Genomic DNA, 113,313 nt, shown 5'->3' on the forward strand with positions numbered 1-113,313 from the left:
GAGACCGCACACCGCGCTGCCGCGACCAGCACCACCCGACAGGAGCACCGTGCCCACGAAGACCGCGAAGAACGGCCAGACCGCCGCCACGACCACCGGCGGCACCAGCACGCCCGCCCGCCGCCGGGCCGCTGCTGCGGGGGGCGGCCGCCCGCTGGTCATCGTGGAGTCGCCGACCAAGGCCGGGAAGATCGCCGGCTACCTCGGCAACGGCTACGTCGTCGAGGCCAGCGTCGGGCACATCCGCGACCTCCCGCGCAACGCCGCCGACGTCCCGGCCGAGCACAAGGGCGCCCCGTGGGCCCGCCTGGGCGTCGACGTCGACAACGCCTTCGAGCCGCTCTACGTCATCAGCCCCGACCGCAAGCAGCAGGTCAGCCGGCTCAAGCAGCTGGTCAAGGACGCCAGCGAGGTCTACCTCGCGACGGACGAGGACCGCGAGGGCGAGGCCATCGCCTGGCACCTGGTCGACACCCTCAAGCCGCGGGTCCCGGTCCGCCGGATGGTCTTCCACGAGATCACCCCCGAGGCGATCGCCCGCGCCGTGGCCAACCCCCGCGAGCTGGACACCGCGCTGGTCGACGCGCAGGAGACCCGCCGCATCCTCGACCGGCTCTACGGCTACGAGGTCAGCCCGGTCCTCTGGAAGAAGGTCCTGCCCCGGCTGTCGGCCGGCCGCGTGCAGTCGGTGGCCACCCGCATCGTCGTCGAGCGGGAGCGCGAGCGGATGGCGTTCACCGCCGCCGACTACTGGTCCCTCGACGGCGTCTTCGCCGTCCCCGGCCGGGCCGGCGCCGACGCGGGCGAGCCGACGACGCTGCGCGCCCGCCTGGTCAGCGTCGACGACAGCCGCGTGGCCACCGGCCGCGACTTCGACCCCGCCACCGGGCAGGTGACCGGCGACGTCGTCCACCTCGACGAGGCCGGCGCCCGGGGCCTGGCCGCCCGGCTCGAGGGCCGGCAGGTCACGGTCAGCCGGGTCGACGAGAAGCCCTACCGGCGCCGCCCCTACGCGCCGTTCACCACCTCCACGCTGCAGATGGAGGCCGGCCGCAAGCTCGGCTGGTCCTCGGCGCAGGTCATGCGGGTGGCCCAGCGGCTGTACGAGAACGGCCACATCACCTACATGCGGACCGACTCGACCAACCTCTCCAACGAGGCGATCAACGCCGCCCGCACCCAGGCCCGCGAGCTCTACGGCGACGCCTACGTCCCCGCCGAGGCCCGCCGCTACAGCAAGAAGGCCAAGGGCGCGCAGGAGGCGCACGAGGCGATCCGCCCCGCCGGCGACTCCTTCCGCACCCCCGGCCAGCTCGCCGGGCAGCTCGCCCGCGACGAGTTCCGCCTCTACGAGCTCATCTGGCAGCGCACCGTCGCCTCGCAGATGGCCGACGCCGTCGGGCAGACCGTGAGCATCCGGCTGGCCGGCCGCAGCACCACCGACGAGCGGGTCGAGTTCACCGCCAGCGGCCGCACGATCACCTTCCCCGGGTTCCTGCGCGCCTACGTCGAGTCCCGCGACGAGGGCGCCGCGACCGGCGACGACGAGCACGGCAGCGACGACGCCGAGCGGCGGCTGCCCCGGGTCGAGCGCGGCCAGCAGCTCGACACGCAGTCGCTGGAGCCCAAGGGCCACACGACGACCCCGCCGTCGCGCTACACCGAGCCCAGCCTGGTCGCCCGGCTCGAGGAGCTGGGCATCGGCCGTCCCTCGACCTACGCGTCGATCATGCAGACGATCCAGGACCGCGGGTACGTGTGGAAGAAGGGCTCCGCGCTGGTCCCCTCCTTCACCGCCTTCGCGGTGGTCAACCTGCTCGAGCAGCACTTCGCCGCGCTGGTCGACTACGACTTCACCGCGTCGCTGGAGAACGAGCTCGACGAGATCGCCGCCGGTGAGCTCGGCCGGGTCGACTGGCTGACCGAGTTCTACTTCGGCGGCGAGGGCCGGCACGCCGGCGGCATCGCGGCCTCCGGCGGGCTCAAGCAGGTCATCGGCCAGCAGCTGGAGGAGATCGACGCCCGCGGCGTCAACTCGATCCCGCTGCGGGCGACCGGACCGGCCGGCGAGCCGGTCGTCGTCCGCGTCGGCCGCTACGGCCCCTACCTGCAGGCCGGCGGCGAGGACGGCCCGCGGGTCAGCCTCCCCGAGGACCTGCCGCCCGACGAGCTGACCAGCGAGAAGGTCGCCGACCTGCTCGCCGCGCCCTCCAGCGACCGGCAGCTGGGCACCGACCCCGAGTCCGGCCACCCGGTGGTCGTCAAGGCCGGCCGCTACGGCCCCTACGTCACCACCGTGGTCCCCGAGGGCAGCAAGGACAGCCCGCGGACGGCGAGCCTGTTCGCCTCCATGTCCCCGGAGACGGTGACCCTCGAGCAGGCGCTGCAGCTGCTCACCCTGCCCCGCACCGTGGGCACCGCGCCCGACGGCGAGGAGATCCAGGCGCTCAACGGCCGGTACGGGCCCTACCTCAAGAAGGGCAGCGACTCGAGGTCGCTGGAGGACGAGCAGCGGCTGTTCACCGTCACCCTCGACGAGGCGCTGGCCGTCTTCGCCCAGCCCAAGCAGCGGGGCCGGCGGGCCGCGGCCGCGCCGCTCAAGGAGCTCGGTCCCGACCCGGTCACCCAGGGCCAGATCACGGTCCGCGAGGGCCGCTTCGGTCCCTACGTCACCGACGGCGAGACCAACGCCAGCCTGCGCAAGGGCGACGACGTCGAGACCATCTCCCTCGACCGCGCCGCCGAGCTGCTCGCCGACCGCCGCAGCCGGCCCGCCGCCACGAAGAAGAAGGCCGCGAGGAAGGCGACCAAGTCGACGGCGACCAAGTCGACGGCGACCAAGTCGACGGCGGCCAAGAAGACGGCGGGCACCAAGGCCACCGCCAAGAAGGCGGCCAAGACGACGGCGGCCAAGACGACGGCGGCCAAGACGACGGCGGCCAAGACGACGGCGGCCAAGACGACGGCGGAGAAGGCGACCGCGTCCGACGCCGTCCCCGCGAGCTGAGCGTGACGGCGACCGGCTCGCTCGACCCCGCCGACTGGCAGCAGCGGCGGACGTCGTTCGGGTCGGTCGCCGCCGACTACGCCGCGCTGCGCCCGGGCTACCCGGCCGACGCGGTGGCGTTCCTGCTCGGGGACCGGCCGCGACGGGTGCTCGACCTGGGCGCCGGCACCGGCCTGCTCACCGACGTCCTCGCCGCCGCCGGGCACGAGGTGCTCGCCGTGGACCCGTCGGCGGAGATGCTCGCCCAGCTGCGGGCCCGGCACCCCGGCGTCCCGGCGCAGGTCGGCGGCGCGGAGGCGATCCCGCTGCCCGACGCGAGCGTGGACGCCGTCGTCGCCGGCCAGGCCGCGCACTGGTTCGACCCGGAGCCGGCCGCGGCGGAGCTGCGCCGGGTGCTGCGGCCCGGCGGCGTCGTCGGGTTCGTGTGGAACACCCGCGACGAGACCGTCCCCTGGGTCGCCGCGCTCGGCGCCGCGCTGGCCACCGAGACCCGCGGGCACGAGGCCGACCAGGGCGTCGTGGCCGCGTTCGCCGCGGCGCTGCCCGCCGACGTCGCCACCGCGCGGTCGCGGATCGTCCAGCGGGTCCCCCCCGAGCAGGTCGTCGGCGGCATCGGCACCCGCAGCTACGTGGCGACGATGGCCCCCGACGCCCGCGCCGCCTTCCTCGGCGGCATCCGCGACCTGCTGGCCACCCACCCGGACACGGCCGGGCGCGACGTCCTCGAGCTGCCCTACCGCACCGACGCCCACCGGCTCACCCCGCGCTGACCGGCCGGGAGCCCACCGCGAACACCCGGCGGAAGGGCAGCACCGTCGTCCCGTCCGGCCGCGCCGGGTAGGCCGCCCGCAGCGCCGCCGCGTACTCGGCGGTGAACGCGGCGGCGTCGGCGTCGTCGAGCAGCGCCAGCACCGGCCGCAGCACCGTGCTGCGCACCCAGCCCAGCACCGGGTCGGCGCCGCGCAGCACGTGCAGGTAGGTGGTCTCCCAGACGTCGGCGGACAGGCCCGCCGCCGTGAGGACGTCGAGGTAGCCCGCCGGGTCGAGCACCGGGTTGGGCGGGGGAGCGGCCGCGGCCAGGCGGGGCGCCCACCGCGGCGCGGCGCACAGCGCCGCGAGCAGCCGGTGGGTCGGGGCGCGGTGGTTGCCGGGCACCTGCAGCGCCAGCCACCCGCCCGGGGCGAGGCCGGCGGCCCACCGCACGAGCAGGTCCGCGTGCCCGGGCACCCAGTGCAGGACGGCGTTGGTGACGACGACGTCGACCGGGCCGTCCGGCCGCCAGTCGCGGACGTCGCCGGGCACGAAGCGCACCCGCCCGGGGACGGCGTGCGCGGCCGCGGCGGCGAGCATCTCCGGGGAGGAGTCGACGCCGGTCACCCGCGCGCCGGGCCAGCGCCGCGCGAGCGAGGCGGTCAGCTCCCCGGTGCCGCAGCCCAGGTCGACGACCTCGCGCGGCCCGTGCGCGGCCACCCGGGCCACGAGGTCGGTGAACGGCCGCGCCCGCTCACCGGCGTGGCGCAGGTAGACGGCGGGGTCCCAGGCGTCGCTCACCCGCCGACCGTAGGACCCCGGGAGCGTCGTCCCCGGCCGGTACCGTGGACCGGCCGACGCCCACCCCCCACGAGTCCCCGGGAGCCCCCGATCGACGCCTCTGGTCGCCTGCCCGGCCGCGGCCTGTTCGTCGCCTTCGAGGGTGGGGAGGGCGCCGGGAAGTCCACCCAGGTCCGGCGGCTGTTCGACTGGCTGAGCCTCGTCGAGGTGCCGGCCCGGGTGACCCACGAGCCCGGCGGCACGCCGCCCGGCGCCCGCATCCGCGCGCTGCTGCTCGACCCGGCCAGCGCCGGGCTGTCCCCGCGCGCCGAGGCGCTGCTCTACGCCGCCGACCGCGCGCACCACGTCGACACGGTGGTCCGCCCGGCGCTCGAGGCCGGCGAGGTGGTGGTCACCGACCGGTACGTGGACAGCTCGCTGGCCTACCAGGGTGCCGGCCGGGCGCTGGCCCTCGACGAGGTCCGGCGGCTGTCGGCCTGGGCCACCGGCGGCCTGGTGCCCGACCTCACCGTGCTGCTGGACCTGCCGCCCGAGGTGGGCCTGGCGCGCGCCCGCGGCCGCGCCGCCGCCGACCGGCTGGAGTCGGAGTCGGTGGAGTTCCACGAGCGGGTCCGCGCCACCTTCCTCGACCTCGCCGCCGCCGAGCCCGGGCGCTACCTCGTGCTCGACGCGCGGCGCCCCGCCGACGAGCTCGCCACGGCCGTCCGCGAGCGGGTCGGCGCGCTCATGCCGGGGAGGGTGGCGTGAGCACGGCCGACGGCGTCTGGGCGGAGGTCGTCGGCCAGCCGGCGGTGGTCGCGGAGCTCCGGGCCGCCGTCGCGCAGCCCGCGGCGATGACCCACGCCTGGCTGTTCACCGGGCCGCCCGGGTCCGGCCGCTCGGTGGCCGCGCGCGCCTTCGCCGCGGCGCTGCAGTGCCCCGCCGGCGGCGACGGCACCTGCCACGCCTGCCGGACGGTGCTCGCCGGCACCCACGCCGACGTGCAGACCGTCGCCCCCGAGGGCCTGTCGATCGGCGTCGTCGAGGCGCGCGAGCTGGTCCGGCTGGCCGGGCGGGCGCCGTCGCAGGGCCGCTGGCAGGTCGTCGTCGTCGAGGACGCCGACCGCATGACCGAGCAGGCCTCCAACGCCGTGCTCAAGATGATCGAGGAACCGCCCCCGCGGACGGTCTTCCTGCTCTGCGCGCCGAGCCTGCACCCCGAGGACGTGCCGGTCACCATCCGCTCGCGCTGCCGCGTCGTGAGCCTGCGGACGCCGCCGGTCGACGCGGTCGCCGACGTGCTGGTGCGGCGCGACGGGATCGACCCGGCGCTGGCGGCCTGGGCGGCGGCCGCGGCCGGCGGGCACGTCGGGCGGGCCCGGCACCTGGCCCGCGACGAGGACGCGCGGCTGGCCCGCAAGGCCGTGCTCGACGTCCCGCTGTCGCTGGTGTCGCTGGCCGCCTGCCTCACCGCGGCCGACGACCTGGTCAGCGCCGCCAAGGAGGAGTCCGACCGGACCACCGCGGCCCTCGACGACGCGGAGACCGAGGCGGTCAAGGCCAGCCTCGGCGTCGGCGCGCGGGGGCCGGGGGTGGCCGCCGCCCGGGGCGGTGCCGGGGTGCTCAAGGACCTCGAGAAGCGGCAGAAGAGCCGCGCCACACGGCTCGGCCGCGACTCGCTGGACCGCGCGCTGGTCGACCTCGCCGCGCTCTACCGCGACGCGCTGGTGCTCGCCGCCGCGGGGGAGCACTCGCCGGTGCTGTCGCACCCCGACCGGCGGGCCGACGCCGAGGAGCTGGCCCGGCGGATCGGCGCCGAGGGCGCGCTGCGCCGGATCGACGCCGTCCTGGCCTGCCGCACCGCGCTGGAGCAGAACGTGAAGCCGCAGGTCGCCGTCGAGGCGCTCACCGTGGCGCTGCGCCTGCCCACCCCGTGACCGCCGGGCCTGCGCGGGCGCGGCGGACCGGTGTCGTACTCTGGACGCCGCACGCCCGCCGCCTTAGCTCAGTCGGTAGAGCATCTCACTCGTAATGAGAAGGTCGTCGGTTCGATTCCGACAGGCGGCTCACCACCCAGCGGCCCTCCCCTCCCGGGGAGGGCCGCTGCGTCGTCCCTGGGGACCGTGGTCCCGCTCTGGCACGATCCGCCCGTGGCCACCGGACCCGGCGAGCAGCGCCTGCGCGACCTCGCGCGGCTGCGCCGCGTCCGCGACCGGATCGACCGGGAGTACGCCCAGCCGCTCGACGTCGAGGCGCTCGCCCGGGGCGTGCACGTGTCGGCCGGGCACCTCAGCCGCGAGTTCCGCCGCGCCTACGGGGAGTCGCCGTACTCGTACCTGATGACCCGGCGCATCGAGCGGGCGATGGCGCTGCTGCGCCGGGGCGACCTGAGCGTCACCGAGGTCTGCTTCGCCGTCGGCTGCTCGTCGCTGGGCACGTTCAGCACCCGCTTCACCGAGCTGGTCGGCATGCCGCCGAGCACCTACCGGCGCCTCGCGGCCGGGTCCACCGCCGGCATCCCGGCGTGCGTCGCCAAGCAGGTCACCCGACCGGTCAGGAATCGAGAAGCCCCGGTGGGGACGCCGTCCCTAGCGTGACCGCCATGGACCTCACCATCCACTACACCTTCCTCCCGCACGACGACCCGGAGGCCTCGCTGGCCTTCTACCGCGACACCCTGGGCTTCGAGCTCCGCAACGACGTCGGGTACGGCGGGATGCGCTGGCTGACCGTGGGCCCGCCCGGCCAGCCCGCGACCTCGATCGTCCTGCACCCGCCGGCGGCCGACCCCGGCGTCACCGACGACGAGCGCCGCACCATCACCGAGATGATGGCCAAGGGCACCTACGCCTCCATCGTCCTGGCCACGAAGGACCTCGACGGCGCCTTCGAGCGGCTGCAGGCCGGCGACGCCGAGGTCGTCCAGGAGCCGGCCGAGCAGCCCTACGGCGTCCGCGACTTCGCCGTCCGGGACCCCGCAGGCAACCTCGTCCGCGTCCAGGAGGCCGGCTGAGCCGCCCGCCGTCCCGAGAGCACGACGCCCGCCCGGGGCCGGCCGGACGGGCGTCGCCCCGTGCCGGCCGTCACCCCCATCAGGTAGACAGCGAACGCGCCGACGACGGCGGCGCCCACCGGATGGAGAGACGATGAGCACCGCCACCAGCACCGGCCGGCAGGCGTCCGGGTCGCACGCGGCCGACTCCCACGACCGCATCCGCGTGCACGGCGCGCGGGAGAACAACCTCAAGGACGTCAGCGTCGAGCTCCCCAAGCGCCGGCTCACGGTGTTCACCGGCGTCTCCGGCTCGGGCAAGAGCTCGCTGGTGTTCGGCACGATCGCCGCGGAGTCCCAGCGGCTGATCAACGAGACCTACAGCGCCTTCGTGCAGGGCTTCATGCCCACGCTGGCCCGCCCCGACGTCGACGTCCTCGACGGCCTGACGACGGCGATCATCGTCGACCAGGAGCGGATGGGCGCCAACCCGCGCTCCACGGTCGGCACCGCCACCGACGCCAACGCGATGCTGCGCATCCTGTTCAGCCGGCTCGGGCAGCCGCACGTCGGCGGGCCCCAGGCGTTCTCCTTCAACGTCGCCTCGATCAGCGGCGCCGGCGCGGTGAAGGTCGAGCGGGGCGGCCGCGAGGTCAAGGAGCGCCGGGAGTTCAGCATCACCGGCGGCATGTGCCCGCGCTGCGAGGGCATGGGCCGGGTCAACGACATCGACCTGTCCGCCCTCTACGACGAGCGCAAGTCGCTCGAGGAGGGCGCGCTGACCGTCCCCGGCTACAGCATGGACGGCTGGTACGGGCGCATCTTCGCCGGCGCCGGGCTGCCCATGGACAAGCCGATCGCGCAGTTCACGGAGCGGGAGCTGGACACGCTCCTGTATAGCGCGCCGACCAAGATCAAGGTCGAGGGGATCAACCTCACCTACGAGGGCCTCGTCCCCAGGATCCAGAAGTCGATGCTGTCCAAGGACGTCGACGCGATGCAGCCGCACGTCCGCGCCTTCGTCGAGCGGGCGATCACCTTCACGACCTGCCCCGAGTGCGGCGGCTCCCGGCTCAGCGAGGCCGCCCGGTCCTCGAGGATCCGCGGGGCCAGCATCGCCGACCTCTGCGCGATGCAGATCAGCGACCTCGCCGAGTGGGTCCGCGACCTCGACGAGCCCTCGGTGGCCCCGCTGCTCACGGCGCTGCGGGAGACGCTGGACTCCTTCGTCGAGATCGGGCTGGGCTACCTCTCCCTCGACCGCCCCTCGGGCACGCTGTCCGGCGGCGAGGCCCAGCGCACCAAGATGATCCGGCACCTCGGCTCCGCCCTCACCGACGTCACCTACGTCTTCGACGAGCCGACCGTCGGCCTGCACCCGCACGACATCCAGCGGATGAACGACCTGCTGCGGCAGCTGCGGGACAAGGGCAACACCGTGCTCGTCGTCGAGCACAAGCCGGAGGCGATCGCGATCGCCGACCACGTCGTCGACCTCGGCCCCGGGGCCGGCACCGCCGGCGGCGAGGTGGTGTTCGAGGGCACCGTCGAGGGACTGCGGGCCAGCGGCACGCTGACCGGGCGGCACCTGGACGACCGGGCCTCGCTCAAGACGTCGGTGCGCACGCCGACCGGTGCGCTCGAGGTCCGCGGCGCCCGCACGCACAACCTGCAGGGCGTCGACGTCGACATCCCGCTCGGCGTGCTCGTCGTCGTCACCGGGGTGGCCGGGTCGGGCAAGAGCTCGCTGGTCCACGGGTCGGTGGCGGGCCGGCAGGGCGTGGTGACCGTCGACCAGACCGCGATCCGCGGCTCGCGGCGGAGCAACCCGGCCACCTACACCGGGCTGCTGGAGCCCATCCGCAAGGCGTTCGCCAAGGCCAACGGCGTCAAGCCCGCGCTGTTCAGCGCCAACTCCGAGGGCGCCTGCCCCACCTGCAACGGTGCGGGCGTCGTCTACACCGACCTCGGGATGATGGCCGGCGTCGCCACCCCCTGCGAGCAGTGCGAGGGCCGGCGGTTCGACGCCTCGGTGCTCGAGTACCACCTCGGCGGCAAGGACATCAGCGAGGTGCTGGCGATGCCGGTCGCCGAGGCCCGGGAGTTCTTCGGGTCCGGCGAGGCCCGCACGCCCGCCGCGGCGAGGGTCCTCGACCGGCTCGCCGACGTCGGGCTCGGCTACCTCACCCTGGGCCAGCCGCTCACCACGCTGTCCGGCGGCGAGCGGCAGCGGCTCAAGCTGGCCGCCCAGATGGCCGACGAGGGGGCCGTCTACGTGCTCGACGAGCCGACCACCGGCCTGCACCTCGCCGACGTCGAGAACCTGCTCGCCCTCCTCGACCGGCTCGTCGACTCCGGCCGGTCGGTGGTCGTCATCGAGCACCACCAGGCGGTCATGGCGCACGCCGACTGGATCGTCGACCTGGGTCCCGGGGCCGGCCACGACGGCGGCCGGGTCGTCTTCGAGGGCACGCCCGCCGACCTCGTCGCCGCCCGCTCCACCCTCACCGGCGAGCACCTCGCGGCCTACGTCGGCGCCTGACGGGGAGCTCCCCGGCCCCTCTCCTTCGAGGGGGGACCGGGAGCCGCGGACTGAAAAGGGGAACAGGAGCGGTCGATACCTCTCCCGTCGGTGCCCGGGACCACAGGGCGCCGGAGGGGGGATCCATGCACCACGACGCCGGCACGTCCACACTCACCACACGACTGGTCCTGCGGCTGGCCGCCGACCTCGGCGGTGACGGCTCGGCCGACCGGGTGCTGGCACGGTCCGGGCTGGGCGACCGCCGGGCGGAGCTCGAGGGCCTGCACGGCCGGGTGCCCTACGCGGTCAAGTCGGCGCTCCTGGACGCGGTGGCCACCGAGCTCGGCGACCCGCGGATCGGGCTGCGCCTCGGGGAGGCCGCACTGCAGGACGAGGCGCTCGCGCCGTTCCGGGCGGTGGTCCGGGCCCTGGGCTCGCCGGAGGCCGTGCTGCGCTCGGTGTCGCGGGTGTCGACCCGGCTGGACACCGCCACGGTCTTCCGCTGCCTCGGCGCGGACCCCGGCGCCGCCCGCGTGGGGTGGCGGGTCCTGCCGCCGAACGTCCCGAACCGGGTCGACTGCGACTACAACGCCGGGATGCTCCGGCAGGTGACCGTCGTCTTCGGGCTCCCCGCGGCGGAGGTGCGGCACGAGACCTGCCAGGTCGACGGCGCCCCCGAGTGCGTCTACGAGGTGAGCTGGGTGCCGCGGCGCAGGACCTCGCGGAGACCGTGGCGCCGGCGGCCCGCGGCCCGGACCGACCTGGACGCGGCGCTGCTGTCCGACGAGCGGCTGGCGATCCTGCAGGACGCGGTCGGTGACCTGGTCTGCGGTGCCGACCTCGAGCAGACCCTGGACCGCATCACGTCCCGCGCGGACCGGGCGCTGCACGCCCCCGGCCACCTGCTCGACGTCCGCCTGCCGGACGGGACCCGGCACGTCCGGGCCCGGGGTCTCGGCTCGCAGGTCGCGGACCACCTCGGCGACACCGTCCTGCAGCCCGGTCTCCAGCGGGTGGGGGACGCGGAGGTGCTGGCCGTGCCGGTGGCCACGGCCGACCGGACCCACGGCGTCCTCGCCGCCGTCCTGTGGCCGGGGCAGGCGTTCTTCCCCGAGGACGAGGCGGTGCTGGCCGCCTTCGCCCGGCACGCCGCCGTGGGTCTGCGGACGTCGGCACTGCTCGCCGAGGCCCGGGAGCACGAGGAGACCGCCCGCCTGCTGCTCACCGTGACGAGGTCCCTCGCCGGCCAGCCGTCGGTGCAGCGGATCGCCCAGGCGGTCGCCGAGGCGGTGCCGGTGCTCTCCTCGGCCGACCGCTCGGCGGTCGCCCTGTGGGAGTCCGGCGGGGAGTCGGTCCGGGTCGCGGGGGCCAGCGGCTGGAGCGGCGAGCTGGCCGACCGCATCGCCCGCTACGCGACCGACACCTCGCAGAGCCCGGAGCTGTGCGAGATCGTCCGGCACGGCCGGCCGATGCTCGTCGACGCCTCGGGCTCATCCTGGGCGCGCGGCGTCCTGGAGGAGTTCGGTGTGCGCGCCATGGCCGGTGTGCCGATCGCCGTCGGGAAGCGGTTCGTCGGCGTCGTGCTGGCGCACTGGGTGCACCGGGAGCCGCCCGCCGTGCTCGGCGAGCCGCTCGTCGAGCGCCTGTGGGGCCTGGCCGGCATCGCCGGCGTGGCGTTGGAGAACAGCCGGCTGGCGGGGGAGGTCGAGTGGCGGGCCGCGCACGACGCCCTCACCGGGCTGCCGAACCGCGAGACGTTCGAGGCGCACCTGCGGCAGCTCGTGGCGCGCGACGACGGGTCCGCCGACTGCGCGGTGCTGTTCTGCGACGTCAGCCGGCTGAGCAGGGTCAACGAGAGCCTCGGTCACGAGGCCGGCGACGAGGTCCTGCGGCAGGTCGCCGACCGGCTGCGGTCGGTGTTGCGCGAGGGGGACGTGCTGGCCCGGTACAGCGGTGACCAGTTCGTCGTCGCCCTCCCGGGTGTCGCGGCCACGGGGCTCGCGGCACTCGGGGACCGGGTCGCCGCGGCCTGCACGACCCCGGTGACCGTGGCCGGGGAGGACGTCTTCGTCGACCTCGTGACCGGCGCGGCGGCGACGGACACCCCGGACGCGCCCGCGGTGTCGGCCCGGGACCTCGTCGCCCGGGCCGCCGAGGACCTGCAGCGGGCCAAGGCCCGGCTGCACGGCGGCCGCGGCACGCGGACCGCCTCGGCGCACGAGCTGCGGCTGGAGACCGACCTGCACGGCGCCCTGGCGCGCGGGGAGATCGAGGTCCACTACCAGCCGCAGGTCGACCTGCTCAGCGGGCGGGTGGCGGCCGTGGAGGCGCTGGTCCGGTGGCGTCACCCCGAGCTCGGCTCCGTCCCCCCGGACGTGTTCGTCCCCCTCGCCGAGGCCGGCGGCCTGATCGGGGACCTCGGCGCGCACGTCCTCCGCGAGGCCTGCGCCACGGTCGCGCGGTGGCGGCGCGGGGGGCTCGACCTGGACGTGGCCGTCAACGTGTCCCCGCTCCAGCTCGCCGCCCCCGACTTCGCCGACCTGGTCGAGGCGGTCCTGCTGGAGACCGGGCTGCCGTGCCGGGCGCTGACGGTGGAGGTCACCGAGAGCCAGGTGCTGTCGGAGGCCGCGGTGCGCAACGGGCACCTCGCGCGCCTGCGCGGGCTCGGCGTCGGCGTGTCCGTCGACGACTTCGGCACCGGGTGGTCCTCCCTGACGCAGCTGCGCCGGCTCCCGGTGACCGAGGTCAAGATCGACCGCTCCTTCACGGCGGGGATGACCGACGGCGACGGCCCGGTCGTGGCCGGGGTCGTCGGCCTGGGCCGTGGTCTCGGGCTGCGCGTGGTCGCCGAGGGGGTCGAGACCGCCGAGCAGGTCCGCCGGCTCACCGCCCTCGGGTGCGACCGGGTGCAGGGGTACCTGGTCGGCCGGCCCGCCCCGGCCGGGGAGCTCGCGGAGCGGCTGCACGCGGGCCCCGTCCTGCCGGCCGACGTGCCGCGGCCGCGGGTGCCCGTCTCCGGCTGAGGCCGTCGGCGTGCCCCGCCGGCACCTCACCCGGCGGGGGTGGGGGGACCCGCAGGAGACGCGCCCGACTGGAGTCCCGTGCCCTCGCTGCCGATGGGAGTGGGGAACGTGACCGCGAGGAGCCGCCGCGTGCCGGGTGGTCCGACGGCGTCACGTGGGTGACCAGGTGAGCGAGGAGAGCGACGATGGGGACGCCGGGAGTCGACTACCCCGAGGACAGGGCCGTGCTCGACGTGAAGGCGGTCAGCCGGGACGACGTGCTGACCAGCTTCGTCGAGGAGGCGACGGGCGGCGAGCTCGTCGTCAGCGTCGGTGAGGACGCCTCGCGGCGCCGCGTCCGCCTCGACGTGGGCGAGCGCATGGAGCTCATCTGGCGGGGGCCCGAGGAGCTGCGCTCCCTGCCGGTGGAGCTGGTCGAGGTCCGCACCGGCGACGCGCCGACCTGGCGGCTGCGGGTCGTCGGCCCCGCCTCGCGCGGTCAGCGGCGGGCCGCGGTCCGCAGCCCGCTGTCGGTCCCCGTCGAGCTGGGCAGCGGTGACGTGCTCCTGTCGGGGACCAGCGTGGACCTCAGCGAGGGCGGCATGCGCTGCATCCTCGGCGGCAGGCGGGAGGTGGGCGCGGCGCTGGAGGTCGGCGCGGTCCTCCCGGTGACCGTGGACCTGGACGGCACCCGGGTGTCGGCCAAGGCCGAGGTCGTCCGGCGTCACCCGCGCGAGGACGAGCGCACGGAGCTGTCACTGCGCTTCGTGGGCCTGGGGGAGAAGCGCGAGGACCTCATCCGCCGGCGGGTGTTCGCCGAGCTGCGCGACCTGCGCTCCCGCGGCCTCATCTGACCCCGGCGCGCTGCGCCAGACTGCCGGCGTGGACAGAGCCCTCCTCAGCGCCGTCGCCCACCGCTGGCACCCGGTCGCGGCCCCCGTCTCCGACGACGCCCTCGCCCGGCTGGTCGCGCGGCTGGCCCCACCCGAGGGCGGCCGGGTGCTCGACCTCGGATGCGGCTCCGGCGCCTGGCTGCTGCCGCTGGTGGCCGCCCACCCCGGCGTCGTCGGCGTCGGCGTGGACACCTCCGCCCCCGCCCTGGACGCCGCCCGGGACCGCGCCGCGCTCGGCGGCCTGGTCGGCCGGGTCGACCTCGTGGAGGCCGACGCGGCGGCCTGGCGCGGTGGGCGGTTCGACGTCGTCGTCTGCATCGGCGCCGCGCACGTCTTCGGCGGGCCGGCCGGGACCCTCGACGCGGTGCGCGGCCACCTGCGCCCCGGCGGCCGGGTGCTGTTCGGCGACGGCTTCTGGGAGGCCGGGCCCGGCGAGGCGGCGCTGGCCGGCCTCGGCGCCGAGCCCGGCGAGCTGCCGGACCTGCCCGGGCTGCTGGCCGAGGCGACCCGGGCCGGCTTCGAGCCCGGCTACGGCCACCTGTCCACGCTCGCCGAGTGGGACGAGTACGAGTGGTGCTGGACCGGCGCGGTCACCGAGTGGGCGCTGACCGAGGCGACCGGGGAGGACCGCGCCGCGGCCCTGGAGGCCGCCCGCACGCACCGGCGGCAGTGGCTGGAGGGCTACCGCGGCGAGCTGGGGTTCCTGACCGTCGTCCTGCACGACACGAGGCGCTGAGTCGTCCTGCACGACACGAGGCGCTGAGTCGTCCTGCACGACACGAGGCGCTGAGTCGTCCTGCACGACACGAGGCGCTGAGTCGTCCTGCACGACACGAGGCGCTGAGTCGTCCTGCACGACACCCGGCGCCGGCACGACGACGGCGGTGCACCCCGCGTGGGGGTGCACCGCCGTGCGTCGTCCGTCGTGCGCTCGGAGGGCCGGTGGACGGCCAGGGGGGCGGCGGTCAGTGGCCGCCGGCCTCCTGGGCCCGCTTGATGGAGGCGTCGATCTCGGCCTGGGCCTCGGCCCGGCCGACCCACTCGGCGCCCTCGACCGACTTGCCCGGCTCGAGGTCCTTGTAGGTCTCGAAGAAGTGCTGGATCTCCAGCCGGTCGAACTCCGAGACGTCGGTGATGTCCTGCAGATGGGCCATGCGCGGGTCGGTGGCCGGGACGGTGAGGACCTTGTCGTCCCCGCCCTTCTCGTCGGTCATCCGGAACATGCCGATGGCCCGGCAGGTGATGAGGCACCCGGGGAAGGTCGGCTCCTCGAGCAGCACGAGGGCGTCGAGCGGGTCGCCGTCCTGACCCAGGGTGTTCTCGATGTACCCGTAGTCGGCCGGGTACCGCGTGGAGGTGAACAGCATCCGGTCGAGCCGGATGCGTCCGGTGGCGTGGTCCAGCTCGTACTTGTTGCGCTGGCCCTTGGGGATCTCGATCGTCACGTCGAACTGCACGGCACGTAGTGTGGCCCACCGGTATCAGGCCCACCGGCGCAGGTCCGCCCCGGGGTCTCGTACGGGGGGTGGGCACCATCGCGCCGAGCGGTCCGACGACGGTCACGCCGAGCTACCGGCGGCTGCGCCGGCGCCTGCTGGTCAGCGCCCTGGCGGTGCTGCTGGTGGCCGCGCTGGTCGCCGGCGGGGTGCTGTTCCTGACCAGGGACGACGCCCCGGACGCCGCCGCCGGTCCCGCCGCGGTGCTGCCCGACGTCGGCGACCCCGCGCCCGTGCTCGCCGCGCTCCCCTCCGACGCGCCGGCCCCCGACCCCGACGTGCTCGCCGCCGAGCTGGGCCCGCTGCTGGCGGTCCCGGCGCTGGCCCGCGGGGTGAACGCCGAGGTGGTCGACGTCGCCTCGGGGGAGACGCTGGTCGACCAGGGTGCGGGCGACCCGGTCACCCCGGCCTCGACCGCCAAGCTGCTCACCGCCGTCGCGGCGCTGACCGCCCTGGACCCCGACGACACGCTCGAGACGACGGTCGTGGCCGGGGCGGCCCCGGACGAGGTCGTCCTCGTCGGCGGCGGCGACCCGACCCTGTCCACGACCAGCCCCTCGCTCACCTACCCGGGCGCCGCCACCGTCGCCGACCTCGCGGCCCAGGTGCTGGCCGCGCTGCCGCCGGGCACGACCGTGAGCCGGGTCGTCGTCGACACCTCGCTGTTCGAGGGGCCGCTGACCGCGGAGGGCTGGGGACCGGAGGACGCGCCCTCCGGCTACGCCGCCCCGGTCACCGCGGCCGCGGTGGACGGCGCACGGGTGGCCCCGGGGGAGAACGCCCGCAGCGGCCAGCCGGGCACCGACGCCGGGCGGGCGCTGGCCGAGGCGCTCGGCGTCCCCGACGCGGCCGTCGAGCTCGGCGAGGCCCCCGACGGCGCCACGACGCTGGGCAGCGTCCGCTCGGCGCCGGTCGCCCGGCTGGTCGAGCAGGCGCTGTCGCAGTCGGACAACCTGCTGGCCGACTCCCTGGCCCGCCACGTCGCCCTGGCCCGCGGCCTGCCGCCCACCTTCGAGGGCTCGGCGGAGGCGGTCACCGGGGCGCTGGCCGACGCCGGCCTCGACACCACCGACGTCGAGCTGTACGACGGCAGCGGGCTGTCCCGGCTGGACCTGGTCACCCCCGACCTGCTCGCCGACGTGGTCGCCGGCGCCGCCGACGGCTCGCTGCCCGGCGCCTCGGCGGTCGTCTCCGGGCTGGCCGTGGCCGGCTACGACGGCACGCTCGCCGACCGCGGTGACGCCGACCCGGCCACCGCCCCCGGCGCGGTGCGCGGCAAGACCGGCACGCTGCTCGGCGTGCACGCCCTGGCCGGCACGGTGGTCACCGCCGACGGCCGGCTGCTGGCCTACGCGCTGGTGGCCAACGGCACCACCGGCGGCGGCGGGCCCGAGGAGGCGGCGCTGGACGCGGTGGCCGCGGCGCTCGCCTCCTGCGGGTGCCGCTGAACGGGGCCGACGCCCGGCCTCCCCGCGTACGGTGAGGTGATGACGAGCAGCGCACTGGTCGACTGGGAGCTCGCCGGGCGCACCGCCCGCCGGCTGGCCGGGCCCGGGCCCGCGACCACGCGGGAGGAGGCCGGCGCCGTCGTCCGCGAGCTGCACGAGGCCGCCGCGGCCGCCGTGGCCCACGTCGAGGGCCTGACCGGGCTGCACCCGGTCGCGGGCGGCCCCGTGCCGGAGGTCGCCGTCGTCGACCGGCCCGGCTGGATCGACGCCAACACCACCGGCATGGCGGCCCTGCTGGACCCGCTGGTCACCGCGCTCACCGAGCGCTCGGAGAGCCGGCCCGGGCCGCTGGCCACCGCGATCGGCTCGCGCGCCACCGGCGTCCAGGCCGGGGGGCTGCTGGCGTTCCTGTCCTCCCGCGTCCTCGGCCAGTACGAGGTGTTCGGCACCGGGGGGCGGCTGCTGCTGGTGGCGCCGAACGTCGTCGACGCCGAGCGCAAGCTGGGCGTGGACCCGACCGACTTCCGCATGTGGGTGTGCCTGCACGAGGTCACCCACCAGCTGCAGTTCACCGCCTTCCCGTGGCTGCGCGACCACCTCGAGGCGCAGATCGCCGAGTTCGTCGAGGCCACCGACCTCAGCCCCGACGCGCTGCGCGACCGGATGTCCGACCTCGTCCGCGGGATCGCCGACGCCGTCCGCGGCGGGGACGGCGACGAGGGCTCCCAGGGGCTGATGGCGCTGGTGCGCGACCCCGAGCAGCGCGCCGTCCTCGACCGGGTCACCGCGGTGATGAGCCTGGTCGAGGGGCACGCCGAGTTCGTCATGGACGGCGTCGGCCCCGACGTCGTGCCCTCGGTCCGGACGCTGCGCAAGCGCTTCGCGCAGCGCCGCAAGGGCCGCGGCCCGTTCGACCGCGTGCTGCGCCGGCTGCTGGGCCTGGAGCAGAAGATGAAGCAGTACGCCGACGGGCGGACCTTCGTCGGCGGCGTCGTGGACCTCGTCGGCATGGAGGGCTTCAACCGGGTGTGGACCGGGCCGGAGACCCTGCCGCTCGTCGAGGAGCTCACCGACCCCGCCCGGTGGGTCGAGCGGGTGCACGGCCGCCCGGCCGTGACCGCCTGACCCCCGGGGCACGGTGAGCGGCCCGCCGGTCCCGGTCGCGCAGGTCCGCAGCGCCGTCCGGCCGGGCCTGCGGGCGTCCGGGCAACCGGTGCTGGTCGCCGTCAGCGGGGGAGCGGACTCCCTCGCGCTGGCCGCCGCGGTCGCCTTCGAGGCCCCGCGCGCCGGGGTGCCCGCGGGCGCGGTGACCGTCGACCACGGTCTGCAGCCGGGGTCGGCGCAGCGCGCGTGGGACACCGCCGACCTGCTGCGCGGGACGGGGCTGGACCCGGTGCTGGTCGTCCCGGTCGAGGTGGGCGCCGCGGGCGGCCCCGAGGCCGCGGCCCGCGCCGCCCGGTACGCGGCCCTGACCGGGTGCGCGCGGGAGCGCGGCGCGCGCATCGCCCTCGGCCACACCCTCGACGACCAGGCCGAGACCGTGCTGCTCGGGCTGGGCCGCGGCTCGGGCCCGCGCTCGGTGGCCGGGATGGTGGCCGAGCGCCCGCCGTTCTGGCGGCCCCTGCTCGGCGTCCGCCGGGCCACCACCCGGGCCGCCTGCGCGGCCCTGGGCCTGCCGGTGTGGGACGACCCGTGGAACACCGACCCCGCCTACCGCCGCGCGCGGCTGCGCGCCGAGGTGCTGCCGCTGCTCGAGGACGTGCTCGGCGGCGGCGTCGCGCCGGCCCTGGCCCGGACGGCGGACCTGCTGCGGGAGGACCTCGACGCCCTCGACGCGCTGGCCGACGGCCACCTCGCCCGGCTCGCCGGCCCGGACGGCCTGCCGGTCGCGGACCTGGCGCCGCTGCCGGCCGCGCTGCGCCGCCGGGTGCTGCGCGGCTGGCTGCGCGGGGCGGGGGTCGGCGACCTGCAGGCGGTGCACCTGGCCGCCGTCGACGCGCTGCTGACCGGGTGGCGCGGGCAGGGACCGGTGGCCCTCCCGGGCGGTGCGGAGGCGCTCCGGACGTCTGGCAGGCTGGTGCTGCGGCCCGCCGGCTCCCGGGGCGGGAGGGCCGGAACCGCCCCCGACCCCGAGGAGCAGGCCCCGTGAGCGAGACCGCGTCGACCCCTGTCGTGCTGGGGCCCGACCACGGCTACGGCCCCGACATCGACCACGTGCTGCTGTCCGAGCAGCAGATCCAGGACAAGATCACCGAGCTGGCCGACCAGATCGCGCGGGACTACGAGGGCCGGGAGGTCCTGCTCGTCGGCGTCCTCAAGGGCGCGGTGCTGTTCATGAGCGACTTCGCCCGGGCGCTGCGGCTGCCCACCCAGATGGAGTTCATGGCCGTCTCCTCCTACGGCAGCTCCACCAGCTCCTCGGGGGTCGTGCGCATCCTCAAGGACCTCGACCGGGACATCTCCGGCATGGACGTGCTCGTCCTCGAGGACATCATCGACTCCGGGCTGACCCTGTCCTGGCTGCTCAAGAACCTCGGCAGCCGCCGGCCCGCCTCCCTGGAGGTGTGCGCGTTGCTGCGCAAGCCCGACGCGATCAAGGTCGAGGTGCCGGTGCGCTACGTCGGGTTCGACATCCCCAACGAGTTCGTCGTCGGCTACGGCCTCGACTACGCGGAGCGCTACCGCGACCTGCCCTACATCGGGACGCTCAAGCCCGAGGTCTACGCGAGCTAGCGGGGTCCCCAGCACGGGGGAGAGCCCAGCACCCGGGCAGCTCGCACACAGGGGACGTGCAGCCTCCCCGGTGTACCGTCGACCGCAACGACGCTGGACCGAGCGCCAGGGTGCCCGCCCGGGTCGCGCGGAGCGTCACCGGACGCGATCAGGAGGGTCGACGGGCCAGGCCGGAGCCCCCCGGCCGCCCGGCATCGGTGTATGGAACGCAAGAAGATCTTCCGCTCCGTGTGGTTCTGGGTCGTCCTCGTCGTCCTGGTGGCCCTCGGGCTGTCCACCTTCCTCGGCGGCGGCTCCAGCTACGAGCAGGTCAACACCTCGGTCGCGCTGCAGCAGATCGAGGACGGCAACGTCGAGTCGGTCACGATCAACGACAAGGAACAGACCCTCGACCTCGACCTGAGCCGTCCCTACGAGGGCAACGACCAGATCAGCGCGTCGTACCCGATCGGGGCCTCCGACGACGTCTTCGCCCTGGTCTCCGGGATCGACGCGAACGGCCAGCGCACCGGTGACGGCGTCGACTTCACCACGAACGTCACGCAGGACAACGTCTTCGTCAGCGTCCTGATCAGCTTCCTGCCCTTCCTCATCCTCCTGCTGCTGCTGTTCTGGCTGTTCAACTCCATGCAGGGCGGCGGCCGCGGCGTCATGGCCTTCGGCAAGTCCAAGGCCAAGACCGTCAGCAAGGACATGCCGAAGACGACGTTCGCCGACGTCGCCGGCGCCGACGAGGCGATCGAGGAACTGCAGGAGATCAAGGACTTCCTGGCCAACCCGGTCAAGTTCCAGGCCGTCGGCGCCAAGATCCCCAAGGGCGTGCTGCTGTTCGGCCCGCCCGGCACCGGCAAGACGCTGCTCGCCCGCGCGGTGGCCGGCGAGGCCGGCGTGCCGTTCTTCTCGATCTCCGGGTCGGACTTCGTCGAGATGTTCGTCGGCGTCGGCGCCAGCCGGGTCCGCGACCTGTTCGAGCAGGCCAAGCAGAACGCGCCGGCGATCATCTTCGTCGACGAGATCGACGCCGTCGGCCGGCACCGCGGCGCCGGCATGGGCGGCGGCCACGACGAGCGCGAGCAGACGCTCAACCAGATGCTCGTCGAGATGGACGGCTTCGACGTCAAGGGCGGCGTCATCATGATCGCCGCCACCAACCGGCCGGACATCCTCGACCCCGCGCTGCTGCGCCCGGGCCGCTTCGACCGGCAGATCGCCGTCGACCGGCCCGACCTCGAGGGCCGCAAGCGGATCCTCGAGGTGCACGCCAAGGGCAAGCCGCTCGCCCCCGACGTCGACCTCGAGACCGTCGCCCGCCGCACCCCCGGCTTCACCGGCGCGGACCTGGCCAACGTGCTCAACGAGGCCGCGCTGCTCACCGCCCGCCAGGGCAACTCGGTCGTCACCGACGCCACCGTCGAGGAGGCGATCGACCGCGTCATCGCCGGCCCCGAGCGCAAGACGCGGGCGATGAGCGAGAAGGAGAAGAAGGTCACCGCCTACCACGAGGGCGGGCACGCCCTCGTGGCGCACGCGCTGCCCAACCTGGACCCCGTGCACAAGGTGACGATCCTGCCGCGCGGCCGCTCGCTCGGGCACACGCTCGTCCTGCCGACCGAGGACAAGTACACCCAGACCCGGTCGGAGATGATCGACACCCTGGCCTACGCCCTCGGCGGGCGCGCGGCCGAGGAGCTGGTCTTCCACGAGCCGACCACCGGTGCCGGCAACGACATCGAGAAGGCCACCTCGATGGCCCGCGCGATGGTCACCCAGTACGGCATGAGCGCCAAGCTCGGCGCGGTCAAGTACGGCAGCACCGACTCCGAGCCGTTCCTCGGCCGGGACATGGGCTCGCGGCCGGACTACTCCGAGGCCGTCGCCGCCGACATCGACGCCGAGGTCCGCGCCCTCATCGAGGCCGCCCACGACGAGGCGTGGGAGATCCTCGTGGAGTACCGGGCCGTGCTCGACCAGCTCGTCCTCGAGCTGATCGAGAAGGAGACCCTCTCCAAGGACGACATGGCCCGCATCTGCGCGCCGGTCACCAAGCGCCCGTCGCTGGCTCCCTACAACGGCTTCGGCAAGCGCACGCCGTCGGACCAGCCGCCGGTGCTGACCCCCGCCGAGCGGGCGGCCCAGGCGAACGGCCACGGCGCCACCGCGGTCGGGAACGGGCTGGTCAAGGGCGGCAACAACCCGGTCGGTGACGTCGGCGCGCCCGTCCAGAGATGAGTGAGATCCCGGAAGAGGCCGAGGACGAGGTCCGTCCGGACTTCTCGCGGGTCGACTCGGCGCGGGCGGAGGCCGCCGTCCGCGAGCTGCTGCTCGCGGTGGGCGAGGACCCGGACCGGCCCGGGCTGCGGGACACCCCCGCCCGGGTCGCCCGGGCCTACGCCGAGACCTTCGCCGGCCTCTGGCAGGACCCCGGCGAGGTGCTCGCCACCGTCTTCGACGAGGACCACGACGAGATGGTCCTGGTCCGGGACATCCCGATGTACTCGACCTGCGAGCACCACCTGGTGCCGTTCCACGGCGCCGCGCACGTCGGCTACATCCCCGGCGACGACGGCCGGGTGACCGGGCTGTCCAAGCTGGCCCGCCTGGTCGACGTCTACGCCCGCCGCCCGCAGGTGCAGGAGCGGATGACCCGGCAGATCGCCGACGCGCTGGCCGAGCACCTCAAGCCGCGCGGCGTGCTCGTCGTCGTCGAGGCCGAGCACCTGTGCATGGGCATGCGCGGCATCCGCAAGCCCGGGTCGACGACGGTCACCTCGGCCGTCCGCGGCATCTTCCGGGACAACGCGGCCACCCGTGCCGAGGCGATGAGCCTCGTCCTGGGCCGGTGACCGGCCGCCCCGCCGAGCTCCTGCACCCGGGGCGGTGCGTGGTGATGGGCGTCCTCAACGTCACGCCCGACTCCTTCTCCGACGGCGGCTGCTTCGCCGACACGGCGTCCGCGGTCGCGCACGGCCTGGCGATGGCCGCGGCGGGCGCCGACTACGTCGACGTCGGCGGCGAGTCCACCCGCCCGGGCGCCGACCGCGTGGACGCCGCCGAGGAGCGCCGCCGCGTCGTCCCGGTGGTCCGCGAGCTCACCGACGGCGGCGTGCGGGTCAGCGTCGACACCACCCGCACCGAGGTCGCCGAGGCGGCGCTGGAGGCCGGGGCGGTGCTGGTCAACGACATCAGCGGCGGGCTGGCCGACGACGGCATGGCCGCGCTCGTCGCCGACGCCGGCGTCCCGTGGGTGCTCATGCACTGGCGCGGCCACAGCCGGGAGATGTACGCGCAGGCCACCTACGGCGACGTCGTCGCCGAGGTCTGCGCGGAGCTCACCACCCGGGTCGACGCCGCGCTGTCGGCGGGCGTGGACGCCGCCCAGCTCGTGCTCGACCCCGGCCTGGGCTTCGCCAAGCAGGCCGCGCACAACTGGGCGCTGCTGGCCGCGCTGCCCCAGGTGGTGTCCCTCGGCCTGCCGGTGCTGGTCGGCGCCTCGCGCAAGTCCTTCCTCGGCCGCCTGCTCGCCGGTGCCGACGGCGCACTGCGCCCGGCGCCGGGACGCGACGCCGCCACCCTGGCCACGACCGTCCTGGCCGCGGAGGCCGGCGCCTGGGGCGTGCGGGTGCACGACGCCGCGGGCTCGGCCGACGCCGTCCGCACCGTGGCCGCCGTCCAGCGCGCCCGCGAGGAGGCCCGCCGTGACTGACGCCCGCGTCCCCGACCGGATCGCCGTCCGGGGCCTGACCGCGCACGCCCACCACGGCGTCCACGGCTTCGAGCGCGAGAACGGGCAGACCTTCTCCGTCGACGCCGTCCTGGAGCTCGACACCGCACCCGCCGCGGCCGGCGACGACCTGACCAGGACGGTCGACTACGCCGAGCTCGCCCAGCGGCTGCACGCCGTCCTCACCGGGGACCCGGTGGACCTGCTCGAGACCCTCTGCCAGCGGCTGGCCGACGTCTGCCTCGCCGACCCGCTGGTCGAGGCCGCCGAGATCACCGTGCACAAGCCGGAGGCCGACCTGGGCGTCCCCTTCGACGACGTCACCGTCACCATCCGCCGCGAGCGTGCGCCGTGAGCCGCGCCGTGCTCTCGCTCGGTGCCAACCTCGGCGACCGCGCGAAGGCGCTGCGCACCGCCGTCGAGGCGCTCCGGGTCGACGGCCTGGTCGCCCGCTCGACGCTGTACGAGACGCCGCCGTGGGGGCCGGTCGAGCAGCCGCCCTACCTCAACGCGGTGGTGTTCGTCCGCGGCGACCGCGACGCCGCCGGCTGGCTGGCCCGCGCGCACGAGCTGGAGCAGGCCGCCGGGCGCACCCGCGACGTGCGGTGGGGCGCGCGCACCCTCGACGTCGACGTCGTCACGGTGACCGCCGACGACGGCACCCCGGTCCTCTCCGACGACCCGGCCCTCACGCTGCCGCACCCGAGGGCGCACGAGCGGGCGTTCGTGCTGGTCCCGTGGCTGTCGCTGGACCCGACCGCGGTGCTGCCGGGGCACGGGAGGGTGGCCGACCTCGTCGCGGCGCTCCCACCGGAGGACGTGGCCGCGGTCGGGCGGTGGGAGCACCTGCATTGAGGCCGGTGAACCGCCGCGACCTGGTCGTCGTCGCCGTCGGGCTGGCGCTGGCCGCCTGGCTGCTGGTCCGCGCGACCTACGGCAGCCTGCCGCCGCTGCGCTGGTGGCTGCCGGTGCCGCTGGCGCTGCTCGCCGCCGCCGAGGCGCTCGGCGCCCGCACGCTGCGCGTCCGGCTGGAGGCCGAGCGCGCCGCCCGGCGCAGCGCCCGCGGGGGAGAGGCGGCGCCGCCCGCCGACCGCGGCGCGCCGCTGGTGCGCCGGGTCGAGCCGCTGCTGGTCGCGCGGCTGGCGGTGCTCGCGCAGGCCAGCGCCTTCGTCGGCGCGGCGTTCGTCGGTGTCTGGGCCGGGGTGCTGCTGCACGTGGCCCCGGCGGTGTCCCGGCTGCAGGCGGCCGGCGGCGACACGGTCACCGCGGTCGTCGGCGTCCTGTGCGCCGTGTCGCTGACCGTCGCCGCGCTGTGGCTGGAGTCGGTCTGCCGCATCCCGCCGGAGGAGCGCGACGACCGGCGGCCGGGGGACGGCGTCCGGGCCTAGCGAGCCGGCCCGGCCGCTCAGCCCCGGGCGGGCACCGGCCCGGCGGTCTCCGGGGCCGTCCCCTCCACCGAGCGGCGAAGCGCCGCGTGCAGCGAGTCGGGGGTGAGCACGCCGAGGAAGACGTCGCCGTCGAGCACCGCGACCCAGCCGGCCTCGTGCTGGAGCATCGTCGAGAACGCGGTCTTGAGCGTCGCGTCGGCGGGCACCCAGGCCTCCATCCGGCGCGCCGCCGTCCCCACCGTGCCGGCGCCCGTGGCCCGCTCCGCGGACAGCCAGCCGTGCAGCCGGCCGTCGTCGTCCAGGACGACCGCCCAGCGGGCGCCGGCGGCCTCCAGCGACGCGCGGGCGTCGGCCAGCCCGTCGGCCACGTGCACGACCGGCGGCCGCTCCAGGTCGTCGGGGCCGATGCCGGTGACCGCCAGCCGCTTGAGGCCGCGGTCGGCGCCCACGAAGTCGGCGACGAAGGCGTTGGCCGGCCGGCCGAGCAGCTCCGCGGGCGGGGCGAACTGCTCGACGTGGCCGCGGGTGCTCATCACCGCGATCCGGTCGCCGAGGCGGACGGCCTCCTCGATGTCGTGGGTGACGAACACGATCGTCTTGCGCACCGTCTCCTGCAGCCGCAGGAACTCCGTCTGCAGCCGCTCGCGGACCACCGGGTCCACCGCGGAGAACGGCTCGTCCATCAGCAGGACGGCGGGGTCGGCCGCCAGCGCCCGGGCCACGCCGGCCCGCTGCCGCTGGCCGCCGGAGAGCTGGGCCGGGTAGCGCCCGCCGTGGACGGCGGGCTCGAGGCCCACGGTGGCCAGCAGCTCGTCGACGCGGGCGCGGGTGCGCCGCTTGTCCCAGCCCAGCAGCCGCGGCACGGTGGCGACGTTGTCCCGCACGGTCCGGTGCGGGAAGAGCCCGACGTTCTGGATCACGTAGCCCATCCGGCGGCGCAGCCGGTCGGCGTCGACGCGGGTGACGTCCTCACCGCCGAGCAGGATCCGCCCCGTCGTCGGCTCGATGACCCGGTTGATCATCTTCATCGTCGTGGTCTTGCCGCAGCCGGACGGGCCGACCAGGACCGACAGCTCGCCCGCGGCGAAGGTCAGGTCCAGCCGCTCCACGCCGACGGTGCCGTCGGGGTAGGTCTTGCTGACCCCCTCGAGCCGGATCTCCTCTGCGGTGCTCTCCCGGCCCGCAGCGGCAGTAGCGTCCACGGGGTGACCTCCCTGGGTGCGCGCCCCCTGCTGGACGCGGTGAGCGACCCCGCGGTGGGGCCGCTCGCGGTGGACGAGGCGCCGAACCCGTGGTTCGACCCGTCCTACGTGACGGAGAACTGGGACTCCATCCTGTCCTACACCGGCGAGCACGTCCGGCTGACCGTGCTGGCGGTGGTGATCGGCGCGGCCGTCGCGCTGCCGCTGGCGGTGCTCGCCCGGCGCAGCCGGTTCCTGTCGGCGCCGGTGCTCGGCCTGTCCACCGTCGTCTACACGATCCCGTCGCTGGCCATGTTCGCGCTGCTGGTGCCCTTCACCGGGCTGTCGTCGAACACCGTGCTCATCGGCCTGGTCGCCTACTCGCTGGTCATCCTGGTGCGGAACTTCCTCGCCGGCCTGCAGGGCGTCCCCGCCGACGTCCGCGAGGCGGCGCGGGGGATGGGGCTGTCGGCCGCGCAGACGTTCTGGCGGGTGGACCTGCCGCTGGCCCTGCCGGCGTTCATGGCGGGGCTGCGGATCGCCACGGTGTCCACGGTCGCACTGACGACGGTCGGCGTCCTGGTCGGCCACGGCGGGCTCGGGCAGCTGATCACCGGCGGGTTCGCGGCGAACTTCTACCGCGCGGAGATCGTCACCGGCGCGGTCGGGTGCGTGCTGCTCGCCCTGCTGGCCGACGTCCTGCTGGCCGGCGCGGAGCGGGCGCTCACCCCGTGGACGCGGGCGGTGCGGACGTGAGCGAGCTCGCGAGCTCACGCGGGGGCGGAGCAACGCCGGGCACGACGCCGACGAGCGCCGGCGCGGAGGACGGGTGAACGACTTCTCCCGCGCGCTGGTCTACCTCAACGACCCGTTCAACTGGACCCGCCCCGACGGCATCGTCGACCTGACGCTGGAGCACCTGGGCATCTCCGCCGTCGCGGTGCTGGCGGCGATGGTCGTGGCGCTGCCGGTCGGCGCCGCCCTGGGGACGGCGCGCCGCGGTGCGGGCCTGGTCGTCGTCCTGTCCAACGTCAGCCGGGCGGTCCCCACCCTCGCGCTGCTCACCCTCTTCGCCGTCAGCCCCATCGGCTTCGGCAACCGCGCGACGACGATCGCGCTGGCGGTGTTCGCCGTCCCGCCGATCCTCACCAACACCTTCGTCGGCTTCCGCGGCGTCGACCCCGAGGTGGAGGAGGCCGCCCGCGGGATGGGGATGAGCCGGGCGCAGGTGCTCGGCCGGGTCGAGCTGCCGCTGGCCCTGCCGCTGGTGACCACCGGCATCCGCACGGCGGCGGTCCAGGTGGTGGCGACGGCGGGCCTGGCCGCGCTCGTCGGCGGGGGAGGGCTCGGCCGGCTGATCAACCTCGGGTTCGGCCAGCAGGACTACGGCGTGATGATCGCCGGCGCGATCCTCGTGGCGGGCCTGGCGCTGCTCACCGAGCTCGTCCTCGCGGTGCTGTCCTGGGCGGTCACCCCGGGCCCGCGCCGGCTGCCGTTCCTGCACGCCCGCACCCCCGCCTCACGGGACGGCGCCGTACCGGAACCCACCGCCAGCGGGGTGCCGCTGTGACCTGCGTCTCCGGCTGATCGCGGGAGGATAACGAGAGCGCAACACATCGGCGGGGGCGGTGTCGGTGTGCGGGGACCCGCGGGTTGCATGGGCGCGCGGGCGACCCCCGCCAGACACGCGTCGCGGCCGCACGCCGCACGGGACACAGAAGGCGGAACACCATGCGCAGGCAGCGCGCACTCGCTCCTCTCCTGCTCACCGGCCTGCTCCTGACCGCCGCCTGCGGCGAGTCGGGCTCCTCGGGCACCGGCGGCTCGACCGCGAGCGGCTCGGCCGCCAGCGGCGACGCCTGCGTTCCGGTGGCCGGCGACCAGCTCGTCGTCCTCGAGGACGACCAGGAGCTGCAGAACGCGGACAACATCGTGCCGGCGGTGACCTCGGCCACCGCCGCGGCCAACCCGGCGCTGGTGCCGGCCCTCGACGCGGTCTCGGCCGCGCTGACCACCGACCAGCTCATCGACATGAACGCCGCCGTCGACCTGGAGCGGCGCAGCGCCGAGGACGTCGCGGCGCAGTGGGTCGAGGACAGCGGCGTGACCGAGGGCCTCGAGCAGGGCAGCGGGCCGGTCATCGTGGGCGCCGGCAACTTCACCGAGTCGACGGTCCTGGCCAGCGTCTACGCCGGGGTCCTGCGAGCCGCGGGCTTCGACGCCACCGTGCGCGAGGTGGGCAACCGCGACCTCTACCTGCCGGCGCTGATCTCGGGCACCGACCTGCAGGTCTTCCCCGAGTACCTGGCCACCGTCACCGAGGCGCTCAACACCCAGGTCAACGGCCCCGACCCGACGCCGATCGCCAGCGGCGACGCCCAGGCCACCCGCGACGCGCTGCAGCCGCTGGCCGACCGGGTCGGGCTGACCTTCGGCACGCCGTCGGAGGCCGCCAACCAGAACGCCTTCGCCGTGACCCAGGAGTTCGCCGACCGACTCGGCGTGACCACGCTGTCGGAGCTCGCCGACGCCTGCGGCGACGGGTCGCTGGTCCTGGGCGGGCCGGCCGAGTGCCCGACCCGGCCGTTCTGCCAGCCGGGCCTCGAGGAGACCTACGGCCTGCAGTTCGCCGAGTTCCGCGAGTTCGACGCCGGCGGCCCGGCCACCAAGGCCGCCATCCAGCAGGGCGAGGTCTCGATGGGCCTGGTCTTCAGCTCCGACGCCGCCCTCGCGCAGGGCTAGCGGCAGCGGGCGGGCCCTCCGGCTGCGCCACACGGGACGATTCCGTGCCGCAGTCGGGGGCTCGCTCAGCGTTACCCTGAGGCCATGCGGACGGGGGGACGGCTGCGCGTCGCCGGGCAGGTGCTCGGGTGCGCGCTCGCCACCGCCGCGACCGCCGTCGTCTTCCTCAGCGACGACCCCCAGGTCCTGCGGGTGGCCGTGGTCGCCGTCGCCTGGGCCTGCCTGGGCGCCGCCTTCATGGCCGGACGCCGTCCGGAGCCGGCCGGGGGTGGTCCCGACGTCGCCGCCCTCGAGGCGCGGCTGCGCCGGGCCCACGAGGCCGAGCGCGACCGCGAGGCGGCCGCGCACCGCGAGTCGGAGCGGCAGCTGGAGGCGCGGGTCCGCGGCGAGTCCGAGGCGTCGATGCGCCGAGAGCTCGACGGGCTGCGGTCCGAGGTGGCCGGGCTGCGCGGGGACCTCGCCGGCCTCGGCGCGCTGCACGCCGAGGTCGCTGCGATCGGCGCCCTGCGGACCGACCTGGCCGAGCTGGCCGGCCTGCGCGCCGACGTCGGCCGGCTGCGCGCCGAGCTGACCGAGCGGTCCGCGGGCGAGCTGTCCCCCACGGGCGAGTTGCACCACGCCGGCGAGATGCACATCGAGCGGGTGGTCATGCGCACCCAGTCGGTGCGGACCGGCCGCGAGCCCCTGGAGCCGGCGACCGCCGCCTGGCACGCCGCCGTCCCCCGTGAGCTGGGCGGCTGGCCCGGGCCGTCCGACAGCCCCGGTGCCGCGGTGCCGGCCACGGTCGCCGCCCCGCTCCCCGCGCCGGAGCCCGAGCCCGAGCCGGTCGCGCGCGTGGGAACGCCCCCGCCGGTGCCGCGCCGGCGCCGCACCGACCTGCCCGCCGACCTGCTGCCCCCGGCGCCGCAGGAGCAGCTGACCCTCGAGCGCCCCGCCGTGCACGCCGCCGCCGCGGGGCACGGCGGCCACGCGGTCCCGCCGGCCGACGACGAGGCCGGCGCGGCGCGGCTGGCGCAGATCCTCGCCGAGAGCGGGGTCACCCCCGGCGGCCGGCGCCGCCGATACCGCGACGCCTGACGAAGGACCCCTCGCCCCCCACCGCTCGCAGGCTCGCGCCAGGCCCCGTCCAGAGGCTCGCCGCGAGCTCGCGAGCGGTGAGGAGGACGGGGTCCTCCTGCCCGCGAGGGGCCGAGGGGCCGTCGGCTACGCCGGGCCGCGGGAGAGCGCGCCGCCGTCGAGCACGAGCGTCTGCCCGGTGACCCAGCCGGCGCCGAGCAGGTAGGCCGCGGCCTCCCCGACGTCCTCGGGCTCGCCCAGCCGGCCGGCCGGGTAGGCGCGGGCGGCCTCCTCCTCGCGCCCCTCGTAGAGGGCGCCGGCGAACCGGGTCTTCACCACCGCCGGGGCGACCGCGTTGACCGTCACCTTCGGGCCGAGCTCCACGGCCAGCTGGGTGACCAGGTTGACCAGCCCCGCCTTGCTGACGCCGTAGCCGCCGATCATCGGCGAGGCCTTGAGCCCGGCCACCGAGGCGACGACGAGGACCGAGCCGCCGTGCTCGGACATCCACGCCCGCCAGGCCTCCTGCACCAGGCCGAGCGTGCCGACGACGTTGGTGTCGAGGATCTTGCGGAACGCGTCGAGGTCGAGGTCCACCATCGGGCCGTAGACCGGGTTGATCCCGACGTTGCCGACCAGGTGGTCGAGGCTGCCGAACCGCTCGACCGCGGTGCGCACGGCCTCGGCGCGGTGTGCGGCGTCCCCGGCGTTGCCGGCCACGCCGACGGCGACGTCGGGTCCGCCGAGCGACGCGACGGCCTCCTCCAGCGCCTCGGCCTTGCGGGCGGTGAGCACCACGCGCGCCCCCCGGTCGACCAGGCTGCGGGCGATGGCCAGCCCGATGCCGCGGCTGCCGCCGGTGACCAGTGCGGTGCGTCCCTCGAACGTGCCCACGTCACTCCCTCGTGTCCGCCGGCGACCGCGTCGGCGCCGGTGCCGCCGCAACCGTAGGACCGCCCCCGGACGGGCTCCCCGCCCACCCCGGCGAGGAGAGCGTGAGCCACCCCACACCGCCGTTCCGTTGCAGGGGCCCCGGGGCCGACTCACACTCGCCTTCGGCGCGTCGCCCGCGTGACACACCCGGTCGCAGCGGACGGCCCGCCGGCACGACCCGCACCGCACCCGCACCACCCGGGCCGCCAACGACGACGGTCCGTCCACCGAGTCCGGTACCCGCCAGGGACTGGAACGAGAGGTGACCCGATGCCTGCTGCCCGCAGGACCCCCCGCGCTGCCGGGCTCGAGCCCGCCGACAGCGCCCCCGCCCGCCTCCGCGTCGGTGTCATCGGCGCCGGCCGCGTCGGCGCCGTCCTCGGGGCCGCGCTCGCCGCCGCCGGCCACGACGTGGTCGCCGCCTCCGGCGTCTCCACCGCCTCCGCCGAGCGCGCGGCCCGGCTGCTGCCCGGCACCCCGCTGCTGCCCGCCGACGAGGTGGTCGCCGCCGCCGACCTCGTGGTCCTCGCCGTCCCCGACGACACGCTGCCCGGCCTGGTCGCGGGCCTCGCCGAGACCGGGACCTGGCGGGCCGGCCAGCTGGCCTTCCACACCTCCGGCGCGCACGGCCTGGCCGCCCTAGCCCCCGCGGAGCGGGCCGGCGTCCTCCCGCTCGCCCTGCACCCGGCCATGACCTTCACCGGCGCCCCCGAGGACGCCGACCGGCTCGCCGGCGCCCCGTTCGGCGTCACCAGCCGCCCCGAGCACCGGCCGGTCGCCGAGACCCTGGTGCTGGAGATGGGCGGCGAGCCGTTCTTCGTCGCCGAGGACGACCGGCGGCTCTACCACGCGGCGCTGGTCACCGGCGCCAACCACCTGGTCACCCTCGTCGCCGAGGCCGCCGACCTGCTGCGCCGGGCCGGCGTCGACGCCCCGGCCCGGGTGCTCACCCCGCTGCTCACCGCCGCGCTGGACAACGGCCTGCGCCGCGGCGACCGCGGGCTCACCGGCCCGGTCAGCCGCGGCGACGTCGGCACGGTGGCCGACCACCTCGCGACGCTCACCGACCGGGCCCCCGAGTCGGTGGCCGCCTACGTCGCCATGGCGCAGCGGACCACCGAGCGGGCGCTGTCCGCCGGCCGGCTCAAGCGGCACGAGGGCGCGCCGCTGCTGGACCTGCTCCACGAGGCCGCCGACCCGGCCGGGTCGCGATGACCACGAGCACCACGGCTGTGTCGTCCACCCGCCCCACCGCCCCGTCCATCGCCGAGACGGCCGCCGACCTCGCCCGCCTGCGCGCCTCCCTGCCCGGCCCGGTGGCGCTGGTCCCGACCATGGGCGCCCTGCACGAGGGGCACCGCACGCTCGTCCGCGCCGCCCGCGAGCGGGCCGGCAGCGTCGTCGTGTCGGTGTTCGTCAACCCGACCCAGTTCGGCCCCGGCGAGGACCTCGACCGCTACCCGCGCACCTGGGACGCCGACCTCGCGGCGCTCACCGACGAGGGCGCCGACGTCGTCTTCCACCCGCCGGTCGACGAGGTCTACCCGCCCGGCTCGCTCGGCGTCACCGTCGACCCCGGCCCGCTCGGGTCGGTCCTCGAGGGCGCGGTCCGGCCCGGCCACTTCGCCGGCGTGCTGACCGTCGTCGCCAAGCTGTTCGGCCTCACCCGGCCCGACCTCGCCCTCTTCGGCGAGAAGGACTACCAGCAGCTGACGCTGGTCCGGGCGATGGTCCGCGAGCTGGCGCTGCCGTTGGAGGTGGTCGGCGTCCCGACCGTCCGCGAGGCCGACGGCACGGCGCTGTCCAGCCGCAACCGCTACCTGGCGCCGGAGGAGCGCGCCCGGGCCGCGACGTTGAACCGGGCGCTGCGTGCCGGGGCGGACGCCGGCCCGCGCGGCGCCGAGGCCGTCCTCGCCGCCGCCCGCGCGGTGCTGGCCGGCGCGCCCGAGCTGGTGCCCGACTACCTCGAGCTCACCGACCCCGACCTGGGCCCGGCCCCCGCGGCCGGCCCCGCCCGCCTCCTGCTGGCCGCCCGCGCCGGCAGCACCCGACTCCTCGACAACGTCCCCGTCACCCTGGGAGAGCCCCGATGATGCGCACCATGCTCAAGTCCAAGATCCACCGGGCGACGGTGACGCAGGCCGACCTGCACTACGTCGGCTCGGTGACGATCGACGAGGACCTGCTCGACGCCGCCGACCTCATCCCCGGCGAGCAGGTGGCGATCGTGGACGTCACCAACGGCGCCCGGCTGGAGACCTACGTCATCCCCGGCGAGCGGGGCAGCGGCGTCATCGGCATCAACGGCGCCGCCGCGCACCTGGTGCACCCCGGCGACCTGGTGATCCTGATCAGCTACGGCCTCATGGACGAGACCGAGGCCAAGAGCTACATCCCGAAGGTCGTGCACGTCGACGGCGACAACCGCGTCGTCGAGCTGGGCGGGGACCCCTCGGCCCCGGTGCCGGGCGCGGCCGACCAGCGGCGCAGCGACCTCGGCGTCCCCGTCCGGTGACCCTGGCGGCCCCGACCGTCAGCGGCCTGCCGACCCGGCTGGCCGCCCCCGCGCCCGGCTGGGAGCTGTCGGCCGACGTCTGCGTCGTCGGCTCCGGCGTCGCGGGCCTGTGCGTCGCGCTGCACGCCCGGGCCGCCGGGCTGTCGGTCGCCGTCGTCACCAAGGTCCGCGTCGACGACGGGTCGACCCGCTGGGCGCAGGGCGGCATCGCCGCGGTGCTCGACCCGGCCGACAGCCCCGAGGCGCACGCCCGCGACACCGAGGTCGCCGGCGTCGGGCTGTGCGAGCCCGACGCCGTGCGCACCCTGGTGACCGAGGGCCCGGCGCGGCTGCACCAGCTCATCGGCTGGGGCGCCGGCTTCGACCGCGACCCGTCGGGCCGCCTGCTGCTCACCCGCGAGGGCGGGCACACCGCCGACCGGATCGTGCACGCCGGCGGCGACGCCACCGGCGCCGAGGTCATGCGCGCCCTGTGCGAGGCCGTGCACGCCGACCCCGGCATCACCCTCGTCGAGCACGCGATGGTGCTCGACCTGCTCACCGACGCCGGCGGCCGGGCCGCGGGCGTCACCCTGCACGTCCTCGGCGAGGGCACCGAGGACGGCGTGGGCGCGGTCCGCGCGCGGGCCGTCGTCCTCGCCACCGGCGGGATGGGCCAGGTCTACGCCGCGACGACGAACCCCGCGGTGTCCACCGGCGACGGCGTGGCCCTGGGCCTGCGCGCCGGCGCGGTGGCCACCGACCTGGAGTTCGTGCAGTTCCACCCGACGTCGCTGTACCGCGGCCCGGGCGCCCGCGGGCAGCAGCCGCTGGTCAGCGAGGCGCTGCGCGGCGAGGGCGCGGTGCTGCGCGACGGGGCGGGGGAGCGGTTCATGGCCGGTGTCCACCCGCAGGCCGAGCTCGCGCCGCGCGACGTCGTCGCCAAGGCCATCACCCGCGTGCAGCTGCGCGACGGCGTCGACCACGTGTGGCTCGACGCCCGGCACGTCCCCGGCCTCGCCGAGCGGTTCCCGACCATCGTGGCCAGCTGCCGCGCCATCGGCGTCGACCCGGTCACCGACCTGGTGCCGGTCACGCCCGCCGCGCACTACGCCTCCGGCGGCCTGGTCACCGACCTGGCCGGCCGGACCACCGTCCCCGGGCTCTACGCCTGCGGCGAGGCGGCCTGCACCGGGGTGCACGGCGCCAACCGACTGGCGTCGAACTCGCTCCTCGAGGGGCTGGTGTTCGCCGCCCGCATCGGCGCGGAGCTGGCCCGCTCGCTGCCCCCGGCCGCGCCGGCCCGCGCGGCCGCCGCCGGCACCTCGGGCCTGCTGGACCCCGCCGGGCGGCGCACGGTCACCGAGACGATGTCCGCCCGGGTCGCGGCGCTGCGCTCGGGCGCCGGGCTGGCCGGGGCCGCCGGCGTGCTCGCCGGGCTGGCGGCCGGGCTGGCGGCCGCCCCAGGCGCCGCGCCCGGCGTGGCGAGCTGGGAGGCCACCGACCTGCTCACCGTCGCGAGCGCCCTCACCGCCGCCGCCGGCGCCCGGGAGGAGACCCGCGGCTGCCACTGGCGCGAGGACCACCCCGCCACCGAGGAGGACTGGCGGGTGCACCTCGACGTCCGCCTCGACGACGACGGCCGGCTGCGCCTGACCCGCCGGCCCGTGGGGACCCCCGTGGTGCCGCCGTGGTGACCGCCGACCCGCGGTCGCTGGCGGGCACCGGGCTGGCCGAGGCCTGGGTCGACGACCTGGTCGAGCGCACGCTGGCCGAGGACCTCGCCGGCGGGGCCGTCCTGCCCGGCGCGCCGGACCTGGCCGTCGCACTCGACGTCACCAGCGCCGCCACCGTGCCCCCGGCGCAGTACGGCACCGCCGACCTCGTCGCCCGCGCCGACGGCGTCGTCGCCGGCCTGCCCGTCGCCGCCCGCGTGTTCACCCGCCTCGCGCCCGGCGCCACGCTCACCGCCGGCGCGGCCGACGGCGACCGGGTGACCCGCGGGGACGTGCTGCTGACCGTCCGCGGCCCCGTGCGGGCGCTGCTGGCCGCCGAGCGCAGCGCGCTGAACATCGCCAGCCGGGCCAGCGGCATCGCCACCGCCACCCGCGCCTGGGTGGACGCCGTCGAGGGCACCGGCGCCGTCGTCCTCGACACCCGCAAGACCACCCCGGGGCTGCGCCCGCTGGAGAAGTACGCGGTGCGCTGCGGCGGCGGGTCGAACAAGCGCATGGGCCTCTACGACGTCGCGATGGTGAAGGACAACCACGTCGCCGCCGCGGGCTCGGTCGCGGCCGCCGTCGCCGCCGTGCGCGAGCGGGCGCCGCGGGTGCCGGTGCAGGTCGAGGCGGACACCCCCGCGCAGGCGGTCGAGGCGGTCGAGGCCGGCGCGGACTTCCTGCTGCTGGACAACATGCCGCCCGCGCAGCTGCGCGAGGTGGTGGCGCTGGTCGGCGGGCGCGCGGAGCTCGAGGCCACCGGCGGGCTGACCCTCGCCGTCGCCCGCGAGGTCGCCGCGACCGGCGTGGACTTCCTGTCGGTCGGCGCGCTCACCCACTCCTCGCCGATCCTCGACCTCGCGCTCGACCTGCGGAGCTGACCGGCGTGCTGCTCACCGTCGACGTCGGCAACAGCCAGACCGTGCTGGCCACCTTCGACGGGGCCCGGCGGGTCGGGTGCTGGCGCGTGACGACGCACGCGCGGGCCACCTCCGACGAGATCCGCATGCTGTGGCGCGGGCTGCTGCGCGACACCGAGGTCACCGGCGTCGCCGCCTGCTCCACCGTGCCGGCGCTGCTGCCCGCGCTGCGGCAGCTGCTGGACTCGCTCGAGGTGCCGGTGGTGCTCATCGGCCCCGGCGTGCGCACCGGCGTCCCGCTGCACGTCGACAACCCGCGCGAGGTCGGCGCCGACCGCGTGGTCACCGCGCTGGCCGCGCACGAGCTGTTCGGCCGGGCGCCCGACGGCAGCGGCCGCCCCGTCGTGGTGGTCGACTTCGGCACCTCCACCAATGTCGACGCCGTCGGCCCGGAGGGTCAGTTCCTCGGCGGCGCGCTGGCCCCGGGTGTCGAGGTCAGCCTCGAGGCGCTGGCCACCCGCGCGGCGCAGCTGCGGTCGGTGGAGCTCACCGTCCCGGCGCAGGCGATCGGCAAGAACACCGTCGCCGCGCTGCAGTCGGGGCTGGTCCTCGGCTTCGCCGGCCTGGTCGACGGGCTGGTCGGCCGGATCGCCGGCGAGCTGGTCGCGCAGTTCGGCGACCCGCCGGTCGTCGTCGCCACCGGGGGCCTGGCGCCGCTGGTGGCCGACAGCTGCCGCACCGTCGGCGAGCGCGAGCCCGACCTCACCGTGCACGGCCTGCGGCTGGCCTTCGAGCGCGCCCAGGCCGGCGGCCGCCGCTAGGCGGGAGCCGGGCTCGCCGGCAGCACGGTGCCCAGGCCGATGCCGCGGGCGCGCAGCCGCCGCAGCTCCACCGTGGCCAGCGCGGCGCTGATCAGCGGCCCGACGACGGCGAACGCGACGGCCACCGGGACCGGCATGCCGGCGTCCTCGGGGTCCCAGAGGCCGACGACGCCCAGGACGAGGACGACGACCGCCACCGCGATCTCGGTCAGCCCGCGCAGCGTCGGGTGCCCGTCGACGGCGCAGAACCAGTGGACGACGACCAGCCGGCCGGCCACCCAGATCGTCGCCCAGACGGCGACGAGGGCGGTCCAGCCGAGGGCGAGGGTCACGAGCGCCATCAGCCCGCTCGGCTGCACCTGGGTGAGGACCAGCCAGACGAGCCCGCCGGCCAGCACGAGGCCGGCCACCGACCCGCCCAGCCGGCCCAGCGGCACCCGGAGGTTGGCGGCCTGCTGCCGGCGCAGGGGCGGCGGGGTGAGGAACAGGATCACCGCCATCGGGACGAGCATCGCGACGCCGCCGATCGCCGCGGAGCGCATCACCGACAGCACGATGCGCGAGACCTGGTCGGTCACACTGCCCAGCCCGCCCCACTGCAGCTGGGCGACGGTGAGGATCGCGATGCCCCAGGCGCCGCGCAGCGCGGCCAGCCGCTCGAGCTGGTGGTCGCGGACGGCGAAGCGGTCGGCCGGGGTGAACACGCGGCGGTGGAAGTCCGCGGTCCTGCGCCACACCGCCGCGGTCCACGTGGCGATGCCGGTGACGATCCAGCCGACGATGCTGCCCACCCATGCCTCCGGGGTCCCGCCGCGCCGCCGGACCGTCGCGGTCTCGGAACGGTAGCGACCGACGGGGCCCTGGGGAGGGAGTCCGGCGGGGTGTCGCGGCGCACGGCCGTAGGCTCGGACGACGTGACCGACGAACCCCCGGGCCTCCCGGACGACGAGCTCCCCGAACAGCTCCGGGTCCGCCGCGCCAAGCTCGACCGGCTGCGCGAGTCCGGCGTCGACCCCTACCCGGTCACGGTGGCGCGCACCACCTCGCTGGCCGACGTCCGGGCCAAGCACCCCGACCTCGAGCCCGACACCACGACCGGCGAGCGGGTCGGCGTCACCGGCCGGGTCATCTTCAGCCGCAACACCGGCAAGCTCTGCTTCGCGACGCTGCGCGAGGGCGACGCCGAGCTGCAGGTCATGCTCTCCCGCGACCGGGTGGGCCAGGAGGCGCTGGACGCCTGGAAGGCCGACGTCGACCTCGGCGACCACGTCTTCGTCGAGGGCGAGGTCGGGACGTCCCGGCGCGGCGAGCTGTCGGTGTTCGCCGACTCCTGGCGGATGGCGGCCAAGGCGCTGCGCCCCCTGCCGGTGGCGCACAAGCCGATGAGCGAGGAACTGCGGGTCCGCCGCCGCTACGTGGACCTCATCGTCCGCGACGAGGCGCGCCGCACCGTCCGGCAGCGCGCGCAGGTGATGGCCGCGCTGCGCTCCGGGCTCACCGGCCGCGGTTTCCTCGAGGTCGAGACGCCGATGCTGCAGACCGTGCACGGCGGTGCCGCCGCCCGGCCGTTCCGCACGCACATGAACGCCTTCGACCTCGACCTGTACCTGCGGATCGCGCCGGAGCTGTTCCTCAAGCGCTGCATCGTGGGCGGGCTCGAGAAGGTCTTCGAGATCAACCGCAACTTCCGCAACGAGGGCGCCGACAGCTCGCACTCGCCGGAGTTCGCGATGCTCGAGTTCTACGAGGCCTGGGCCGACTACTCCGACGTCGCCCGCACCACCCGCGAGCTGATCCAGGAGTGCTGCGCGGCGCTGTTCGGCGACCACACCGCCCGCCACCACGACGGCACCGAGGTCGACCTGTCGGGGGAGTGGCCGCAGGTGCCGCTGTACTCGCTCGTCGGCGACGCCGTGGGCGAGGAGGTCACCCCGGAGACGCCGGTGGAGCACCTGCGGGCCCTCGCCGAGCGGCACGACGTCGGCGTCGACCCCGCCTGGCTGCCCGGCAAGGTCGTCGAGGAGCTCTTCGAGGCGCTGGTGCAGGACTCCCTGCAGGCCCCCACGTTCGTCGTCGACTACCCGGTGGACACCTCGCCGCTGACCCGCGCGCACCGCACGACGCCGGGGCTGGCGGAGAAGTGGGACCTCTACATCGGCGGGATCGAGCGCGGCACCGGCTACTCCGAGCTGGTCGACCCGGTGGTCCAGCGCGAGCGGTTCACCCAGCAGGCGCTGCTGGCCGCGGCCGGCGACCCCGAGGCCATGGTGCTCGACGAGGACTTCCTCGAGGCCCTCGAGTACGGGATGCCGCCCAGCGGCGGGGTCGGCATGGGCATCGACCGGCTGATGATGACGCTCACCGGCCTCGGTATCCGCGAGACGATCCTGTTCCCCTTGGTCCGCCCCATTTCCTGACGGGTTCCGTTCCGCTCGCCCGAATTCCTCCCCGAAAAGGGCGACCCACCGTCGGGGATTGCTCCCTCCCCTCACTTCTGTGGTGGAATGTGCGCGTCGCCCGGATCCGGGTGGCTGCAATTGTCCGGCCACGGGGGCCGAGAGGGAGTGAGGAAAGCGGAATGGCGCGCAAGGTCCAGGTGATCCTGAGTGACGACCTCGACGAGGACCTCCCCGCGGACGAGACGGTGAGTTTCTCGCTCGACGGCACGAACTACGAGATCGACCTGTCCGAGAAGAACGCGGAGGAACTGCGCAACGCCTTCTCCCGGTACGTGCAGGCCGCCCGCAAGGTCGGCCGTGGCGGCGGCCGGGCCTCCGGTGCCGGCCGGTCCCGGGCCACCGGTGGCGGCGGCCGGATGGACCGCGAGCAGGCCGGTGCGATCCGCGACTGGGCCCGGAAGAACGGCCACAACGTCAGCGACCGCGGCCGCATCCCGGCCAGCGTCGTCGAGGCCTACGAGGCCGCCCACTGACGGAGGGCCCCCTCCCACCCCTCGCGCCGCCCGGGGTGGGCCCCTGCGAGGGGCCGTTCCAGCACGTCACCGACGGCCCGGTCCCCGCGCGGGGGCCGGGCCGTCGGCGTCCCCGGGTGACGCGCCGTCCGCTGTCGGCGTAACCCCGCCGGAACACCGGCCCGCCACCATCGGTTGGACCGGGCGAGCCACCCACCGCACCGCCGGTCGCCGCCGACGGGACGGCGTGGTCCGTGACTACAGTGGAACGACCGGTGCCCCAGCGCGCCGACGGACGTCGGGTGCTCCTCCCCGCTCGTGGGGAGGGACGTGCCGGACCAGCCGGTCAGAGGAGAAGCAGCAGATGTTCGAACGGTTCACCGACCGAGCCCGACGGGTGGTCGTCCTGGCGCAGGAAGAGGCCAGGATGCTCAACCACAACTACATCGGCACCGAGCACATCCTCCTGGGCCTGATCCACGAGGGTGAGGGCGTCGCTGCCAAGGCCCTCGAGTCGCTCGGCATCTCGCTCGAGGGTGTCCGCCAGCAGGTCGAGGAGATCATCGGCCAGGGCCAGCAGGCCCCGTCCGGGCACATCCCCTTCACCCCGCGGGCGAAGAAGGTGCTCGAGCTGTCCCTGCGCGAGGCGCTGCAGCTCGGCCACAACTACATCGGCACCGAGCACATCCTGCTCGGCCTGATCCGCGAGGGCGAGGGCGTGGCCGCCCAGGTCCTCGTGAAGCTGGGCGCCGACCTCAACCGCGTCCGCCAGCAGGTCATCCAGCTGCTCTCCGGCTACCAGGGCAAGGAGCCGGCCTCGGCCGGCGGTCCCTCGGAGGGCACGCCGTCGACGTCGCTGGTGCTCGACCAGTTCGGCCGCAACCTGACGCAGGCCGCGCGCGACTCCAAGCTCGACCCGGTCATCGGGCGGGCCAAGGAGATCGAGCGGGTCATGCAGGTCCTCTCGCGGCGGACCAAGAACAACCCCGTCCTCATCGGCGAGCCCGGCGTCGGCAAGACCGCCGTCGTCGAGGGCCTGGCCCAGGCGATCGTCAAGGGCGAGGTCCCCGAGACGCTGAAGGACAAGCAGCTCTACACCCTCGACCTCGGCGCCCTGGTCGCCGGGTCGCGCTACCGCGGTGACTTCGAGGAGCGCCTCAAGAAGGTGCTCAAGGAGATCCGCACCCGCGGCGACATCATCCTGTTCATCGACGAGATCCACACCCTCGTCGGTGCCGGTGCCGCCGAGGGCGCGATCGACGCCGCCAGCATCCTCAAGCCGATGCTGGCCCGCGGCGAGCTGCAGACCATCGGCGCCACCACGCTCGACGAGTACCGCAAGCACCTGGAGAAGGACGCCGCGCTCGAGCGCCGCTTCCAGCCGATCCAGGTGGGCGAGCCGACGCTCACCCACACGATCGAGATCCTCAAGGGCCTGCGCGACCGCTACGAGGCGCACCACCGGATCAGCATCACCGACGGCGCCCTCGTCGCCGCCGCCACGCTGGCCGACCGGTACATCTCCGACCGCTTCCTGCCGGACAAGGCGATCGACCTGATCGACGAGGCCGGCGCCCGGATGCGGATCAAGCGGATGACCGCCCCGCCGGACCTGCGCGAGTTCGACGACCGGATCGCCGGCATCCGCCGCGAGAAGGAGTCCGCGATCGACGCGCAGGACTTCGAGAAGGCCGCGTCGCTGCGCGACAAGGAGAAGACCCTCCTGGCCGAGAAGGCCGAGCGGGAGAAGGCGTGGAAGGCCGGCGACATGGACGTCGTCGCCGAGGTCGACGACGAGCAGATCGCCGAGGTGCTGGCCAACTGGACCGGCATCCCCGTCTTCAAGCTCACCGAGGAGGAGACGACCCGTCTGCTCCGCATGGAGGACGAGCTCCACAAGCGGATCATCGGCCAGGAAGAGGCCATCAAGAGCGTCAGCCAGGCGATCCGGCGCACCCGCGCGGGCCTCAAGGACCCGCGTCGCCCCGGTGGCTCGTTCATCTTCGCCGGCCCCTCGGGTGTCGGTAAGACCGAGCTCGCCAAGGCGCTCGCCAACTTCCTGTTCGGCGAGGACGACGCGCTCATCCAGATCGACATGGGCGAGTTCCACGACCGGTTCACCGTGTCGAGGCTCGTCGGTGCCCCTCCCGGCTACGTCGGTTACGACGAGGGTGGCCAGCTGACCGAGAAGGTGCGGCGCAAGCCGTTCTCGGTGGTCCTCTTCGACGAGATCGAGAAGGCCCACGCCGACGTCTTCAACACGCTGCTGCAGGTGCTGGAGGACGGCCGCCTCACCGACGGTCAGGGCCGGATCGTGGACTTCAAGAACACGATCCTGATCCTCACGACCAACCTCGGTACGCGGGACATCTCCAAGGCGGTCGGCCTCGGCTTCCAGGCCGGGAACGACGACCAGTCGAACTACGAGCGCATGAAGACGAAGGTCCACGACGAGCTCAAGCAGCACTTCCGGCCTGAGTTCCTCAACCGCATCGACGACATCGTCGTGTTCCACCAGCTGACCGAGGCCGAGATCATCCAGATCGTCGACCTGATGCTCGCCCGCGTGGAGAGCCAGCTGAGCAACAAGGACATGTCGCTCGAGGTCACCCAGGAGGCCAAGAAGCTCCTGGCGGCCCGCGGGTTCGACCCCGTGCTGGGCGCCCGGCCGCTGCGCCGGACCATCCAGCGCGAGATCGAGGACGCGCTGTCGGAGAAGATCCTCTACGGGGAGCTGACCGCCGGTCAGATCGTCGTGGTGGACGTCGAGGGCGAGGGCACCGCCGCGAAGTTCACCTTCCGCGGCGAGACCAAGCCGATCGACCTGCCCGACACGCCGCCGGTGGCGCTGACCGTCGGCGACGACGAGGACGGCACCCAGGGCCCGTCGCTCCGCAAGGAGTGAGCAGGTAGCTCCACCGACAGGGGCCGTCTCCCGCGAGGGAGGCGGCCCCTGCCGCGTCCCAGGGGCCGAGGGTGGCTCCCGGGCGGCCACCCGGTGCGGACGCCGGTGGACGGCGAGGTGACCGCCGGTGCCGTCGTGTGTCGTCGCCGGGGGACGTGTTCCGGTCAGCGGGGGACGGCGACCGGGCCGAGGTCCACGGCGCGGTGCACCGAGGTGCCGGTGACGACCATCCCGGCCCGCTCGTACAGGCCGAGGGGGCCGGTGCGGGAGTCGGTGGACAGTTCGCAGCGCGTGGCGCCGTGCCGGCGGGCGTCGGCGAAGGCGTCCGCGAGGAGGGCCCGGGCCAGCCCGAGTCCGCGCCGGTCCCGGCGCACCGCGAGCTCGTCGACGCAGCCGTCCGTGCCACCGGTGACCAGGAAGCAGGCGCCGACCACGTCGCCACGCGGGTCCACGACGACCCGGAGGTGCCACGGCTCGAACCCGGGTCGGCGCACGGTCGTCGCGGCGAAGTCGTCGAACGACCGCCGGTCCCGCTGCGACCACTCGAGGAAGGCGTCCTCGACCACCGCCCAGGCGGCCCGGTGGTCCGCCTCGCCGTCCGCCGTCCGGAGGGAGTACCCGTCCGGCAGGGGCTGGGTCCCGATCCGCCTGTCCCCGGGGAGCTCCAGCAGCCACGAGGTCCACCGGACGTGGTGGCCGAGGCGTTCCAGCAGGACGTCCGCGGGGGAGCCCTGCGGCACGGTCATGCCGAGGACCGGGGCGCCGCGCTCGCCTGCCAGTCGCCGGGTCCAGGCGGCCAGCGCCGTCCCGATGCCTCGTCCGCGGTACCGCGGGTGCGCGGCGGCACCCCCGCGTCCCTCGCCCGAGACCTCGGCGTAGGCGACCAGCCGGCTGCCGTCGAAGACGTCGAGCGTGCCGGCCGGTACGTCGGAGCCGGGGCGCTGCCAGTCCCCGACGACGTCGGCCTCCTCGATCAGGACGACGCCGACGTCGTGCAGCTCCTGCGCGGCCGTCACCTCGTACACGGCGCGGGCGTCGTCCCTGGTCAGGGGTCGGGCGGTGAGGTCCCCGGGCAGCTGCGCGGGCCACGGTGAACCGTGCCGCGGGGTCGTCGCGCGACCGGGTCCGGGCGGCGCGAGGCGTCGCGGGTCCGGTCAGTGGGGGAGTCGGAAGAGGCCGTCGTCGGTCTGCTCGACCAGCCCGTCGGCCAGCAGGGAGTCCAGGCACCGGGACCGCTGCACCGCGTCGTCCCAGGCTGCGTCCAGGGCCGGGGCGGGCACCGGACCGTCGGCGGCGCGCAGGACGTCGAGCAGCCGCCCGCGGACCTGCCGGTCGGTCCCCGCGAACCGCTGCACCCGCCTCGGCGGCCCCTCGGCGGCCGGGCAGCCGGCCAGCCGCCAGGCGCACCGGTCCCGCACCGGGCAGACCCCGCACCGCGGTGTGCGGGCCACGCAGACCAGCGCGCCGAGCTCCATGGCCGCCACCGAGAACCGGCACGCCCGCTCCCGGTCCGCCGGCGCCAGCGCCGCGACGTCGGTCAGGTCGGAGGCGCGGGCGGTCCCGGCCTCGGCGCGGCCGTGCACCAGCCGGGCCACCACCCGCCGCACGTTGGTGTCCACGACCGGCTGTGGCCTCCCGTGGCCGAAGCAGGCCACCGCCCGGGCCGTGTACGTCCCGATGCCCGGCAGCGCCTCCAGGGCCGCCACGTCGGCCGGGACGGCGCCTCCGTGCCGCTCGGTGAGGGCGACGGCGGTCTCCCGCAGCCGCAGCGCCCGCCGCGGGTAGCCGAGCTTGCCCCAGGCGCGGATCACCTCGGCCGGCGACGCGGCGGCCAGCGCGGCCGGGGTGGGCCAGCGCTCCGTCCAGGCGCGCCACACCGGCTCGACCCGCGCCACCGGCGTCTGCTGCAGCATCACCTCGCTGACCAGCACCGCCCACGGGTCCACGCCGGGTCGCCGCCACGGCAGGTCGCGGGCCGCCGTGTCGTACCAGTCGACGAGGGCGTCCCCGAGTCCGGCGGTGCTGCTCACGGGGGTCCAGTGTGCCCGGCCCGGACGGCGGCGTGCCCTGTCGGGACGGTCGGCGGCCGCCGACTACGGTCGCCTTCGTGCTGCACCCGGTCGGGCCCCTGCCGGCTGCCGTCTACTGGCGACGGCGGCTGCTCGTGCTCCTCCTGCTCGTCGCCGTCCTCGGCGGCGGGAGCTGGCTCGGGGTGGCGCTGCTGGGCGGCGGCCCGGAGGGCTCGGCCTCGGCCGCCGGCACCTCGGAGGCGGCGTCGACGGCGCCGGCCGCGGCGGAGCCGCCCGCACTCGACCGGGTCCTCCCGTCGCTGGCCAGCGTGCAGACCCCCACCCCGCCGCCCACCCCGACGCCCGCCCCGCCCCCGGCGCCTGCCGCCCCGGTGCAGGAGGCCGGCGCACCGTGCGGCGACGACGTGGTCGCGCTGGAGGTGCGCACGCCGGGCACGGTCGCCTCCGGGTCCTCGCCGACGCTGGAGCTCGTCGTCACCAACACCGCCGCGGTGCCGTGCACCCGCGTGCTGGACAAGCAGCTGCAGGAGATGGTGCTGCTCGACGCGGCCGGCACCCGGCTGTGGGGCAGCAACGACTGCCGGCCCGAGACCAGCAGCGACACCCGCACGCTGCAGCCCGGTGAGCAGGTGGTGTTCCCGCTGGTCTGGACCGGCCTGACCAGCGAGCCGACCTGCACCGCCGAGCGCGTGCCGGTGGCCCCGGGTCAGTACGTGCTGCGCGCCCAGCTGGACACCGAGACCAGCCCGGACGCCGTCCTCACCATCACCTGACGAGGGACGTCCCTGCCCCCCACCGCTCGCAGGCTCGCGGCGGGCCCCGGCGGGGTAGCCGTTCCGGCACGTCGCCGGTGGTGGGCCCCGCTCAGCTGTAGCGGTCGAGGATCGAGGTCTCGGCCAGCCGGGACAGGCCCTCGCGGATGCCCCGGGCGCGGGCCTCACCGACGCCCTCGACGGCGAGCAGGTCCTCGATGGTGGCGGCCAGCAGCTTCTGCAGGCCGCCGAAGTGGTCGACCAGGCGGTCGATGATCGCCGCGGGCAGCCGCGGCACCCGGGCCAGCAGCCGGTAGCCGCGCGGGCTGACGGGGGAGTCCAGCGCGTCGGCCGAGGTGGGCAGCCCGTAGCAGCGCGAGACGGCGGACAGGTCCAGCAGCTCGGTGGCCGACAGCGCCCGCAGCTCGGCGAGCACGTCCTCGATGGTGCGCGGCCGGCGGGTGCCCGCGGCGGGCAGGTAGTCGCGCACCAGCAGCGCGCGGTCCTCCTCGACGCCGGCGAGCATCTCGTCGAGCTGCAGGGCCAGCAGCCGGCCGTCGGTGCCCAGCTCGACGACGAAGCCCTCGATCTCGTCGGCGATCCGCCGGACCATCTCCAGCCGCTGGCTGACGCTCATCGCGTCGCGGACGGTGACCAGGTCCTCGATCTCCAGCGCCGAGAGGGTGCTCGCGACCTCGTCGAGGCGCAGCTTGTACCGCTCCAGCGCCGCGAGGGCCTGGTTGGCGCGGGCGAGGATCGTCGTCGGGTGCTCGAGCGTGTAGCGCCGGCCGGCCACGTAGACGCTGATGATGTGCATCGACTGGCTGACCGAGATCACCGGGAACCCGGTCTGCACGGCCACCCGCTCGGCGGTGCGGTGCCGGGTGCCCGACTCCTCGGTGGGCACGGTCGGGTCGGGCATCAGGTGCACGCCGGCCCGGACGATGCGCAGCCCGTCGGAGGACAGGATCACCGCGCCGTCCATCTTGGCCAGCTCGCGCAGCCGGGTGGCCGACAGCGCGACGTCCAGGGCGAACCCGCCGGTGCAGATGGACTCCACCACCCGGTCGTAGCCGAGCACGATCAGGGCGCCGGTGCGGCCGGCCAGGATGCGCTCCAGGCCGTCGCGCAACGCGGTCCCCGGGGCGATGCGGCCGAGCAGTTCGCGCAGGGCGACCTCGGAGTCCACAGCGGGGGGCACGGGCGCTCCTGACGTCGTCGTGGTACGGCGCCTGAGTCTACGTGGCACGCCGACCTGCCGGTCGTGAGCGGGGGGTGGTGAGCGGGCTCACCCGGGGAAGAGCCCGGCGAGCGCCGCTCCCAGGTCGGGCACCTCCATGAGCCGGATGCCCTTGGGGGCCTGGCCGGCGTCCGGCGGGACCAGCGCGAGCCGGTAGCCCTGGCGGGCGGCCTCGGCCAGCCGCCGTCCGGTGCCGCCGACCCGCCGGATCTCACCGGACAGACCCACCTCGCCCAGCGCGATCATCCCCTCCGGCAGCGGGGTGTCCCGCGACGCCGAGGCGATGGCCAGCGCGAGCGCGAGGTCGGCCGCCGGCTCGGCGATCTTCACGCCGCCGACGGAGGCGGCGAACACGTCGGCGTCGGCCAGCCGGACGCCGCCGCGCCGCTCGACGACGGCGTTGACCATCGCCACGCGCTGGGAGTCCAGCCCGCTGACCGCCCGCCGCGGCGAGCCGCCGCCGGTGTTCTGGGCGACGAGGGCCTGCACCTCGGCCAGCAGCGGCCGGCTGCCCTCCATGGTCACCGTGACGCAACTGCCGGGCACCGACGCGGTGCGCCGCGAGACGAACAGGTGCGACGGGTCGGGCACCCCGACCACCCCGCCGTCGCCGATCTCGAAGCAGCCGATCTCGTCGGCCGGGCCGAACCGGTTCTTGGTGGCGCGCACCAGGCGCAGCGTGGAGTGCCGCTCGCCGTCGAAGGACACGACGACGTCGACCAGGTGCTCCAGCGCCCGGGGCCCGGCGATCGCGCCGTCCTTGGTGACGTGGCCGACGAGGATCGTCGTCATCCCGCGGGACTTGGCGACGGCGGTGAGCGCGGTGGCCACCGAGCGGACCTGGGTGGCGCCGCCGTCGGTGCCCTCGACCGCGGAGGAGCGGACGGTCTGCACGCTGTCGAGCACCAGCAGCGAGGGCGCCACCTGCTCGACGTGGGCGAGGACGGCCGACAGCTCGGTCTCGGCGGCGAGGTACAGCCGGTCGTGCAGCGCGCCGATCCGCTCGGCGCGCAGCCGCACCTGCGCGGCGGACTCCTCGCCCGAGACCACCAGCGTGGGCCCGTTGGACTCCGCCACCCGGTGGGCGACCTCGAGCAGCAGCGTGGACTTGCCGACGCCGGGCTCACCGGCGACGAGGACCACCGCGCCGGGCACCAGGCCGCCGCCGAGGACGCGGTCGAACTCGGCGATGCCGGTGGGCACCGCCCGCGCGCCGTCGAGCTGGACCTGGGCGATCGGCCGGGCGGGCGCGGTGACCGGGCCGGCGGCGACCGAGCGCAGTGCCGGCGCGGCGGGTCCGACCTCCTGCAGCGTGCCCCAGGCCTGGCACTCCGGGCACTTGCCCATCCACTTCGCCGACGAGAAGCCGCACTCGGTGCAGCGGTGGGCGGGACGGGCGGACTTCACTCCAGAGGGCACGCCGCCACGGTAGGTGGGGGTACCGACACTCCCGGGGAGGCCGGACGGGTCACTCCGGTCCGGTCACTCCAGGCCGGCTACTCGGCCTGGGTGTCCTCCTCGCTCTCCGGGTTCTCCGGCTCGAGGCCCTCCTCGAAGTCGAACGCCTCGCCGCGGTCGATCTCCTCGTCGGGACCGGCCACCAGCACCTGCGTGGTGATGTCGCCGGCCTGCTCGAAGGACAGGGTGAGCGTCAGGGTCTGCCCGGCCGTCAGCTCCTCGCTGAGGTCCTGCAGCGTGACCGTCGCGCCGTCCTCGCGCCCGATGTACAGCGCGGTGTCGGCCGGGATGTCGAGCGACACCCGGGTGCTCGCCGTGGAGCCGGCGGAGGGCGACGCACCCGGGGTGGCGCCGGTGCTGCCCGGCGTCGGGGTGGCCGTGGGGGAGCTGCCGGCGGGCGACGACGGCGAGGGGGTCGGGCCGGTCGCCGACACCAGCACGCCGCCGAAGCCCTCGCCCTCGATGCCGGTGAGGGTGTCGTCGGAGTTCGAGGCGTTGACGATCGTGACGATCAGCTCGGCGTCGTCGCCCTCCTCGTAGCGGCCGTTCTCCGGCGGAGCCAGCAGGATCTGGCGCAGCAGGATGTCCTCCACCTGCGCCTGGGGGCCGACCTTGTCGCGGTCCTGGGTGCCGGTCTGCGAGACCTGGCCGGCGCTGCAGGCGCCGAGCGCGACCGGGCTGAGGACGAGGGCACCCATCACGGCGGCGCGCAGCGCGCGGTTCACAGCGGTCGACCTCCACGGGGGAAACAGCAGCCGGCCACCGTGCGTCTCGATGGCCCGAGTCGCGCCGAGCCTAACGGTCCACCCACCACGTCCGCCGGGAGGTGAGGCCGATGGGGCGCCCAGGACCCGGCGCCGGAGGCGAGCCGCGCGACCCGGCCCTCGCTGACTTCCCCGAACGGTCGCCCGGTACGCGCCGGTGGACCTCCGCCGACCAGCCCGGCCCGCACCTCCTCGACGCGCCCGGCCGGCCGGTGCTCCCGGTGGAGTCGGAGGCGGTGTCCGCCCGCCGCCGGTTCCACCGGCAGGAGGCCCACCTCGTGCTGTCCGCGCTGCGCCACCGGGCCGCCGAGCTGGGGGACCGGGGCGACGTCCACCAGGTCACCACCTGCGCCGAGGCCCCGGACCGCCACGACGAGCCGCTGAGCGCCTGCGCGCCCACCACGTGGAGCAGCCGCGACCACGTCCTGCGCCGCCCCGGCGTGCAGGTGCTCGCCGCGCGCGGCTCCGTGAGCAGCCAGGCCGGGGTCGCCCGGTGGGCGGAGGGCCGCGGCCGCCGCGGCGAGGACGCCTGCCCCTCCTACACCGCCGGCTGCTGGGCCTTCCTCGAGCGCGACCGCGAGCGGCTGGCCGGCAACCGGCGGATGCGCCGTCCGCTGCAGGGCCTGGACCGGTCGAGGACCTGCCGATCGTGGTCGAGCAGGAGGCCGCCCGGGGCACCGCCGCCCCCTGATCGGGGGACGGACGGTCCAGTTCCGCGTCGGGCCTGCCGATGCCTCCCCTGCACGGGGACGGCACGGGAGGTGCGGATGGCGGTCGGAGCCGCGTTCGACGACGTCCTCGCGGCGGCCCGGACGGGCGCCGCGTGGGCCTTCGAGGTGCTGTACCGGGACCTGTCCCCGGTGGTCACCGGCTACCTGCGGCTGCACGGCGCCCCGGACCCCGACGACCTGGCCAGCGAGACGTTCCTCGCGGTCTTCCGCGGGCTGTCCGGCTTCACCGGCGACGAGGCGGGGCTGCGGTCGTGGGTGTTCACCATCGCCCACCGGCGGCTGGTCGACGACCTGCGCCGGCGCAGCCGCCGCCCGCAGCTCGCCGACGGGGGCGCGGACCTGCTCCCCGAGGTCGCCGGCGGGGACGTGGAGGACGACGTCCTGGCCCGGCTGGGCGCCGAGACGGTGCACCGGCTGTGCGCCGGCCTCCCCGAGGACCAGCGCTCGGTCCTGCTGCTGCGGGTCCTGGCCGACCTCACCGTCGAGCAGGTCGCCGCGGTGATCGGCCGCTCCGTGGCCTCGGTCAAGGCGCTGCAGCGGCGCGGCCTGCGCCGGCTGCGCGAGGAGCTGGAGCCGGCCGGGCCCACCCCGACGAGGGAGACGACGACGGGCCGCGCACCCCTGCGGGCCCGTCCGGCGATGACGGGGGCGAGATGACCACGCCAGCCGACGCCCGGACCGCCGAGCAGGCCCTCGCGGCCTGCCTCGCCGGCCGGCCCGTGCCCGAGGGCGCGCAGTACCTGGCCGCGTTCACCGACGCGGTCCGGTCCTCCGCCACCGCGCCGGGCCGCCCGAACGCGGCCCTGGCCGAGCTGCTGGCGACCGGTCTGCTCACCGACCAGTCGGACCCGTCCACGCGGACGACCGGGCACCCCGCCCGGGCCTCACGGAAGAGACCCCACGTGTTCACCACCTCCCTCGCCGTCAAGTTCGCCGCGCTCTCCGCGGTCGCCAAGGCCGCCGTCGCCGGTGGGGCGGTCGCGGTCGCCCTGACCGCGGGCACCACCGCCGCCGTCGTCCTGCCCGAGGACTCCGCCCCCGCCCTCGTCGAGAGCAGCGAGACCACCGACGGCACCGCCACCGACGGCACCGCCACCGACGGCACCGCCACCGACGACACCGCCACCGACGGCACCGCCACCGACGACACCGCCACCGACGGCACCGCCACCGACGACACCGCCACCGAGGACCCGACCGGCGGGGAGGGCGACGCCTCCACCGACGGGGGCACCGGGGACGGCACCGGGTACGGCGCCGAGGAGGAGCCCGCCACCGAGCCCACGACCCCCGAGGACGACCCGCTCGCCGGCGTCGACGAGGGGCGGTCCTTCGGTCACCTCGTGCACGCGATCGTCGCGGCGAGCCGGGCGTCCGGCACCAAGGTCGGCCCTGACGTCAGCGCCGCGGCGCACGCTCGCAACACGGCCCGCCAGGAGGCCCGCCAGGGCACCGTGACCGAGCAGCCGGAGACCCAGCCGGTCACCGAGCCCGTCACCGAGGAGCCGGCGACCGGGGAGCAGGAGGCCGTGACCCCGGCGCCCGCGCCCGAGGAGCCCGTCGCCACCACCTCGACCGGCGGCAACGGCCACGGCCAGGGCAACGGCGGCGGCAACGGCAACGGCAACGGCAACGGCAACGGAAACGGGAACGGCAACGGCAGGAAGTGACCGACGGCGGGGCCGCGCTCAGGTGAGCGCGGCCCCGCCCGCCAGCAGCAGCACCACGTCGAGCACGGTCAACAGCATCACCGCGGGGAAGGCCAGCCGGCGGAAGGGCGCCGTCCCGGCCAGGGCGGCGACGGCGACCGCGGGCACCGCCAGCACCAGCCCCGCCCAGCCCCACCACGCGGGCGGGCCGGCCGGGCCGAGCACGAGCACCAGCGACGCCGTCCCGAGCAGCAGTGCACCCACCACCGCCGACACGCGGGGACCCAGCCGGTGCGGCAGACCGCGCACCCCGGTCGCCAGGTCGTCGGCGATGTCGGGGGCCACGTTGGCGAGGTGGGCCGCCGCGCCCAGCGCCGCGCCGGCGGCCGGCAGCCACCACGGCGCGGCCGGGACGCCCGGCGCCGCGGCCACCACCCCGGCGGGCAGGGCGCCGAAACCGGTGACGTAGGGGAGCCCGGAGGCCACCGTGCGCTTCAGACCCGCGTTGTAGGCCCAACCGCTGGCCACCAGCACCAGCAGCAGCAGTCCCGGCACCCAGCCGAGTGCCAGGGACAGGACGACGGCCGCGCCGGCCGCGCCGAGGGCCGCCCCGCGCAGCGTGGCGGGGGCCACGGCGCCCTGCACGACCGGCTTGTCGGCCCGCGCGACGGCGCGGTCACGGTCGGCGTCGAGCCAGTCGTTGCTCCACCCGATGGACGCCTGACCTGCGAGGACGGCCAGTCCCACGAGCACCGTGCGCCCCGGGGACACCTGCGCGGTGACCGCGAGGAGGGTCGCCACGACGGTGACCGCGACCGCCGGCGGCGCGTGCGTGGCCAGGACGAGCGCGCGGACGGAGGCGCCCCACGAGGCCCGTGCAGGCACACCGACCACGCCCTGTCAACCCCTCCCCAGTACTTCATCAGGCCTCTGACCTGCGGATATCCACCGGCCGACCGTTCCGGCCGTCAGTGTGCCGTGCTAACCTGGGTGCAGCGAAAGGGGTCACACACACATGGGCTTCACTGTCGGCGAGACCGTCGTCTACCCGCACCACGGTGCCGCTCTGATCGAGGCGATCGAGACGCGGGTCATCAAGGGCGAAGAGAAGGCCTACCTCGTGCTGAAGGTCGCCCAGGGCGACCTCACCGTGCGCGTGCCGGCCGACAACGCAGAGATCGTCGGCGTCCGTGACGTCGTCGGTCAGGACGGGCTCAACCGCGTGTTCGAGGTCCTGCGGGCCCCGCACACCGAGGAGCCGACCAACTGGTCGCGCCGCTACAAGGCCAACCTCGAGAAGCTGGCCTCCGGCGACGTCAACAAGGTGGCCGAGGTCGTCCGCGACCTGTGGCGCCGCGACAAGGACCGCGGCCTCTCCGCCGGCGAGAAGCGGATGCTGTCCAAGGCCCGCCAGATCCTGGTCAGCGAGCTCGCGCTCGCCGAGGGGACCAACGAGGACAAGGCCGAGGTGCTGCTCGACGAGGTCCTCGCCAGCTGACCCCTGCACCCTCGCTCTCCCGGACCACTCCCGTGTCCGCTGTCGGCATCGTCGCAGCGGCCGGGAGTGGTTCGCGTCTGGGGGCGGACAAGCCCAAGGCGCTCGTCGAGCTGGCCGGCCGCCCGCTGGTCTCCTGGGCGGTCGACACGCTGCTGGCCGGTGGCGTCGACGAGGTCGTCGTCGCCGTGCCCGCGGCCGAGCGCGACGCCTTCGCCGCCGTCCTGCCCGGCAGCGTCGCGCTGGTCGACGGCGGCGCCACCCGCACCGCCTCGGTCCGCGCCGCGCTGTCGGCCGCCGGCCCCCACGCCGACGCCGTCCTCGTGCACGACGCCGCCCGCCCGCTGACCCCGCCGGACGTGGTGGCCCGCGTGCTGGCGGCGCTGGCCGCCGGCGTGCCCGCCGTCGTCCCGGTGCTGCCGGTCGTGGACACCACCGTCGTCGTCGACGCGGCCGGCACGGTCACCGAGGCCGTGCCCCGCGCGGTGCTGCGGCGGGTGCAGACGCCGCAGGGCTTCGACCGCGCCGTCCTGGTGGCCGCCTACGCCGCCCTGGACGACGCCCTCGTGGACGCCCTCGTGGACGCCGCAGCGCTCACCGACGACGCCGCCGTCGTGCGGGCCGCCGGCGTGCCGGTGACCACCGTCGCCGGCGACGAGCGCGCCGCGAAGGTCACCGTGCCGCACGACCTGCACCTGGCCGCGCTGCAGGCCACCCGGTGAGCGACGACCTCCCGCGCGTCGGCCTCGGCGTCGACGTGCACCCGGTCGAGGCCGGCCGGGAGTGCTGGCTGGCCGGGCTGCGGTGGCCCGGCGCCGACGGCTGCGCCGGGCACTCCGACGGCGACGTCGCCGCGCACGCCCTGACCGACGCGGTGCTGTCCGCGGCCGGTCTCGGCGACATCGGCGGGCTGCTCGGCACCGACGACCCGCGCTGGGCCGGCGCCCGCGGCGTCGCCGTCCTCGAGCACGTGCGGGAGACCCTGGCCGCCGCCGGGTGGCGGGTCGGCAACGCGGCGGTGCAGCTCGTGGCGCCCACGCCGAAGCTCGGCCCGCGCCGGGCGGAGGCGGAGGCGGCGCTGTCGGCGGCGCTGGGCGCCCCGGTGAGCGTCACCGCCACCACCACCGACGGGCTGGGGCTGGTCGGCCGCGGCGAGGGCCGGGCCGCCCTCGCGACGGCGCTGGTCGTGCGCACGGGGTCCGTAGACTCCCCGCAGTGAGCCTCCGCCTGTACGACACGGCCGCGCGCGCGGTCCGGGACTTCACGCCCCTGCGTCCCGGCGAGGCCTCGGTGTACGTCTGCGGGCTCACCGTCCAGGGACCGCCGCACGTCGGGCACGTGCGCGCCGCCGTCGCCTTCGACGTGCTGCGCCGCTGGCTGACCGCGAGCGGGCTCGAGGTCACCTACGTCCGCAACGTCACCGACATCGACGACAAGATCCTCGTCAAGGCCGCCGAGCACGGCGTCCCGTGGTGGGCCTGGGCGTACACCAACGAGCTGGCCTGCACCCGCGCCTACGACGCCCTCGGCGTCCTGCCGCCCACCTACGAGCCGCGCGCGACCGGGCACGTGACGGACATGGTGGCGCTGGTCGAGCGGCTGGTGGAGCGCGGGCACGCCTACACCGTCGACGGCGACGCCTACTTCGACGTCCGCAGCTTCCCCCGCTACGGCGAGCTGACCCGCCAGGCGCTGGCCGACCTGCAGCCGGCCGCCGACACCGACACCGACGAGCGCAAGCGCGACCCCCGCGACTTCGCGCTGTGGAAGGCGCACAAGCCCGGCGAGCCGGAGACCGCGAGCTGGCCGACCCCGTGGGGTCCGGGCCGGCCCGGCTGGCACCTGGAGTGCTCGGCGATGGCGGGGCGCTACCTCGGCGCGGAGTTCGACATCCACGGCGGCGGGCTGGACCTGCGCTTCCCGCACCACGAGAACGAGCGCGCCCAGTCGATGGCCGCCGGCCTGCCGTTCACCCGGTACTGGATGCACAACGGCTGGGTCACCCTCGGCGGCGAGAAGATGAGCAAGTCGCTGGGCAACACCGCGCTGGTCGACGAGGTCGTCCGCCGGGTGCGCCCGGTCGAGCTGCGGTACTACCTGGTGGCGCCGCACTACCGGTCCACCGTCGAGTTCACCGACGCCGCGCTGGCCGAGGCGGCCGCCGCCTACCGGCGGATCGAGTCGTTCGTGCACCGCGCCGCGGAGCGGGCCGGCCGGGACACCGCCACCGGCCTGCCGCCGGCGTTCCGCGAGGCCATGGACGACGACCTCGGCACCCCGGCCGCGATCGCCGTCGTCCACGAGGTCGTCCGCGCAGGCAACACCGCCCTGGCCGAGGGGGACGACGCCGCGCTGGCCGACGCGCTCGGCGCCGTGCGGGGCATGCTGGGTGTGCTGGGGCTGGACCCGCTCGACCCCCACTGGGCGGCCGGCGGGGGCGCCGACGGCCGGCTGGCGGAGGTCACCGACGGCCTGGTCCGGCTGGCGCTGGAGCAGCGGCAGGCCGCCCGCGCGCGGAAGGACTACGCGGCGGCCGACGCGCTGCGCGACCAGCTCACCGCCCTCGGCGTGCAGGTCGAGGACACCCCGCAGGGACCCCGATGGGAGCTGACCCGCTGATGGCCGGAAACAGCCAGCGCCGCGGCCGCACGAGCGGCGCGGGCAAGAAGGGCGCCACCGCCGGCACCGGCGGCAAGAACCGCCGCGCGCTGGCCGGCCGCGGGGCGACCCCGCCCGCCGAGAAGCGCACGGGCCACCCGGCGCAGCGCCGCGCGCAGGCCGACGCCCGCCGCCGGGCCGAGCGCGACCGCAGCCGCCAGCGCGCCGAGGAGGCGCCGGAGCTGCTGCTCGGCCGCAACCCCGTCGTCGAGGCGCTGCGCGCGCAGATCCCGGCGACGGCGCTGTACGTCGTCACCGGGGACACCCGGGCGGCGACCGACGAGCGGATCACCGAGGCGCTGCACATGGCCAGCGACCGCGGCCTGCCGCTGCTCGAGGTGGGCAAGGCCGAGTTCGACCGGATGTCGAACAACGCGCTGCACCAGGGGATCGGGCTGCAGGTCCCGCCCTACGAGTACGCGCACCCCGACGACCTGCTCGACGTCGCCCGCGACTCCGGCCGGCCGCCGCTGGTCGTGGCCATGGACGGCGTCACCGACCCGCGCAACCTCGGCGCGGTGGTCCGCTCGGCGGCCGCCTTCGACGCGCACGGCGTCGTCGTGCCGCAGCGGCGCGCGGTCGGGATGACCGCCTCGGCGTGGCGCACCAGCGCCGGCGCCGCCGCCCGGCTGCCGGTGGCCCGCGCGGTCAACCTGGCCCGGGCGCTGGCCTCCTACCAGGACGCCGGCCTGCAGACGGTCGGCCTGGCCGGCGACGGTGACGTGGACATCGCCGACTACGACGGCTTCGCCGACCCGGTGGCGCTGGTCGTCGGCGCGGAGGGCGCGGGGCTGTCGCGGCTGGTGCGCGAGCGCTGCGACGTCGTCGTCCGCATCCCGATCGCCCGCGACACCGAGTCGCTCAACGTGAGCGTCGCGGCGTCCATCGCCCTCTACGCCGCCGCCCAGGCCCGACGGTGACACGGCGGTCCTGCCGGACCGCACCGCGGCCGGGTGCCCTCCCCCTGACGCCGTGAGCCCCGGCGGACGCGTCCCTCCTCGGGGACCCTCCGGGCCCCGCTCGCCGGTCGCGGTCACCGCGATCCGGCTCGGGCTGGAGCCGCACCCCGAGGGCGGCTGGTACCGGCGCACCTGGACCTCGCCGGCCGCGGTCGGCGACCGCCCGGCCGCGACGGCGATCCTCTACCTGCTCGCACCGGGGGAGTCCTCGGCGCCGCACACCGTCGACGCCGACGAGCTGTGGCTCTGGCACGGGCCGGGCGCACTGGTGCTGCACGTGGGCGACGAGCGCACGGTGCTGGACGCGGCGCACCCGCAGGTGCTCGTGCCCGCCGGCGCCCGGCAGTCGACCGCCCCGGCGGAGGACGAGGTGCTGGTGACCTGTGTCGTCTCGCCGGGCTTCGCGTGGAGCGGCTTCCGGCTGGTCTGAGCTCAGCCGAGCAGCTGGGCGAGGGTGTAGATGACCAGCCCGGCCAGGCCGCCGACGACGGTGCCGTTGATGCGGATGAACTGCAGGTCCCGCCCCACCTGCAGCTCGATGCGGCGGCTGGTCTCCTCGGTGTCCCAGCGGGCGACGGTGCTGCCGACGACGTCGGCGAGGTCGCCGGCGAAGCGCTCCACCAGGTAGCCGGCGACCCGCACCGACTGCTGCTGCACCCGCTCGCGCACCCGCGGGTCGGTCCGCAGCAGCCGGGCGGCGTCGCCGATCATGCCGGTCACCCGGGACCGCAGCTCGGAGTCCGGGTCGGCGGCGGCGGCGAGGAACGAGGTCTTCGCGTTGGTCCACAGCGACGAGGACCAGGCGCGCACCGCCGGGTGGTCGAGCAGCTCCTTCTTGAACCCCTCGACGCGGGCGGCGGTGTCGGGGTCGGTGCGCAGGTCGTGCACGTAGGCGCGCAGCCGGGCGTCGTAGACCCGACGCAGCTCGTGGTCGCGGTCGGCACCGACCTCCTCCAGGAAGCCCTGCACGCCCGCGAACACGCGGTCGAACACCCGGTCGTCGACCCAGTTGGGCACCCACGACGGGGAGGCGTCCCCGAGCTGGGCGCGGAACACCACCCGGTTCTCCTCGAGGAACCGGGCGAGGTAGCGCAGGCCCGCCGACAGGACCTCCTGGTGCCGGTCCCCGTCGACCACCAGCTCCAGGACCCGGGCCAGCACCGGCGCCGCCGGCGTCGCGTGCAGCTTGCGGTCGACCAGGCCGGAGACGGCCTGCTGCAGGTCGTCGTCGCGCAGCAGGTCGGTGAGGCCGGTGAGCCCGGCGGCGGCGTCGCCGGCCAGCCGCTCCGCGCGGCCGGGCGCCGCCAGGAAGGTCCCGAGCCGGCCGGGGACGTCGACGGTGGCGAGCTTCTCCTCGACGACCGAGCGGGTCAGGAAGTTCTCCTGCACGAACGTGCCCAGGCTCGCGCCGATCTGGTCCTTCTTGCGCGGGATGATCGCCGTGTGCGGGATCGGCAGCCGCAGCGGGTGCCGGAACAGCGCGGTGACGGCGAACCAGTCGGCCAGCGCGCCGACCATCGAGGCCTCGGCGGTGGCCCGCACGTACCCGACCCAGGGCCCGGCGGTGTCGCCGAGCAGCACGCAGGCGAGGAAGACGGCCGCCGCGAGCAGGAACAGCCCCGTGGCCAGCCGTTTCATCCGCCGCAGCCCGGCGGCGCGCTCCGGGTCGTCGAGCGAGGAGGCGAGCGGGGCGCTCACAGACGACGACACCCTCCCCAGCCTAGAGGCGGGGGAGGGTGCCTTCCCGGGCTGGAGGGGTCAGTCCGCGCTGCTGCCGAGGGTGACCTCGACCGTCGACGTCCCACCGTCGCGCTGCACGGTCAGCTGCACCCGCGTGCCGGGGGCCGAGCTGCGGATGGCGGCGGTCAGCTCGGTGGAGGTGGTCACCGCCCGGTCGCCGACCGCGGTGACGACGTCGCCGGCCTGCAGGCCCGCCTCCGCGGCGGCCCCGCCGGGCTGCACCTGCACGACCTGCGCGCCGGTGCCCACCTCGGACGAGGCGGTCCCGCCGGCGGTCTGGGCGTTCACCCCGAGGACGGCGTGGGTGGCCGAGCCGGTGTCGATGATCTCCTCGGCGATCCGCTGGGCGGTGTTGCTCGGGATGGCGAACCCGACGCCGATGCTGCCGCTCTGCGACGACGAGCCGGGCGCCCCCGAGGCCACCGAGGCGATCGCGGTGTTGATGCCGATGACCTCGCCGGAGGCGTCGACCAGCGCGCCGCCGGAGTTGCCGGGGTTGATGGCGGCGTCGGTCTGCAGCGCGTCGATGACGGTGGCGTCGTCCTGGGTGGAACCGGTGGCCACCGCGCGGTCGGTGGCGCTGACGATCCCGTCGGTCACCGTGTCGGACAGGCCGAGCGGCGCGCCGATCGCGACGGCGAGGTCCCCGACCTGCACGTCGTCGGAGTCGGCGAACGTGGCCGCGGTGAGCCCGCCGGCGCCCTGCAGCCGGATCACGGCGAGGTCCGAGGTCGGGTCGGTGCCGACGACGGTGGCGTCGTAGAGCGTGCCGTCGGAGGTGCGCACCTGGACGGCGGCGTCGCCGGTGCTGCCGTCCAGCGTGACGACGTGGTTGTTGGTGAGCACGTAGCCGTCGTCGGAGAGCACCACGCCCGAGCCGCTGCCCGAGCCAGAGCCGCTGGTCACGTAGACGGTGACGACGCTGGGCGAGGCCTTGGCGGCCGCGGCGGTCACCGCGGTCGCGTTCTCCGGGTCCGTGATGACCACCGACTGCGCCGTGGCCGCCGTCCCGCTGCCGCCGCTCCCGCCGCCGGAGGTGAGGGCGACGACCCCGGCCCCGGCGCCGCCGCCGACGAGGGCCCCGGCGAGCAGCCCGGCGACGCCCATCCGCAGCCGGCCCGCCCGCCGCCTCTCCGGCGCCGGCGCGGGGGCGGGCGCCGGCGGCGGCAGGGTGCCCGTCGCGGTGCCGGCCGGCGGGTACCAGGAGTCGCCGGACGGCGGCGGGGTCCAGCCCGGGGTCGCACCGGTCGGCTGCGCCGGGTTCGGGTACGGGTGTCCGTTCACTGCTGTGGTCCTCCTCCTGGGCGGCCGTCCGCCGCTCTGGGGACCACTCTCGGCGCGGCATCTGGCGGGGCCCTGCGGAGCGCCTGTGAGGTGTCTGGGCGTCCTCAGCGGGGGAGGTCCGGCAGCACCCGCCCCCGTGCGACCAGCTCGGTGACCACCCAGACCGCCGCCACCTCGGCGGCCAGCAGACCCACCAGGACCAGCAGCTGGGCGGCGCCGGCGGCCAGCGGGCCGCCCCCGCCGAGCAGCACGCCGACGTAGGCGCCGGGCAGCGTGACGAGGCCGACGGTGCGGGTCTGGTCCAGCGGCGGCAGCAGGGCGGTCGCGGCGGAGGGCCGGGCGACCTCGAGGACGGCGTCGCGGGGGAGCAGGCCCAGCGCCAGGGCCGCCTCGACCTCGCCGCGGCGGGTGGTCAGCTCCTCGCGCAGCCGCCGGCCGGCCAGCGACGTCGCCGTCATCGCGCCGCCGACCAGGATGCCCGCGACCGGGATCACCGCCTCGCCGCGCAGCGGCACCGTGCCGCTGGCCAGCACCAGCGCGACCACCGGCGCCGCGCCGCCGGCCACCGCCAGGGCCGCGGACCCCACCCGGCGCGGGGCACCGGGCGCCCGCAGCGGCAGGCCGCTGACCCGTCCTGCCGCCGTGACCGCCGCGACGGTGACCATCAGCAGCACGAACGCCGCCGACAGCCACAGCGAGCGGACGACGACCAGCAGCACCGCCGAGACCGCCGCCAGCTGGACGGTGGCCCGCAGCGCCGCGACGACGACCGGCCGCTCCTGCCCCAGCCCGGACAGCCGCCCACCCGCCGCCGCCAGCACGGTGAGCAGCACCAGGACGACGGCCAGCGGCGGGCCGAGCTCGACGACGGAGGTCCCCACGGCCGCCGATCCTGCCGTCCGCGACCCGGCCGCCCGCGACACGCCGACCACGGTGTGCGACGGGAGCGTCGCGGGGTAGAGGGGGACCCCGGTCGCTCCTCTGGGAGCGGGCGGGTCCCCGCTGCCCGGCCTGCGCTCCTGGAGGCTGCTCGTGTCCACCCGCGGTCTGCCCGCCCGTCTGCTCGTGGGCCTCGCCGCCCTCACCGCCGCCGCGGTCGCCGTCGTCGGCGGCCTCGCCCTGCGGCCCCCGGGGCTGCTCGCCGTCGCGCTGGCCGCGGTGGTGACCTCCTGCCTGGCCGGCGGCGTGGCGCGCGAGTCGCACGAGGACGGCCGGCCGCCGCGGTACACCCCGCTGGAGGCGGCCTGGCGGGCCGGCGCGGTCACGATCGGCGTGCTGCTGTTCCTGTCCGGCACCGCGGCGCTGGGCGGTCCGGCGCTGACGGCCCTGGCCGGTGCGGTGCTCTTCCTCGGCGGGCTCGGGTCGTGGCTGCTGCACACCGGCCGCCCGGTGCGGCCGGCCGCCCCCGACGACGCCCCGGCGCCCGGCCGGCTCGCCGCACCGGCGCCGCAGCGGCCGGTGGCCGGCGCCCGCCCGGGGGAGGCCGTCGGGACGGTCACCTCCCTGCCGCCGGTGACGACCCTGACGACCGCGGCGCTGGGCCGCGAGTGGCTCGGCACGACGGCCGCGCTGGCCGGCCGGCTGGACCCGGCGGCGCGGCAGTCGATCGTCCACCGCCGCCAGGACGCCCTCGACGAGCTCGAGCGCCGCGACCCGGCCGGCTTCGCCCGCTGGCTGGCCGAGGGGCCGCTGCCCGGCAGCGACCCGGCCGGCTACCTGCGCGAGGGCCCGGCGGCCGCCTGAGGGTCGAAGACGGCGGCGGAGTCGACGTTCATCACGACCTCGCAGTCGCAGAACCCGCCGTACTCCTCGAGCCCCTCGTGCAGCCGGTCGAGGGCGATGCCGTGCCCGGCGGCCCAGGCGTCGGTGGCGCGGTGGGTCCGGTCGCAGTCCCCGGCCGAGAGGACGGCGTCGAGGTGCTCGCGCAGCGCGTCCAGCTGGGTCCGGTCCAGCGGCAGGAGCCCGGCCGGGTCGTCGATCGGTGCCACGCGCTCAGCATCGGCAGCGGGGGCGTCGGCTCGACCCGTGTCGTCGGCCGGGACGGCGGCGGACAGCGCCCGGCCCAGGCGGAGGGACCACACCGGCCCGGCGAGCCCCGCCCGGCGGGTCCACCGGCCCGGGCCGGCCGCCGGCACCACCGGCGCCGTGCCGACCGACGCGACGACGTCGTCGACGGACCCGAGGGACACCGGCGGCACGCTCACAGCGGCCGTCGTCGCCCGTCCAGGGACGGACGTCCCCCGAGGGGTCCCTATCCTTGACGCCGGGAGCGGTTCCCGTGTCCCGCCGGCGTGGCGCAACTGGTAGCGCACCCGACTTGTAATCGGGCGGTTGGGGGTTCGAGTCCCCCCGTCGGCTCAGTCGAAGCTGCCCGCCCCGCCCACGCGGTAGGGGTGGTGCCGCTCGGCGCGGGCCGCCCGCGCCCGCTCGGCGCGCTCCTCGCGCAGCCGGGCGGCGGTGCCGGCCGGGTAGCCGGCCTTGGCCACGCGGTGCTCGGTCGTCTCCACCACGAACGCCAGCGAGTACATCAGCCCGACCATCAGCCCCCCGGCCGCCGCGGTCAGCCGGTAGCCCATCCCCACGGGGACGGCGACCAGACAGATCACCACCAGCGGGGCGAGCTGCACCAGCGAGCGGGCGACGTGCCGGCGCACCCATCCCGGCCGGGTGGTGTCCGACAGCACCCACGGCGACAGCTCCCGGGGCAGCCCGCCGCCGACGGCGTAGCGGAGCCACTGCAGGACGGTCGGGCGGCGGGACGTCGCGGGCGCGGCGTGCTGGGTGCGCACGCCTCGACGGTAGGCCCCGCTGTCCACCCCGGGAACCGGGACCGGACCGTCCCGACCGGGCCGTTGCCCCCCGCACGGCGGCGGGTGGACACTGCGACCCCCGAGGGGAGGGAGGGCTCCCGTGCAGATCGCCTCGCTGCTCCGCCGCAAGGGCCCCGACGTCGTCACCGTGGCGCCGGACCGGCCCGTCCGTGCCGCCCTGGCCCTGCTCGCCGAGCACCGCATCGGCGCGCTCGTCGTCTCCCGCGGGGGAGGCGCCGTCGACGGCATCGTCTCCGAGCGCGACGTCGTCCGCGCCCTGCACGCCTCCGGGCCGGAGGTCCTCGACGGGCCGGTGTCGGCGCTGATGACCGCCGAGGTGCGCACCTGCGTGCCCGGCGCCTCGGTGCACGACCTCGCCCGCACGATGACCGACCACCGCATCCGGCACGTGCCCGTCGTCGAGGACGGCCGGCTGCTGGGGATCGTCTCGATCGGCGACGTCGTCAAGGCCCGCCTCGACGAGCTGCAGGAGGAGCGGGACCACCTCGTCGACTACATCCAGACCACGTAATCCAGACCACGTAATCCAGACCACGTCGCGGCGCGGCGTACGGTTGCCCGCCGTGGACGAGCGGCGGGCGGGCACGGCAGCGGGACTCGCCGCCTACGGGTTGTGGGGTGTCTTCCCGCTCTACTTCCCGCTGCTGGAGCCGGCCGGCGGGGTGGAGATCGTCGCCCACCGCATCGTCTGGTCGCTGCTGTTCGTGGCCGTCCTCCTGACCGTGCTGCGGCGGTGGGCACTGGTCCGCGCGGCGGTCACCGACCGCCGCACGCTGCTGGTCCTGGCCGGGGCCTCGGTGCTCATCGCGGCCAACTGGCTGGTCTTCGTCTACGGCGTCAACTCCGGGCACGTCGTCGAGACCTCGCTCGGCTACTTCATCAACCCGCTGGTCAGCGTGCTGCTCGGCGTCGTCGTCTTCGCCGAGCGGCTGCGTCCGCTGCAGTGGGCCGCGGTCGGGCTGGCCGCGGTGGCCGTCGTCGTCCTGACCGTCGACCACGGCCGGCCGCCGTGGATCGCCCTGGCGCTGGCCGCCACCTTCGGCAGCTACGGCCTGCTCAAGAAGCTGGTGCGGGTGGAGGCGGCGCCGGGCCTGTTCGTGGAGACGGCGGTGACCTTCCTGCCGGCGCTGGTGCTCCTCGCCGTCCTGCAGGCCACCGGGCGGGGCACCGCGGGGTCCGAGGGCACCGGCCACCTCCTGCTGCTCGCGGCCTCGGGCGTCGCGACGGCGGTGCCGCTGCTGCTGTTCGCCGCGGCCGCCCGGCGCATCCCGCTGTCGACCGTCGGGCTGCTGCAGTACGTCACGCCGCTCATGCAGCTGGCACTGGGTGTCTTCGTGTTCCACGAGCCGATGCCCCCGGCGCGGCTGGCGGGCTTCGCGATCGTCTGGACGGCGCTGGCGGTGTTCACCGTGGACAGCCTGCGCTCGGCCCGGGCCGCCGGCCGGAGGGCGGCCGCCGGGCAGGTGCCCGCCGCGGCCTGACCGCGCGTCTCGGGCTGTGGCCTGTCACCCCCCGGGCCTACCGTTGTGGGTGACGGCTTCCCCCCGATCGAACGGACCCGACCATGACCCCCGACCCCGACCCCGCGGTCTCCCCGCCGGGGGGCCCGGAGTCCGGTGAGGGCCCCGCGCAGCCCGCGGGCCTGACCCGGCGCGAGCACGAGATGCTGGCCTTCGAGCGGCAGTGGTGGCGCCAGCCCGGCGCGAAGGAGACCGCGATCCGCGAGCGGTTCGGCCTCCCGCCCACCCGCTACTACCAGGTGCTGAACGCGCTGGTCGACCGCCCGGCCGCGCTCGAGGCCGACCCCCTCCTCGTCCGCCGCCTGCGCCGGCTGCGCACCGCGCGGCGCCAGCGGCGTTCGCCTCACCTGCTGGGCAAGGGCTCCTCCGCCCTCTAGATTTGGTGACCGTGGGCAGGCACGCGGCACCAGGCGGTGACCAACCGGACCGGCCGTCAGCCCCGGTGGCAGGCGGCCGGCGCCGCACCGACCACCCCAGCGCGCCCCTGCCCGACCTGCCCACGAGGCCCGGCCCCGGCGTCGACCCGGGCGCCGCGGAGCTGAGCGACCACCCGACGACGCCCGGTCCCGGCCGCAGCCGCGCCGACCGCCGCCGCGACGCGCTGCTCGGCGCCGCGGACGAGACCGACCGCCGCCGGCTCACCGGCCGGTCCGCCCGCCCCGCCGTGGCCGCCCGCCCGGCAGCCCCCGCGCCCCCGGCGACGCCCGCACGCCCGGCCGAGCCGCAGCGCCCGCCGGTCCGCGCGCCGCAGCCCGAGGCGCCGGCCGTCCGGTCGCGCCCCGCGCAGCCCGCCGCCCCGGCCCGTCCCCGCGTCCCCGCGCCGGTGGCCGCCGGCGCCGCCACCCGGCAGGTGCCCGCGCCCCAGCCGCCGGCCCACCCCGCGCCCCAGCTGCCGGCCCGCCCGGCCGAGCCGCCGACCGCGCAGTCGTCGGCCGTCTCCCGGCCGGCGCCCTCGCCGCCGGCCCGTCCTGCGCCGCCCGAGACCACGGTCGCGCCGTTCCAGGCGGTCCCCCGGCCCGACGCCGAGGCCGCCGCCGAACCGGCGGCGCCGCCGCTGGACCCGTGGGACCAGCCGGCCCGCCCGCCGGCCCGCGGCCGGGCGCAGCCCCCGCCCGCGGCGGAGCCGGCGCGGTCCCGGGACCGGGGCCGGACCCCGGGCGAGGCCGCCGCCGGGAACGGCTACCGCGACTGGACCAGCCCCTCCCGGGCGGGCACCGCGACGCCGGCCGCCCCGCCCACCGAGGCGATCCCCGACCGCGAGGTGTCCCGCGACCGCGTGGCGTCCGCGGACCGCGCGCCCGCCCCGGCGACCGAGGCGATCCCCGACCGTGAGGTGTCCCGGGACCGCCCCCCGGCCGCGCCGCTGACCGAGGCGATCCCCGACCGCGAGGTCGCCGGCCGCCGCGACCGGGCGCAGCGGGACCGCGACGCCGAGCCGGACACCGGCCCGCAGACCGACGGCACCGGCGTCGTGGGCAACCGCGCCGCCATGCGCGCCGAGCGCCAGGCGAAGGAGGCCGAGCGGCAGGCCATGGAGGCCGAGCGCCGCAAGGCCGCGCGCCGGGCCGGGGTCTCCCGCGCCGCGCTGCGCGCCGCCGAGGGCGAGGACGCGCCGCCGCGCCGTCGCGCCGGGGTCGCGCTGCTGGCGGTCGTCGTCGTCGCGCTGGTCGTGCTCGGCGTCTACAGCTTCACCTCCCCGGCGGCGCAGGAGGCTGGCTCGGCCGCGACGCCGACGAGCGAGCCGTCGGCCTCGACGTCGGTGACGCCCTCCTCGGGCCCGCTGCCCCCGCTGTCGGCCCAGCCGCTGCCCCCGGTCGAGCAGGCGCCCAGCACCCCGGTGCGCGTGCCGGTGACCGTCCTCAACGCCACGCAGACCGGTGGGCTGGCCGCCGACGTCGCCACCGCGTTCGCCGCCCAGGGCTGGACGACGGCCGGTGTCGGGGCCTACGAGGGTGGGGACGTCGCCGCCACCACCGTCTTCTTCGACGAGGGCGACGAGTCGCAGCGCCAGTCCGCCCTGCAGCTCATGGAGGCGTTCCCGGGCATCACCACCGGGCCCGCGGTGCGGTTCTTCGAGGTGCCGGACGTGCCCGACCCGGGCCTGGTCGTCGTCGTCACCGGCGGGCTCGAGCCCTGACCGCCCCCGGTCGCGCCCCGTCCCGACACCTGCGGAACCCCAGCGCGGCACCGTCCGTTGGCCGCAGCGTGCGTCCGTTCCGCGGGCCCGTGACACCGCGCCCGCGCCCCGGCGCCCGCGCGGTGGCCGGCGCCCTGCTCGCCCTCCTGTTCACCGGCACCCTCGTCGGCGCGCTGCCCACCCCGGCGGCCGCCGCCGAGGACGTCCGCACCGAGGACGCGCGCGTCCCCTCCGGCTCGGGCGCCGACGCCGTCGAGCTGGACACGACGCTGTACCTCCCGGCCTCGGCCACCGCCGACGACCCGGCGCCGGCCGTCGTCCTCGCCCACGGCTTCGGCGGCAGCAAGCGGTCGGTCGCCGACGACGCCCGGGACCTCGCCGGCCGTGGCTACGTCGTCCTCGCGTACTCCGCGCGCGGGTTCGGCGAGAGCACCGGCCAGATCGGCCTGGACGACCCGCGCTACGAGGTCGCCGACCTGTCCACGCTGCTCGACCTGCTCGCCGACCGCGACGACGTCCTCCTCGACGGCGACGGCGACCCGCGGGTCGGCGTCGCCGGCGCCTCCTACGGCGGGGCGCTGTCGCTGCTCGCCGCCGCCCACGACGACCGGGTCGACGCCATCGCGCCGCAGATCACCTGGCACTCGCTGACCGCCGCGCTCTTCCCCTCCCAGACCGGCGCCGCCGACGCACGGACCCCCGCCGCGACGCCGCAGACCGCCGACGCCGGCGTCTACAAGCGGCTGTGGGCGGGGCTGTTCTTCGGCGTGGGCGCGGCGCCCACCGGCGGGCTGCTGGACGCGCTCGGCGGCGGGGGAGCGGCCGAGGCCGAGGACGGCGAGGACGGCGGGGACCCCGGCGCCTCCGGTGACGCGGCCCCCGTCTCCGGCGGCGCCGCCCCCACCCTGCCGTTCGACCCGGCGTCGGTGGACCCCGCGGTGGTGGAGCAGGCGCTGACCTGCGGCCGGTTCCGCGCCGACATCTGCGCCGCCTACCAGTCCGCCGCGGCCTCGGGCACGCTCACGCCCGAGGTGGCCGCGGTGCTCGACCGCAGCAGCCCGGCCGCGGTGCTCGACCGCATCACCGCGCCGACGCTGCTGGTCCAGGGCACCGAGGACTCCCTGTTCGGCCTGGGCCAGGCCGACGCCAACGCCCGCGGCATCGCCGCGAACGGCACCCCGGTCAAGGTCGTCTGGTACGCCGGCGGCCACGACTCCCGGTCGTCGGAGCGGGAGACCGCCGAGCTGCGCGACCAGGTCGCCGGCTGGTTCGACTGGTACCTGCGCGACGAGGACGACCCCGCCCGCGGCGAGGACCCCGGCACCGGCTTCCACTTCCCGGCGCCCACCGGCCTCGGCAGCGGCCTGGGCAGCGTGCAGGGCGGCAACCAGAGCGTGCTCGCGGACGCCTACCCGGGCCTCGACGGCGGGGAGCCGGCGCAGCGGGAGAGCGTCGCGCTCGACGGCGGCACCCAGCCGGTGGTCACGCCCGCCGGCGGCACCCCGGCCGCGATCACCACCGTCCCGGGCCTGGGCGCGCTGGCCTCGGCGCTCGGCGGGCAGGCCGTGGAGATCCCCGGCCAGTTCGCCGCGTTCTCCAGCGACCCGCTCGACGGGGCGGTCGAGGTGGTCGGCGCGCCGACCGTCGAGCTCGCCGTCGCCTCGCCCACCGGCAGCGCCACGCTGTTCGCGAAGCTCTACGACGTCGGCCCCGACGGCGCCCAGACCCTGCCCGGCGGGCTGGTGGCCCCGCTGTCGCTCACCGGCCTGTCGGCGGACCCGACCGCGCCCACCGAGGTCGCCGTGACGCTGCCGGGCATCGTGCACCGCTTCGAGGCCGGGCACACGATGCGCGTCGTCGTCTCCTCGACCGACCAGGCCTTCGCGCTGCCGGCCGAGGCCACCGTCTACTCCGTCGCGCTCGCCGGGGCCGGCAACGGCGGCACCGCGCTGGCCGTGCCCACCGTCGAGGGGCAGCCGCAGGCCGACGGCGGCACCTCCCGCTGGTGGTGGCTGCTCGGCGCCGTCGTCGCCCTGGGCCTGCTCGGCTGGCTCGCCGCGGTGCTGTGGGGCCGCCGCCGGCGCCGGGTCACCTCGGAGGTGGAGCCCGACGGCGAGGACGTGCCGCTGCGCTTCGAGGGCATCACCAAGGCCTACAGGGACGGCTTCGTCGCCGTCCGCGACCTGTCCTTCGAGGTCCGCCGCGGCCAGGTGCTCGGCCTGCTCGGCCCCAACGGGGCGGGCAAGACGACGTCGCTGCGCATGCTCATGGGGCTGATCCGGCCGAACTCCGGGCGGATCACCGTGTTCGGTCACGAGGTCCGCCCCGGCGCGCCGGTGCTGTCCCGGCTGGGCTCGTTCGTCGAGGGCACCGGGCTGCAGCCGCACCTGTCCGGCCGCGACAACCTGCGCCTGTACTGGGCCGCCACCGGCCGCCCGGCCGAGGACGCGCACGTGGAGGAGGCCATCGCCGTCGCCGGCCTCGGCGCCGCCATCGACCGGCCGGTGCGCCGCTACAGCCAGGGCATGCGCCAGCGGGTGGCGATCGCGCAGGCCATGCTCGGCCTGCCCGACCTGCTGGTCCTCGACGAGCCGACCAACGGGCTGGACCCGCCGCAGATCCACGCCATGCGCGAGGTGCTGCGCGACTACGCCGCCACCGGCCGCACGGTCATCGTCTCCAGCCACCTGCTCAGCGAGATCGAGCAGACCTGCACCCACGTGGTGGTCATGGCGAAGGGGCAGAAGATCGCGCAGGGGACGGTCGAGGAGATCGTCGGCACCGGCGGCGCGGTGCTGGTCGGCCTCGCCGACGAGGCCGACGCCGACCGCGCGGCCGCCGTCCTGTCGGGGCTGCCCGGGGTCGCGGTCGAGCGCACCGACGAGGGCCTGGTCGCCGACCTCGGCCCGGGGACGTCGCGGGCGGCGGCGCTGCAGGCGCTGGTGGCCGCGGACGTCGCCGTCGACCAGTTCACGCCGCGCCGCCGCCTGGAGGACGCGTTCCTGGCACTCGTGGGGGAGTCGTGACCGCGACCGAGCACGTCCAGCCCACCGGCGCCGTCGCCGGCTACCGGCCCGAGCGGACGCTGCGGCTGTCGGTCGAGCTGCGCCGGCAGTTCAAGCGGCGCCGCACGATCGGCGTCTTCGCGGCGATGGTCGCGCTGCCGCTGGTGCTCATCGCCGCGCTCCAGCTGGGCGCGAGCGAGGAGGCGCAGACCAACAGCCGGATCAACCTCGTCGACGTCGCCACCGCCAGCGGGCTGAACTTCACGCTGTTCGTGCTGTTCGCCACGACGACGTTCTTCCTCGTCGTGGTCTACGCGCTGTTCTTCGGCGACACGGTGGCCAGCGAGGCGCAGTGGGGCTCGCTGCGCTACACCCTGGCCACGCCGGTGCCCCGGATGCGGCTGCTCCGGCAGAAGTGGCTCGCGGCGCTGGTCCAGTCGGTGAGCGCGCTGCTCACCCTCGTCGCCGTCGCGGTGGTCGCCGGCGGCCTGGCGTTCGGCTTCGGCGAGATCCGGACGCCGATCGGGGTGACCCTGTCCCAGGGGGAGGGGTTCCTGCGGCTGGCCGGGATGCTCGGCTACCTCGCCGTGCACCTGCTCGTCGTCGGGACGCTGGCGTTCTGGCTGTCCACGGTCACCGACGCGCCGCTGGCCGCCGTCGGCGGGGCGGTGTTCACGACGGTCGTGTTCGCCATCCTCGACCAGGTCGAGCAGCTCGGGTCGATCCGAGACTGGTTCCCCACCGCGGAGGAGTTCGCCTGGACCGACCTGCTGCAGACGCCGGTCGACTCCTCCGACCTGTTCCGCGGCGTCGTCCAGTCGCTGGTCTACGCGGCGGTCTTCACCGCGCTCGGCTTCCGCCACTTCGCCCGGCGCGACGTCACCAGCTGAACGACGTCACCAGCTGAACGACGTCACCAGCTGAACGACGTCACCAGCTGAACGACGTCACCAGCTGAACGAGGTGTCCCGCCCCCGCACCGGCTCCGGGCAGCAGGGGAACGGCACCCGGGCGCGGTGCGGTCCGGTGGGACGGCGGTGTCACAGGCTCGCTCGGACCGCCTGGGCCCAGCCGACGCCCATCGGCTCGTCGGTCACCGACACGTTCGGGACGGCGCCCAGCAGCCCGGCCATGCCCTCGACCTCCGCGCCGTTGGCGGTGATCCACAGCCGGCCGACGGCGGGCGCCATCTCCAGGTCGCTGGCGCTGTCGCCGATCGCGACGGCGTCCGCCGGGTCGACGCCGCGCCGCTCGAGGTCCCAGGCGATCGCCGCGCCCTTGGAGATGCCGCGCGGCATGAGGTGGTAGACGCGGGCCAGCTGCCCCTCCGGCGCCAGCCGCAGCCGGGCCGAGGCGGGGATCGCGCCGTTGTCCTTGAGCGTCAGCCAGCCCAACCCGCGCTCGGCCAGCCACGCGTCGACGGCGAGCGGGTCCACGAACCCGCGCAGCAGCGCGTCGCCGTCGTGCGTGGTGTGCCAGGGCGCGTGCCACTCGAGCCGGCCGGGGTGGGCGGCGCACAGCGCGTCGACGACGCCGAGCTCGGCCATCACGTCCATCGGCGTGCGGCCGGCGTACTCCTCGGGCAGCTCGCCGGTCAGCCCGTGCCGCTCCCGGCCGCCCTTCCACGTCACCAGCGAGCCCAGCTCGGCGATCGCGCCGTCGGCGGCGAAGATCCGCCCCGCCTCGGTGACCTGGTCGGCGGTGCGCCCGCTGACGATCACCAGCGCGACCCCGGCGGTGTGCAGCTCCAGCAGGGCCGCGGCCGGCTCGGCGGTGGGGGAGCCGTCGGCGGCGTGCCAGAAGGACCCCCGCGGTCCGACCATCGTGCCGTCGAGGTCGGTGTAGACGATGCGCGCTGCCACGGCGCCCAGCATGGCCGGGGCCGGGGGCGGTCCCGGCAGCCGGGTAGAGTCGGGCCCGTTCCACTCATCCAGAGGGGCAGAGGGACACGGCCCGGTGAAGCCCCGGCAACCGCGCTCGCGCGAGCGGCGAGAGGTGCCAATTCCGTCCCGCGCGGCTCGACGGCCCGACGCGGGGAAGATGAGGAGGTAGTCGTCGCATGACCCTGACCGCACCCGGTTCCCTGCAGGCCGACAGCTCGGCCGGCGGCCCCGTGCCGCCCAGCCCCGCCCGTGGCCTCGTCTGTCGCAACTGCGGCGCCACCTTCGGGCTCGTCGCCGAGCACGCCTGCGCCCAGTGCTTCGGCCCGCTCGAGGTCGACTACGACCCCGAGCTCATGGCCGCCGTCACCCGCGAGCAGATCGAGGCCGGCCCGCAGAACATCTGGCGCTACGCCGCGCTGCTGCCGGTGGGCCAGGACCCGGCCGACCGCGTGTCCCTCGACCCGGGCATGACCCCGCTGGTCCGCGCCGACCGGCTCGCCGCCGAGCTCGGCATCACCGGCGGGCTGTGGGTCAAGGACGACTCGGCCAACCCCACGCACTCGTTCAAGGACCGCGTGGTCAGCCTCGCCGCCACCGCCGCGAAGGGGCTGGGCTACCGCAAGATCGCCGCGGCCTCCACCGGCAACCTGGCCAACTCGGTGGCCGCGCACGCCGCCCGCGCGGGCCTGCCGTCGTTCGTCTTCATCCCGTCCGACCTCGAGCCCGGCAAGGTCGTGCAGTCGGCGGTCTACGGCCAGACGCTGGTCGCCGTCGACGGGTCCTACGACGACGTCAACCGGCTGACCAGCGAGCTCGCCGAGACCGACGAGTTCGAGGACACCGCCTTCGTCAACCAGAACGTGCGGCCCTACTACGCCGAGGGCTCCAAGACGATGGGCTACGAGATCGCCGAGCAGCTCGGCTGGCGGATCCCGGCGCAGGTCGTCATCCCGATGGCGTCGGGCTCGCTGCTCACCAAGGTGGACAAGGCCTGGCGGGAGCTGGTGAAGGCCGGGATCGTCGCGGACACCGAGTGGCGGGTCTTCGGCGCCCAGTCGGCCGGCTGCGACCCGATCGCCACCGCCTTCGACAACGGCTGGGACGTCGTCAAGCCGGTCAAGCCCACCGGGATCGCCAAGTCGCTGAACATCGGCAACCCCGCCGACGGCCCGTACGCGCTCGACGCCATCCGCCGCACCGGCGGCGCCGTCGGCCGGGTCGGCGACGAGCAGATCGTCCAGGGCATCCGCGACCTCGCCCGCACCACCGGCGTCTTCGCCGAGACCGCCGGCGGCGTGACCGTCGCGGTGCTGCGCCAGCTGGTCGAGGACGGGCGGCTGGACCCGAGCCGGGAGACCGTCGTCCTCAACACCGGCGAGGGCCTCAAGACCCTCGACCCGCTGCTGCCGGTGGTCGGCCCGACCCACCGGGTGGAGCCGTCGCTGCGGTCGGTCCGGTCCGCGGGGCTCATCGGCTGAGCCCCCGCGGGAGGCGTAGGCTCGCGGGCGACGTCGATCCGGCGGGTGACGTCCCCCCGGATCGTCCCCGAGTCGTGTGTCCAGGATCTCCCCACAGCGGCGTGCCTGTTGTACCGTCTCGCGCGGTCGTCAGTTCCACGCACGTGTCCGACGGGCGGAAGAGCTGTACCCCGGTCCCCGGATCACGGGGACCGTCCGCACGCACCAACGTGGGAGCACACGTGGCACAGGGCACCGTGAAGTGGTTCAACGCCGAGAAGGGCTTCGGCTTCATCGCCGTCGACGGCGGCCAGGACGTCTTCGTCCACTACTCGGCCATCCAGATGGACGGGTACAAGAGCCTCGACGAGGGCCAGCGGGTGACCTTCGAGGTCGTCCAGGGCGAGAAGGGTCCGCAGGCCGACTCGGTCCGCGTCGCCTGAGCACCTCCCCACCTCCGTGCTGCGGCCCGGTTCCCTCCGCGGGAGCCGGGCCGCAGCCGTTCCCGGACCACCGCCCCCGCCGCCGGCCCGACCGGGAACAGGCGGCACCCACCCCCCGTTCTTGCACTCGGCAGGGGCGAGTGCCAGACTTCCGGTTGGCACTCGACAGTGCCGAGTGCCAATCAGGTCGGAACGGTGAGGCACAGGAGCGCGGGCCACATGGGAGCCCGCCGCGCCGGTGTCGTCCGTCGCGGGCGCCGGTCCCGGCCGTGCAGCGATCCATGCATGGAGGACATCACCACATGGCCAAGATGATCGCCTTCGAGGAAGAGGCGCGCCGCGGTCTCGAGCGGGGCATGAACACCCTCGCCGACGCCGTCAAGGTGACGCTCGGCCCCAAGGGCCGCAACGTCGTCCTCGAGAAGAAGTGGGGCGCTCCCACCATCACCAACGACGGTGTGAGCATCGCCAAGGAGATCGAGCTCGAGGACCCCTGGGAGAAGATCGGCGCCGAGCTGGTCAAGGAGGTCGCGAAGAAGACCGACGACGTCGCGGGTGACGGCACCACCACCGCCACCGTGCTGGCCCAGGCGCTCGTCCGCGAGGGTCTGCGCAACGTCGCCGCCGGCGCCAACCCGATGGCCCTGAAGAAGGGCATCGAGAAGGCCGTCGCCTCGGTCACCGAGTACCTCCTCTCGACCGCCAAGGACGTCGAGACCAAGGAGCAGATCGCCGCCACCGCGTCGATCTCCGCCGCCGACGCCGCCATCGGTGAGCTCATCGCCGAGGCGATGGACAAGGTCGGCAAGGAAGGCGTCATCACCGTCGAGGAGAGCAACACCTTCGGCCTCGAGCTCGAGCTCACCGAGGGCATGCGCTTCGACAAGGGCTACATCTCGCCCTACTTCGTCACCGACGCCGAGCGCATGGAGGCCGTCCTCGACGACCCGTACGTGCTCGTCGTCAACTCGAAGATCAGCTCGGTCAAGGACCTGCTCCCGCTGCTGGAGAAGGTCATGCAGTCGGGCAAGCCGCTGGCCATCATCGCCGAGGACGTCGAGGGCGAGGCCCTCGCGACCCTGGTCGTGAACAAGATCCGCGGCACCTTCAAGTCGGTCGCCGTCAAGGCCCCCGGCTTCGGTGACCGCCGCAAGGCCATGCTGACCGACATCGCCATCCTCACCGGTGGCCAGGTCATCAGCGAGGAGGTCGGCCTCAAGCTCGACACCGCCGACGTCTCCCTCCTGGGCCGCGCCCGCAAGGTCGTCGTCACCAAGGACGAGACGACGATCGTCGAGGGCTCGGGTGACAGCGACCAGATCGCCGGCCGGGTGAACCAGATCCGCGCCGAGATCGAGAAGTCGGACTCCGACTACGACCGCGAGAAGCTGCAGGAGCGCCTGGCCAAGCTGGCCGGTGGCGTCGCCGTCATCAAGGCCGGCGCCGCGACCGAGGTCGAGCTCAAGGAGCGCAAGCACCGCATCGAGGACGCGGTGCGCAACGCCAAGGCCGCCGTCGAGGAGGGCATCGTCGCCGGTGGTGGCGTCGCCCTGGCGCAGGCCACCGCCGTCGCGTTCGAGAAGCTGGACCTCGAGGGTGACGAGGCCACCGGTGCCAACATCGTGCGCGTCGCGCTCGAGGCGCCGCTGAAGCAGATCGCCGTCAACGCCGGCCTCGAGGGCGGCGTCGTGGCGGAGAAGGTGCGCAACTCCGAGGTGGGCCACGGCCTCAACGCCGCCACCGGCGAGTACGTGGACCTGGTCGCGGCCGGCATCATCGACCCGGCCAAGGTCACCCGCTCGGCGCTGCAGAACGCCGCCTCCATCGCGGCGCTCTTCCTCACCACCGAGGCCGTCATCGCCGACAAGCCGGAGAAGGCCGCCCCGGCCATGCCCGGTGGCGACGGCGGCATGGGCGGCATGGACTTCTGAGTCCCGCCCCCTCGCAACACCAGCAACGCCCGGCAGGGGCGGTCCCGCATCGCGCGGGGCCGCCCCTGTCGGCGTCCACGGGGCCGGACACGCGGTGGACGCCCTCTTCCGACGGCGGAGCGGGCGCCCAGCGTGTGTCCGGCCCCGTGGGGCGTCCGGCCTCAGCGCCCCTGGGGTGACGTCGTGTCCGAGGTCCCGGTGCGGCAGGCGTGGATGCTCGGGGCGCTGGAGGATGCCCTGCACGATGCGGGGTGCCCCGCGCCCGTGGCACGTCGGATCGCGCAGGACGTGCGACTGGAGGAGCGGCACGGTGGGTGGCTCGCGCTCCTCGAGGGGCACGGCACCGGTGTCGAGGCGCCGGTCCAGCGCGATGAGCGGGGCGGAAGTGACGCGGCACACCGCGGAGGACGTCGCCGCCGCCGACGCGGAGGCGGTCGACCGCTCTGCGCGTGGTGAGCCTGACCGGACACCGCTCTGGGCACTGGCCGGCCGGCCGGCGGGTCGGCGCCGGCTCTGACCGGCGCCCCTGTGATCACTCCTGGTCCAGCAGGGTCTCCCGGCACTCGGGAGCCCGCTGCAGCCGAGGTGATCACGCCGATGGCGCGCAGGTGCGGGGAAGACGACGTCCCGGCCGGGCCGCAGGGGACGACTTCCCCGCAGTTGCCGGCGGCGGGTCAGCCCCGCGGCGGCGGGAAGCAGCAGAGCCCGTCGCCCTCGGGGTCGGCGAGGACGTCCCAGCCGATCTCGCCGGCGTCCTCCTCAGGCTCGTGGCCCGGCCGGTCGTCCGAGGCCCGCACCACCGTGGCGCCGGCGGCCTGCAGCGCCGCGGAGTCGGCGACGACGTCGAGGTGCACGCGGTTCTCGACCAGCTGCTCCTCGTGCACCGGGTGGAGCCGGATCAGCGGCCCCGCGCCGGTGGGGTCCTCGATCGGCACGGGCCAGTCGTGCTCGCGTGGCGTGCCGTCGGGCAGGGTGTCGCGGCGGACGTGGCCCGGTGCGGCGCACCACCGGTCGGCGAGCGCCTGGTGGTCGCGGGCGTCGATGCAGGGGTCCTCGGAGCGGGCGGGTGCGTCGGGCACGAGCGCGCAGGGTAGGCCGACGTCGTGGCCGTGGTGATCGGGACCTCGGGGTGGCAGTACCGCGACTGGCGCGGCCGCTTCTACCCGCAGCGCCTGCCGCAGCGGCTGTGGCTGGAGCACCACGCCCGGCACTTCGCCACCGTGGAGAGCAACGCCGCGTTCTACCGGCTGCCCGAGCGCGACACCTTCGCCGCCTGGCGCGAGCGCACCCCGCCCGACTACCGCTGGGCGGTCAAGGCCAGCCGCTTCCTCACCCACGTCAAGCGGCTGCGCGAGCCCGAGGAGCCGGTGGCCCGGCTGGTGGAGCACGCCGCGGGCCTCGGCGACCGCCTCGACGTCGTCCTGCTGCAGCTGCCCCCCACGCTGCGGGCCGACGCCGGGCTGCTGCGCGACTGCCTCGCCTGCTTCCCACCGGGCATCCGGGTCGCGGTCGAGCCCCGGCACGAGAGCTGGTGGACCGACGAGGTCCGGGCGCTGCTGGAGCGCTACGGCGCCGCGCTGTGCTGGGCCGACCGCGCCGAGCGGCCGGTCACGCCGCTGTGGCGGACGGCGGGCTGGGGCTACCTGCGCCTGCACACCGGCGCCGAGGGCTGGGCCTACCCCCCGGCCGTGCTCGACCAGTGGGCGCAGCGTCTGGCGGAGGCGTACACCGACGACGAGGACGTGTTCGTGTACCTGAACAACGACCCGGGCGGCGCCGCCGTCGTCGACGCGGTCACCCTGGCCGGCGCGGTCCGCCGGGCCGGCCGCACGCCCACCCGGGTGCCGACGCCGGAGGAGGCGAGCGGCGCGGCGTGGGCCGCCGCCTGATCAGCCGAGGACGTGCGGGTCCTCGCGGTGCCGCACCCCGAGCTGCTCCGCGGCGCGCCCCAGGACCTCCTGCACGGCGAGGGTGTCGGCCAGCGGCACGACCGCGGACTCGGTGCGCCCCTCCTGCAGGCACCGCGTGACCTCGGCGAGCTCGTGCGAGTACCCGACCCCGGCCGCCGGGCGGGTGATCTCCTCGGGCTCGGCGCCGGTGCGGTGCAGCACGATCGTGGCCGGGTGGTGGAAGCGGGGGAGGACGTCGATCCAGCCGCCGGTGCCGAACACCCGCGCCTGCCCCGGCGTCGGGTAGCGCAGCGAGGTGGTCAGCGTGGCCGAGCGGCCGTCCTCCCAGCCGAGCAGCAGCGCCGCCTCGGCGTCGGCGCCGGTGGGGTAGGTGGACCCGGCGGCGGTGACGGTGTCGGGGGCGCCCAGCAGCATCTGGGCGAAGGAGACGACGTAGACGCCGAGGTCGAGCAGCGCGCCGCCGCCGAGCTCGAGGGCGAACAGCCGGTCGGCGGGGTCGTAGGCGCGGTCGACGCCGAGGTCGGCCTGCACCGAGCGCACCTCGCCGATCGCGCCGTCGGCGACCAGCTCCCGCATGCGGACGACGGCCGGCTGGAACCGCGTCCACATCGCCTCCATGACGAAGACGCCGGCCTCGCGGGCCGCCGCCACCACCTCCCGCGCGCCCGCGGTGGTGGCGGTGAACGTCTTCTCCACCAGCAGCGCCTTGCCCGCCTCGATCGCGGCGAGCGCGACCGCGTGGTGCTGCGGGTGCGGGGTGGCGACGTAGAGGACGTCGACGTCGGGGTCGGCGAGGACCTCCGCGTAGGAGCCGTAGGCGCGCTCCAACCCGTGCTGCTGCGCGAACGCCTGCGCCCGGTCGGCCGAGCGGGACGCCACGGCCACCGGCCGCGCGCCCTCCACGTGCGCGAAGTCGCCCATCACGCTCTGCGCGATGCGTCCCGGCCCCACGATGCCCCAGCGGATCTGCTCGCTCACGTCGACGACGCTAGTCGCCGGGCAGACTGCACCCGTGGCCGTGCTGATCGACAGTCCCGTCTGGCCGTGGCGGGGGCGCCGCTGGTCGCACCTGGTCAGCGACGTGTCGCACGACGAGCTGCACGCCTTCGTGGCCGCCGAGCTCGGCATCCCGCGCCGGGCGTTCCAGGGCGACCACTACGACGTCCCCGAGGACCTCTACGACGTCGCGGTGGCCGCCGGCGCCGAGCCGGTCGGGGCGCGCGAGCTGCTCGCCCGGCTGACGGCCGCGGGCCTGCGGGTCAGGAAGCGCGACCGCGCAGCAGGGTGAGCTCGGCGGCGAGGTTGGCCCGTGCCCGCGGCTCCCAGTCCCGCGTCGCCGGCAGCCGGTAGAGCGCCGGCAGCGCCAGCAGGGCCTCCAGGACGGCGATCCGCCCGGCGGTGAACACCTCGTCGGACAGGTGCCCGTACTCCTCGCGGACGGCCGAGGCGTAGGCGGCGTACGCCTCGGGCGGCCCGGCGAGGACGGCGAGGTCGGCGTCGCAGAGGACGGCGCCGTTCGCGTCGCCGTCGGCCGCGTCGTGGCCGGCGGTCAGCAGCACCAGCCGGACCACCTCGTCCAGCCGCTCCGGAGGCACCAGGCCGGCCAGCCCCGCGCGCGCCCGCCCGGCGCTGGCCTGCTCGTTGTCGCCGCGACGGGGGTCGTAGACCACGTCGTGGTACCAGGCGGCCAGCGCGACGGCGGCCGGGTCGTCCGCGGCCGGGCCGAGCGCGCCGACCAGCCCGAGGACGGCGGCCAGGTGGTGCAGGTCGTGGTAGCGGCGGTGCGGCTCGCTCCACGCGGCGACGACGGCGGCCCACTCGTCGCGCGCGGCGGGGGAGTCGCCGGTCAGGGCCGCGAAGTCCTCGTAGGCGATCACGCGACCCCGCAGCGGCGCAGGGTGAGCAGCGCCAGCGCGCGGGCCACGGCGGTCACGTCGGCCACCGGCACCCGCTCGGCCGGGCCGTGCGCGAGGTGCAGGTCGCCCGGGCCCAGGTGCAGCGCGGGGACGCCCGCGGCCGCGTACAGCCGCAGGTCGGTGCCGGCCGCCACCGCCCGCTCCGGCGGCGGCGCCCCGCCCGCGTCGACGACGGCGCCCCGGACCTGCCCGAGCAGCTCGTGGCCCGCCGGCAGCTGCCCGCTGGCGAACGCGCCCCCGGTCCACGTGACCTGCACCGGGTGCGTGGCCAGCCACGGGTGCCCGGCGCAGAACGCCCCCAGCCGCTCCTCGAACGCCGCGCGGGCCGCCTCGACCGGCTCGCCCAGCCGCACGCCGTAGCGGCCCTCGGCGACCAGCCGGTCGGGCACGCTGGAGGCCCAGTCGCCGGCGCGCACCGTGCCGATCGACAGCCCGAACGGGAACCGCTCGCCGGCGAAGCGGGGGTCGGCGTCGCGCTGCCGCTCCGCCTCGAACGCGCGCAGGTCGGCGTGCACCTGCGCGAACAGCTCCACGGCGCTGACGCCGCGGTCGCGCACCGCCGCGTGGGCCGCGTGGCCGGTCACCTCCAGCCGGAAGGTCAGCGCGCCGGCCGCCGCGGTGACGACGGCGCCGTCGGTGGGCTCGGGGATGACGCAGGCGTCGCCGCGGTGCCCGCGGGCGAGGGTGGCCCACGCGCCCAGGCCGCCGTCCTCCTCGCCGACGACGCTGTGCAGCGCCACCGGCCGGCGCAGGCGCACGCCCGCGGCGCGGACCGCGGCCAGCGCGGCGAGCGCCGAGACCAGGCCGCCCTTCATGTCGCAGGCGCCGCGGCCGTGCACCGCGCCGCCGTCGAGCCGCGGGGTGAACGGGTCGCCGGCCCACAGCGCGCGGTCGCCGGTCGGGACGACGTCGGTGTGCCCGCACAGCACCAGCGCCGGGTCGCCGTCGTCGGCGCCGGGCAGCGTGCCGACGACGCCCCACGCCTCGTCGCGCTCGACCTCCTGGCCGGGCGCGTCCGGCGCGGTGGCGGCCGCCGCGAGGTCGATCGCCCAGCGGTCGACGTCGCAGCCCAGCGCGCCGAGCTCGCCGGCGACCAGGGCCTGCGCCTCGCTCTCGGCCGCGGTGCCGCCCACCGAGGGGACGGCGACCAGGCGGCACAGCAGGCCGACCGCGGCGGCCTCGTCGACGGCGTCCAGGACGGCGGCCTCGGCACGGCTCAGGTCGGGCACGGCTCGGCAGTCTGGCACGGGGGCGGCGGTTACCGTCGCCGCCGTGACACAGCCCCTCCCGCCGCCCGGCTGGTACCCCGACCCCGCCGGCAGCGGCGGCTCCCGCTGGTGGGACGGTCGGACGTGGACCGGGCACGTCCAGCAGCCGGCCCCGCATCCCCGGGTCCCGCAGCAGGCGCCGGTCCAGCAGCCGGTCCAGCAGCCGGTCCAGCCGGCGTACGGCGGCCAGCAGCAGTACGGCCCGCAGCAGCAGTACGGCGCCCAGCCGCGCCGCTCGGTGCTGCACGACCAGCCGGTGCTGCTGGTCGACCAGAAGACCAAGCTGGTCGAGCTGACCAACGAGTACGCCGTCCTCGACGGCAACGGCACGCAGATCGGCGCCGTGGTCGAGGTCGGGCAGTCGGCGGCCAGGAAGGTCGTCCGCTTCGTGAGCAGCCTCGACCAGTACCTCACCCACCGCCTCGAGGTGCGCGACGCGTACGGGCCGGTCCTCGTGCTCACCCGCCCGGCGAAGCTGGTCAAGTCGCGGGTCGTCGTCGAGACGCCCGAGGGCGCTCCGGTGGGGGAGATCGTCCAGGCCAACGTGTTCGGCCGGATCCGCTTCGACCTCGTGGTGGGCGGTCAGCTCGCCGGCGCGATCCAGGCGGAGAACTGGCGGGCCTGGGACTTCTCGATCACCGACTCCCCGGGGAGCGAGGTCGCCCGCATCACCAAGACGTGGGAGGGCCTGGCGCGCACGCTGTTCACCACCGCCGACCGCTACGTCGTGCGGGTGCACGCCCGGCTGCCCGAGCCGCTGGCGAGCCTTGTGCTGGCCTCGGCGCTGACCGTCGACACGGCGCTCAAGCAGGACTCCCGCGGATTCGGCTGATCCGCGCGTGTCGCGGCCGGGAGCGGGGTACCGTTGGTGGTGTCCGGACCGGGCGATCTGTGTCCCCGGGTGCCAATTGGATACCGCCTTCGCGGACCACCGCCCCGGCCTCGGCCGGGGGTCTGGAGCCGCGTCGTGCTTCTCGCCGCGAGGCGACCAGAGCCCGGTCCGGACCCATCCCTCAGCTCCCCAGCACCCAGCCGCCGGGGTCGGCCAGGGCAGCTGCCTCCGCGGGCCCCCAGGAGCCCGGCTCGTAGGGGCGCACCTCCGGCCGGTCCCCGAGCACCGGCGCGACCGCCCGCCACGCCCGCGCCAGCCCGCTGCTGGTGGTGAACAGCGACCGGTCGCCGACCAGGACGTCGTGGAGCAGCGTGGCGTAGGGCGGCAGCGGCTCGCCCTCGGGCACCGCGCCCAGGTCCAGCGACGCCTCCGCCACCGACAGCTCCAGCTCCGGCCCCGGGCGCTTGGCCACCAGCCCGAGGTCCAGCGCGCCGGCACCCGACAGCGACAGCGAGACGGTGTTCCCGCCGCCGGGCACCGCGCCCACCGGGCCGTCGGGCCGGCGCAGCACCAGCGTGACCCGCTGCCGGCTGTCGGCCATCCGCTTGCCGGTGCGCAGCAGGAACGGGACGCCGTGCCAGCGGTCGGTGTCGATCCACAGCCGCGCCGCGACGAAGGTGTCGGTCGTGCTGTCGTCGGCGACGCCCTCGAGGTCCCGGTAGCCGGTGAACTGCCCGAGGACGACGTCCTCGCGGGCCAGCGGCCGGAACGCCGCGACCACCGCCTCGCGGGCCTCCTGCAGGTCGCCCGGGGTCAGCGACACCGGCGGCTCCATCGCCACCTCGGCGGCCACCTGGAACAGGTGGGTGACCAGCATGTCGAGGGTGGCGCCGGTGGCGTCGTAGAACTCGGCGCGGTCGGCGACGTCGAGGGTCTCGGGCACGTCGACCTGCACCTGCGCCACGTGCTCCCGGCTCCACACCGAGGAGAACAGCCCGTTGGCGAAGCGCAGCACGTGCAGGTCCTGGGTGGCCTCCTTGCCGAGGAAGTGGTCGATGCGGAAGACCTGCTCCTCGTCGAGCACCGCGTGCACGAGCTCGTCGAGCTCGCGGAACCCCTCGGGTGAGGTGCCGTAGGGCTTCTCGTAGACGACGCGGGCGCCGTCGGCCAGCCCGTGGGCGTCCAGGGCCCGGGTGATGCCGCCGAACGCCTCGGGCGGGACGGCGAGGTAGTGCACGAGCTGGACGTCGTCGCCGAGCTCCTCGCGGGCGCGGGCCACGGCGTCGGGCAGCTGCCCGGGGTCGTCCGGGGCGAAGCCGCCGCCGGCGAAGCGCAGCCGCTCGGGCAGCCCCTCGGCGGGCTCCCCGTCGCCGTGCTCGGCCAGGGCGTCGCGGACCAGGTCGCGGAACTCGTCGTCGGAGCGCTCGCCGCGGCCGCTGCCGACGATCCGCCAGTCCGGCGGGAGCAGCCCGCGGCGCTGCAGGACGTCGAAGGCCGGCAGCACCATGCGCGCGGCCAGGTCGCCGGTGGCGCCGAACAGGACGAAGACGGTGGGGCGGAGGTCGGCCATGCGCCCAGCCTCGCCGCACGGCCCCTCAGGCGCGCGCCGGGTGCGTCTGAGGGGGCCTCAGGCGCCGGGGGTGGGCGGGGACTGCCCGGTCGCCCGATGCCCGCGCCGCCGCCTCAGCACGACCGTGGTCGCCGTCCCCACCGGACAGGCACACGGACACAGACGCGAGGAGCCCACCGTGACCATCTACCCCAACCCCGGACTCGAGGCCGAGCTCGCCTACCGGCGCGAGGTCCTGCGGGAGCTCGGCCGCGGCACCCGCACCCGCCGCGGGCCGTGGCGCTCCCGGCGGTCCCGCTGACGGAGGACCCCCTCCCTCGCCGCCCCCCCCGCAGGCCCGGGGCGGTGCCCTGGAGGGGGCCGCCGACGGCCGTCCCGTCGGCGGCCCGTGCCACGATCGCCGACGTGGCGCGGTGGGACGAGCGGCCCCTGGTGGGGCGGACGGCTGAGCTGGCCACCCTCCTGTCCGCCGTCGACCGGGCGGTCGCCGGCCGCGGCGCGGCCGTGCTGGTCGCGGGGGACGCCGGCGTCGGCAAGTCCCGCCTGCTCGACGAGCTGACGGGGCGCGCGGCCGCCCGCGGCCTGCGGGTGCTCACCGGCCACTGCGTCGACCTCGGCGAGGTCGGCCTGCCCTACCTGCCCTTCGTCGACCTGCTGCGTCCCGTCGCCGACGAGCTCGGCGACGGTGCCGCCGCGCTGTTCGCCGCGCGGTCGGCCGCCGCGCGCGAGTCCGAGGCGGCCGACCTGGGCAGCCCGGTCCGCGCACTCCGGCCGCCGGTCGACGACGGCCGGCTGCAGCTGTTCGAGGCGGTGGCCACCGCGCTGTCCGGGCTCGCCGCCGACACCCCGCTGCTGGTGGTGCTCGAGGACCTGCACTGGGCCGACCGCTCCAGCCGCGACCTGGTCCGCTACCTGCTGGCCCGGCTGACCGGCGAGCCGGTCGCCGTCGTCGCCTCCTACCGCTCCGACGACCTGCACCGCCGCCACCCGCTGCGGCCGCTGCTGGCCGAGCTGGTCCGGCTGCCCGGTGTCGAGCGGCTGGACCTCGGCCCGCTGCCCGACGCCGACGTCGAGCAGCTGGTGCGCGGGCTGGCCGCGGGCGTGCCCGACCGCACCGTCGACGACGTCGTCGCCCGCGCGGAGGGCAACGCCTTCTACGCCGAGGAGCTGCTGGCCGCGGGCCTCGCGGGGGAGTCGCTGCCGCTGCTGCTCACCGACGTGCTGCTGGCCCGGGTCGAGCAGCTGAGCCCGGCCGGGCAGCAGGTGCTGCGGGTGGCCGCGGTCGCCGGCCGGCGGGTGCGGCACGAGCTCGTCGCGGCGGTGGGCGGGCTGGCGCCCGCCGACCTGGAGGCGGCGCTCGGCGAGGCGGTGCACTCGCACCTGCTCGTCGTCGACCCCGACGGCGCCTACCGCTTCCGGCACGCCCTGGTGCGCGAGGCCGTGCTGGCCGACCTGCTGCCCGGCGAACGGGTCCGGCTGCACGCCGCCGTCGCCGCGCACCTCGCCGGCGTCCCGGGGGCGGGCACCGCGGCCGAGCGGGCGCACCACCTGCGGGAGAGCAACGACCTGGCCGGCGCCCTGTCGGCCTCCCTGGACGCCGCCGACGAGGCGCGCCGGCTGGCGGCCCCGGCCGAGCAGCTGCAGCACCTGGAGGCGGTGCTCGCGCTGTGGCCGGCGGTGCCCGACGCGGCGGCGCGGGCCGGGCGGTCGCAGGCGGAGCTGCTGCTGGACACCGCGGCCGCCGCCCGCCGCGGCGGGGAGCTGCACCGGGCGGTGGCGCTGCTGCGCTCGGCGCAGGACCTGCTCGGCCCGGACGGCGACCGGGAGCTGCGCGCGCGGGTGCACTCGACGCTGGCGCAGGCGCTGGGTCGCATCGAGGACCAGGCCGCCGCGCTGCGGGAGAGCACGGCGGCGATGGCGCTGGTGCCGGCCGTCCCGCCGTCGCCGGTGCGCACCTGGGCGGCGGCCACGCACGCCCGCGTCTGCTACGACGTCGGTCGCCGCGCCGAGGGCGACGCCGCCGCCGAGGAGGCGCTGGCCGCGGCCGACGCGCTGGGGCTCGACGGCGCGTGGGCCGACGTCGCGGTGTCGCTGGCCCGCTCGCGCGGCGGGGAGGAGCTGCCCGCGCGGCTGGAGGAGGCGCTGGCCCGTGCCCGCCGGTCGGGGGACCCCGACGTCGAGATGCGGGTGCTGTTCAACCTGGCGATCGTCGCCTACGAGGCCGGCTGCTCGGGCGAGACGCTGCGGTGGAGCGACACCGCGCTGGCGCGGGCCGCCGAGCTCGGCGTCGAGTGGTCCTTCTACGCCGCGGAGCTGCGTCACCTCGGCGTCGTCTCGCGGTACGTCGTCGGCGACTGGGACGGCAGCCTGGCGCTGGCCGACCGGCTGGCCCGGGTGCCCGAGATGGCCGCGCACGTGCGGGCGGCGGGGCTGCTCGTGCAGGTCGGCCGCGGCGACCCGGCCGCCGCGGAGCGGATCGCGTGGGCGCGCGGCCTGGTCGGCCGGCTGGACGCGCACGTGCTGCTGCTCCTGGCCACGGCCGGGGCGGAGATCGACCTGGCCGCGTGGGCCGGCGACCCGGCCACCGCCCTGGCCACCGCGCGGTCGGCCACGGAGACGCTGACCGGGCTGTGGGGCGACGACCGGCTGGCCGTCGTCCGGCTCGCCGCGACCGCGCTGGCGCCGGTCGGCGACGCGGCGGCCACCGCCCGGCTCACCGGCGACGCCGCCGCGGAGCGCGAGTGGACGGCGGCGGGGGAGTCGCTGGTGGCGATCGCCCGCTCGGCGGTGGAGGCGCACGCCCGCCTGATCGGCCCGCACGGCGTCGAGGCGGCGGCCTGGATCGCGAGGGTGGAGGCCGAGGCGGCGCGGCTGGCCGGGCGCCCGGCGCCGGAGCTGTGGGCGGCCGCCGTCGAGGCCTTCGGCTACGGGCACGTGTACGAGCAGGCCCGGAGCCGGTGGCGGCTGGCCGAGGCGCTGGTCGCCGCCGGCGACCGGGAGACCGCGCTGGAGCCGCTGACCCGGGCCGCTGACGCCGCGCGCGAGCTGGGCGCGGCGCCGCTGCTGGCCGCGGTCACCGCGCTGGCCCGCCGGGCGCGGCTGGAGCTGCCCGGCGCCGGGCGGGTGGTGGAGACGGCGGCGGTGTTCACCCCGCGCGAGACCGAGGTGCTGGCCCTGCTCGCCCGCGGCCGCACCAACCGGCAGATCGGCGGCGAGCTCTACATCAGCGAGAAGACCGCCAGCGTGCACGTGAGCAACATCCTGGCCAAGCTCGGCGCCGGCTCCCGCACCGAGGCCGTGGCCCTGGCCGCCGCGAGGGGCCTGCTGCCGACCGGCTGACCGGGCCTCCGGGACGATCACGGAGCCGCGGTGGCGACACCCCGGGCGGAGTCGGCGTGTCGCCACGCGGGCGCCGTGATCGCGGGGACGGGGCGCCGGACCGCTGTGCACCTCCGCGGACGTGCACACCGCCTCAGAGCATCGTGCGCAGACGCTCGCGGCGGGCGCGCAGGACCTCGACCGGCGCCGAGGCCGACGGCGGCCCGGGCACGTGCTGGCGCAGCTGCGTGTGCACCACCGCGTGCGGCGTCGACGTCTTCGCCGACACCCGGCTGACCAGGCGGTTGATCTCCCGCCGCAGCTCGGCGACGTCGCGCCAGCCACGGCCGGCGTCGTCCTCGTCGGGGTGGTCCTCGACGATCGGCAACTCGCCGGTGTCCTCCTCGTGCACCCGCTGGGCGATCCGCAGCCGCAGCTCGTCGTCGCGCTTGGCCAGCAGCGACGCCGTCTGCTCGGCGGTGAGCAGGCCGGGGATGCCGAGGAACTCCTCGTCCTCCGGCGCGACGGCGACCGCGCCGGAGCCCTCGCCGGTGTGCGCCGTCCCGCCGTGCAGCACGTGCGCGAACCGGGCCTCGGCCTCCAGCGCCTCCCACTGCTTCAGGCCGACCGCCTCGCGTTCCTTGGGCGGCAGCGGGTCGAGGTCGAGCGCCTCGGGGTCCTTCGCCTTCGGCGGCGGCATGACGTGGTTGCGTTCCTTCTCCATGGACGCCGCCAGCGAGAGCAGCGGCCGCACGGCGGGGAGGAACACCGTCGCCGTCTCGTGCGACGCCCGGGAGCGGACGACGCGGCCGACGGCCTGGGCGAAGAACAGCGGCGTGCGGTAGGAGGTCATCCACGCCAGGACGGCGGCGCGCGGGACGTCGACGCCCTCGGAGATCATCCGCACGCAGACGGCGATCCGCGCGGACCCGGTCGAGAAGCGCTCGATCTTCTTCGACGCCTTGGGGTCGTCGGACAGGATCAGCTCGGGCGCCTTGCCGGTGATCCGCTTGACGATGCGGGCGTAGGCGCGGGCGTCGTCCTGGTCGCTGGCGAGGATCAGCCCCGCGGCGTCGGGCATGCCGCCGTGCTCGCGCAGCTGGGTGATCCGGTCGTCCATCGCGGCGACGACGTGCGGCACCCACTGGCCCTTGGGGTCCAGGGCGGTGCGCCAGGCGGCCATCTCCACCGAGCGGGTGCCGGCCTCCGACAGCGACGCGGCCACGACCTCACCGGCCGAGTTCCGCCAGCGCGAGGTGCCGGTGTAGGCGGCGAAGACGACGGGGCGGACGACGTTGTCGGCCAGCGCCTCCTTGTAGCCGTAGGTGTAGTCGGCGCGGCTGACCAGCCCGGCGCCGGCCTCCCCGGCGTCGCCCTCGAAGCCGTCCTCCTCGTAGCGCACGAAGGGGATCCGCTCGTCGGGCTTGGTGCGGAACGGCGTCCCGGTCAGGCACAGCCGGCGGGCGGCGAAACCGTAGGCCTCCTCGATCGCCTCGCCCCACGACAGGCCGTCGCCGGCGTGGTGCACCTCGTCGAGGACCACCAGCGTCTTGACGGCGGTGGCGCGGGCGGCGTGCAGCATCGGCTTGCCCGCGACCTGCGCGTACGTCGTCACGTAGCCCTGGGTGCCGGCGCGCACCGGGCCGACGGCGTTGGTGAGGCCCGGGTCGAGGACGATGCCCATCCGGTCGGCGGCGTCGGCCCACTGCATCCGCAGGTGGTCGGTCGGGCAGACCACGATCACCCGGCCCACCTCGCGCCGCTGCAGCAGCCGCGAGGCCAGGGTCAGCGCGAAGGTGGTCTTGCCGGCGCCCGGGGTCGCGGTGACCAGGAAGTCCTTGGGGGAGGACTCCTCGTAGCGCTCGAGCGCCGCCTGCTGCCAGGCCCGGAGCGGTCGGCTGGTCGTCTGCGGGGCGATCGCCCCCGCCCGTGCTGCACTCGCCATCTCGCGGACCATCCTGCCTGGCGCACGGCGGACACGCCCGACCGGCCACCTCCCGCGCGCCCGCCCGCGGCCGTCGTATACGCGGCCCGCGGCACGCGCCTGAGCTGCGGTTACGCCCGCGCCGACCGGTGCGGCGTGGCAGGCCTCACACCGGGAACGGACCGGTCCGGCGCGTCCCGCCGGCCCCACCCGCCCGCCGCGTCGAGGCCGGGCGCTCAGTGCGTGAGCTTGAGCCCGACCACGCAGCCGACGATGCCGAGCAGGAGCAGCACGCGCAGCGCGGACAGCGGCTCCTCGCCCGACGCCATGGCGTAGCCGGCGGTCAGGGCCGCGCCGATGCCCACCCAGACCGCGTACGCCGTCCCGACGGGCAGGGTGCGCATCGCCCAGGCGAGGCCGAGCATGCTGCCGACCAGGCCGAGGACGAACACGACCGTCGGCGCCGGCCGGGTGAAGCCCTCCGTGCGGCCGAGGGCGGTCGCCCACACCGCCTCGAGGGCACCGGACAGGACGAGGACGAACCAGGACACGACGACTCCCGTGGACGCCGTCTTGTCGCTGTCCGGGTACGGCGCTGCTCGTCCGGGGGTCCGCCGCGGACCCGCCTCCACCGTCGCACACCCCGGCGGTCCGGGGTGGTGAGAACGGCCACCACCTCAGGAGGTCAGGCCCCGCAGCACCGCGAGCGCGCGCCGCGGCGCCGTGCCGGCCGGCAACCGCCCGAGGTCCCGCTCACCGGCCACGCGGGCATCCTGCCCGGCTGCCGGGTCCGGAGACGGCCGCGGCCCCGGGTCACGAGGACCGGGGGCCGCGGCGAGGGCTCTAGTCGGCGGGCTCGTCGACCCAGTCGGGGCCGTTGACCTCGCCCGGGCCGGCCAGGTCGGCGGCGTCGACGATCGTGTACGCGTAGCCCTGCTCGGCCAGGAAGCGCTGCCGGTGGGCGGCGTACTCGGCGTCGAGGGTGTCGCGGCTGACCACCGTGTAGAAGTGCGCCTGCCGGCCGTCGGCCTTCGGCCGGAGCACCCGGCCCAGCCGCTGGGCCTCCTCCTGCCGCGACCCGAAGGTCCCCGACACCTGGACGGCGACCGCGGCCTCGGGCAGGTCGATGGAGAAGTTGGCGACCTTCGACACGACGAGCGTCGTGACCTCCCCGGCGCGGAACGCGTCGAAGAGCTTCTCCCGCTCGCGGTTGGTGGTCGACCCCTGGATCACCGGGGCGTCCAGCGCCCGCCCGAGCTCCTCGAGCTGGTCGAGGTAGGCGCCGATGACCAGCTTCTGCTCGCCGGGGTGCCGCTCGAGCACCCGCCGGATCACGGGCAGCTTCGACGACGCCGTCGCCGCGATCCGGTACCGCTCCTCGGGCTCGGCGACCGCGTAGGTCATCCGCTCCTCGTCGTCGAGACCGACCCGCACCTCGATGCACTCGGCCGGGGCGATGTAGCCCTGCGACTCGATGTCCTTCCACGGCGCGTCGTAGCGCTTGGGCCCGATCAGCGAGAAGACGTCGTCCTCCCGCCCGTCCTCGCGCACCAGCGTCGCGGTCAGGCCCAGCCGCCGGCGGGACTGCAGGTCGGCGGTGAGCCGGAAGATCGGCGCCGGCAGCAGGTGCACCTCGTCGTAGACGATGAGGCCCCAGTCCTGGGCGTCGAACAGGTCCAGGTGCCGGTACTCGCCCTTCCGGCGGGTGGTCATCACCTGGTAGGTCGCGATGGTGACCGGGCGGATCTCCTTGCGCTCGCCCGAGTACTCGCCGATCTCGTCCTCGGTCAGCGTGGTGCGGGCCAGCAGCTCGCGCTTCCACTGCCGCCCGGAGACGGTGTTGGTCACCAGGATCAGCGTGGTCGCCCGGGCCTGGGCCATCGCCGCGGCGCCGACCAGCGTCTTGCCGGCGCCACAGGGGAGGACGACGACGCCCGAGCCGCCGGCCCAGAACCCGTCGACGGCCTCCTGCTGGTAGTCGCGCAGGTGCCAGCCGTCCTGCGCCAGCTCGATCGGGTGCGCCTGCCCGTCGACGTAGCCGGCGAGGTCCTCGGCCGGCCAGCCCACCTTGAGCAGCGCCTGCTTGAGCCGCCCGCGCTCGGAGGGGTGCACCACGACGGTGTCGGGGTCGATCCGCGCCGCGAGCATCGGCGCCACCCGCTTGGAGCGGACGACCTCCTCGAGGACGGCGCGGTCGGTGGTGGTGAGCACCAGCCCGTGCACCGGGTTGTTGACCAGCGTCAGCCGGCCGAAGCGGTCCATCGTGTCGGCGACGTCGACCAGCAGCGCGTGCGGCACCGGGTAGCGCGAGTAGCGCACCAGCGCGTCGACGACCTGCTCGGCGTCGTGCCCGGCGGCGCGCGCGTTCCACAGCGCCAGCGGGGTGACCCGGTAGGTGTGCACGTGCTCGGGCGAGCGCTCGAGCTCGGCGAACGGGGCGATGGCCGCGCGGCACTCGCGGGCCGCCGGGTGGTCGACCTCGAGCAGCAGCGTCTTGTCCGACTGGACGATGAGGGGTCCGTCGTTCACGGGGGTGGGTGCCTCTCCTCGGCGGGTGGGCGTCTGTCAGGTCAACCGTTGCCGGCGGCCGGGGCTTCCTCGTCGACCAGCGCGACGGAGGTGATCCGGTGCACCGCGAAGGTGCGGTTCTCCTGCCGGCGTTCGTCCCACCCCTGGAGGAAACCACCGGCCAGTGACACCGGCTGCACCACGCGCTGGCTGCCGCTGCCCTGGGCGTCGACGTAGCCCAGCCACACCGGGGAGCCGTCCCGGACGGCGCGGGCCAGCAGCTCCAGCGTGCCCGCGGTGGTCACCCCGGGGACCTGCCGGACCGGGGCGGTGGGGCGGGCGGCGAGCGCGGCGTCGCCGGCCCGGATCTCGCGGACGGTCGCCTCCGCCTCGGCCGGCGTCAGCGGGCGCCCGGCGGCCGACGGCGGCGGCCCGGGACGGCGGCCGGCGGCGCGGGGCCGGGCCGGCGGGCGGGTCAGGACGGCGCCGCCCGGCGACTCCCCGGCCGGTGCGTACCCGGCCTGCCGCAGCACGGTGAGCACCTCGTCGGCGCCCAGCCCGCTGACCAGCACGCCCGGGGCCAGCCGGCGCAGCTCGGCGGCCGCCGTCCGCCGGTCGCCGAGCACCTGGGACAGCAGCCCGTGGTCGTCGGAGCGGACGTAGCACTCGATCGCGCCGACCCGCAGCCGGCCGTGCTGACGGGCGACGTCGTCGACCAGGTACCGCAGCGCCTGCGGCACCGGCGTCCGCGAGGCGCGGGCGAAGAACTCGTGCAGGTCGGTGGCCGACCACCCGGCGTCCAGCGCCCGGCGCACCGAGGACTCCGACACCCGGAACACCGTCGCCCCGCCGGAGGACTCGACGTCGGCGACGACGGCGAGGGTGTCGGCGAGGTCGGACACCAGCGGGCCGGGGGCGACGAGGGTGAGGTCGGGCTGGGCGAGGACGTGGTCGACCGGCTCGGGCAGCAGCCCCTGCACCCCGTCGGCCGCGCCCTCCTCGCCGCGGGTCAGCAGGCCGCGCCCGCCGGTGGACAGCACGCCGCCCACCAGGACGCCGAGCCGCGCGGCCTCCGCGAGCATGTCCGGCACCGGCGCGAGCCGGTCGGCGCGCCGCGGGGTCCGCCAGCGCAGCAGCGCGACGAGGTCGTCGGGCGCCAGCCCGCGGCCGGGCGGGGCGTCCAGCAGCGCGGCCAGCGCCGAGCGGCGGATCGCCGGGGCGGTGTGCCGGACCAGGTCCGGCGACAGCGCGTTGACCGCCTTGCCCGCCACGTCCCGCGACCCGACCAGCGAGGGCAGCCGGGTGCTGTCCAGCCAGCCCGCGACCAGCGTCGCCCACCGGTCGGGCAGCGGCTGCTCGCGCCACAGGTCGTAGCCGCGGGTGGGCAGCCACTCGTCGCGGTGCGGCCCGCCGACGTCGAGCAGCCCCGCGGCGAAGGCCAGCTCCAGCAGCCACCCGGCGTCGGCCTCGGACACCGACAGTGCCCTGGCCAGCCGCTTGCGGTCCCGGACGGCGACCCCGCCGCTGCGCAGCAGCCCGGCCGGCTCCTCCTCGAGCACCGCCAGCAGCTCGCCGACCCGCCCGACCGCCTCCAGCGCCGCGCCGGCGGCCTGCCGGTCGACCGCGGCCGGGTCCCGCTCCACGGCGGCCGGCTCCGGGCGCAGCCGCGGCGGGCCGTAGGGGAGGTCCCCGCGCAGCAGGAGCCCGATCTCGCGCGGCAGCTCGACGTTGAGCGCGTCGATGCGGGCCAGCAGCCCGGCCTGCAGCAGCCGCCGGGCGGGGGAGGCCGCGCCGCCGCCGGTCTCGGGCAGGTGCCCGACCGGGCGGTCGCCGGCCAGCCGCTCGAGCACCTCGCGCTCGGCGGGGGCCAGCGCGCCGACGGCGGCGGCCAGGTCGGCGGGCAGGGTCACCCGGAGCTCGACGGCCCGGCGGCCGAGGCCCGCGGGGTACCGGACGGCGCGGCGCACCTGGTCGGGGGCGTGCAGGACCTCGTCACCCCACAGCAGCGCCCGGGTGGTCAGCCGCTCGACCGCCGCGTCGACGACGTCCTCGGGCAGCCCGGGCAGCGCCGCGACGACGTCGGCGGCCTCCACGCCGTCGGTGGGGGCGAGCAGCACGACGTCGAGCACCTGCAGGGTGGCGGCGTCGAGGTCGTCGAGGGCGCGGTCCACCGACACGGGCACCGCCAGCCGGCTGGCCAGCGCGACGACGTCGGAGGGCGCGGGCCGGGCCACGTCGGGCCGCGCGGCCAGCAGCGCCCCGAGCTGGGCGTCGCTGCGGGTGCGCAGCCACGCGGCCAGCGTGGCGGGGCGGTCGGCAGGCATCCGGACCACGTTACGTCCGCGCCCGCCCGTGCCGCCCGGACGGCCGGTCCTGCCAGCATGGACGCCGTGCAGCCGGCCGCCGACGACCCGCACACCCGGAGCGCCCTCGAGGGCTACCGGGCCGGCGCCCTGCGCTGGCTGGCGGGCGGGCTGATCGCCGTCGTCCTGGCCGTGCTGCTCGGCGCCGTCGCCGTCGCCGTCGCCGAGGACCGCGGCCGCCCGCTGCCGCTGGCCGGCACGGTCGTCGTCGGGCTGGTGGTCGTCGGGCTGGTCGCCGTCGGCGCGGGCCTCGGCGCGCTGGCCCGCGCCCTGCGCTGGCGGCGGGCGCTGGCCGCCGTCCCCTGGCAGCGCGGGCTGCTGCGCATCGCCGGGCCGGCGATCGTCGCCTTCGAGCCCGAGGGCTACGACGAGTGGGACCCCACCCAGGAGCCGGTGCGGCTCACGCTGGTGAGCACCTCGGTCTGGCGCACCCGCCAGGTGCAGGGGCTCGACGGCGGCGAGGTGCGGCTCGCGCCGGTCGGCCCGGGGGAGTGGGTGCTCACCGCCGAGGGGCTGCCCACCCTCTACGGCGCCCGGTCCGCCCGGTCCGCCCGCCGCGCTCCCCGCGAACGGGGGTGACGTGGGCGGGGCTGCTGCGGGTAGGACCCGGGGCACGCGAGAATGACGCCGCACGTGCGTCCCCCGAGGGAGCGCACCGGACACGGAGGCGAGATGGCCAAGCGCAACGAGAAGCACGCCCACCTGGTGGAGCCGACCTGGGGCCAGTCGGAGAACGCCGGCCCGCCGGTGACCGAGTTCCTCGGTGAGATGGCCGGCCCGCTGTCCCCGTTCGGCGAGGACCACAGCTTCCCGCTGCCGCCGGACCGCATCCGCTACGCCCACCCCACGGACAAGCCCAACCGGGCCGGGGTGCAGCTGCCCGAGAACCGGCGGCCGTGACCACCCCCGCGCTGCCGTCCTACGCCAGCGGCACCTCGACCGTCCCCCTGCTCGGGGACACCATCGGTGCGGACCTCGACCGGACGGCAGCGCGGGTGGGCGACCACGAGGCGCTCGTCGAGTGCGCCACCGGTCGCCGCTGGACGTACCCGCAGCTGGTCGCCGACGTCGACGCCTGCGCCCTCGGCCTCGACGCCCTCGGCGTGCGGAAGGGCGACCGGGTCGGCATCTGGGCGCCCAACTGCGCCGAGTGGGTGTTCGTCCAGTACGGCACCGCCAAGCTCGGCGCGATCCTGGTCAACATCAACCCGGCGTACCGCACGCACGAGCTGGCCTACGTGCTGCGCCAGGCCGGCATCTCCGTGCTGGTCGCCGCGCCGGAGTTCAAGACCAGCGACTACCGGGCGATGGTGGCCGAGGTCCGCGACGACTGCCCCGACCTGCGCGAGGTCGTCTTCCTCGGCGACCCGGAGTGGGAGCGGCTGCTGGACACCGGCCGGGCCGCCGACCGCGGGCTGCTCGCCGAGCGCGCCGCCGAGCTCTCGCCCGACGACCCGATCAACATCCAGTACACGTCGGGCACCACCGGCTTCCCCAAGGGCGCCACGCTGTCCCACCACAACCTGCTCAACAACGGGTTCTTCGTGGGCGAGGGCTGCGGCTACACCGAGGCCGACCGGATCTGCATCCCGGTGCCCTACTACCACTGCTTCGGCATGGGGATGGGCAACCTCGGGGCCACCAGCCACGGCGCCACGATGGTCATCCCCGCGCCCGCCTTCGACCCGGCGGCCACGCTGCGGGCGGTGCAGGACGAGCGGTGCACGTCGCTGTACGGCGTCCCGACGATGTTCATCGCCGAGCTGGCGCTGCCGGACTTCGGCACCTACGACCTCTCCAGCCTGCGCACCGGGATCATGGCCGGCTCGCCCTGCCCGGTCGAGGTGATGAAGCGGGTGGTCACCGAGATGGGCATGACCGAGGTGACCATCTGCTACGGCATGACCGAGACCTCGCCGGTCTCCACCCAGACCGGCGCCGACGACGACCTCGACCGCCGCACCTCGACCGTCGGCCGGGTGCACCCGCACCTGGAGGTCAAGGTCGTCCACCCCGAGACCGGCATCACCGTGCCGCGCGGGACGCCGGGGGAGTTCTGCACCCGCGGCTACTCGGTGATGCTCGGCTACTGGGACGAGCCGGAGAAGACCGCCGAGGTCGTCGACGCCGCCCGCTGGATGCACACCGGCGACCTCGCCGTCATGGACGAGGCCGGCTACCTCAACATCGTCGGCCGGATCAAGGACATGGTCATCCGCGGCGGGGAGAACGTGTACCCGCGCGAGGTCGAGGAGTTCCTCTACACCCACCCCGACGTTGTCGACGCGCAGGTGATCGGCGTCCCCGACGAGCGGTACGGCGAGGAGCTCATGGCCTGGGTCCGGCTGCGCGAGGGCGCCGAGCCGCTCACGCCGGAGGCGCTGCGGGAGTTCTGCGCCGGGAAGCTGGCGCACTACAAGGTGCCCCGCTACGTCAAGGTCGTCGAGGGCTTCCCGATGACGGTGACCGGCAAGGTCCGCAAGGTCGAGATGCGCGAGGTGTCGGTGAGGGAGCTGGGCCTGGAGGCCGCGGCCGCCGTCAGGAACGCCTGAGGGCCGGGACGCCTAGGGAGCCAGCTTCACCAGCAGCCTGGACACCAGGTTGCCGACGACGACCCAGACCAGCGCCGCGATCGCGGCGTTGACCGTCTCGCCGACGCGCGGGTCCGACGGCCGGAACAGGTCGACGGTGAACCAGCCGAGGTCGCGGCGCACGTCCGCCGCGGCCGACACCAGCGCGTTGGCCGGGTTCGCCTCGAAGAAGGTGAACACCGCGTGGACCACGATCACCACCGCCACCAGCGAGGCGATCAGTCGCACCGCCGAGGCGACCAGGGTGAAGGCGCGGGTGCCGACGCGGGACGCAGCCATGCGCTGATCGTGACACCCGTCGCTGTCACGACGCCAACCGCCTCACCCGACCGCGCACGGCACCACCAGCGCGCGGTGGTCCGACAGCGGCAGCCGCACCACCTCGGCCTGGCCGGTGACGGACACCGACCCGCGGGCCAGCACGTGGTCCAGCTGCCGGACCGGGACGTCGGCGGGGAAGGTCAGGCCCGCGGCCAGCGGCCGCAGCCCGCTCACCCGGGCGGCCTTGGGCGGCTCCATGTTGAGGTCGCCGAGGACCACGAGCGGCTCGCGCGTCCCCCGCAGCGACCGCACCAGCCGGCGCAGCTGCACGGTGTTCCAATACGGCACGAACGACAGGTGCGTGCAGGTGACGGTGAACTGCCCGGTCGGCCCGTCGATGACGGCGGCGACGGCGACCCGCGGCTCCTCGCTCACCAGCTGCGGCGCCCGCGTGCCGCGGAACCACACCGGCACCCGCCCGCGCAGCGTCGGCAGCCGGACCACCCGCCAGGACACCACCGGGTACCGCGACAGCAGCGCGACGCCGTAGCTGGCCGCGCCGGGCTGCTCGTCGCCGGTGGCCGCCATCCACGTGCCGCCGGGCGTCCCCGACAGCGCGGCCACGAACTGGTGGTCGACCGCGCCCATCGCCTCGGCGGCCACCGCGGTGAGGTCGGCGTTCATCGAGCGGGGCTGGTCGCGGTCGACCTCCTGCAGCGCCAGGACGTCGGCGTCCAGCGTCTTCACCGCCGCGGCGAGCCGGTCGACGTCGACCCGGTCGTCCTCGGGCGAGCGCCCGTGCAGGATGTTGAAGGTCGCGATGCGCACGGGACTCCCGTGCCCCCGCGGGCGGGACTCAACCGTGCGTGACCGGCCGGACGCCGGGTAGACGCACCCCGTGCTGCCCTCCGACCGCGACGAGATCCGTGACCTCCTCAAGCGCACCGCCGTGGCCCTCAAGGAGGGCGGGGTGCCCTTCGCCCTCTGCGGCGGCTACGCGGCGTGGGTGCGCGGCGCCCCCGAGCCCGACCACGACGCCGACTTCCTCGTCCCGGCCGGGGAGTCCGAGCGGGCGGCCAAGGTGCTCGCCGACGCCGGCCTGCAGGTCGAGGACCCGGCCGAGGACTGGCTGACCAAGGTCGTGCAGGGCAACTCGTTCGTCGACGTGCTCTGGCGCACCTGCGGCGTGCCGGTGGAGACCGACCTCATCGACCGCGCCGAGGACCTCCCCGTGCTGTCGGTGCACATGCCGGTGCTCGCGGCCACCGACATCCTCACCACCAAGCTCATGGCGCTCGACGAGCACTACTGCGACTTCTCCCGGCTGCTGCCGGTGGCCCGGGCGCTGCGCGAGCAGGTCGACTGGCAGTCGGTCCGGCGCGACGTCGCGGGCAACGACTTCGCCGTCGTGTTCCTCGACCTGCTCGGCCGGCTCGGCGTCGTCGACCCCGAGGCGGTCAGCGGCTGAGCAGGGTCGCGGCGGCGGCCAGCGCCGTCCCGGCGACGGCGGCGGTGACCAGCGCGGCCGCGGCCGGCGCCGCCGCCGGGGTCCGGGCGAGCGCTCGGGCCCGCCGCCGCGCGAGGACGCCGAGGACGCCGAGGCCGGTCACCGCCACCGCGGCCGCGAGGACCAGGGGCAGCACCCGCTCGTCGAGCACGGCGTGGGCGCCGAGCACCGCGGCGACGCCGAGCAGGCCGAGCCCGGTGCGCTGCCAGGAGAGGACGGTGCGCTGCGGCTGGGTCTCGCGGGCGGTCATCAGGCGACCTCGACGACCAGCAGCACCGCCACCAGCAGCACCACCGCGGTGACCAGCGCGACCAGCGCCGGGACCTCGGGGCCGGCGCGCAGCGGGGCGTCGGTGGCGATCGCCCGCTCGTTGCGCCGCCACCGCCCGTAGCCGGCCAGCGCGGTGCCGAGGCCGGTCGCCACGAGGGCCAGCCCGACCGCGCCGCCGCCCCAGGAGGCCCCGAGCCGGGGCACGTACGCCGCCACCGCCACACCGCCGGCGACCAGCGCCAACCCGGTGCGCAGCCAGGCCAGCAGGGTGCGCTCGTTGGCGAGGGTGAACCGGTAGTCCGGGTGCGGGGGGCCCGGGTGCGCGGCGGACTCGGACGCGGGCGGCACCCGGCCAATCTAGGTGCGCGGGACGGCTAACCTGGCAGCGAGCGGTGCGCCCGCGCCGCCGTCCGCCGGCCCCGTGCCGGGACACCCGCGAGCAGAAGCGACCCGAGGGATCAACGTGCCCACCGGCAGAGTCAAGTGGTTCAACCCCGAGAAGGGCTTCGGCTTCCTCTCGCGCGAGGACGGGCCCGACGTCTTCGTGCACAAGGACGCCCTGCCGACGGGCACCGCCGAGCTCAAGCCGGGCCAGCGGGTGGAGTTCGGCATCGTCGCCGGCCGCCGGGGCGACCAGGCGCTGCAGGTGCGGGTGCTCGACCCGCTGCCCTCGGTGGCGGCCAAGGTGGCCGAGGCCCGGCGGAAGAAGCCCGACGAGCTGGTCCCCATCATCGAGGACCTCATCAAGCTGCTCGACGACGTCTCGAACTCCCTGCGCCGCGGCCGGCACCCCGACCGCGCCGAGTCGCGCAAGGTCGCGGCGGTGCTGCGGGCGGTCGCCGGGGACCTCGAGGCCTGAGGCTCAGCCGGCCGGCGTCGGGGTGGGCGTGGTGCCCACCTCGCCGCCGGCGCGCAGGAAGCCGACCGGCCACGAGCCGGTGAGCAGGCAGTCGTCGTGCCGGTCCTCGACGACGACGAGGTAGTACGCCGGCGGGACGACGTCGGAGCTGTTGATGCCGTCGAACGTCGTCGTGCCCGGGTCGACGTCGACCTCGCCGAGCCGCTCCTCGAGGCGCTCGTCGAACACCTGCACGCTCCACCCGTTCGCCGCGACGTCGTCGGGCACGGTCAGCTCGATCGGGGTGTCGGGGGAGACCTCGACCAGCGGCGGCGTGACGTCGTAGCGCTGTCCCTCGCCCTCCCCGCAGTACTGCGTGGGCCGGGCGGTGACCTCCTGCGGCCCGGCGGTGACCGTGATCTCCGGCGGGGTGTCCGACGAGGCCGTGCCGCCGCAGCCGGCCAGCACGACGGGGAGCGCGCCGGCCAGCAGGACTGCGGCGGCGCGGGTGGGTGTCCTCACGGGCGGGGTGCCTCCGGCACGGTCGGGGCGTCGGGCGCGGCGGGGACGGCGCCCGGGACGGTGGGGGCGTTGGGGTCGACCGGCGCCCACCGGCGGCGGCGCGGCGTCCACAGCACCAGCCCGACGGCGAGCACGAGCAGCGCGGCGGCGACGGTGAAGCCGAGCCAGCCGATCGGCGGCAGCGCGATGCCGAGCGCGCCGCCGGAGACCCAGGCCAGCTGCAGGACGGTCTCGGAGCGGGCGAACGCCGAGGCGCGCAGGCTCTCGGGCACCTCGCGCTGGATGATCGCGTCGAGGGCGACCTTGCCCAGGGCGTTGGCGACCGCCGCGACGCCGGCGACGGCGGCCGCGGTGGCCAGCCCGAAGAACACCGCGGCGAGCACGGTGACCGCGGCGGCGGCCCCGGCGGACCACACGACCACCCGGTCGGGGTCGGCGTGGTGCAACCGGGACCCGATGCCGGTGCCGAGCACGCTGCCCGCGCCGGCCGCGCCGGCGATGGCGCCCAGCGCGAGGCTGGCCTCCCACCCGCCGTCGACCGTGGCCTGCACGAGGAACGCGGAGAAGATCGTCAGGAAGCCGCCGAGCCCGCGCAGCGCCGCGTTGGCGCGCAGCGCGAGCACCACGTGCGGGTTCACCGGCCGGCGCCGGCGGCCGGCGACGGGCACGGGCCCGGTGCTGAGGACGTCGGCGGGCTGCTCGCCGGCGGGGACGTCGACGTGGCGGGGCAGCCGGACGGCGAGCACGCCGGTGACGGCGAACACCGCGGCGGTCGCCCACAGCAGCGGCTCGAAGCCGGACGCCCAGGCCAGGCCCGCCCCGATGCCGCCGAAGACCCCGGCGGGGACCAGGCCGAACACCGAGAGACGGGCGTTGGCCGAGGTGAGCGACATGGCGCCGGGCAGCACCCGCGGGACGACGGCGGCGCGCAGCACGTTGTGCGCCTTGGACAGCACCAGCACGCCGAGCGCCGCGGGGTAGAGCAGCCAGTCGGTCTGGTGCGCGGCCATCACCAGCGCCAGCGCCGCGCGCCCCAGCGAGGCGGCGCCGAGCGCCCAGCGCCGGCCGCGCTGCAGCCGGTCCAGCAGCGGGCCGATGACCGGGGCGACCACCGCGAACGGCGCCATCGTGACCAGCAGGTACAGCGCGACGTTGCCGCGCTGCGCGTCGGCGGCCGCGGCGAAGAACAGGGTGCCGGCCAGCGAGACGGCGACCATCGCGTCCCCGGCCATGTGCAGGGCGTTGACCCACAGCAGCTGGGTGAGGCCGCTCTCGGCGGCGCCGTCGGCGCGGCTAGCGGCGCGCACCCGGGCGACGGCCGCGCCGGTGAGCTCGCGGGTGCGGGCGACGGCGACCCGGGTGACGGTCACCCGCGGCTGCGCCCGCGGCGCCGCCGGCGGCTCGGCCGGGGGCGGCACCGCGGCGGCCGGCGGCGGGACCGGCGGGGGGGCGTAGCCGGACGGCAGCGCCTGCGGCGGGGGGCCGTACCCGGGCGCCGGGGCGGTCGGCGGGCCGTACGGGGGCGGGCCGTACCCCGGCGGGGGCGCCGCGGCCTGCGGCTGGGTTCCCGGGCGGGGCAGGTCCAGCGGGGTGGTGTCCAGGCGGTCGGGCGGGACCGGCTCCGGCCGCGACCGGCGCAGCGGGCCGCGGCGGGACCCGGGCGGACGCGACGACGGCACGCCCCCATGGTGCCGCACCCGCCCGGCAGTCCGGGGTGGGCGTGATCACGGGGGTCCCCGCGTGCGCGTCGTGGGCACCGCCGTCTGGGAACATGGGGCCGTGACCCCCGATCCCGCCCCCAGCGACGTGCTGACCGGCGCGGTCGACCTCGCCCGCGCCGCGGCCGAGGAGACCGCCGGCGACCCCGCGGTGGTCGGCGAGCACCTGGGCGCCACCCCGGAGCGGCCCGGGGACGCCCCGGCCGCCGTCCTCGGCGAGGTGGTCACCCACTCGTTCGCCAGCCGGCTGCCCGGCTACGTCGGCTGGCACTGGGCGGTCACCCTCGCGCACGTCCCGGGGGACGACGGCGCCACCGTCGACGAGGTCGTGCTCCTGCCCGGCGACGCCGCGCTGCTGGCGCCGGCCTGGGTGCCCTGGCACGAGCGGCTGCGCCCGGGTGACCTGTCGGTGGGCGACGTCCTGCCGGCCACCGAGGACGACCCGCGGCTGGTGCCCTCCTACACGACCGAGGACGACGCCGCGGCCGACCCCGAGGCGCAGGCGCTGGCCGGCGAGCTCGGCCTGGGCCGGGAGCGGGTCATGTCCCGCGAGGGGCGCAGCGCCGCGGCCGCCCGCTGGCTGGCCGGGGACTTCGGCCCGCGCGCGCCGATGGCCCGCCAGGCCCCGGGCCCGTGCGGCACCTGCGGCTTCTTCCTCCCGCTGGCCGGGTCGCTGCGGAACCTGCTCGGCGCGTGCGGCAACGAGTACGCGCCCGCCGACGGCCGGGTGGTCGCCGTCGACTACGGCTGCGGCGCGCACAGCCAGGCCACCCTGGCCGCCGGGGAGCCGGCCGAGGTCGTGACGTCGGCCCGCTACGACACCGCGGAGTTCGACGTCCTCACCGACTAGCGGCCCCGCCCCTCAGCGGCGGGGTCCCAGCTGGCCCTGCCGGCGCATGACCGCGAGGCCCACCCCGGCCAGCACGATCCCGGCCACGCAGGTCCACGTCCACACGCGGTCCACCCGGTCGCCGAGGAGCAGCAGGACGACGAGGGCGAGCGCCCACAGCGCCGTCAGGGCGAGGACGACGCGGGCGGTGTCCACGCGCAGCGGGGGAGGGGCCTGCTTCAGGGGGCCGGGTGCAGCGGGGCGGGACACACCGCCGACACTAGGCGGCGTCCCCCGGAGACCGGCGGGGAGGCGCGCGTGCGGTGTGGCACGCTGTCGCGGCTCACCGCCCGGCAGCCGCATGTCCGCAGGAGCCCGCATGCCCGAGAAGTCCCGTCCCGCCCGCGGTGCCCGCGCAGCCCGCGCCGCCGCCCCCACGGGGGACACGCCGGCCGACGTCGCGGTGGAGGCGCCGCGGCCGCGCCGCAGTGCCGGTCCGCAGGTCCGGCCGCGCAACGGGCTGGACCGCTACTTCGGGATCAGCGCCCGGCGCAGCACCGTCGGCCGCGAGGTCCGCGGCGGGCTGACCACGTTCTTCACGATGGCCTACATCGTGGTGCTCAACCCGATCATCCTGTCCGGCGCCGACGTCACGGGCGCCTCGCTGCCCTTCGGTGCCGTCGCCGCGGTCACCGCGCTGGTCGCCGGCGCGCTCACCGTGCTCATGGGCGTCGTGGGGCGGTACCCGTTCGCGGTGGCCACCGGCCTCGGCATCAACGCGATCGTCGCGGTCTTCGCCGCCACCCAGCTGTCCTGGCCGGAGATCATGGGCCTGGTCGTGCTCGAGGGCCTGCTGATCACCGTGCTGGTGCTCACCGGCTTCCGCCGGGCGGTGTTCGAGGCGATCCCGCCGCAGCTCAAGACGGCGATCGCGGTCGGCATCGGCTTCTTCCTGACGATCATCGGCCTGGCCGACGCCGGCGTCATCCGGCCGGGCACCCCGCTGATCAGCTTCGGCATCAACGGGCAGCTCGCCGGGTGGCCGCTGCTGGTGTTCGTCGTGGGGCTGCTGCTCACCGCGCTGCTCGTCGTCCGCCGGGTCAGGGGCGCGCTGCTCATCGGCATCGTCGTCTCGACGGTGCTGGCGATCGTCGTCGAGGAGATCGCCGACGTCGGCGTCCGCGTGGGGGAGGACAACCCGCGCGGCTGGGCCCTGCAGCTGCCGCGGTGGCCCGACGAGGTCATCAGCGCCCCCGACCTGTCGATCATCGGGGACTTCTCGCTGTTCGGCGGGTTCGAGCGGATCGGCGTCGTCGCGGCGCTGCTCATCGTGTTCTCGATCATGATCGCCGACTTCTTCGACACGGTCGGCACGGTCACCGCCGTCGGCGCCGAGGGGGACCTGCTCGACGAGGAGCGCAACCTGCCCGGCTCGCAGCCGGTCCTGCTGGTCGACTCGCTGGCCGCCGCGGCCGGCGGCGCGGCGAGCGTCTCGTCGAACACCACCTACGTCGAGTCCGCCTCCGGCGTGGCCGACGGTGCCCGCACCGGCCTGGCCAGCGTGGTCACCGGCGTGCTGTTCCTCGTCGCGATGTTCTTCACCCCGCTGGTGCAGATCGTGCCCTCGGAGGCCGCGGCCCCGGCGCTGGTCGTCGTCGGCGCGCTGATGATCAGCCAGATCCGCCACCTCGAGTGGGACGACATGTCCCTGGTCATCCCGGCCTTCCTCACCATCGCGCTCATGCCGTTCACCTACTCGATCACCAACGGCATCGGCGCCGGCGTCGTCACCTACGTCCTGCTGCGGACCGCGGTGGGCAGGCGCCGCGAGATCCACCCGCTGATGTGGGTGATCACGGCGCTGTTCCTCGTCTACTTCGCGCTGGAGCCGCTCCAGCAGGTGTTCTGAGCGGCGCTAACGACCGGTAGGCTGGGGCCGTGACCCGGTCGACGCTGGACACCGCGGCACTGGCTCACGACCTGCGGCTGGCGGTCATGCGCTTCTCCCGCCGGCTGCGCAACCAGCGGGTCGACACCTCGGTCACCCTCACCCACCTCGCCGCGCTGTCCACGATCAAGCGGCACGGCGCGATGAGCCCGGGGGAGCTGGCCGCGCACGAGCGGGTGCAGCCGCCGTCGATGACCCGCGTGGTGGTCGCGCTGGAGGGCATGGGCCTGGTCACCCGCACGCCGCACCCGACCGACGGCCGGCAGGTGGTCATCGACCTGACCCCGGCGGCCGAGACGCTGCTGGCCGAGGAGGCCCGGGCCCGGGAGGCGTGGCTGTCGAGCCAGCTGCAGCGGCTCACCCCGCAGCAGCGGGCGACCCTGCGCGAGGCCGCGGAGATCATGGAGGAGCTCGCCGGTGGGTGACGTCCACGCCTGCTGAACCCGGCTCGGGGGGACCGGCCACCAGCGGGCGCAGCCCGTTCCGGTCGCTCCGCGTGCACAACTTCCGGCTCTACGCGTCGGCGAACCTGGTCAGCCTGACCGGCACGTGGATGCAGCGCATCGGCCAGGACTGGCTGGTGCTGCAGCTGTCCGGCGACAGCGGGGTGGCGCTCGGCCTGATCACCGCCCTGCAGTTCGGCCCGACGCTGCTGCTGAGCATGTACGGCGGGGTGCTGGCCGACCGCTACGACAAGCGCCGCGTCCTCGTCGTCACCCAGGCGCTGATGGGCCTGCTCGCGCTGGGCCTCGGCACGCTCGTGGCCACCGGCGCCGTCGCGTTGTGGCACGTGTTCGTGCTGGCCGGCGCGCTGGGGTGCGTGTCGGCGGTCGACGCCCCGGTGCGGCAGGCGTTCGTCTCCGAGATGGTCGGCGGCGACCTGCTGGCCAACGCGGTCGGGCTCAACTCGACGATCTTCAACGGCGCCCGGCTGGTCGGGCCGTCGCTGGCCGGCCTGCTCATCGGCGCCTCGGGCGGCGACACCGCGCCCGCGTTCCTCGTCAACGCCGCCAGCTTCGTGTTCACCATCGGGGCGCTGCTGCTCATGCGGGCCGGGGAGCTGCGCCGCAGCGAGCCGGTCGCGCGCGCCCGCGGGCAGCTGCGGGCGGGGCTGGCCTACACCTGGTCGCGGCCGGACCTGCGGCTGGCGATGGTGCTGGCCTTCGTCATCGGCACCTTCGGGTTCAACTTCCAGGTCACGATCGCGCTCATGGCCCGCGAGGTGTTCGACCTCGGTGCCGAGGCGTTCGGCCTGCTCTCGACGACGTTCGCCGTGGGCTCGCTGACCGGCGCGTTCCTGTCCACCCGCCGCAGCGCCCGCCCGCGGCAGCGGTTCCTGGTCACCTCGGCCGTCGTTTTCGGGCTGCTCACCGTGGCCTGCGGCCTCATGCCGGGCTTCTGGCCGTTCGCCGTCCTGCTGGTGCCCACCGGCGCGGCGGCCCTGGTGTTCAGCGTGGCCAACAACAGCTTCGTGCAGCTGGGCGCCGACCCGCAGATGCGCGGGCGGGTGATGGCCCTGTACTTCACGTCCTTCATGGGCGGCACGCCGCTGGGCGCCCCGCTGATCGGCTGGGCCTCCGAGCACCTCGGCGCGCCGTGGGGGCTGATCCTCGGCGGGCTGGTCGTCGTCGCGGCCGGCGCCGTCGCGGGGCTGTGGCTGGCCCGGGGGCGGCGGGTCCGGCTGGAGGCGCACGTGCTCCCGCCGCGGCTGCGGCTGCACGTGGGGACGCGGGCCCTCCCGTCGCTGGCGCCGGCGGACGCCGGAGGAGGCCGGACGGCCTCTCAGGACGTACCGTGACACACGTCACGACCCGCGTCGTCCGTGGAGGCGACATGCCTGCTGCGCTGCTGCAACTCGGATCGATCGTCGCGGGCGTGGTCGGGTCGGTCGCGCTCATCGGCTGGCTCGCCAGGGTGGTCTTCGGGTCGGCGCAGGTGCCGGCGCCGCTGCGGCGCCGGAGCCCGGAGCCGGTGGAGCCGCCCCACCGGCCGCTCGAGGTCGTCGCCACCGACCTGCGCCGGCTGTCCCGCCAGGTCGCCCAGGTCCCCGCCGGGGTGCCCATGGCCCGGCGCCGCGGGATCCTCGCCGCCTACGACGACCTCCTCGCCGAGGCGGCGGAACTCCTCGAGATCCCGACCACGCTGCTCGGCACGCCGCCGGGCACCGCGCGCGACGCCGAGCGGCTGCGGGTGGAGACCGCGCTGGCCAGGGCCGGCCTGGTGGTGCGCTGAGCGCGCCGGCGCCGCTGCGGCTGTTCGTCGCGGTGGCACCGCCGGCGCCGGCCCGCGACTCCCTCGCGGCGGCCGTCGCGCCGCTGCGCGAGGCCCCCGGCGCGCCCCGCTGGGGGGACCCCGCCCGCTGGCACCTCACGCTGCTGTTCCTCGGCGCCGTCCCGGCGGCGCTCCTGGAGCCGCTCACCGCCGCCGTGGGGTCCGCGGTCGCCGGCACGCCGCCGGCGGTGCTGCGGCTGGCCGGCGCCGGCCGGTTCGGGTCCGCCCGGCGGCCGCAGGTGTTCTGGGCGGGCCTGGACGGCGACGTCGCCGTCGTCACCGCCCTGGCCGGGCGGCTGGCCCGCGCCGCGCGCGGGCTGGGCCTGCCGGTCGAGGACCGGCCGTTCCGCCCGCACCTCACCCTCGGCCGCTGGCCCCCCCGCCGGCCCGCCGACGGCGACCTGCCCGCCCGGCTGGCCGGCTACCGCGGGCCGGACTGGACCCTGACGGAGGTGGCCCTGGTGCGCAGCACCGCGGGCCGGCACGAGACGCTCGGCACCTTCGCGACGGTCACCACGCGTACTCCACCGGAGCGGGCCTGAAGCCGGGGAAGACCTCGTCGAGGCGGTCGAGCTGGGCCTGCTCCAGCCGCACGTCGAGCGCGGCCAGCGACCCGGTGAACTGCTCCATCGTGCGCGGGCCGACGATCGGCGCGGTGACGCCGTCCCGGTGCAGCAGCCAGGCCAGCGCGACGTCGGCCGGGGCGAGCCCCCACTCGCCGCAGGCGTCCTCGTAGGCCTGCAGGGCCGGGCGGTGCCGCTCGATGCGCCGCTGCTGGCGGTCCTCCGTGCGGCGGGTGCCCTCCGGCTGCCCGAGCGCGCCGGCGAGCAGACCGCCGGCGAGCGGGCTCCACGGGATGACGCCGATGCCGTGGTGCCGCGCCGCCGGGAGCACCTCGAGCTCCACGTGGCGGGTGAGCAGGTTGTAGTGCGACTGCTCGCTCACCAGCCCGAGGAAGTGCCGCCGGGCGGCGGCCTCGTTGGCCGCGACCAGCTGCCAGGCCGCGTGGTTGGACGACCCGACGTAGAGCACCTTGCCCTGGGCGACGAGCGTCTCGCAGGCCTGCCAGATCTCGTCCCACGGCGTCTCGAGGTCGACGTGGTGGAACTGGTAGAGGTCGATCCAGTCGGTCTGCATCCGGCGCAGCGACTCGTCGGCCGACCGCACCAGGTTGCGCGCGGACAGGAACGTGTCGTTGGGCCACTCGCTCATCGAGCCGTAGACCTTGGTGGCGAGGACCGTGCGCTCCCGGCGGCCGCCGCCCTGCGCGAACCAGGTGCCCAGCACCTCCTCGGTGCGGCCCTTGCCGGCGTCGAAGCCGTAGACGTTGGCGGTGTCGAAGAAGTTGACGCCCTCGTCGTGCGCCCGGTCCATGATCGCGTGGGCGTCGGCCTCCTCGGTCTTCCAGCCGAAGTTCATCGTGCCGAGGCACAGCCGCGAGACCGACAGACCGCTGCGCCCGAGGTGCGTGTACTCCACGGGGGACCACCCTGGCACCCTGTCCGCCGTGCCGCAGACCGACACCGCGCAGTCCGCCTTCGACCGGGCCACCGCCGTCACCCGCACCGAGGGCGGGGGCGTCCGGGCCGAGCTGGACCCGGGCTGGGACGTCGGCAGCGGCGTCCTCAACGGCGGCTACCTGCTCGCGGTCGTGGCACGGGCGGCGCTGCTGGACAGCCCGCACCCGCACCCGGTGGCGCTGTCGGCGAGCTACCTGCGCGCCACCCCGGGCGGGCCGGCCGACCTCGCGGTCACCGCCGGGCCCGTCGGGCGCACGCTCGCGCACTCCTCGGTGCTGCTCGCCGGGGCGGCCGGGCCCTCCCTCGCCGTCCAGGTGACGACGGCGACCCTCGGCGCCGACGCCGTCGCCGACTACACGGTCAACCCGGCGCCGGAGCTCCCGGCGCCCGACGAGTGCGTGGCCACCCGCACCACCGAGGGCGGCCCGGCCGTGGGCCTGGCCCGGCAGCTGGACACCCGGCTGGACCCGGCGACCGCGGGCTGGGTGGCCGGCCGGCCCTCGGACCGCCGGCTGCTGCGCGCCTGGATCCGGCTGGCCGACGGCCGCGAGCCCGACCCGCTGGCCCTGCTGCTGTTCGCCGACGCGCTGCCGCCCACCGCGTTCGCCGTCGGGAAGCCCGGCTGGGCGCCCACCGTGCAGCTGCAGGTGCTGGTGCGCGCGCTCCCGGCACCGGGCTGGTGCGTCGTCGAGTCCCGGTCCACCGAGGTCACCGGCGGCTGGTCGGACGAGGAGTGCCGGATCTGGGACTCCACCGGCCGGCTGGTCGCCCAGGCCCGGCAGCTGGCCCGCGTCGCGCGCTAGTCCCGCCGGCCGGGCAGGGCGACGTCCCCGGTGAGGTAGCGCTGCAGGGTGGGCCCGACGGCCGCGACCAGCTCCTCGGCCGGCGCGGAGGCCAGCGGCTCGACGCGGAGCACGTAGCGGGTCATCACCACGCCGACCAGCTGGGAGGCCACCAGCGCGCCGCGGGCCTCGCCCTCGGCGGCCGGCAGGTCGAGGGTCCCGAGCACCCGCCGCAGCACCTGCGAGACGAGGAACTCGCGCAGCAGCCGCGCGGTCCACTCGTTGCCGACCGCGGAGCGGACCAGCGCCAGGCCGGCCGGGCGCATGGGGCCGTCCCACACCCGCAGCAGCATGCGGACGACGTTCTCCCCGAGGTGCTCCGGCCCGGCCGCGAGCACCTCGGGGAGGAAGGCCTCGGGGTCGGCCGGTGCCTCGATCGCGGCGAGGAAGAGCTTGTCCTTGGTGCCGAAGTAGTGGTGCACCAGGGCGGGGTCCACGCCGGCGGCCGTGGCGACCGCGCGGATCGACGTCGCGTCGAAGCCGCGCTCGGCGAAGGCGGTGCGGGCCGCGGCCAGCACCGCCTGCCGGGTGTCGGGGTTGCCGGGGCGCCGTCCGGAGCGCCGTGCTGCCGTCAGCTGGTCCTCCTCCGCAGGGTCGCCGCCGCCAGGGCGAGGGCGAGCACCGCCGCGCCGGCCACGATGCCGACGTCCCGCCACATCGTCCCCGTCTCGGCGGCCGACCGCCCGACCTCCTGCAGGGCCTCCACCGCGTAGGTCAGCGGCAGCACGTCGCTGATCGCCTGCAGCCAGCCGGCCATCTGCTCGCGGGGGACGAGCAGCCCGCAGAGGAAGAACTGCGGCAGCACGACGACCGGCATGAACTGCACGGCCTGGAACTCGCTGCGGGCGAACGCGCTGGCCAGCAGGCCGAGCGCCACGCCGAGGACGGCGTTGGCGACGGCGATGAGCACCACCAGCCACGGCGACCCGGCGATGTCGAGGTCGTAGAGCGTGGTGGCCACCGTGACCGTGACCAGCGCCTGCACCGCGGCGGCCAGGCCGAACGCGACGCCGTAGCCGAGCAGCAGGTCCAGCCGGGACAGCGGGGTGGTGAGCAGCCGCTCGAGGGTGCCGGAGGTCCGCTCCCGCAGCATCGCGATGCTGGTGACCAGGAACATCACCACGAACGGGAAGACGCCGAGCATGGTGAGCCCGACCCGGTCGAAGACGCTCGGCTGACCGGGCAGCGTCGGCACGTCCCGCCAGAGCAGGTACAGCAGCCCGAGCAGCAGGCTGGGCAGCAGCACCATCATCGCGATGGTGCGGTGGTCGTGCCGGAGCTGCCGCAGCACCCGGGCGGTGATCGCGCCGGTGAGCCGGGGGCTCAGGACGGCGGCCGGGGCGCTCACGCCGCCACCTCCTGCTGCTGGGCCCGCACGAGGCGGAGGAAGGACTCCTCGAGGTCGTCGGTGCCGGAGTCGGCGCGCAGCCGCGCGGGCGTGGAGTCGGCCAGCAGCCGGCCCTCCCGGAGCAGCAGCAGCCGGTCACAGCGCCCGGCCTCGTCCATGACGTGGCTGGAGACGACGAGGGTGGTGCCGGCCGCGGCGAGGGCGTGGAACCGGTCCCACAGCTCCACGCGCAGCACCGGGTCCAGGCCGACGGTCGGCTCGTCGAGGACCAGCAGCTCCGGCTCGCCCACCAGCGCGCAGGCCAGGGACGCCCGGCCGCGCTGGCCGCCGGAGAGGTCGCCGACCAGCTGCCCGGCGGCGTCGGCCAGCCCGACGGCGGCCAACGCGTCGTCGGCGGCCCGGGCGCCCCGGCCGTACAGGGCGGCGAAGTGGCGGGCGTTCTCCCGCACGGTGAGGTCGGCGTAGACGCTCGGCGCCTGGGTGACGTACCCGACCCGGCGGCGCAGGCCGGGGGAGCCGGCGGGCTCGCCGAGCACGGTCACCGTGCCCGAGCGCACCTTCTGCACGCCGACCAGCGCGCGCATGAGCGTCGTCTTCCCGCTGCCGCTGGGTCCCAGCAGGCCGGTGACCCGCCCGGCGGGGACCGCGCACGACAGGTCGTGCAGCACCCGGCGGCGCCCGCGGTGGACGACGAGGTCGGTGACGGTGACGGCGTCGGTCATGTCGGCCTCCCGAGTGGCGAGAACTCAACGCCTGATGAACTCAACGCTAGATGAGTTCTGCGGGCGGCGTCAACGGCCCCGTGCGCGGGGAGGGGTCAGCGGCGGCGGGCCGCGGCGTCGGCCGGGCCCGGGGGAGGGGCGAGGCCCGCGGGCGCTCAGCGCCCGCCCAGTGCGGCGCCGAGCAGGTGCCCGCTGGTCCAGGCGCTCCCCACCTTCGACGGCGCCCGCCACCCGTCGCCGCAGACGCCGACGCCGTCGACCAGGCCGAACGGTTCTTCGCGCGGGGCCGCCGGCTTGGCGAAGGCCCAGCGGTGCACGTGCGTCCAGGCCGGCGGGCGGTCGATGCCCAGCGCGCGGCACACTGCGGCGGTGACCTCCGGCGCCGCCCGGCCGGGGTCGTCGAGGTGCGCGGCGGCGGTGCCCGGCGTCGTGTGCGCCACCAGCACGGGGGCGCCGTCGCCGCGCCGGTCGCCGTCGTCGGCGACCCACTCGACCACCGGGTCGTCGTGCACGAAGGCGCCGTGCAGGTCGGCCGGCCAGTGGCGCTCGTCCCAGCCCAGCGCCACGGCCAGGGTCGGCTGCCAGGGCCGCGCGCCCTCGTCGCCGAGCAGGCGGGCGGCCAGGTCCGGCGGCAGCAGGCGGCGGGCCTGCGGGTCGGGCAGCGCCAGGACGGCGGCGGGCGCCTCCGCGCCGTCGACCCGGGCGCCGGGCTCCACCCGCTCCACCGAGGACTCCTGGACGACGTCGAGGCCGGCGGCGAGGTCGGCGACCAGCGAGCGCAGCCCGCCGGGCGCGGCGTAGCGGACCGGACCGCTGCTGCTGTCGCGGATCCCGTCCGGCCCGGCGACGGCGAACGTGTCGGTCCACGGCCGGGCCAGCCCCCGGGCCACCCAGTCCCCGACCACGGCGGCGAACGGCGAGCCGGGCTCGGCGGTCAGGTAGGAGGCGCCGAGGTCGGTGACCCGGCCGGCCAGCGTCCGGGACGCCATGCGGCCCCCGGGGCGGTGGCCGCGGTCGCGGACCAGCACCGGCACGCCCGCGTCCGCGAGCGCGCGGGCACAGGCGACGCCGGCGATCCCGGCTCCGACGACGACGGTCCTGTCGGTCACCACTGGATCCTGCGGGCGGGGGGCGCGGACCGCTCGGGGAGGATCGGGGCGTGAGCGTGCAGATCACCGACGTCGCCGACGAGCGGGTGGCCGACTTCCGCGACCTGCACGCCGGCGACCGTCCCGCCGGGCGGGTGCGGGGGACCGGCCCGGTGATCGTCGAGGGCGTCCCGGCCGTGCAGCGGCTCCTCGCCTCGCCGTACCGGGTGCGGGCGGTGCTCGGTGTGCCCGGGCGGCTGGCCGAGCTGGACCTCCCCGAGGGCGTGCCCGCCTACGAGATGGACAAGTGGGCGCTGTCGGAGCTGATCGGCTTCCGGCTGACCCGCGGCGTCCTGGCATCGGCCGACCGCCGCCCGCCGGCCGACGTCGGCGCGCTGCTGGCCGGGCCCGACCCGGCGGCGCCGCGGCGGCTGGCGGTGCTCGAGGCGCTCAACGACGCCGAGAACCTCGGCTCGATCGCCCGCTCGGCCGTGGCCCTCGGCGTCGACGGGCTGCTGCTGGACCCGCGCTGCGCCGACCCGCTCTACCGCCGCGCGGTGCGGGTCTCCATGGGGCACGTGCTGGCGCTGCCGTTCGCCGTCCTGACCGACTGGCCGGCCGGGCTCGAGCGGCTGCACGCGGCCGGCTACCTCACCGTCGCGCTCACGCCCGCCGCCGACGCGGTGGACCTGGACGAGGTGGACCCGCGGGCGCACCCGCGCACCGCGGTGCTGCTCGGCGCGGAGGGACCCGGGCTCACCCGGGAGGCGCAGGCCGCCGCCCGGGTGCGCGCCCGGATCCCCATGCGCGCCGGCGTCGACTCCCTCGGCGTCGCCGCCGCGGCCGCCGTCGCGTTCGCGACCCTCCGCTAGTTGCGCAGGGACCAGCGGGCCAGGATGGCGCGGGCCTCCTCGGCGCGGGAGGGGTCGCACATGACGTCGTACCGGCTCGCGGTGACCTGCGAGACGCTGGTGAAGTCGCGCTGACCGCGGGTGGCCGCGTAGCCCATGGCGCCGAACAGCGCACCGAACAGCAGACCGATCAGCAGGCCGGTCAGCACCGAGCTGATCCAGCTGGTGCCGTCGGGGGCGAAGATGCCCAGCAGCAGGCCGACGAACAGACCCCACCAGGCGCCGCCCGCGGCACCCGCGCCGATCGCGCGGCCCCAGGTGAGCCGCCCGGTGACCCGCTCGACCATCCGCAGGTCCGACCCAATGATCGTCACGTTCTCGACCGGGAACCTCTCGTCGGAGAGGTGGTCCACCGCGGCCTGCGCCGCCTGGTAGCTGTCGTACGACCCGACCTGGACTCCGCCCAGGGGCATCGACACGGACATCGACATGTTGCGCTCCACTCCCGCACTCGTTCGGTTGTGGACGACGTACCCGCGGCCCCCCGGACGGACACGTCGGTCCGGAGTGGCGAGCGTACTGCTCAGCGGTTGCGGCGGACCCCGAAGACGATGTCCTCCCAGGCGGGCACGCGGGCGCGCGGGTCCTCGTCCTCGCCGTCGGACTCGCCGGTGCGCAGCACGACGGTGTCGTGCTCGGAGACGTCCTCGTCCTCGGCGGGGTCGGTGCGCCGCTCACCCGGGCCGGTGCGCGGCTCGTCGGCCGGCGGGACGGGCCGCTCGGACGCCGGCCGCTCGGGCGTGGGGCGCTCCGGGGTGGGGCGCTCGGGGACGGCGGCGCTGCGGTGCACGGGCAGCGCCGGCCGCTCGGCGGGCACCCCGGGGACGACGCGGACCAGCCGGGTGCCCTCCGCGAAGTCGCGGGTGGGGGCGTCGAAGGGGCTGACCGCGCGGCCGGCGAGGTCGTAGGCCCACTGCGTGGTGCCCTCCTTGGTCCCGGCGCGCCAGGCGGCGGTGACCACCCAGGTGCCGTCCTCGGAGCGGGCGGCGTCCCAGCGGACGGCGTCGAGGTCGGCGCCGAGCAGCCGCAGCCGCTCGGCCATGAACTGCTGCAGCGGCTCGCCGGAGGTGCCCTCCGACAGCCGGACCCGGGCCTGGCGGGCCTGCTCGGCCATGCGGGCGCGCTCCTGCAGCACCGTGTGCGCGAAGCGCATGATCCGCTCCACCCGGGTGCCCGAGGCGGACGCGACCTGCTCCGGGGTCTCGCCGGCGCGGATGCGGGCCTGGATGACCCGCGGCGACAGGCCGCCGTCGGACTCCATCTGGCCCAGCCGGCGGGTGTCCCCGCGGGCCGCGGCGCGCACCCGGTCGTCGATCGGCAGCTCGAAGCGCTCGCCCTCGTCACCGTCCCCGCCGTCGAGGGCGAGGACCAGGCTGCGGCCGTCGTCGGACAGGCCCACGAGACGCAGCGAGCGCACGGGACCTCCTCGGACGGACGGCGGGACGACGGGATCCCCTGGGTGACAGGGGACCACGCGCGAGGCTATCCGCGGCAGCCGGGTCCGTGCCGGATGTCCTCCGGCGTGGCGGGCCGCGCGGGCGCCCGCCAAGTCCGTCTTAGACTCGACCCCCATGCTGACCGGCCCCCGGGACGACACCGGCCTCGTCCGAGACGACGGCGAGCTCAACCCCCGCTTCCTGCCGAGCCCGGTCGACGCGGGACAGAAGCGCCTGCCCATCGACATGGACTACGTCCAGCGCGTGCTGCTGCAGATGCTCGACATCCCGAGCCCCTCGGGGCGCACCGACCACGTGATGCAGCTCATCGGCGGCGAGCTGCGGAGCCTGGGCATGGACTTCGAGGTCACCCGCCGCGGCGCGCTGTTGGCCGAGCTGCCCAGCGCCTCGCCCGGCGCCGACCGGACCGTGGTGGTGCACGCCGACACGATCGGCTGCATGGTCAGCGGGCTCAAGGACAACGGCCGGCTGGCGATCGTGCCGGTGGGCACGCACAGCGCCCGCTTCGCCGAGGGCGCCCGGGTGATCATCTTCTCCGACGACGTGTCCGGCGACTACCGGCACACCGGGACGATCCTGCCCAACAAGGCCAGCGGGCACCGCTTCGGCGACGAGGTCGACGAGCAGGGCGTGGGCTGGGACCACGTCGAGGTCCGCGTCGACGAGGTGGTGCACAGCCGCGCCGACCTCGAGCGCCTGGGCATCCAGGTCGGCGACTTCGTGGCCATCGACCCGCAGC

General features: G+C 76.2%; 111 protein-coding genes, 2 tRNA genes and 2 riboswitches (1 of these 115 running past the window's edge). Of the genes, 73 read left to right on the plus strand and 40 right to left on the minus strand.

Annotated features, from left to right (window positions below):
- The first annotated feature begins 49 nt into the window (after positions 1-49).
- Together topA and ACI8AK_RS08225 are read left to right on the plus strand one after the other, a co-directional pair.
- Positions 50-3,007: a type I DNA topoisomerase gene (gene topA / locus ACI8AK_RS08220; RefSeq protein WP_456955819.1), complete on the plus strand. Its 2,958-nt coding sequence runs from the start codon at positions 50-52 to the stop codon at positions 3,005-3,007.
- A gap of 2 nt (positions 3,008-3,009) precedes the next feature.
- Positions 3,010-3,777: a class I SAM-dependent methyltransferase gene (locus tag ACI8AK_RS08225; RefSeq protein ID WP_456955821.1), complete on the plus strand. Its 768-nt coding sequence runs from the start codon at positions 3,010-3,012 to the stop codon at positions 3,775-3,777.
- On the opposite strand, the gene ACI8AK_RS08230 is transcribed toward ACI8AK_RS08225, so the two are convergent.
- Positions 3,764-4,558, minus strand: coding sequence for a trans-aconitate 2-methyltransferase (locus ACI8AK_RS08230; protein WP_456955823.1), 795 nt, complete (start codon positions 4,556-4,558; stop codon positions 3,764-3,766). The two genes, ACI8AK_RS08225 and ACI8AK_RS08230, sit on opposite strands and share 14 nt — an antisense overlap.
- On the opposite strand from ACI8AK_RS08230, the gene tmk reads away from it, so the two are divergent.
- The 9 genes from tmk to ACI8AK_RS08275 all read left to right on the plus strand — a co-directional run bounded on the left by tmk (position 4,520) and on the right by ACI8AK_RS08275 (position 14,684).
- Positions 4,520-5,305, plus strand: coding sequence for a dTMP kinase (gene tmk, locus ACI8AK_RS08235; RefSeq protein WP_456955825.1), 786 nt, complete (start codon positions 4,520-4,522; stop codon positions 5,303-5,305). The two genes, ACI8AK_RS08230 and tmk, sit on opposite strands and share 39 nt — an antisense overlap.
- On the plus strand, positions 5,302-6,474 hold the full coding sequence (locus ACI8AK_RS08240; RefSeq protein ID WP_456901732.1) for a DNA polymerase III subunit delta': 1,173 nt from the start codon (positions 5,302-5,304) through the stop codon (positions 6,472-6,474). Before tmk ends, ACI8AK_RS08240 begins: the two co-directional genes overlap by 4 nt.
- Before the next feature lie 57 nt (positions 6,475-6,531).
- Positions 6,532-6,604, plus strand: a tRNA-Thr gene (locus ACI8AK_RS08245).
- An 83-nt stretch (positions 6,605-6,687) separates the two neighbouring features.
- On the plus strand, positions 6,688-7,134 hold the full coding sequence (locus ACI8AK_RS08250; protein WP_387987255.1) for a helix-turn-helix transcriptional regulator: 447 nt from the start codon (positions 6,688-6,690) through the stop codon (positions 7,132-7,134).
- Between the two features lie 5 nt (positions 7,135-7,139).
- Complete coding sequence (locus ACI8AK_RS08255; RefSeq protein ID WP_456955826.1) at positions 7,140-7,550, plus strand: VOC family protein; 411 nt, start codon at positions 7,140-7,142, stop codon at positions 7,548-7,550.
- 133 nt (positions 7,551-7,683) lie between these two features.
- Positions 7,684-10,071 carry an ATP-binding cassette domain-containing protein gene (locus ACI8AK_RS08260; protein ID WP_387987250.1) on the plus strand — a complete coding sequence of 796 codons (2,388 nt, stop codon included), beginning with the start codon at positions 7,684-7,686 and terminating at the stop codon, positions 10,069-10,071.
- A 125-nt stretch (positions 10,072-10,196) separates the two neighbouring features.
- Positions 10,197-13,076 (plus strand): putative bifunctional diguanylate cyclase/phosphodiesterase, encoded by a 2,880-nt coding sequence (locus ACI8AK_RS08265; protein ID WP_456955828.1) that lies wholly within the window; start codon positions 10,197-10,199, stop codon positions 13,074-13,076.
- A gap of 185 nt (positions 13,077-13,261) precedes the next feature.
- Positions 13,262-13,909 carry a PilZ domain-containing protein gene (locus ACI8AK_RS08270; protein ID WP_387987245.1) on the plus strand — a complete coding sequence of 216 codons (648 nt, stop codon included), beginning with the start codon at positions 13,262-13,264 and terminating at the stop codon, positions 13,907-13,909.
- Between the two features lie 28 nt (positions 13,910-13,937).
- Positions 13,938-14,684 carry an SAM-dependent methyltransferase gene (locus tag ACI8AK_RS08275; protein ID WP_456955830.1) on the plus strand — a complete coding sequence of 249 codons (747 nt, stop codon included), beginning with the start codon at positions 13,938-13,940 and terminating at the stop codon, positions 14,682-14,684.
- A gap of 229 nt (positions 14,685-14,913) precedes the next feature.
- On the opposite strand, the gene ACI8AK_RS08280 is transcribed toward ACI8AK_RS08275, so the two are convergent.
- On the minus strand, positions 14,914-15,405 hold the full coding sequence (locus ACI8AK_RS08280; RefSeq protein WP_387987239.1) for an inorganic diphosphatase: 492 nt from the start codon (positions 15,403-15,405) through the stop codon (positions 14,914-14,916).
- Between the two features lie 68 nt (positions 15,406-15,473).
- Between ACI8AK_RS08280 and dacB the strand changes: the two genes are divergently transcribed.
- The 10 genes from dacB to ACI8AK_RS08330 all read left to right on the plus strand — a co-directional run bounded on the left by dacB (position 15,474) and on the right by ACI8AK_RS08330 (position 24,734).
- A complete protein-coding gene (gene dacB, locus ACI8AK_RS08285) occupies positions 15,474-16,892 on the plus strand; it encodes a D-alanyl-D-alanine carboxypeptidase/D-alanyl-D-alanine endopeptidase (RefSeq protein WP_456955832.1) in 1,419 nt (472 codons plus the stop codon).
- A gap of 39 nt (positions 16,893-16,931) precedes the next feature.
- On the plus strand, positions 16,932-18,017 hold the full coding sequence (locus ACI8AK_RS08290; RefSeq protein WP_387987233.1) for a zinc-dependent metalloprotease: 1,086 nt from the start codon (positions 16,932-16,934) through the stop codon (positions 18,015-18,017).
- Between the two features lie 13 nt (positions 18,018-18,030).
- The gene (gene tilS / locus ACI8AK_RS08295) at positions 18,031-19,041 is read left to right on the plus strand and encodes a tRNA lysidine(34) synthetase TilS (RefSeq protein ID WP_456955834.1); all 1,011 of its coding nucleotides are present in this window, start codon (positions 18,031-18,033) and stop codon (positions 19,039-19,041) included.
- Positions 19,038-19,625 carry a hypoxanthine phosphoribosyltransferase gene (gene hpt, locus ACI8AK_RS08300; protein ID WP_387987227.1) on the plus strand — a complete coding sequence of 196 codons (588 nt, stop codon included), beginning with the start codon at positions 19,038-19,040 and terminating at the stop codon, positions 19,623-19,625. The genes tilS and hpt overlap by 4 nt, the downstream gene beginning before the upstream one ends.
- Positions 19,626-19,826: 201 nt before the next feature.
- Positions 19,827-21,854: an ATP-dependent zinc metalloprotease FtsH gene (ftsH, locus tag ACI8AK_RS08305; protein WP_387987224.1), complete on the plus strand. Its 2,028-nt coding sequence runs from the start codon at positions 19,827-19,829 to the stop codon at positions 21,852-21,854.
- Positions 21,851-22,468 (plus strand): GTP cyclohydrolase I FolE, encoded by a 618-nt coding sequence (gene folE / locus ACI8AK_RS08310; protein WP_387987221.1) that lies wholly within the window; start codon positions 21,851-21,853, stop codon positions 22,466-22,468. Before ftsH ends, folE begins: the two co-directional genes overlap by 4 nt.
- Positions 22,465-23,328: a dihydropteroate synthase gene (gene folP / locus ACI8AK_RS08315; RefSeq protein ID WP_456955836.1), complete on the plus strand. Its 864-nt coding sequence runs from the start codon at positions 22,465-22,467 to the stop codon at positions 23,326-23,328. The genes folE and folP overlap by 4 nt, the downstream gene beginning before the upstream one ends.
- On the plus strand, positions 23,321-23,701 hold the full coding sequence (gene folB / locus ACI8AK_RS08320; RefSeq protein ID WP_387987215.1) for a dihydroneopterin aldolase: 381 nt from the start codon (positions 23,321-23,323) through the stop codon (positions 23,699-23,701). Before folP ends, folB begins: the two co-directional genes overlap by 8 nt.
- The gene (folK, locus tag ACI8AK_RS08325) at positions 23,698-24,201 is read left to right on the plus strand and encodes a 2-amino-4-hydroxy-6-hydroxymethyldihydropteridine diphosphokinase (RefSeq protein WP_456901726.1); all 504 of its coding nucleotides are present in this window, start codon (positions 23,698-23,700) and stop codon (positions 24,199-24,201) included. The genes folB and folK overlap by 4 nt, the downstream gene beginning before the upstream one ends.
- Positions 24,202-24,206: 5 nt before the next feature.
- Positions 24,207-24,734 (plus strand): DUF3180 domain-containing protein, encoded by a 528-nt coding sequence (locus ACI8AK_RS08330; RefSeq protein ID WP_387987209.1) that lies wholly within the window; start codon positions 24,207-24,209, stop codon positions 24,732-24,734.
- A gap of 17 nt (positions 24,735-24,751) precedes the next feature.
- On the opposite strand, the gene ACI8AK_RS08335 is transcribed toward ACI8AK_RS08330, so the two are convergent.
- On the minus strand, positions 24,752-25,936 hold the full coding sequence (locus tag ACI8AK_RS08335) for an ABC transporter ATP-binding protein (protein WP_387987206.1): 1,185 nt from the start codon (positions 25,934-25,936) through the stop codon (positions 24,752-24,754).
- 3 nt (positions 25,937-25,939) lie between these two features.
- Between ACI8AK_RS08335 and ACI8AK_RS08340 the strand changes: the two genes are divergently transcribed.
- The 4 genes from ACI8AK_RS08340 to ACI8AK_RS08355 all read left to right on the plus strand — a co-directional run bounded on the left by ACI8AK_RS08340 (position 25,940) and on the right by ACI8AK_RS08355 (position 29,734).
- Entirely contained in the window at positions 25,940-26,671 is a 732-nt protein-coding gene (locus ACI8AK_RS08340; RefSeq protein ID WP_387987203.1) for an ABC transporter permease, read from the plus strand.
- A 73-nt stretch (positions 26,672-26,744) separates the two neighbouring features.
- On the plus strand, positions 26,745-27,485 hold the full coding sequence (locus tag ACI8AK_RS08345) for an ABC transporter permease (RefSeq protein ID WP_387987201.1): 741 nt from the start codon (positions 26,745-26,747) through the stop codon (positions 27,483-27,485).
- Between the two features lie 161 nt (positions 27,486-27,646).
- Complete coding sequence (locus ACI8AK_RS08350) at positions 27,647-28,657, plus strand: glycine betaine ABC transporter substrate-binding protein (RefSeq protein ID WP_456955838.1); 1,011 nt, start codon at positions 27,647-27,649, stop codon at positions 28,655-28,657.
- 84 nt (positions 28,658-28,741) lie between these two features.
- Positions 28,742-29,734, plus strand: coding sequence for a DUF6779 domain-containing protein (locus tag ACI8AK_RS08355; protein ID WP_387987196.1), 993 nt, complete (start codon positions 28,742-28,744; stop codon positions 29,732-29,734).
- A 126-nt stretch (positions 29,735-29,860) separates the two neighbouring features.
- On the opposite strand, the gene ACI8AK_RS08360 is transcribed toward ACI8AK_RS08355, so the two are convergent.
- Positions 29,861-30,607 carry an SDR family oxidoreductase gene (locus ACI8AK_RS08360; RefSeq protein WP_387987193.1) on the minus strand — a complete coding sequence of 249 codons (747 nt, stop codon included), beginning with the start codon at positions 30,605-30,607 and terminating at the stop codon, positions 29,861-29,863.
- 309 nt (positions 30,608-30,916) lie between these two features.
- On the opposite strand from ACI8AK_RS08360, the gene ACI8AK_RS08365 reads away from it, so the two are divergent.
- The 6 genes from ACI8AK_RS08365 to ACI8AK_RS08390 are packed head-to-tail and all read left to right on the plus strand — an operon-like array spanning position 30,917 to position 36,539.
- Entirely contained in the window at positions 30,917-31,861 is a 945-nt protein-coding gene (locus ACI8AK_RS08365) for a Rossmann-like and DUF2520 domain-containing protein (RefSeq protein WP_387987190.1), read from the plus strand.
- Between the two features lie 17 nt (positions 31,862-31,878).
- Positions 31,879-32,739 carry a pantoate--beta-alanine ligase gene (gene panC / locus ACI8AK_RS08370; protein ID WP_387987187.1) on the plus strand — a complete coding sequence of 287 codons (861 nt, stop codon included), beginning with the start codon at positions 31,879-31,881 and terminating at the stop codon, positions 32,737-32,739.
- A complete protein-coding gene (panD, locus tag ACI8AK_RS08375) occupies positions 32,736-33,161 on the plus strand; it encodes an aspartate 1-decarboxylase (protein WP_387987184.1) in 426 nt (141 codons plus the stop codon). Before panC ends, panD begins: the two co-directional genes overlap by 4 nt.
- Entirely contained in the window at positions 33,158-34,837 is a 1,680-nt protein-coding gene (locus tag ACI8AK_RS08380) for an L-aspartate oxidase (RefSeq protein ID WP_456955840.1), read from the plus strand. Before panD ends, ACI8AK_RS08380 begins: the two co-directional genes overlap by 4 nt.
- Positions 34,834-35,739: a carboxylating nicotinate-nucleotide diphosphorylase gene (gene nadC, locus ACI8AK_RS08385; protein WP_456901720.1), complete on the plus strand. Its 906-nt coding sequence runs from the start codon at positions 34,834-34,836 to the stop codon at positions 35,737-35,739. Before ACI8AK_RS08380 ends, nadC begins: the two co-directional genes overlap by 4 nt.
- A gap of 5 nt (positions 35,740-35,744) precedes the next feature.
- Complete coding sequence (locus tag ACI8AK_RS08390) at positions 35,745-36,539, plus strand: type III pantothenate kinase (protein WP_387987176.1); 795 nt, start codon at positions 35,745-35,747, stop codon at positions 36,537-36,539.
- Here the strand turns inward: ACI8AK_RS08390 and ACI8AK_RS08395 are convergent.
- Positions 36,536-37,330, minus strand: a complete 795-nt coding sequence (locus ACI8AK_RS08395; RefSeq protein ID WP_387987173.1) for a hypothetical protein — start codon at positions 37,328-37,330, stop codon at positions 36,536-36,538. The two genes, ACI8AK_RS08390 and ACI8AK_RS08395, sit on opposite strands and share 4 nt — an antisense overlap.
- A 123-nt stretch (positions 37,331-37,453) precedes the next feature.
- Between ACI8AK_RS08395 and lysS the strand changes: the two genes are divergently transcribed.
- The 3 genes from lysS to ACI8AK_RS08410 all read left to right on the plus strand — a co-directional run bounded on the left by lysS (position 37,454) and on the right by ACI8AK_RS08410 (position 42,355).
- Entirely contained in the window at positions 37,454-38,956 is a 1,503-nt protein-coding gene (gene lysS, locus ACI8AK_RS08400; RefSeq protein WP_387987170.1) for a lysine--tRNA ligase, read from the plus strand.
- A gap of 161 nt (positions 38,957-39,117) precedes the next feature.
- On the plus strand, positions 39,118-39,471 hold the full coding sequence (locus ACI8AK_RS08405; RefSeq protein ID WP_387987167.1) for a histone-like nucleoid-structuring protein Lsr2: 354 nt from the start codon (positions 39,118-39,120) through the stop codon (positions 39,469-39,471).
- 343 nt (positions 39,472-39,814) lie between these two features.
- Entirely contained in the window at positions 39,815-42,355 is a 2,541-nt protein-coding gene (locus tag ACI8AK_RS08410; protein ID WP_387987164.1) for an ATP-dependent Clp protease ATP-binding subunit, read from the plus strand.
- Between the two features lie 164 nt (positions 42,356-42,519).
- Here ACI8AK_RS08410 and ACI8AK_RS08415 read toward each other — a convergent pair whose 3' ends face one another.
- Both ACI8AK_RS08415 and ACI8AK_RS08420 read right to left on the minus strand, forming a co-directional pair.
- Positions 42,520-43,380 (minus strand): GNAT family N-acetyltransferase, encoded by an 861-nt coding sequence (locus ACI8AK_RS08415; protein ID WP_456955842.1) that lies wholly within the window; start codon positions 43,378-43,380, stop codon positions 42,520-42,522.
- 129 nt (positions 43,381-43,509) lie between these two features.
- Positions 43,510-44,385: an HhH-GPD family protein gene (locus ACI8AK_RS08420; RefSeq protein ID WP_387987157.1), complete on the minus strand. Its 876-nt coding sequence runs from the start codon at positions 44,383-44,385 to the stop codon at positions 43,510-43,512.
- Between the two features lie 77 nt (positions 44,386-44,462).
- Between ACI8AK_RS08420 and ACI8AK_RS08425 the strand changes: the two genes are divergently transcribed.
- Complete coding sequence (locus tag ACI8AK_RS08425) at positions 44,463-45,158, plus strand: MucR family transcriptional regulator (protein WP_456955844.1); 696 nt, start codon at positions 44,463-44,465, stop codon at positions 45,156-45,158.
- Between the two features lie 91 nt (positions 45,159-45,249).
- Here the strand turns inward: ACI8AK_RS08425 and disA are convergent, their stop codons facing one another.
- The 3 genes from disA to ACI8AK_RS08440 form a co-directional block, all read right to left on the minus strand.
- A complete protein-coding gene (disA, locus tag ACI8AK_RS08430; RefSeq protein WP_387987151.1) occupies positions 45,250-46,338 on the minus strand; it encodes a DNA integrity scanning diadenylate cyclase DisA in 1,089 nt (362 codons plus the stop codon).
- Positions 46,339-46,425: 87 nt separating this feature from the next.
- Positions 46,426-47,796, minus strand: coding sequence for a DNA repair protein RadA (gene radA, locus ACI8AK_RS08435; protein ID WP_456901715.1), 1,371 nt, complete (start codon positions 47,794-47,796; stop codon positions 46,426-46,428).
- A gap of 77 nt (positions 47,797-47,873) precedes the next feature.
- Positions 47,874-48,560: a copper chaperone PCu(A)C gene (locus ACI8AK_RS08440; RefSeq protein ID WP_387987146.1), complete on the minus strand. Its 687-nt coding sequence runs from the start codon at positions 48,558-48,560 to the stop codon at positions 47,874-47,876.
- A 110-nt stretch (positions 48,561-48,670) separates the two neighbouring features.
- On the opposite strand from ACI8AK_RS08440, the gene ACI8AK_RS08445 reads away from it, so the two are divergent.
- Together ACI8AK_RS08445 and ACI8AK_RS08450 are read left to right on the plus strand one after the other, a co-directional pair.
- Complete coding sequence (locus ACI8AK_RS08445; protein WP_387987143.1) at positions 48,671-49,987, plus strand: sigma-70 family RNA polymerase sigma factor; 1,317 nt, start codon at positions 48,671-48,673, stop codon at positions 49,985-49,987.
- Positions 49,984-51,000, plus strand: a complete 1,017-nt coding sequence (locus tag ACI8AK_RS08450) for a hypothetical protein (RefSeq protein WP_456955845.1) — start codon at positions 49,984-49,986, stop codon at positions 50,998-51,000. Before ACI8AK_RS08445 ends, ACI8AK_RS08450 begins: the two co-directional genes overlap by 4 nt.
- An 18-nt stretch (positions 51,001-51,018) precedes the next feature.
- Here ACI8AK_RS08450 and ACI8AK_RS08455 read toward each other — a convergent pair whose 3' ends face one another.
- Positions 51,019-51,864, minus strand: coding sequence for a UbiA family prenyltransferase (locus ACI8AK_RS08455; RefSeq protein WP_387987137.1), 846 nt, complete (start codon positions 51,862-51,864; stop codon positions 51,019-51,021).
- Positions 51,865-51,994: 130 nt separating this feature from the next.
- On the opposite strand from ACI8AK_RS08455, the gene ACI8AK_RS08460 reads away from it, so the two are divergent.
- Genes ACI8AK_RS08460 through ACI8AK_RS08485 form a run of 6 tightly spaced genes read left to right on the plus strand, consistent with a single transcriptional unit; the run spans position 51,995 to position 56,521 of the window.
- The gene (locus tag ACI8AK_RS08460; RefSeq protein ID WP_073418385.1) at positions 51,995-52,477 is read left to right on the plus strand and encodes a CarD family transcriptional regulator; all 483 of its coding nucleotides are present in this window, start codon (positions 51,995-51,997) and stop codon (positions 52,475-52,477) included.
- Positions 52,478-52,509: 32 nt separating this feature from the next.
- Positions 52,510-53,196, plus strand: coding sequence for a 2-C-methyl-D-erythritol 4-phosphate cytidylyltransferase (gene ispD, locus ACI8AK_RS08465; protein WP_387987133.1), 687 nt, complete (start codon positions 52,510-52,512; stop codon positions 53,194-53,196).
- On the plus strand, positions 53,193-53,693 hold the full coding sequence (gene ispF, locus ACI8AK_RS08470; RefSeq protein WP_387987131.1) for a 2-C-methyl-D-erythritol 2,4-cyclodiphosphate synthase: 501 nt from the start codon (positions 53,193-53,195) through the stop codon (positions 53,691-53,693). Before ispD ends, ispF begins: the two co-directional genes overlap by 4 nt.
- On the plus strand, positions 53,690-55,093 hold the full coding sequence (gene cysS / locus ACI8AK_RS08475; protein ID WP_387987129.1) for a cysteine--tRNA ligase: 1,404 nt from the start codon (positions 53,690-53,692) through the stop codon (positions 55,091-55,093). Before ispF ends, cysS begins: the two co-directional genes overlap by 4 nt.
- Positions 55,093-56,052 (plus strand): 23S rRNA (guanosine(2251)-2'-O)-methyltransferase RlmB, encoded by a 960-nt coding sequence (rlmB, locus tag ACI8AK_RS08480; RefSeq protein WP_456955847.1) that lies wholly within the window; start codon positions 55,093-55,095, stop codon positions 56,050-56,052. The genes cysS and rlmB overlap by 1 nt, the downstream gene beginning before the upstream one ends.
- 52 nt (positions 56,053-56,104) lie before the next feature.
- Positions 56,105-56,521, plus strand: coding sequence for a cupin domain-containing protein (locus ACI8AK_RS08485; RefSeq protein WP_456901707.1), 417 nt, complete (start codon positions 56,105-56,107; stop codon positions 56,519-56,521).
- A gap of 2 nt (positions 56,522-56,523) precedes the next feature.
- Here the strand turns inward: ACI8AK_RS08485 and ACI8AK_RS08490 are convergent, their stop codons facing one another.
- The 3 genes from ACI8AK_RS08490 to ACI8AK_RS08500 all read right to left on the minus strand — a co-directional run bounded on the left by ACI8AK_RS08490 (position 56,524) and on the right by ACI8AK_RS08500 (position 59,996).
- Positions 56,524-57,789 (minus strand): DUF445 domain-containing protein, encoded by a 1,266-nt coding sequence (locus ACI8AK_RS08490; protein WP_387987121.1) that lies wholly within the window; start codon positions 57,787-57,789, stop codon positions 56,524-56,526.
- A 60-nt stretch (positions 57,790-57,849) separates the two neighbouring features.
- Positions 57,850-59,115: a S1C family serine protease gene (locus ACI8AK_RS08495; RefSeq protein WP_456955849.1), complete on the minus strand. Its 1,266-nt coding sequence runs from the start codon at positions 59,113-59,115 to the stop codon at positions 57,850-57,852.
- Between the two features lie 104 nt (positions 59,116-59,219).
- A complete protein-coding gene (locus ACI8AK_RS08500) occupies positions 59,220-59,996 on the minus strand; it encodes an ABC transporter permease (RefSeq protein WP_387987115.1) in 777 nt (258 codons plus the stop codon).
- 151 nt (positions 59,997-60,147) lie between these two features.
- Between ACI8AK_RS08500 and ACI8AK_RS08505 the strand changes: the two genes are divergently transcribed.
- Positions 60,148-60,858 carry a hypothetical protein gene (locus tag ACI8AK_RS08505; protein ID WP_456955851.1) on the plus strand — a complete coding sequence of 237 codons (711 nt, stop codon included), beginning with the start codon at positions 60,148-60,150 and terminating at the stop codon, positions 60,856-60,858.
- Here the strand turns inward: ACI8AK_RS08505 and ACI8AK_RS08510 are convergent.
- Positions 60,828-61,304, minus strand: coding sequence for a DUF2695 domain-containing protein (locus tag ACI8AK_RS08510; protein WP_456955852.1), 477 nt, complete (start codon positions 61,302-61,304; stop codon positions 60,828-60,830). The two genes, ACI8AK_RS08505 and ACI8AK_RS08510, sit on opposite strands and share 31 nt — an antisense overlap.
- Before the next feature lie 96 nt (positions 61,305-61,400).
- Between ACI8AK_RS08510 and ACI8AK_RS08515 the strand changes: the two genes are divergently transcribed.
- A tRNA-Thr gene (locus tag ACI8AK_RS08515) sits at positions 61,401-61,473 on the plus strand.
- On the opposite strand, the gene ACI8AK_RS08520 is transcribed toward ACI8AK_RS08515, so the two are convergent.
- Positions 61,473-61,904 carry a DUF5313 family protein gene (locus ACI8AK_RS08520; protein WP_387987108.1) on the minus strand — a complete coding sequence of 144 codons (432 nt, stop codon included), beginning with the start codon at positions 61,902-61,904 and terminating at the stop codon, positions 61,473-61,475. The two genes, ACI8AK_RS08515 and ACI8AK_RS08520, sit on opposite strands and share 1 nt — an antisense overlap.
- A 121-nt stretch (positions 61,905-62,025) precedes the next feature.
- Here ACI8AK_RS08520 and ACI8AK_RS08525 point away from each other — a divergent pair, with 121 nt between their 5' ends.
- The 6 genes from ACI8AK_RS08525 to ACI8AK_RS08550 all read left to right on the plus strand — a co-directional run bounded on the left by ACI8AK_RS08525 (position 62,026) and on the right by ACI8AK_RS08550 (position 69,498).
- A complete protein-coding gene (locus tag ACI8AK_RS08525) occupies positions 62,026-62,457 on the plus strand; it encodes a CBS domain-containing protein (RefSeq protein WP_456901702.1) in 432 nt (143 codons plus the stop codon).
- A gap of 52 nt (positions 62,458-62,509) precedes the next feature.
- Positions 62,510-63,427, plus strand: coding sequence for an EamA family transporter RarD (gene rarD, locus ACI8AK_RS08530; protein ID WP_456955854.1), 918 nt, complete (start codon positions 62,510-62,512; stop codon positions 63,425-63,427).
- 83 nt (positions 63,428-63,510) lie between these two features.
- A complete protein-coding gene (locus tag ACI8AK_RS08535) occupies positions 63,511-63,843 on the plus strand; it encodes a DUF3263 domain-containing protein (protein ID WP_387987099.1) in 333 nt (110 codons plus the stop codon).
- 65 nt (positions 63,844-63,908) lie between these two features.
- Positions 63,909-65,603, plus strand: coding sequence for a LytR C-terminal domain-containing protein (locus ACI8AK_RS08540; RefSeq protein ID WP_456955856.1), 1,695 nt, complete (start codon positions 63,909-63,911; stop codon positions 65,601-65,603).
- Between the two features lie 89 nt (positions 65,604-65,692).
- Positions 65,693-68,629: an alpha/beta fold hydrolase gene (locus ACI8AK_RS08545; protein WP_456901699.1), complete on the plus strand. Its 2,937-nt coding sequence runs from the start codon at positions 65,693-65,695 to the stop codon at positions 68,627-68,629.
- Complete coding sequence (locus tag ACI8AK_RS08550) at positions 68,626-69,498, plus strand: ABC transporter permease (protein WP_456955858.1); 873 nt, start codon at positions 68,626-68,628, stop codon at positions 69,496-69,498. The genes ACI8AK_RS08545 and ACI8AK_RS08550 overlap by 4 nt, the downstream gene beginning before the upstream one ends.
- Before the next feature lie 150 nt (positions 69,499-69,648).
- Here ACI8AK_RS08550 and ACI8AK_RS08555 read toward each other — a convergent pair whose 3' ends face one another.
- Positions 69,649-70,470 carry an HAD family hydrolase gene (locus ACI8AK_RS08555; RefSeq protein ID WP_387988037.1) on the minus strand — a complete coding sequence of 274 codons (822 nt, stop codon included), beginning with the start codon at positions 70,468-70,470 and terminating at the stop codon, positions 69,649-69,651.
- A 61-nt stretch (positions 70,471-70,531) separates the two neighbouring features.
- A riboswitch (SAM riboswitch) is annotated at positions 70,532-70,655 on the plus strand.
- A gap of 12 nt (positions 70,656-70,667) precedes the next feature.
- Between ACI8AK_RS08555 and thrC the strand changes: the two genes are divergently transcribed.
- The 3 genes from thrC (at position 70,668) to groL (ending at position 74,322) form a co-directional block, all read left to right on the plus strand.
- On the plus strand, positions 70,668-71,969 hold the full coding sequence (gene thrC, locus ACI8AK_RS08560; protein ID WP_387988036.1) for a threonine synthase: 1,302 nt from the start codon (positions 70,668-70,670) through the stop codon (positions 71,967-71,969).
- A gap of 221 nt (positions 71,970-72,190) precedes the next feature.
- A complete protein-coding gene (locus ACI8AK_RS08565) occupies positions 72,191-72,391 on the plus strand; it encodes a cold-shock protein (protein ID WP_387988035.1) in 201 nt (66 codons plus the stop codon).
- A 302-nt stretch (positions 72,392-72,693) separates the two neighbouring features.
- Positions 72,694-74,322, plus strand: a complete 1,629-nt coding sequence (groL, locus tag ACI8AK_RS08570) for a chaperonin GroEL (RefSeq protein ID WP_387988034.1) — start codon at positions 72,694-72,696, stop codon at positions 74,320-74,322.
- Positions 74,323-74,996: 674 nt separating this feature from the next.
- Here the strand turns inward: groL and ACI8AK_RS08575 are convergent.
- Positions 74,997-75,401: a VOC family protein gene (locus ACI8AK_RS08575; protein ID WP_456955860.1), complete on the minus strand. Its 405-nt coding sequence runs from the start codon at positions 75,399-75,401 to the stop codon at positions 74,997-74,999.
- A gap of 24 nt (positions 75,402-75,425) precedes the next feature.
- On the opposite strand from ACI8AK_RS08575, the gene ACI8AK_RS08580 reads away from it, so the two are divergent.
- A complete protein-coding gene (locus tag ACI8AK_RS08580) occupies positions 75,426-76,211 on the plus strand; it encodes a DUF72 domain-containing protein (protein ID WP_456955862.1) in 786 nt (261 codons plus the stop codon).
- Here ACI8AK_RS08580 and ACI8AK_RS08585 read toward each other — a convergent pair whose 3' ends face one another.
- Positions 76,212-77,210 carry a Gfo/Idh/MocA family protein gene (locus ACI8AK_RS08585; RefSeq protein WP_456901697.1) on the minus strand — a complete coding sequence of 333 codons (999 nt, stop codon included), beginning with the start codon at positions 77,208-77,210 and terminating at the stop codon, positions 76,212-76,214.
- A 34-nt stretch (positions 77,211-77,244) separates the two neighbouring features.
- Between ACI8AK_RS08585 and ACI8AK_RS08590 the strand changes: the two genes are divergently transcribed.
- Positions 77,245-77,520 carry a DUF4031 domain-containing protein gene (locus ACI8AK_RS08590; protein ID WP_387988030.1) on the plus strand — a complete coding sequence of 92 codons (276 nt, stop codon included), beginning with the start codon at positions 77,245-77,247 and terminating at the stop codon, positions 77,518-77,520.
- On the opposite strand, the gene ACI8AK_RS08595 is transcribed toward ACI8AK_RS08590, so the two are convergent.
- A complete protein-coding gene (locus ACI8AK_RS08595) occupies positions 77,492-78,109 on the minus strand; it encodes an HD domain-containing protein (protein ID WP_456901696.1) in 618 nt (205 codons plus the stop codon). The genes ACI8AK_RS08590 and ACI8AK_RS08595 overlap by 29 nt on opposite strands.
- Positions 78,106-79,377 (minus strand): ArgE/DapE family deacylase, encoded by a 1,272-nt coding sequence (locus ACI8AK_RS08600; RefSeq protein WP_456955863.1) that lies wholly within the window; start codon positions 79,375-79,377, stop codon positions 78,106-78,108. The genes ACI8AK_RS08595 and ACI8AK_RS08600 overlap by 4 nt, the downstream gene beginning before the upstream one ends.
- A gap of 43 nt (positions 79,378-79,420) precedes the next feature.
- On the opposite strand from ACI8AK_RS08600, the gene ACI8AK_RS08605 reads away from it, so the two are divergent.
- Positions 79,421-80,248: a phospholipid scramblase-related protein gene (locus tag ACI8AK_RS08605; RefSeq protein ID WP_456955864.1), complete on the plus strand. Its 828-nt coding sequence runs from the start codon at positions 79,421-79,423 to the stop codon at positions 80,246-80,248.
- A 181-nt stretch (positions 80,249-80,429) separates the two neighbouring features.
- On the opposite strand, the gene ACI8AK_RS08610 is transcribed toward ACI8AK_RS08605, so the two are convergent.
- Entirely contained in the window at positions 80,430-81,818 is a 1,389-nt protein-coding gene (locus ACI8AK_RS08610; protein WP_456901693.1) for a glucose-6-phosphate dehydrogenase, read from the minus strand.
- 178 nt (positions 81,819-81,996) lie between these two features.
- Between ACI8AK_RS08610 and ACI8AK_RS08615 the strand changes: the two genes are divergently transcribed.
- Together ACI8AK_RS08615 and ACI8AK_RS08620 are read left to right on the plus strand one after the other, a co-directional pair.
- Entirely contained in the window at positions 81,997-82,119 is a 123-nt protein-coding gene (locus ACI8AK_RS08615) for a hypothetical protein (protein ID WP_387988025.1), read from the plus strand.
- Positions 82,120-82,223: 104 nt separating this feature from the next.
- Positions 82,224-85,157, plus strand: coding sequence for a helix-turn-helix transcriptional regulator (locus ACI8AK_RS08620; RefSeq protein WP_456955865.1), 2,934 nt, complete (start codon positions 82,224-82,226; stop codon positions 85,155-85,157).
- A gap of 133 nt (positions 85,158-85,290) precedes the next feature.
- Here the strand turns inward: ACI8AK_RS08620 and ACI8AK_RS08625 are convergent, their stop codons facing one another.
- From ACI8AK_RS08625 to ACI8AK_RS08640, 4 genes are all read right to left on the minus strand, one after another.
- The gene (locus tag ACI8AK_RS08625) at positions 85,291-87,081 is read right to left on the minus strand and encodes a DEAD/DEAH box helicase (RefSeq protein ID WP_456955867.1); all 1,791 of its coding nucleotides are present in this window, start codon (positions 87,079-87,081) and stop codon (positions 85,291-85,293) included.
- Between the two features lie 215 nt (positions 87,082-87,296).
- Positions 87,297-87,611, minus strand: coding sequence for a DMT family transporter (locus ACI8AK_RS08630; RefSeq protein ID WP_387988022.1), 315 nt, complete (start codon positions 87,609-87,611; stop codon positions 87,297-87,299).
- Between the two features lie 11 nt (positions 87,612-87,622).
- A riboswitch (guanidine-III (ykkC-III) riboswitch) is annotated at positions 87,623-87,687 on the minus strand.
- 216 nt (positions 87,688-87,903) lie between these two features.
- Complete coding sequence (locus ACI8AK_RS08635; RefSeq protein WP_456955869.1) at positions 87,904-89,589, minus strand: DNA repair helicase XPB; 1,686 nt, start codon at positions 89,587-89,589, stop codon at positions 87,904-87,906.
- A gap of 41 nt (positions 89,590-89,630) precedes the next feature.
- Positions 89,631-91,892: a helicase-associated domain-containing protein gene (locus ACI8AK_RS08640; RefSeq protein ID WP_456955871.1), complete on the minus strand. Its 2,262-nt coding sequence runs from the start codon at positions 91,890-91,892 to the stop codon at positions 89,631-89,633.
- Between the two features lie 57 nt (positions 91,893-91,949).
- Here ACI8AK_RS08640 and ACI8AK_RS08645 point away from each other — a divergent pair, with 57 nt between their 5' ends.
- The 3 genes from ACI8AK_RS08645 to ACI8AK_RS08655 all read left to right on the plus strand — a co-directional run bounded on the left by ACI8AK_RS08645 (position 91,950) and on the right by ACI8AK_RS08655 (position 94,483).
- Entirely contained in the window at positions 91,950-92,510 is a 561-nt protein-coding gene (locus ACI8AK_RS08645; protein WP_387988019.1) for a hypothetical protein, read from the plus strand.
- 93 nt (positions 92,511-92,603) lie between these two features.
- A complete protein-coding gene (locus tag ACI8AK_RS08650) occupies positions 92,604-92,831 on the plus strand; it encodes a hypothetical protein (protein ID WP_387988018.1) in 228 nt (75 codons plus the stop codon).
- Positions 92,828-94,483: an AMP-binding protein gene (locus ACI8AK_RS08655; protein WP_456901692.1), complete on the plus strand. Its 1,656-nt coding sequence runs from the start codon at positions 92,828-92,830 to the stop codon at positions 94,481-94,483. The genes ACI8AK_RS08650 and ACI8AK_RS08655 overlap by 4 nt, the downstream gene beginning before the upstream one ends.
- Positions 94,484-94,495: 12 nt before the next feature.
- On the opposite strand, the gene ACI8AK_RS08660 is transcribed toward ACI8AK_RS08655, so the two are convergent.
- Both ACI8AK_RS08660 and ACI8AK_RS08665 read right to left on the minus strand, forming a co-directional pair.
- Positions 94,496-94,801, minus strand: a complete 306-nt coding sequence (locus tag ACI8AK_RS08660; RefSeq protein ID WP_387988016.1) for a hypothetical protein — start codon at positions 94,799-94,801, stop codon at positions 94,496-94,498.
- Positions 94,802-94,843: 42 nt separating this feature from the next.
- Entirely contained in the window at positions 94,844-95,611 is a 768-nt protein-coding gene (locus ACI8AK_RS08665; protein WP_387988015.1) for an endonuclease/exonuclease/phosphatase family protein, read from the minus strand.
- 70 nt (positions 95,612-95,681) lie between these two features.
- On the opposite strand from ACI8AK_RS08665, the gene ACI8AK_RS08670 reads away from it, so the two are divergent.
- Complete coding sequence (locus tag ACI8AK_RS08670; RefSeq protein WP_387988014.1) at positions 95,682-96,251, plus strand: nucleotidyltransferase family protein; 570 nt, start codon at positions 95,682-95,684, stop codon at positions 96,249-96,251.
- Here the strand turns inward: ACI8AK_RS08670 and ACI8AK_RS08675 are convergent.
- Both ACI8AK_RS08675 and ACI8AK_RS08680 read right to left on the minus strand, forming a co-directional pair.
- Positions 96,241-96,540 (minus strand): DUF202 domain-containing protein, encoded by a 300-nt coding sequence (locus tag ACI8AK_RS08675; RefSeq protein WP_387988013.1) that lies wholly within the window; start codon positions 96,538-96,540, stop codon positions 96,241-96,243. The two genes, ACI8AK_RS08670 and ACI8AK_RS08675, sit on opposite strands and share 11 nt — an antisense overlap.
- A complete protein-coding gene (locus ACI8AK_RS08680) occupies positions 96,540-96,908 on the minus strand; it encodes a YidH family protein (RefSeq protein ID WP_456901691.1) in 369 nt (122 codons plus the stop codon). Before ACI8AK_RS08680 ends, ACI8AK_RS08675 begins: the two co-directional genes overlap by 1 nt.
- A gap of 115 nt (positions 96,909-97,023) precedes the next feature.
- Between ACI8AK_RS08680 and ACI8AK_RS08685 the strand changes: the two genes are divergently transcribed.
- Positions 97,024-97,419, plus strand: coding sequence for a cold-shock protein (locus ACI8AK_RS08685; protein WP_456901690.1), 396 nt, complete (start codon positions 97,024-97,026; stop codon positions 97,417-97,419).
- Between the two features lie 3 nt (positions 97,420-97,422).
- Here ACI8AK_RS08685 and ACI8AK_RS08690 read toward each other — a convergent pair whose 3' ends face one another.
- Both ACI8AK_RS08690 and ACI8AK_RS08695 read right to left on the minus strand, forming a co-directional pair.
- A complete protein-coding gene (locus ACI8AK_RS08690) occupies positions 97,423-97,920 on the minus strand; it encodes a DUF2771 family protein (protein ID WP_456955873.1) in 498 nt (165 codons plus the stop codon).
- Positions 97,917-99,599 carry an MFS transporter gene (locus ACI8AK_RS08695; RefSeq protein WP_456955875.1) on the minus strand — a complete coding sequence of 561 codons (1,683 nt, stop codon included), beginning with the start codon at positions 99,597-99,599 and terminating at the stop codon, positions 97,917-97,919. The genes ACI8AK_RS08690 and ACI8AK_RS08695 overlap by 4 nt, the downstream gene beginning before the upstream one ends.
- A 100-nt stretch (positions 99,600-99,699) precedes the next feature.
- Between ACI8AK_RS08695 and ACI8AK_RS08700 the strand changes: the two genes are divergently transcribed.
- Positions 99,700-100,488: a DUF3027 domain-containing protein gene (locus tag ACI8AK_RS08700; RefSeq protein ID WP_387988009.1), complete on the plus strand. Its 789-nt coding sequence runs from the start codon at positions 99,700-99,702 to the stop codon at positions 100,486-100,488.
- Between the two features lie 12 nt (positions 100,489-100,500).
- Here the strand turns inward: ACI8AK_RS08700 and ACI8AK_RS08705 are convergent, their stop codons facing one another.
- Complete coding sequence (locus tag ACI8AK_RS08705) at positions 100,501-100,737, minus strand: DUF2530 domain-containing protein (RefSeq protein ID WP_387988008.1); 237 nt, start codon at positions 100,735-100,737, stop codon at positions 100,501-100,503.
- 109 nt (positions 100,738-100,846) lie between these two features.
- Between ACI8AK_RS08705 and ACI8AK_RS08710 the strand changes: the two genes are divergently transcribed.
- Genes ACI8AK_RS08710 through thpR form a run of 5 tightly spaced genes read left to right on the plus strand, consistent with a single transcriptional unit; the run spans position 100,847 to position 105,228 of the window.
- Positions 100,847-102,376: an NCS2 family permease gene (locus ACI8AK_RS08710; protein WP_456948831.1), complete on the plus strand. Its 1,530-nt coding sequence runs from the start codon at positions 100,847-100,849 to the stop codon at positions 102,374-102,376.
- 29 nt (positions 102,377-102,405) lie between these two features.
- Positions 102,406-102,840, plus strand: a complete 435-nt coding sequence (locus ACI8AK_RS08715) for a MarR family winged helix-turn-helix transcriptional regulator (RefSeq protein ID WP_387988006.1) — start codon at positions 102,406-102,408, stop codon at positions 102,838-102,840.
- Complete coding sequence (locus tag ACI8AK_RS08720) at positions 102,837-104,213, plus strand: MFS transporter (RefSeq protein WP_456955877.1); 1,377 nt, start codon at positions 102,837-102,839, stop codon at positions 104,211-104,213. Before ACI8AK_RS08715 ends, ACI8AK_RS08720 begins: the two co-directional genes overlap by 4 nt.
- Positions 104,214-104,248: 35 nt before the next feature.
- The gene (locus ACI8AK_RS08725; protein WP_387988004.1) at positions 104,249-104,647 is read left to right on the plus strand and encodes a hypothetical protein; all 399 of its coding nucleotides are present in this window, start codon (positions 104,249-104,251) and stop codon (positions 104,645-104,647) included.
- Positions 104,648-104,667: 20 nt separating this feature from the next.
- Positions 104,668-105,228 carry an RNA 2',3'-cyclic phosphodiesterase gene (gene thpR, locus ACI8AK_RS08730; protein ID WP_456955914.1) on the plus strand — a complete coding sequence of 187 codons (561 nt, stop codon included), beginning with the start codon at positions 104,668-104,670 and terminating at the stop codon, positions 105,226-105,228.
- Here thpR and ACI8AK_RS08735 read toward each other — a convergent pair.
- Positions 105,197-106,165, minus strand: coding sequence for an aldo/keto reductase (locus ACI8AK_RS08735; protein WP_387988003.1), 969 nt, complete (start codon positions 106,163-106,165; stop codon positions 105,197-105,199). The genes thpR and ACI8AK_RS08735 overlap by 32 nt on opposite strands.
- Before the next feature lie 28 nt (positions 106,166-106,193).
- On the opposite strand from ACI8AK_RS08735, the gene ACI8AK_RS08740 reads away from it, so the two are divergent.
- A complete protein-coding gene (locus ACI8AK_RS08740; protein WP_456955879.1) occupies positions 106,194-107,009 on the plus strand; it encodes a thioesterase family protein in 816 nt (271 codons plus the stop codon).
- Here the strand turns inward: ACI8AK_RS08740 and ACI8AK_RS08745 are convergent.
- From ACI8AK_RS08745 to ACI8AK_RS08760, 4 genes are all read right to left on the minus strand, one after another.
- Positions 107,006-107,566: a TetR/AcrR family transcriptional regulator gene (locus ACI8AK_RS08745; RefSeq protein WP_387988001.1), complete on the minus strand. Its 561-nt coding sequence runs from the start codon at positions 107,564-107,566 to the stop codon at positions 107,006-107,008. The genes ACI8AK_RS08740 and ACI8AK_RS08745 overlap by 4 nt on opposite strands.
- Before the next feature lie 53 nt (positions 107,567-107,619).
- Complete coding sequence (locus ACI8AK_RS08750; RefSeq protein WP_387988000.1) at positions 107,620-108,396, minus strand: ABC transporter permease; 777 nt, start codon at positions 108,394-108,396, stop codon at positions 107,620-107,622.
- A complete protein-coding gene (locus tag ACI8AK_RS08755) occupies positions 108,393-109,118 on the minus strand; it encodes an ABC transporter ATP-binding protein (RefSeq protein WP_387987999.1) in 726 nt (241 codons plus the stop codon). Before ACI8AK_RS08755 ends, ACI8AK_RS08750 begins: the two co-directional genes overlap by 4 nt.
- 155 nt (positions 109,119-109,273) lie before the next feature.
- Positions 109,274-110,227 (minus strand): NAD(P)/FAD-dependent oxidoreductase, encoded by a 954-nt coding sequence (locus ACI8AK_RS08760; RefSeq protein WP_456955880.1) that lies wholly within the window; start codon positions 110,225-110,227, stop codon positions 109,274-109,276.
- 50 nt (positions 110,228-110,277) lie between these two features.
- Between ACI8AK_RS08760 and ACI8AK_RS08765 the strand changes: the two genes are divergently transcribed.
- Positions 110,278-111,078: a TrmH family RNA methyltransferase gene (locus ACI8AK_RS08765; RefSeq protein WP_387987997.1), complete on the plus strand. Its 801-nt coding sequence runs from the start codon at positions 110,278-110,280 to the stop codon at positions 111,076-111,078.
- Here ACI8AK_RS08765 and ACI8AK_RS08770 read toward each other — a convergent pair.
- Entirely contained in the window at positions 111,075-111,548 is a 474-nt protein-coding gene (locus ACI8AK_RS08770; RefSeq protein WP_387987996.1) for a general stress protein, read from the minus strand. The two genes, ACI8AK_RS08765 and ACI8AK_RS08770, sit on opposite strands and share 4 nt — an antisense overlap.
- 92 nt (positions 111,549-111,640) lie before the next feature.
- Positions 111,641-112,534 (minus strand): septation protein SepH, encoded by an 894-nt coding sequence (sepH, locus tag ACI8AK_RS08775; protein ID WP_456955882.1) that lies wholly within the window; start codon positions 112,532-112,534, stop codon positions 111,641-111,643.
- Between the two features lie 154 nt (positions 112,535-112,688).
- Here sepH and ACI8AK_RS08780 point away from each other — a divergent pair, with 154 nt between their 5' ends.
- Positions 112,689-113,313, plus strand: the 5' portion of a protein-coding gene (locus ACI8AK_RS08780) for an osmoprotectant NAGGN system M42 family peptidase (RefSeq protein WP_387987994.1). The gene runs 617 nt beyond the window's last position; 625 of the gene's 1,242 nt are visible here — the first part of the coding sequence; the start codon lies at positions 112,689-112,691; its stop codon lies beyond the right edge, outside the window.

This window comes from Geodermatophilus sp. SYSU D00867 (assembly GCF_054050315.1).

Coding starts and splice junctions, on each gene's coding strand:
- ACI8AK_RS08255 (WP_456955826.1), top strand. CDS start 7,140: ATGGACCTCACCATCCACTACACCTTCCTCCCGCACGACGACCCGGAG.
- ACI8AK_RS08365 (WP_387987190.1), top strand. CDS start 30,917: ATGCCTGCTGCCCGCAGGACCCCCCGCGCTGCCGGGCTCGAGCCCGCC.
- ACI8AK_RS08640 (WP_456955871.1), bottom strand. CDS start 91,892: ATGCCTGCCGACCGCCCCGCCACGCTGGCCGCGTGGCTGCGCACCCGC.
- rlmB (WP_456955847.1), top strand. CDS start 55,093: ATGGCCGGAAACAGCCAGCGCCGCGGCCGCACGAGCGGCGCGGGCAAG.
- ACI8AK_RS08710 (WP_456948831.1), top strand. CDS start 100,847: ATGCCCGAGAAGTCCCGTCCCGCCCGCGGTGCCCGCGCAGCCCGCGCC.
- thrC (WP_387988036.1), top strand. CDS start 70,668: ATGACCCTGACCGCACCCGGTTCCCTGCAGGCCGACAGCTCGGCCGGC.
- ACI8AK_RS08270 (WP_387987245.1), top strand. CDS start 13,262: ATGGGGACGCCGGGAGTCGACTACCCCGAGGACAGGGCCGTGCTCGAC.
- ACI8AK_RS08675 (WP_387988013.1), bottom strand. CDS start 96,540: ATGACCGCCCGCGAGACCCAGCCGCAGCGCACCGTCCTCTCCTGGCAG.
- ACI8AK_RS08755 (WP_387987999.1), bottom strand. CDS start 109,118: ATGACCGACGCCGTCACCGTCACCGACCTCGTCGTCCACCGCGGGCGC.
- panD (WP_387987184.1), top strand. CDS start 32,736: ATGATGCGCACCATGCTCAAGTCCAAGATCCACCGGGCGACGGTGACG.
- ACI8AK_RS08535 (WP_387987099.1), top strand. CDS start 63,511: ATGACCCCCGACCCCGACCCCGCGGTCTCCCCGCCGGGGGGCCCGGAG.
- ACI8AK_RS08770 (WP_387987996.1), bottom strand. CDS start 111,548: ATGTCGATGTCCGTGTCGATGCCCCTGGGCGGAGTCCAGGTCGGGTCG.
- ACI8AK_RS08405 (WP_387987167.1), top strand. CDS start 39,118: ATGGCGCGCAAGGTCCAGGTGATCCTGAGTGACGACCTCGACGAGGAC.
- folE (WP_387987221.1), top strand. CDS start 21,851: ATGAGTGAGATCCCGGAAGAGGCCGAGGACGAGGTCCGTCCGGACTTC.
- ACI8AK_RS08625 (WP_456955867.1), bottom strand. CDS start 87,081: ATGGCGAGTGCAGCACGGGCGGGGGCGATCGCCCCGCAGACGACCAGC.
- ACI8AK_RS08265 (WP_456955828.1), top strand. CDS start 10,197: ATGCACCACGACGCCGGCACGTCCACACTCACCACACGACTGGTCCTG.
- ACI8AK_RS08410 (WP_387987164.1), top strand. CDS start 39,815: ATGTTCGAACGGTTCACCGACCGAGCCCGACGGGTGGTCGTCCTGGCG.
- ACI8AK_RS08355 (WP_387987196.1), top strand. CDS start 28,742: ATGCGGACGGGGGGACGGCTGCGCGTCGCCGGGCAGGTGCTCGGGTGC.
- ACI8AK_RS08460 (WP_073418385.1), top strand. CDS start 51,995: ATGGGCTTCACTGTCGGCGAGACCGTCGTCTACCCGCACCACGGTGCC.
- ACI8AK_RS08290 (WP_387987233.1), top strand. CDS start 16,932: ATGACGAGCAGCGCACTGGTCGACTGGGAGCTCGCCGGGCGCACCGCC.
- ACI8AK_RS08350 (WP_456955838.1), top strand. CDS start 27,647: ATGCGCAGGCAGCGCGCACTCGCTCCTCTCCTGCTCACCGGCCTGCTC.
- groL (WP_387988034.1), top strand. CDS start 72,694: ATGGCCAAGATGATCGCCTTCGAGGAAGAGGCGCGCCGCGGTCTCGAG.
- ACI8AK_RS08650 (WP_387988018.1), top strand. CDS start 92,604: ATGGCCAAGCGCAACGAGAAGCACGCCCACCTGGTGGAGCCGACCTGG.
- ftsH (WP_387987224.1), top strand. CDS start 19,827: ATGGAACGCAAGAAGATCTTCCGCTCCGTGTGGTTCTGGGTCGTCCTC.
- ACI8AK_RS08260 (WP_387987250.1), top strand. CDS start 7,684: ATGAGCACCGCCACCAGCACCGGCCGGCAGGCGTCCGGGTCGCACGCG.
- ACI8AK_RS08645 (WP_387988019.1), top strand. CDS start 91,950: ATGGACGCCGTGCAGCCGGCCGCCGACGACCCGCACACCCGGAGCGCC.
- ACI8AK_RS08445 (WP_387987143.1), top strand. CDS start 48,671: ATGGGGCGCCCAGGACCCGGCGCCGGAGGCGAGCCGCGCGACCCGGCC.
- ACI8AK_RS08450 (WP_456955845.1), top strand. CDS start 49,984: ATGACCACGCCAGCCGACGCCCGGACCGCCGAGCAGGCCCTCGCGGCC.
- ACI8AK_RS08725 (WP_387988004.1), top strand. CDS start 104,249: ATGCCTGCTGCGCTGCTGCAACTCGGATCGATCGTCGCGGGCGTGGTC.
- ACI8AK_RS08610 (WP_456901693.1), bottom strand. CDS start 81,818: ATGGCCGACCTCCGCCCCACCGTCTTCGTCCTGTTCGGCGCCACCGGC.
- ACI8AK_RS08660 (WP_387988016.1), bottom strand. CDS start 94,801: ATGGCTGCGTCCCGCGTCGGCACCCGCGCCTTCACCCTGGTCGCCTCG.